The sequence below is a fragment of the Streptomyces sp. NPDC030245 genome (assembly GCF_055572995.1).
The window spans coordinates 321,045-434,387 of record NZ_JBVICF010000001.1; the positions used below are offsets into that span (position 1 = coordinate 321,045).

At 72.1% G+C, this 113,343-nt stretch carries 99 protein-coding genes, 3 tRNA genes and 2 pseudogenes (2 of these 104 running past the window's edge); 55 read left to right on the forward strand and 49 right to left on the reverse strand.

The features are described from left to right. Window positions 1–432 carry the 3' portion of a cysteine dioxygenase family protein gene (locus tag ACZ4Z4_RS01410; RefSeq protein ID WP_468320590.1) on the forward strand. The gene continues 138 nt to the left of window position 1, outside the view, so 432 of the gene's 570 nt are visible here — the last part of the coding sequence; its start codon lies off the left edge, out of view; its stop codon occupies window positions 430–432. Further along, a complete protein-coding gene (locus tag ACZ4Z4_RS01415) occupies window positions 432–1,502 on the forward strand; it encodes a YeiH family protein (protein WP_468320592.1) in 1,071 nt (356 codons plus the stop codon). The genes ACZ4Z4_RS01410 and ACZ4Z4_RS01415 overlap by 1 nt, the downstream gene beginning before the upstream one ends. Window positions 1,503–1,534: 32 nt before the next feature. Here ACZ4Z4_RS01415 and ACZ4Z4_RS01420 read toward each other — a convergent pair whose 3' ends face one another. Continuing rightward, entirely contained in the window at window positions 1,535–2,626 is a 1,092-nt protein-coding gene (locus ACZ4Z4_RS01420; RefSeq protein ID WP_468320595.1) for an esterase-like activity of phytase family protein, read from the reverse strand. Between the two features lie 155 nt (window positions 2,627–2,781). On the opposite strand from ACZ4Z4_RS01420, the gene ACZ4Z4_RS01425 reads away from it, so the two are divergent. Further along, a complete protein-coding gene (locus ACZ4Z4_RS01425; RefSeq protein ID WP_468320599.1) occupies window positions 2,782–4,251 on the forward strand; it encodes an acyl-CoA synthetase in 1,470 nt (489 codons plus the stop codon). 105 nt (window positions 4,252–4,356) lie between these two features. Here ACZ4Z4_RS01425 and ACZ4Z4_RS01430 read toward each other — a convergent pair whose 3' ends face one another. Both ACZ4Z4_RS01430 and ACZ4Z4_RS01435 read right to left on the reverse strand, forming a co-directional pair. Beyond that, window positions 4,357–4,809 carry a hypothetical protein gene (locus ACZ4Z4_RS01430; protein ID WP_468320602.1) on the reverse strand — a complete coding sequence of 151 codons (453 nt, stop codon included), beginning with the start codon at window positions 4,807–4,809 and terminating at the stop codon, window positions 4,357–4,359. A gap of 49 nt (window positions 4,810–4,858) precedes the next feature. Beyond that, entirely contained in the window at window positions 4,859–8,572 is a 3,714-nt protein-coding gene (locus ACZ4Z4_RS01435) for a S8 family serine peptidase (RefSeq protein ID WP_468320605.1), read from the reverse strand. Window positions 8,573–8,869: 297 nt separating this feature from the next. On the opposite strand from ACZ4Z4_RS01435, the gene mreB reads away from it, so the two are divergent. Both mreB and ACZ4Z4_RS01445 read left to right on the forward strand, forming a co-directional pair. Next, window positions 8,870–9,907 (forward strand): rod shape-determining protein MreB, encoded by a 1,038-nt coding sequence (mreB, locus tag ACZ4Z4_RS01440; protein ID WP_468320608.1) that lies wholly within the window; start codon window positions 8,870–8,872, stop codon window positions 9,905–9,907. A 54-nt stretch (window positions 9,908–9,961) separates the two neighbouring features. Next, window positions 9,962–11,824 (forward strand): GAF domain-containing protein, encoded by a 1,863-nt coding sequence (locus ACZ4Z4_RS01445; protein ID WP_468320610.1) that lies wholly within the window; start codon window positions 9,962–9,964, stop codon window positions 11,822–11,824. A gap of 48 nt (window positions 11,825–11,872) precedes the next feature. Here the strand turns inward: ACZ4Z4_RS01445 and ACZ4Z4_RS01450 are convergent, their stop codons facing one another. The 3 genes from ACZ4Z4_RS01450 to ACZ4Z4_RS01460 are packed head-to-tail and all read right to left on the reverse strand — an operon-like array spanning window position 11,873 to window position 15,115. Then, entirely contained in the window at window positions 11,873–13,831 is a 1,959-nt protein-coding gene (locus ACZ4Z4_RS01450) for an ABC transporter permease (RefSeq protein ID WP_468320613.1), read from the reverse strand. A 17-nt stretch (window positions 13,832–13,848) separates the two neighbouring features. Further along, window positions 13,849–14,646, reverse strand: a complete 798-nt coding sequence (gene modA, locus ACZ4Z4_RS01455; protein ID WP_468320616.1) for a molybdate ABC transporter substrate-binding protein — start codon at window positions 14,644–14,646, stop codon at window positions 13,849–13,851. Between the two features lie 58 nt (window positions 14,647–14,704). Then, on the reverse strand, window positions 14,705–15,115 hold the full coding sequence (locus ACZ4Z4_RS01460; protein ID WP_468320619.1) for a TOBE domain-containing protein: 411 nt from the start codon (window positions 15,113–15,115) through the stop codon (window positions 14,705–14,707). A gap of 171 nt (window positions 15,116–15,286) precedes the next feature. On the opposite strand from ACZ4Z4_RS01460, the gene ACZ4Z4_RS01465 reads away from it, so the two are divergent. Continuing rightward, window positions 15,287–16,330 (forward strand): YihY/virulence factor BrkB family protein, encoded by a 1,044-nt coding sequence (locus tag ACZ4Z4_RS01465; protein ID WP_468320622.1) that lies wholly within the window; start codon window positions 15,287–15,289, stop codon window positions 16,328–16,330. A gap of 83 nt (window positions 16,331–16,413) precedes the next feature. On the opposite strand, the gene ACZ4Z4_RS01470 is transcribed toward ACZ4Z4_RS01465, so the two are convergent. The 3 genes from ACZ4Z4_RS01470 to ACZ4Z4_RS01480 all read right to left on the reverse strand — a co-directional run bounded on the left by ACZ4Z4_RS01470 (window position 16,414) and on the right by ACZ4Z4_RS01480 (window position 16,825). Beyond that, window positions 16,414–16,487 (reverse strand) — tRNA-Ile (locus tag ACZ4Z4_RS01470). 187 nt (window positions 16,488–16,674) lie between these two features. Next, window positions 16,675–16,747, reverse strand: a tRNA-Asn gene (locus tag ACZ4Z4_RS01475). A 5-nt stretch (window positions 16,748–16,752) separates the two neighbouring features. Beyond that, window positions 16,753–16,825: transfer RNA gene (locus ACZ4Z4_RS01480), tRNA-Asn, on the reverse strand. A 182-nt stretch (window positions 16,826–17,007) separates the two neighbouring features. Between ACZ4Z4_RS01480 and ACZ4Z4_RS01485 the strand changes: the two genes are divergently transcribed. The 4 genes from ACZ4Z4_RS01485 (at window position 17,008) to ACZ4Z4_RS01500 (ending at window position 22,615) form a co-directional block, all read left to right on the forward strand. Next, on the forward strand, window positions 17,008–17,313 hold the full coding sequence (locus tag ACZ4Z4_RS01485) for a YtxH domain-containing protein (RefSeq protein ID WP_468320625.1): 306 nt from the start codon (window positions 17,008–17,010) through the stop codon (window positions 17,311–17,313). A 78-nt stretch (window positions 17,314–17,391) separates the two neighbouring features. Then, window positions 17,392–18,819, forward strand: coding sequence for a xylulokinase (locus tag ACZ4Z4_RS01490; protein WP_468320628.1), 1,428 nt, complete (start codon window positions 17,392–17,394; stop codon window positions 18,817–18,819). Window positions 18,820–18,959: 140 nt separating this feature from the next. After that, a complete protein-coding gene (locus tag ACZ4Z4_RS01495; RefSeq protein WP_468320631.1) occupies window positions 18,960–20,693 on the forward strand; it encodes an ABC transporter ATP-binding protein in 1,734 nt (577 codons plus the stop codon). A 23-nt stretch (window positions 20,694–20,716) separates the two neighbouring features. Further along, window positions 20,717–22,615: an ABC transporter ATP-binding protein gene (locus tag ACZ4Z4_RS01500; protein ID WP_468320634.1), complete on the forward strand. Its 1,899-nt coding sequence runs from the start codon at window positions 20,717–20,719 to the stop codon at window positions 22,613–22,615. Between the two features lie 12 nt (window positions 22,616–22,627). Here ACZ4Z4_RS01500 and ACZ4Z4_RS01505 read toward each other — a convergent pair whose 3' ends face one another. The 5 genes from ACZ4Z4_RS01505 to ACZ4Z4_RS01525 all read right to left on the reverse strand — a co-directional run bounded on the left by ACZ4Z4_RS01505 (window position 22,628) and on the right by ACZ4Z4_RS01525 (window position 29,802). Next, complete coding sequence (locus ACZ4Z4_RS01505) at window positions 22,628–23,920, reverse strand: RNA polymerase sigma factor (protein ID WP_468320637.1); 1,293 nt, start codon at window positions 23,918–23,920, stop codon at window positions 22,628–22,630. 140 nt (window positions 23,921–24,060) lie between these two features. Next, window positions 24,061–25,959, reverse strand: a complete 1,899-nt coding sequence (gene dnaG / locus ACZ4Z4_RS01510) for a DNA primase (RefSeq protein ID WP_468320640.1) — start codon at window positions 25,957–25,959, stop codon at window positions 24,061–24,063. Between the two features lie 43 nt (window positions 25,960–26,002). Next, a complete protein-coding gene (locus tag ACZ4Z4_RS01515) occupies window positions 26,003–27,265 on the reverse strand; it encodes an NAD(P)/FAD-dependent oxidoreductase (RefSeq protein WP_468320642.1) in 1,263 nt (420 codons plus the stop codon). A gap of 177 nt (window positions 27,266–27,442) precedes the next feature. Next, window positions 27,443–28,801 carry a deoxyguanosinetriphosphate triphosphohydrolase gene (locus ACZ4Z4_RS01520; RefSeq protein WP_468320644.1) on the reverse strand — a complete coding sequence of 453 codons (1,359 nt, stop codon included), beginning with the start codon at window positions 28,799–28,801 and terminating at the stop codon, window positions 27,443–27,445. A gap of 86 nt (window positions 28,802–28,887) precedes the next feature. Continuing rightward, window positions 28,888–29,802, reverse strand: a complete 915-nt coding sequence (locus ACZ4Z4_RS01525) for a sirohydrochlorin chelatase (RefSeq protein ID WP_468320647.1) — start codon at window positions 29,800–29,802, stop codon at window positions 28,888–28,890. Between the two features lie 232 nt (window positions 29,803–30,034). Here ACZ4Z4_RS01525 and ACZ4Z4_RS01530 point away from each other — a divergent pair, with 232 nt between their 5' ends. Further along, window positions 30,035–30,808 (forward strand): SanA/YdcF family protein, encoded by a 774-nt coding sequence (locus tag ACZ4Z4_RS01530; protein ID WP_468320650.1) that lies wholly within the window; start codon window positions 30,035–30,037, stop codon window positions 30,806–30,808. A 225-nt stretch (window positions 30,809–31,033) separates the two neighbouring features. Further along, window positions 31,034–33,181 (forward strand): molybdopterin oxidoreductase family protein, encoded by a 2,148-nt coding sequence (locus ACZ4Z4_RS01535; RefSeq protein WP_468320651.1) that lies wholly within the window; start codon window positions 31,034–31,036, stop codon window positions 33,179–33,181. A 58-nt stretch (window positions 33,182–33,239) separates the two neighbouring features. Here the strand turns inward: ACZ4Z4_RS01535 and ACZ4Z4_RS01540 are convergent, their stop codons facing one another. The 3 genes from ACZ4Z4_RS01540 to cutA all read right to left on the reverse strand — a co-directional run bounded on the left by ACZ4Z4_RS01540 (window position 33,240) and on the right by cutA (window position 34,502). Next, complete coding sequence (locus ACZ4Z4_RS01540) at window positions 33,240–33,530, reverse strand: DUF6355 family natural product biosynthesis protein (protein ID WP_468320653.1); 291 nt, start codon at window positions 33,528–33,530, stop codon at window positions 33,240–33,242. Between the two features lie 199 nt (window positions 33,531–33,729). Further along, a complete protein-coding gene (locus ACZ4Z4_RS01545) occupies window positions 33,730–34,170 on the reverse strand; it encodes a gamma-glutamylcyclotransferase family protein (RefSeq protein ID WP_468320655.1) in 441 nt (146 codons plus the stop codon). Beyond that, entirely contained in the window at window positions 34,167–34,502 is a 336-nt protein-coding gene (cutA, locus tag ACZ4Z4_RS01550; protein ID WP_468320657.1) for a divalent-cation tolerance protein CutA, read from the reverse strand. Before cutA ends, ACZ4Z4_RS01545 begins: the two co-directional genes overlap by 4 nt. Window positions 34,503–34,805: 303 nt before the next feature. Here cutA and ACZ4Z4_RS01555 point away from each other — a divergent pair, with 303 nt between their 5' ends. The 5 genes from ACZ4Z4_RS01555 (at window position 34,806) to ACZ4Z4_RS01575 (ending at window position 39,180) form a co-directional block, all read left to right on the forward strand. After that, the gene (locus ACZ4Z4_RS01555) at window positions 34,806–35,495 is read left to right on the forward strand and encodes a hypothetical protein (RefSeq protein WP_468320660.1); all 690 of its coding nucleotides are present in this window, start codon (window positions 34,806–34,808) and stop codon (window positions 35,493–35,495) included. Between the two features lie 162 nt (window positions 35,496–35,657). Then, complete coding sequence (locus tag ACZ4Z4_RS01560) at window positions 35,658–36,779, forward strand: sensor histidine kinase (RefSeq protein ID WP_468320663.1); 1,122 nt, start codon at window positions 35,658–35,660, stop codon at window positions 36,777–36,779. A gap of 115 nt (window positions 36,780–36,894) precedes the next feature. Further along, window positions 36,895–37,416, forward strand: a complete 522-nt coding sequence (gene soxR / locus ACZ4Z4_RS01565) for a redox-sensitive transcriptional activator SoxR (protein WP_468320666.1) — start codon at window positions 36,895–36,897, stop codon at window positions 37,414–37,416. A gap of 300 nt (window positions 37,417–37,716) precedes the next feature. After that, window positions 37,717–38,292, forward strand: a complete 576-nt coding sequence (locus tag ACZ4Z4_RS01570) for a hypothetical protein (protein WP_468320669.1) — start codon at window positions 37,717–37,719, stop codon at window positions 38,290–38,292. Window positions 38,293–38,550: 258 nt separating this feature from the next. Then, a complete protein-coding gene (locus ACZ4Z4_RS01575) occupies window positions 38,551–39,180 on the forward strand; it encodes a class F sortase (RefSeq protein ID WP_468320672.1) in 630 nt (209 codons plus the stop codon). A gap of 3 nt (window positions 39,181–39,183) precedes the next feature. Here ACZ4Z4_RS01575 and ACZ4Z4_RS01580 read toward each other — a convergent pair whose 3' ends face one another. Further along, entirely contained in the window at window positions 39,184–39,966 is a 783-nt protein-coding gene (locus ACZ4Z4_RS01580; protein ID WP_468320675.1) for a sulfite exporter TauE/SafE family protein, read from the reverse strand. 314 nt (window positions 39,967–40,280) lie between these two features. On the opposite strand from ACZ4Z4_RS01580, the gene ACZ4Z4_RS01585 reads away from it, so the two are divergent. The 6 genes from ACZ4Z4_RS01585 (at window position 40,281) to ACZ4Z4_RS01610 (ending at window position 46,997) form a co-directional block, all read left to right on the forward strand. After that, window positions 40,281–41,564, forward strand: a complete 1,284-nt coding sequence (locus ACZ4Z4_RS01585; RefSeq protein ID WP_468320678.1) for an NAD(P)/FAD-dependent oxidoreductase — start codon at window positions 40,281–40,283, stop codon at window positions 41,562–41,564. A gap of 1 nt (window position 41,565) precedes the next feature. Continuing rightward, window positions 41,566–44,127, forward strand: coding sequence for a nitrite reductase large subunit NirB (gene nirB, locus ACZ4Z4_RS01590; protein WP_468320680.1), 2,562 nt, complete (start codon window positions 41,566–41,568; stop codon window positions 44,125–44,127). Further along, on the forward strand, window positions 44,124–44,465 hold the full coding sequence (gene nirD, locus ACZ4Z4_RS01595; RefSeq protein ID WP_468320683.1) for a nitrite reductase small subunit NirD: 342 nt from the start codon (window positions 44,124–44,126) through the stop codon (window positions 44,463–44,465). The genes nirB and nirD overlap by 4 nt, the downstream gene beginning before the upstream one ends. 33 nt (window positions 44,466–44,498) lie before the next feature. Beyond that, complete coding sequence (locus ACZ4Z4_RS01600; protein ID WP_468320686.1) at window positions 44,499–45,083, forward strand: TetR/AcrR family transcriptional regulator; 585 nt, start codon at window positions 44,499–44,501, stop codon at window positions 45,081–45,083. Between the two features lie 94 nt (window positions 45,084–45,177). Further along, complete coding sequence (locus tag ACZ4Z4_RS01605) at window positions 45,178–45,957, forward strand: SDR family NAD(P)-dependent oxidoreductase (RefSeq protein ID WP_468320689.1); 780 nt, start codon at window positions 45,178–45,180, stop codon at window positions 45,955–45,957. 113 nt (window positions 45,958–46,070) lie between these two features. Continuing rightward, on the forward strand, window positions 46,071–46,997 hold the full coding sequence (locus ACZ4Z4_RS01610) for an oxidoreductase (RefSeq protein ID WP_468320692.1): 927 nt from the start codon (window positions 46,071–46,073) through the stop codon (window positions 46,995–46,997). 32 nt (window positions 46,998–47,029) lie between these two features. On the opposite strand, the gene ACZ4Z4_RS01615 is transcribed toward ACZ4Z4_RS01610, so the two are convergent. Both ACZ4Z4_RS01615 and ACZ4Z4_RS01620 read right to left on the reverse strand, forming a co-directional pair. Further along, window positions 47,030–47,467 (reverse strand): group III truncated hemoglobin, encoded by a 438-nt coding sequence (locus tag ACZ4Z4_RS01615; protein ID WP_468320695.1) that lies wholly within the window; start codon window positions 47,465–47,467, stop codon window positions 47,030–47,032. Between the two features lie 98 nt (window positions 47,468–47,565). Then, a complete protein-coding gene (locus ACZ4Z4_RS01620) occupies window positions 47,566–48,207 on the reverse strand; it encodes a hypothetical protein (protein ID WP_468320697.1) in 642 nt (213 codons plus the stop codon). Window positions 48,208–48,432: 225 nt separating this feature from the next. On the opposite strand from ACZ4Z4_RS01620, the gene ACZ4Z4_RS01625 reads away from it, so the two are divergent. From ACZ4Z4_RS01625 to ACZ4Z4_RS01635, 3 genes are read left to right on the forward strand one after another with little or no spacing between them, the layout of a single operon-like run. Further along, window positions 48,433–49,698: an ABC transporter substrate-binding protein gene (locus ACZ4Z4_RS01625; RefSeq protein WP_468320700.1), complete on the forward strand. Its 1,266-nt coding sequence runs from the start codon at window positions 48,433–48,435 to the stop codon at window positions 49,696–49,698. Next, complete coding sequence (locus tag ACZ4Z4_RS01630) at window positions 49,695–50,624, forward strand: carbohydrate ABC transporter permease (protein WP_468320702.1); 930 nt, start codon at window positions 49,695–49,697, stop codon at window positions 50,622–50,624. Before ACZ4Z4_RS01625 ends, ACZ4Z4_RS01630 begins: the two co-directional genes overlap by 4 nt. Before the next feature lie 5 nt (window positions 50,625–50,629). After that, the gene (locus ACZ4Z4_RS01635; RefSeq protein WP_468320704.1) at window positions 50,630–51,490 is read left to right on the forward strand and encodes a carbohydrate ABC transporter permease; all 861 of its coding nucleotides are present in this window, start codon (window positions 50,630–50,632) and stop codon (window positions 51,488–51,490) included. 13 nt (window positions 51,491–51,503) lie between these two features. Here the strand turns inward: ACZ4Z4_RS01635 and ACZ4Z4_RS01640 are convergent, their stop codons facing one another. The 4 genes from ACZ4Z4_RS01640 to ACZ4Z4_RS01655 form a co-directional block, all read right to left on the reverse strand. Beyond that, complete coding sequence (locus tag ACZ4Z4_RS01640) at window positions 51,504–53,645, reverse strand: hypothetical protein (protein ID WP_468320706.1); 2,142 nt, start codon at window positions 53,643–53,645, stop codon at window positions 51,504–51,506. A gap of 88 nt (window positions 53,646–53,733) precedes the next feature. After that, window positions 53,734–53,973, reverse strand: a complete 240-nt coding sequence (locus ACZ4Z4_RS01645; RefSeq protein WP_468320709.1) for a hypothetical protein — start codon at window positions 53,971–53,973, stop codon at window positions 53,734–53,736. Between the two features lie 240 nt (window positions 53,974–54,213). Beyond that, on the reverse strand, window positions 54,214–56,178 hold the full coding sequence (locus ACZ4Z4_RS01650) for an amylo-alpha-1,6-glucosidase (protein ID WP_468320712.1): 1,965 nt from the start codon (window positions 56,176–56,178) through the stop codon (window positions 54,214–54,216). Then, complete coding sequence (locus ACZ4Z4_RS01655; RefSeq protein WP_468320714.1) at window positions 56,175–57,656, reverse strand: MGH1-like glycoside hydrolase domain-containing protein; 1,482 nt, start codon at window positions 57,654–57,656, stop codon at window positions 56,175–56,177. Before ACZ4Z4_RS01655 ends, ACZ4Z4_RS01650 begins: the two co-directional genes overlap by 4 nt. A gap of 136 nt (window positions 57,657–57,792) precedes the next feature. Here ACZ4Z4_RS01655 and ACZ4Z4_RS01660 point away from each other — a divergent pair. The 4 genes and pseudogenes from ACZ4Z4_RS01660 to ACZ4Z4_RS01675 all read left to right on the forward strand — a co-directional run. Continuing rightward, a pseudogene (locus ACZ4Z4_RS01660) lies at window positions 57,793–58,383 on the forward strand (ROK family protein); the annotation flags it as partial. Between the two features lie 600 nt (window positions 58,384–58,983). Next, window positions 58,984–59,622: pseudogene (locus ACZ4Z4_RS01665) on the forward strand (ROK family protein); the annotation flags it as partial. Between the two features lie 439 nt (window positions 59,623–60,061). Beyond that, window positions 60,062–62,800, forward strand: coding sequence for a pyruvate, phosphate dikinase (ppdK, locus tag ACZ4Z4_RS01670; protein WP_468320716.1), 2,739 nt, complete (start codon window positions 60,062–60,064; stop codon window positions 62,798–62,800). A gap of 220 nt (window positions 62,801–63,020) precedes the next feature. After that, entirely contained in the window at window positions 63,021–63,593 is a 573-nt protein-coding gene (locus ACZ4Z4_RS01675; RefSeq protein ID WP_468320719.1) for a phosphatase PAP2 family protein, read from the forward strand. A gap of 37 nt (window positions 63,594–63,630) precedes the next feature. Here ACZ4Z4_RS01675 and ACZ4Z4_RS01680 read toward each other — a convergent pair whose 3' ends face one another. From ACZ4Z4_RS01680 to ACZ4Z4_RS01700, 5 genes are read right to left on the reverse strand one after another with little or no spacing between them, the layout of a single operon-like run. Further along, window positions 63,631–64,842, reverse strand: coding sequence for an NAD(P)/FAD-dependent oxidoreductase (locus ACZ4Z4_RS01680; RefSeq protein ID WP_468320722.1), 1,212 nt, complete (start codon window positions 64,840–64,842; stop codon window positions 63,631–63,633). Window positions 64,843–64,845: 3 nt separating this feature from the next. Continuing rightward, complete coding sequence (locus ACZ4Z4_RS01685; RefSeq protein WP_468320725.1) at window positions 64,846–65,043, reverse strand: ferredoxin; 198 nt, start codon at window positions 65,041–65,043, stop codon at window positions 64,846–64,848. Window positions 65,044–65,079: 36 nt separating this feature from the next. After that, a complete protein-coding gene (locus ACZ4Z4_RS01690; protein WP_468320728.1) occupies window positions 65,080–65,937 on the reverse strand; it encodes a fumarylacetoacetate hydrolase family protein in 858 nt (285 codons plus the stop codon). Continuing rightward, window positions 65,934–66,863 carry a 3,4-dihydroxyphenylacetate 2,3-dioxygenase gene (locus ACZ4Z4_RS01695; protein WP_468320730.1) on the reverse strand — a complete coding sequence of 310 codons (930 nt, stop codon included), beginning with the start codon at window positions 66,861–66,863 and terminating at the stop codon, window positions 65,934–65,936. The genes ACZ4Z4_RS01690 and ACZ4Z4_RS01695 overlap by 4 nt, the downstream gene beginning before the upstream one ends. Further along, on the reverse strand, window positions 66,856–68,358 hold the full coding sequence (locus tag ACZ4Z4_RS01700) for an aldehyde dehydrogenase (RefSeq protein WP_468320734.1): 1,503 nt from the start codon (window positions 68,356–68,358) through the stop codon (window positions 66,856–66,858). The genes ACZ4Z4_RS01695 and ACZ4Z4_RS01700 overlap by 8 nt, the downstream gene beginning before the upstream one ends. A 138-nt stretch (window positions 68,359–68,496) precedes the next feature. Between ACZ4Z4_RS01700 and ACZ4Z4_RS01705 the strand changes: the two genes are divergently transcribed. Continuing rightward, window positions 68,497–69,237 carry a gamma-glutamyl-gamma-aminobutyrate hydrolase family protein gene (locus ACZ4Z4_RS01705; RefSeq protein ID WP_468320737.1) on the forward strand — a complete coding sequence of 247 codons (741 nt, stop codon included), beginning with the start codon at window positions 68,497–68,499 and terminating at the stop codon, window positions 69,235–69,237. 188 nt (window positions 69,238–69,425) lie between these two features. Here the strand turns inward: ACZ4Z4_RS01705 and ACZ4Z4_RS01710 are convergent, their stop codons facing one another. Next, window positions 69,426–70,010 carry a MarR family winged helix-turn-helix transcriptional regulator gene (locus tag ACZ4Z4_RS01710; RefSeq protein WP_468320740.1) on the reverse strand — a complete coding sequence of 195 codons (585 nt, stop codon included), beginning with the start codon at window positions 70,008–70,010 and terminating at the stop codon, window positions 69,426–69,428. Between the two features lie 63 nt (window positions 70,011–70,073). Next, the gene (locus tag ACZ4Z4_RS01715; protein WP_468320742.1) at window positions 70,074–70,865 is read right to left on the reverse strand and encodes an acetoacetate decarboxylase family protein; all 792 of its coding nucleotides are present in this window, start codon (window positions 70,863–70,865) and stop codon (window positions 70,074–70,076) included. Window positions 70,866–71,171: 306 nt separating this feature from the next. On the opposite strand from ACZ4Z4_RS01715, the gene ACZ4Z4_RS01720 reads away from it, so the two are divergent. Further along, window positions 71,172–72,479 carry a glutamine synthetase family protein gene (locus tag ACZ4Z4_RS01720; protein WP_468322054.1) on the forward strand — a complete coding sequence of 436 codons (1,308 nt, stop codon included), beginning with the start codon at window positions 71,172–71,174 and terminating at the stop codon, window positions 72,477–72,479. Beyond that, window positions 72,463–73,812, forward strand: a complete 1,350-nt coding sequence (locus ACZ4Z4_RS01725; RefSeq protein WP_468320744.1) for a cytochrome P450 — start codon at window positions 72,463–72,465, stop codon at window positions 73,810–73,812. Before ACZ4Z4_RS01720 ends, ACZ4Z4_RS01725 begins: the two co-directional genes overlap by 17 nt. A gap of 18 nt (window positions 73,813–73,830) precedes the next feature. On the opposite strand, the gene dusB is transcribed toward ACZ4Z4_RS01725, so the two are convergent. Further along, window positions 73,831–74,970, reverse strand: coding sequence for a tRNA dihydrouridine synthase DusB (gene dusB / locus ACZ4Z4_RS01730; RefSeq protein WP_468320746.1), 1,140 nt, complete (start codon window positions 74,968–74,970; stop codon window positions 73,831–73,833). Between the two features lie 107 nt (window positions 74,971–75,077). Here dusB and ACZ4Z4_RS01735 point away from each other — a divergent pair, with 107 nt between their 5' ends. The 3 genes from ACZ4Z4_RS01735 to ACZ4Z4_RS01745 are packed head-to-tail and all read left to right on the forward strand — an operon-like array spanning window position 75,078 to window position 78,223. Then, entirely contained in the window at window positions 75,078–76,553 is a 1,476-nt protein-coding gene (locus ACZ4Z4_RS01735) for an MFS transporter (protein WP_468320749.1), read from the forward strand. 41 nt (window positions 76,554–76,594) lie between these two features. Continuing rightward, window positions 76,595–77,611, forward strand: a complete 1,017-nt coding sequence (locus ACZ4Z4_RS01740) for an aldo/keto reductase (RefSeq protein ID WP_468320752.1) — start codon at window positions 76,595–76,597, stop codon at window positions 77,609–77,611. 24 nt (window positions 77,612–77,635) lie between these two features. Beyond that, a complete protein-coding gene (locus ACZ4Z4_RS01745; protein ID WP_468320754.1) occupies window positions 77,636–78,223 on the forward strand; it encodes a TetR/AcrR family transcriptional regulator in 588 nt (195 codons plus the stop codon). 14 nt (window positions 78,224–78,237) lie between these two features. Here the strand turns inward: ACZ4Z4_RS01745 and ACZ4Z4_RS01750 are convergent, their stop codons facing one another. Continuing rightward, window positions 78,238–78,570: a hypothetical protein gene (locus tag ACZ4Z4_RS01750; protein ID WP_468320757.1), complete on the reverse strand. Its 333-nt coding sequence runs from the start codon at window positions 78,568–78,570 to the stop codon at window positions 78,238–78,240. A gap of 131 nt (window positions 78,571–78,701) precedes the next feature. On the opposite strand from ACZ4Z4_RS01750, the gene ACZ4Z4_RS01755 reads away from it, so the two are divergent. From ACZ4Z4_RS01755 to ACZ4Z4_RS01770, 4 genes are all read left to right on the forward strand, one after another. After that, a complete protein-coding gene (locus tag ACZ4Z4_RS01755) occupies window positions 78,702–79,172 on the forward strand; it encodes a hypothetical protein (protein WP_468320760.1) in 471 nt (156 codons plus the stop codon). Between the two features lie 194 nt (window positions 79,173–79,366). After that, entirely contained in the window at window positions 79,367–79,681 is a 315-nt protein-coding gene (locus ACZ4Z4_RS01760) for a hypothetical protein (protein ID WP_468320763.1), read from the forward strand. A gap of 94 nt (window positions 79,682–79,775) precedes the next feature. Then, a complete protein-coding gene (locus ACZ4Z4_RS01765; RefSeq protein ID WP_468320766.1) occupies window positions 79,776–80,990 on the forward strand; it encodes a helix-turn-helix domain-containing protein in 1,215 nt (404 codons plus the stop codon). A 250-nt stretch (window positions 80,991–81,240) separates the two neighbouring features. Further along, window positions 81,241–81,870, forward strand: a complete 630-nt coding sequence (locus ACZ4Z4_RS01770; protein ID WP_468320769.1) for a hypothetical protein — start codon at window positions 81,241–81,243, stop codon at window positions 81,868–81,870. A gap of 79 nt (window positions 81,871–81,949) precedes the next feature. On the opposite strand, the gene ACZ4Z4_RS01775 is transcribed toward ACZ4Z4_RS01770, so the two are convergent. Together ACZ4Z4_RS01775 and ACZ4Z4_RS01780 are read right to left on the reverse strand one after the other, a co-directional pair. Further along, entirely contained in the window at window positions 81,950–82,588 is a 639-nt protein-coding gene (locus ACZ4Z4_RS01775) for a class I SAM-dependent DNA methyltransferase (RefSeq protein ID WP_468320771.1), read from the reverse strand. A 64-nt stretch (window positions 82,589–82,652) separates the two neighbouring features. Then, window positions 82,653–83,345 carry a nitroreductase gene (locus tag ACZ4Z4_RS01780; RefSeq protein WP_468320772.1) on the reverse strand — a complete coding sequence of 231 codons (693 nt, stop codon included), beginning with the start codon at window positions 83,343–83,345 and terminating at the stop codon, window positions 82,653–82,655. Between the two features lie 135 nt (window positions 83,346–83,480). Here ACZ4Z4_RS01780 and ACZ4Z4_RS01785 point away from each other — a divergent pair, with 135 nt between their 5' ends. Then, window positions 83,481–84,086: a TetR/AcrR family transcriptional regulator gene (locus ACZ4Z4_RS01785; RefSeq protein ID WP_468320775.1), complete on the forward strand. Its 606-nt coding sequence runs from the start codon at window positions 83,481–83,483 to the stop codon at window positions 84,084–84,086. Between the two features lie 45 nt (window positions 84,087–84,131). On the opposite strand, the gene ACZ4Z4_RS01790 is transcribed toward ACZ4Z4_RS01785, so the two are convergent. Then, window positions 84,132–84,557 (reverse strand): VOC family protein, encoded by a 426-nt coding sequence (locus ACZ4Z4_RS01790; RefSeq protein WP_468320778.1) that lies wholly within the window; start codon window positions 84,555–84,557, stop codon window positions 84,132–84,134. A gap of 78 nt (window positions 84,558–84,635) precedes the next feature. On the opposite strand from ACZ4Z4_RS01790, the gene ACZ4Z4_RS01795 reads away from it, so the two are divergent. Further along, window positions 84,636–85,448, forward strand: coding sequence for a helix-turn-helix domain-containing protein (locus tag ACZ4Z4_RS01795; RefSeq protein WP_468320781.1), 813 nt, complete (start codon window positions 84,636–84,638; stop codon window positions 85,446–85,448). Between the two features lie 42 nt (window positions 85,449–85,490). Here the strand turns inward: ACZ4Z4_RS01795 and ACZ4Z4_RS01800 are convergent, their stop codons facing one another. Then, entirely contained in the window at window positions 85,491–86,873 is a 1,383-nt protein-coding gene (locus ACZ4Z4_RS01800) for a glycine--tRNA ligase (protein WP_468320784.1), read from the reverse strand. 197 nt (window positions 86,874–87,070) lie between these two features. On the opposite strand from ACZ4Z4_RS01800, the gene ACZ4Z4_RS01805 reads away from it, so the two are divergent. The 4 genes from ACZ4Z4_RS01805 (at window position 87,071) to ACZ4Z4_RS01820 (ending at window position 90,244) form a co-directional block, all read left to right on the forward strand. Continuing rightward, window positions 87,071–88,042 (forward strand): metal ABC transporter substrate-binding protein, encoded by a 972-nt coding sequence (locus ACZ4Z4_RS01805; RefSeq protein WP_468320787.1) that lies wholly within the window; start codon window positions 87,071–87,073, stop codon window positions 88,040–88,042. Between the two features lie 29 nt (window positions 88,043–88,071). Then, entirely contained in the window at window positions 88,072–88,863 is a 792-nt protein-coding gene (locus tag ACZ4Z4_RS01810; RefSeq protein WP_468320790.1) for a metal ABC transporter ATP-binding protein, read from the forward strand. Window positions 88,864–88,880: 17 nt separating this feature from the next. Continuing rightward, on the forward strand, window positions 88,881–89,771 hold the full coding sequence (locus tag ACZ4Z4_RS01815; protein WP_468320793.1) for a metal ABC transporter permease: 891 nt from the start codon (window positions 88,881–88,883) through the stop codon (window positions 89,769–89,771). A gap of 71 nt (window positions 89,772–89,842) precedes the next feature. Then, window positions 89,843–90,244: a Fur family transcriptional regulator gene (locus ACZ4Z4_RS01820; protein WP_362999757.1), complete on the forward strand. Its 402-nt coding sequence runs from the start codon at window positions 89,843–89,845 to the stop codon at window positions 90,242–90,244. Between the two features lie 62 nt (window positions 90,245–90,306). Here ACZ4Z4_RS01820 and ACZ4Z4_RS01825 read toward each other — a convergent pair whose 3' ends face one another. The 6 genes from ACZ4Z4_RS01825 to ACZ4Z4_RS01850 form a co-directional block, all read right to left on the reverse strand. Beyond that, window positions 90,307–91,134 carry an isoprenyl transferase gene (locus ACZ4Z4_RS01825; protein ID WP_468320797.1) on the reverse strand — a complete coding sequence of 276 codons (828 nt, stop codon included), beginning with the start codon at window positions 91,132–91,134 and terminating at the stop codon, window positions 90,307–90,309. A 51-nt stretch (window positions 91,135–91,185) separates the two neighbouring features. Further along, on the reverse strand, window positions 91,186–91,938 hold the full coding sequence (recO, locus tag ACZ4Z4_RS01830) for a DNA repair protein RecO (RefSeq protein ID WP_468320800.1): 753 nt from the start codon (window positions 91,936–91,938) through the stop codon (window positions 91,186–91,188). A gap of 87 nt (window positions 91,939–92,025) precedes the next feature. Next, entirely contained in the window at window positions 92,026–92,478 is a 453-nt protein-coding gene (locus ACZ4Z4_RS01835) for a PIN domain-containing protein (protein ID WP_468320803.1), read from the reverse strand. Next, on the reverse strand, window positions 92,471–92,764 hold the full coding sequence (locus ACZ4Z4_RS01840) for a type II toxin-antitoxin system Phd/YefM family antitoxin (RefSeq protein WP_468320806.1): 294 nt from the start codon (window positions 92,762–92,764) through the stop codon (window positions 92,471–92,473). Before ACZ4Z4_RS01840 ends, ACZ4Z4_RS01835 begins: the two co-directional genes overlap by 8 nt. 58 nt (window positions 92,765–92,822) lie before the next feature. Further along, window positions 92,823–93,050 carry a hypothetical protein gene (locus ACZ4Z4_RS01845; protein WP_468320808.1) on the reverse strand — a complete coding sequence of 76 codons (228 nt, stop codon included), beginning with the start codon at window positions 93,048–93,050 and terminating at the stop codon, window positions 92,823–92,825. A gap of 210 nt (window positions 93,051–93,260) precedes the next feature. Next, window positions 93,261–94,094 carry an isocitrate lyase/PEP mutase family protein gene (locus tag ACZ4Z4_RS01850; protein WP_468320811.1) on the reverse strand — a complete coding sequence of 278 codons (834 nt, stop codon included), beginning with the start codon at window positions 94,092–94,094 and terminating at the stop codon, window positions 93,261–93,263. A 124-nt stretch (window positions 94,095–94,218) separates the two neighbouring features. Between ACZ4Z4_RS01850 and ACZ4Z4_RS01855 the strand changes: the two genes are divergently transcribed. The 3 genes from ACZ4Z4_RS01855 to ACZ4Z4_RS01865 all read left to right on the forward strand — a co-directional run bounded on the left by ACZ4Z4_RS01855 (window position 94,219) and on the right by ACZ4Z4_RS01865 (window position 97,113). Next, window positions 94,219–94,896, forward strand: a complete 678-nt coding sequence (locus ACZ4Z4_RS01855; RefSeq protein WP_468320813.1) for an AIM24 family protein — start codon at window positions 94,219–94,221, stop codon at window positions 94,894–94,896. 103 nt (window positions 94,897–94,999) lie between these two features. Continuing rightward, on the forward strand, window positions 95,000–95,527 hold the full coding sequence (locus ACZ4Z4_RS01860; RefSeq protein ID WP_468320816.1) for a PH domain-containing protein: 528 nt from the start codon (window positions 95,000–95,002) through the stop codon (window positions 95,525–95,527). Further along, window positions 95,524–97,113, forward strand: a complete 1,590-nt coding sequence (locus ACZ4Z4_RS01865) for a PH domain-containing protein (RefSeq protein WP_468320819.1) — start codon at window positions 95,524–95,526, stop codon at window positions 97,111–97,113. The genes ACZ4Z4_RS01860 and ACZ4Z4_RS01865 overlap by 4 nt, the downstream gene beginning before the upstream one ends. Here the strand turns inward: ACZ4Z4_RS01865 and ACZ4Z4_RS01870 are convergent. Continuing rightward, on the reverse strand, window positions 97,058–98,356 hold the full coding sequence (locus ACZ4Z4_RS01870) for an aspartate aminotransferase type Ic (RefSeq protein WP_468320822.1): 1,299 nt from the start codon (window positions 98,354–98,356) through the stop codon (window positions 97,058–97,060). The two genes, ACZ4Z4_RS01865 and ACZ4Z4_RS01870, sit on opposite strands and share 56 nt — an antisense overlap. 306 nt (window positions 98,357–98,662) lie before the next feature. On the opposite strand from ACZ4Z4_RS01870, the gene ACZ4Z4_RS01875 reads away from it, so the two are divergent. Genes ACZ4Z4_RS01875 through ACZ4Z4_RS01895 form a run of 5 tightly spaced genes read left to right on the forward strand, consistent with a single transcriptional unit; the run spans window position 98,663 to window position 105,323 of the window. After that, complete coding sequence (locus ACZ4Z4_RS01875; RefSeq protein WP_468320826.1) at window positions 98,663–100,306, forward strand: ABC transporter substrate-binding protein; 1,644 nt, start codon at window positions 98,663–98,665, stop codon at window positions 100,304–100,306. A 28-nt stretch (window positions 100,307–100,334) separates the two neighbouring features. Then, window positions 100,335–101,294, forward strand: coding sequence for an ABC transporter permease (locus ACZ4Z4_RS01880; protein WP_468320829.1), 960 nt, complete (start codon window positions 100,335–100,337; stop codon window positions 101,292–101,294). Then, window positions 101,294–103,303: a dipeptide/oligopeptide/nickel ABC transporter permease/ATP-binding protein gene (locus tag ACZ4Z4_RS01885; RefSeq protein ID WP_468320832.1), complete on the forward strand. Its 2,010-nt coding sequence runs from the start codon at window positions 101,294–101,296 to the stop codon at window positions 103,301–103,303. The genes ACZ4Z4_RS01880 and ACZ4Z4_RS01885 overlap by 1 nt, the downstream gene beginning before the upstream one ends. After that, window positions 103,300–104,391, forward strand: coding sequence for an oligopeptide/dipeptide ABC transporter ATP-binding protein (locus ACZ4Z4_RS01890; protein ID WP_468320835.1), 1,092 nt, complete (start codon window positions 103,300–103,302; stop codon window positions 104,389–104,391). Before ACZ4Z4_RS01885 ends, ACZ4Z4_RS01890 begins: the two co-directional genes overlap by 4 nt. After that, a complete protein-coding gene (locus tag ACZ4Z4_RS01895; protein WP_468320837.1) occupies window positions 104,388–105,323 on the forward strand; it encodes a dihydrodipicolinate synthase family protein in 936 nt (311 codons plus the stop codon). Before ACZ4Z4_RS01890 ends, ACZ4Z4_RS01895 begins: the two co-directional genes overlap by 4 nt. A 33-nt stretch (window positions 105,324–105,356) precedes the next feature. Here ACZ4Z4_RS01895 and ACZ4Z4_RS01900 read toward each other — a convergent pair whose 3' ends face one another. The 5 genes from ACZ4Z4_RS01900 to leuA form a co-directional block, all read right to left on the reverse strand. After that, window positions 105,357–106,040, reverse strand: coding sequence for a response regulator (locus ACZ4Z4_RS01900; protein ID WP_468320840.1), 684 nt, complete (start codon window positions 106,038–106,040; stop codon window positions 105,357–105,359). Then, a complete protein-coding gene (locus ACZ4Z4_RS01905) occupies window positions 106,037–107,290 on the reverse strand; it encodes a sensor histidine kinase (protein ID WP_468320843.1) in 1,254 nt (417 codons plus the stop codon). The genes ACZ4Z4_RS01900 and ACZ4Z4_RS01905 overlap by 4 nt, the downstream gene beginning before the upstream one ends. A 62-nt stretch (window positions 107,291–107,352) precedes the next feature. Next, window positions 107,353–109,452: an MMPL family transporter gene (locus tag ACZ4Z4_RS01910; protein ID WP_468320846.1), complete on the reverse strand. Its 2,100-nt coding sequence runs from the start codon at window positions 109,450–109,452 to the stop codon at window positions 107,353–107,355. A 160-nt stretch (window positions 109,453–109,612) separates the two neighbouring features. Further along, window positions 109,613–110,353, reverse strand: coding sequence for a TerB family tellurite resistance protein (locus ACZ4Z4_RS01915; protein WP_468320849.1), 741 nt, complete (start codon window positions 110,351–110,353; stop codon window positions 109,613–109,615). A 170-nt stretch (window positions 110,354–110,523) separates the two neighbouring features. After that, window positions 110,524–112,245, reverse strand: coding sequence for a 2-isopropylmalate synthase (gene leuA, locus ACZ4Z4_RS01920; protein WP_468320851.1), 1,722 nt, complete (start codon window positions 112,243–112,245; stop codon window positions 110,524–110,526). Between the two features lie 291 nt (window positions 112,246–112,536). Between leuA and ACZ4Z4_RS01925 the strand changes: the two genes are divergently transcribed. After that, window positions 112,537–113,343 carry the 5' portion of a M4 family metallopeptidase gene (locus ACZ4Z4_RS01925; RefSeq protein WP_468320853.1) on the forward strand. The gene runs 270 nt beyond the window's last position, so the window shows 807 of its 1,077 coding nt (coding positions 1–807); its start codon is at window positions 112,537–112,539; the stop codon falls past the right edge of the window.

Here is a 113,343-nt window from a genome sequence, read left to right on the forward strand (position 1 = left end):
CACCTCGGCACCGCCGATCTGCTCACCGACGAGCAGTGCGAGGGCGACCCCGACCACTATCGCCAGCACGTCCTGCACGCCGAGCACGACGGCAGCTTCTCGATCGTGGCGCTCGTCTGGCTGCCGGGGCAGCGGACCTCGGTCCACGACCACGTGTCGTGGTGCGTCACGGGCGTCCACGAGGGCGAGGAGCGGGAGCGCCGCTACCGCCTGGTGCCCGCCGCCGAGGACGGCGGCGCCGCCCGGCTCGTCGCCACGGAGGACGTCGTCAACCCGCAGGGCTCGGTCTGCGGCTTCGCGCCGCCCGGTGACATCCACCGGGTGTGGAACGCCTGCGGCAGCCGCGCGATATCGATCCACATATACGGCGCGGACATCGCCCGCCTGGGCAGCAGCGTCCGCCGGGTGTACGAGCTCCCGGCCGACCGGTAATGGCACTCCTCGGCGAACGCCCGAAGTCCCGTACGCCGCGCGCCCCCACCACCCTCGCCCGCCCGCCCCGCAAACTGCCGGGCCTGACGCTCGCCGTGCTGGGCGTCGCCGCGGCCTGGGGCGTGCACCGGCTGGTGCCCGGCGTGCCGATGCTCACCGCCGCGGTGGTCCTGGGCATCGTCGCCGCCCACCTGCCGGGCGCGGCGCACGCGTACGTACGCGGTCCCGGCAAGGCCGGGCTGACGTTCGCGGCGAAGCGGCTGATGCGCGTCGGCATCGTGCTGCTCGGCCTGAAGCTGAGCCTGGACGACGTGCTCGGGCTCGGCTGGGCCTCGGTCGCGATGGTGCTCTGCGTCGTCGCGGTCACCTTCCTCGGCACCTGGTGGCTGGGGCGCCGCATGGGGCTGCGCGGCGACCAGCCCCTGCTGATCGCCACCGGCTACTCGATCTGCGGCGCGTCCGCGATCGGCGCGGTCAGCGAGGTGTCCGAGAGCGACGAACGGGACACGGCCACCTCGGTGGCGCTGGTCACCCTGTGCGGCACGCTGGCGATCGCCGTGCTCCCCCTCCTCCAGCATCCGCTGGGGCTCGGCGACGCGGAGTTCGGGCGCTGGGTCGGGGCGAGCGTGCACGACGTGGGGCAGGTCGTGGCGACCGCGCAGACCGCGGGCGCCGGGGCGCTCGGCGACGCGGTCCTGGTCAAGCTGATGCGGGTCGCGCTGCTCGCGCCGCTCGTCGCGGCGGTGGCCCTCTCCGTACGGGCGCGCCGCCGGGTCCCGGCCACCGCCGCCGGGACCACGGGTGCCAAGCGCCCGCCGCTCGTGCCGCTCTTCGTCGCCGGCTTCCTCGCCATGGTGGCGCTGCGCACCACCGGATGGCTGCCCGGCACGGCCCTCGACCTGGCCCACACGGCCCAGGAACTCCTGCTGGCGGCCGCCCTGTTCGGACTGGGCAGCGCGGTCGACCTGCCGTCCCTGACCCGCACGGGCGGCCGCGTCGCGGCTCTCGGGCTCGTCTCGTGGGTCGTGATCGCGGGGGTGTCGTACGCGGGTGTGGTGCTGACGTACTGAAGGCGGGGCAGCCGGGACTTCCGACACCTGCCCTAGCGGCGGGGCAGCGTGACCCGGACGTCGTACAGGCGCGTGATTTGCTGCGGCAGTTCGTTGTCGTCGCTGACGAGCAGCAGGCGCAGGCGGTCGCGCCCCGGGCCGTGCGGGTGGTGGCCCGTCACCGTCATCCCCTCGATGTTGTCGATCAGGGGGTTGTTGCCGGGCGGCAGGTTCGAGGGCGCGCCCAGCGAGGGGCAGTCGGAGAGGTCGGCGAGGAGGGTCTTGCGCAGCGCGCGGGTACCGGTGCCTAGGGTCTCGACGCCGGTCACGTCCTCGGCGCCGCGCGGGTCCGCGACGTACAGCCGTACGTCGATGAGGAAGTCCGGGGTGAAGCCCCGCTCCAGGACGAGGAGCCTGCCGTCTCCCGTCGGCGCGAGCTCGACGAGCCCGAAGCCGGGGTCGACGGGGTACGCGAGCTGCCGGCCGAGCGTGAACCCGGCGCCGGGGGCCGGACGTTGCCACGTCTGTACGCGGTTCAGGGTCCGGCCCGCCGAGTCCGTCCCGTCTCCCGTCAGCGGGCCCTCCATCCCGGCGACCAGGGTGCGCCCGCCGGGCAGCAGGGCGAGGCTCTCGAAGGTCTGGTTCGGCCGGGCGCGGCCCGCGGGGGCGACCCGCAGGGGTTGCGGCACGTCCAACCGGGCGAGCAGGGCACCGTCCCTGCCGTGGCGGCGGACGGCGGGGCCCCGCTCGTCCGACACCAGGCGGCTGCCGTCGCGCTCGACGACCAGGCCCTCCGAGTCGAGCGCGGCCCCCGACTCGTCGGCGAGCGGCACCCGGGCCGTGGCCTGCGGCTGCTTCCCGCGCACGTCGATCCTGTAGAGGGCCGAGCGGTCGGAGACGGCGCTCACCGAGCCGTCGCGCTCGACGGCGAGTGCGGAGAGGCCGCCGACGAGCCGGCCGTCGACCTCGGCCTTGTTCAGCGCGTCGGAGTACCGGGCGACGGAGACCCGGGGCGAGCAGGCACCGCCCGCGTGTGCCGGGGCGGTGTCCGCCGAGGTCACCGCGGTTGCCGCGGTCGCCGCGGTCGTGCCCGAGGCCAGCAGCGCGGCGCTCGCCGCGAGGCTCACTGTCGTACGCCATCTCATGGGGTGCCCCCTGTCCGACGATGCTTGACCGTGCTCGACTCCAGTGGTCACTGTGACACCGCGCCTGCGGGGAGCAACACTCCCATGACGCCCCGGTGCGGAGACCGCACACGCTCCGCACGGACCACCCCGACGGACTTCGAGGAGTACGACACGTGGACCCCCTCTTCCCGGCCCTCAACGCCGCACGCGGCGAGGCCCTCCGGTTCGGCGACCGCTCACTGACCTACCCCGAACTGGCTGCGGTCGCCGACTCGTTGGCGCTGCGGCTGCGCGACGAGAGCCGGGTCGCCGTCTGGGCGACCCCGTCCCTGGAAACGGCCGTCGGCGTGGTCGCCGCGCTGCTCGCCGGGGTGCCTGCCGTGCCGCTCAACCCGAAGTCGGGCGACTCCGAGCTCACGCACATCCTCGGCGACAGCGCGCCTTCCCTGGTGCTGGCCGAGCCCGGCGTCCCCCTGCCGCCCCCTCTGGCCGACGTGCACCGGCACGACGTCGACGTACGGCAGGACGACGCGGCCCACCCGGCAGGCGCCACACCCGCCGAACAGACCCCCGCCGAACCGGCCCCCGACTCCCCCGCCCTGATCGTCTACACCTCCGGCACCACGGGCCCGCCCAAGGGCGCCGTCCTGCCGCGCCGCGCGATCGCCGCCACGCTGGACGCCCTGGCGGACGCCTGGCAGTGGACCGGCGACGACGTCCTGGTGCACGGCCTGCCGCTGTTCCACGTGCACGGCCTGATCCTCGGCACGCTCGGCCCGTTGCGGCGCGGCGGCTCCGTGCGGCACCTCGGCCGGTTCGGCACCGAGGGCGTGACGCGCGAGCTCGGCTCCGGGGCGACCATGCTGTTCGGGGTGCCGACGATGTACCACCGGATCGCCGAGGCCCTGCCGGACGACCCGGAGCTGGTGAAGGCGCTGGCGGGGGCGCGGCTTCTGGTGTCCGGCTCGGCGGCGCTCCCGGTCCACGACCACGAGCGCATCGCGGCCGCCACGGGGCGGCGCGTCATCGAGCGGTACGGCATGACGGAGACCCTCATGAACACGAGCGTGCGGGCCGACGGCGAGCCCCGCGCGGGCGCGGTCGGCGTACCGCTGCCCGGAGTCGAACTGCGCCTGGTCGACGAGTCGGGCGAGGAGCTCCCGGCGGACGACCCCGAGGCGGTCGGCGAGATCCAGGTGCGCGGCCCCAACCTGTTCACGGAGTACCTGAACCGCCCGGACGCGACCGCGGCGGCCTTCGCGCCCGGCGGCTGGTTCCGCACCGGCGACATGGCGGTGCGGGACCCCGACGGCTATGTGCGCATCGTCGGCCGCAAGGCCACCGACCTCATCAAGAGCGGCGGCTACAAGATCGGCGCGGGCGAGATCGAGAACGCGCTCCTGGCCCACACCGGAGTACGGGAGGCCGCCGTCACCGGCGAGCCCGACCCCGACCTGGGCGAACGCATCGTGGCCTGGGTGGTCCCCACCGACCTCCAGTCCCCGCCCACTACGCAGGAGTTGTCCGACCACGTGGCATCGACCCTGGCTCCGCACAAGCGGCCGCGGGTGGTGCGGTATCTGGAGACGCTGCCACGAAACGACATGGGCAAGATCATGAAGCGCTCCTTGACCACGCAGTGAGCACCACCGGGACCACTCAATGAGCACCGCCGGCCGGGTTGGAGTCCAGCCCGGCCGACGCCGGCCCGTCCTGGCGCGGAAGACGTGCGGGGTGCGCTCCGGCACTTACTCGATCTTCAGCTCGGACTTCACAAGGACCCGGAACCTGTCAGCGAGGTCATTCATTTTGACCAAGTCCTCGCCGTCAACGGCTTCTCGCCACTCGTAGATGAACTCTCGTGCCTCGTCGCTGCCAAAGGTAAAGAGGCCAATCAGCGCGTCGGCGCTCATCTCGATACGCCTCTCTGTGGTCCAGTACTGCTCCAGCTCGTGGAGCTTTGAGGTCTGAGTCGTCCGCTCGTACTCCAAGCGTTGCAGTTCTAAATGCGCTGCTCGCATGACTGCAAAGTAGGCGTCTCTCCGTTCCTTGAGGAGGTGCGCACGCTGTTCCGCCTGCTGCGATTGCGCGACCATGCGCTCCGTATGCGATCTGCCTTGCGCACCAGTCAGCCATGTGAAGAACACCCCTGTGACGCCCGATACGCCGGTAATCAGGGGTGCTATCCATTCCCACCTCATGCACCCATGGTGCCGACTTCCCGCCCGATCAGATGCCGGGGGAAATCCCCTACTTCACCCCCACCGCCCGGATGATCTCCTGAGAGACGATCCCGCCCCGGTCGTCGGAGGCGGACGCCCGCAGGGAGACGGACCCGGCGGCAGGCGGCATCCTCAACTCACCTGCCCAGACCGCCTTCTTGCCGTCCCGCTTCAGGGTGACGTTCTCCCACGTCGTCCCCTCGTCGTACGAGACGGACAGCTTGCCGCTCCCGATGGTGCCCGTGTCCGGGGCCCCCTTCACGTACTCCGCGAAGATCCCGACCGGCACGGTGCGCCCGCCCCGTACGTCGCCCGACAGGGACGTGTCGACGTCGAATCCGAGGTTGAGGAGCGGCAGGACCGTCTTCTTGTCCGCCGGGGTCTCCTTGGACCGGAACGTCCACTCCGCGTGGCCCTTCGTCGCGAGGTGCCACCGCTCGGGGGCGAGGGTCGTGTCGGTCACGACCTTGTACGTGTGCTCGGCGGGGTCCGCGCCCCACACGTACACGCCCGAGCTCTTGCGCCGGTCGACGCTCACCCCGTCCACGAAGACCTCGCTGACCTGCGTCATCGACTCCTCGCTCCAGACGTCGCCGAAGCCGGTGTGGTCGGGGCCCGAATCGCCCCAGCCGGGCACGTTGAACGCCAGGTCGTTCCCGCTGCGCGTCTGGCCCCAGCCGAGTCCGGTGCCGAGCCAGGGGTGCAGCACCGGCTTGAACCAGTTCAACTCCGTGTGCCCGCCACCCCGGTAGGCGACGAGGCCGCTGCGCTCCTCCAGCGCGCCGGGCCCGGTGGACACGGACTCGTGCCACAACTGGCCCTTGCCCGTGGAGACGTACTCCGTCCGCTCGGCCGGGTAGTCGATCTTCTCCTGGAAGCCGAGCCCGACGGGGAAGGCGTCGGTGATGGAGTAGCGGTATTCACCGCCCGCCGCGGGCTTCACCGCGTGGTACCGCGTGGCGAGGACTGCCATTTCAGCCCTCCCTGGTTCGTACGTGAGGTCCTTGGGGACGGCCCCCTCGTGCCCCTCGGAGAGGTCGTACACATAGGGGGTGTTGAGGGTGCCGGTGCTCTCGGCCTTACCTCCCGCCTTCGCCGCCGCGATCAGCCTGGCCCCGTCGGCGGCGTCGACCGTGGCGATCTGCAAAGGCCGGTCGCCGTTGTCCGCGGTGCCGAACCAGGCGTTCAGGCGCCCGGCCCGGCCGTCCGTCACGAACAGCGCGGCGGCGCCCGCGTCCTGCGCGGCCTGCCCGAGCCGCTCCGGCGTGACCGCGTCCGTCCGGCGCACGACGACGGCCCTGCCCCGGACGTCCTTGCCCTCGTACGCGGCCGGGGTGCCGTCGCCCGCGTCCACCAGCGTCCACTTCCGCCGCCCCTCGGCGATCGTCCCACCGGGCTGGGCGACGGCCTCGCGCAGGCCCTTCACCGCCACCATGGGCTTACCGAGCCGCCACACGGTGCGGTACTCGAAGCTTCCCTCGGTGACCTTCCGGGTCGGCGCGGCGAAGACGCTGTCGTACTTCACGGGCACCTGGACGGCGCCCATCAGGTCGGCGCCGCCGGCTTTCCTGTCGTACTCCATCAGCAGCTGCCTGGTCTCGGTGCGCCGGCCCACGTCGGCCTCGATCTCGCGCAGCTTCCGCCCGTCCAGGGTGACGGTGCGGTCCCGGTCGAGGCGGATCTCCGGGTCGGTGAGGAACCCGAGGCCGAGGGAGTCCTCGCCCTTGCTGCCCCGCACGTCGAGGAAGGTCGAGAGGGCGTACGTGCCCGGTTGCAGCCGGAGCTTCAGCGTGCCGGAGCCGCCCACGGCGGCCGGGAACGGCTCGGTGTCCCGGGTGAGCCGCCGCACCACGAGATCGGCGGGGGCGGGCGCGCCGTCACGGTCCTTGACGTGGACGGTGAGCGTGTACCGCTCCTCCTCCTTGACCAGCCCGAACGCGGTGTGCGCGACCTTCTTCCCGCCGGCGCTCGCGACGACGGCGCCGCTGGTGTTCCCGACGGGTGCCTTCGCGCCGTCGCCGGTGACGGTGGTCGACGCGGTGCCGTGCGCGGGGACGGTGAGGGTGGAGTCGGCGAGCGTGACGACGCCGTCGGCGGCGCCCCGCACGGCGAGGCTCAACTCCACTGCCTCGTCGGTGGAGTTCCTGTAGGCGAGGGTTCTGTCGACCGGCTTGTTGGCGTCGTACGGCCAGCGGTAGTAGCCGAGGTCGGCGCTGCCGGTCGCGGTGACGGACGCGTCGACGGCGTCGGGCACACTGACTCGGCCCGCCCCCAACTCGTAAGCCGACGCGTCGAGTTGTGCCGCGGTGGACATCAGGGCGTCCTTGAGCCGCGCACCCGTCCAGTCGGGGTGCCGCTCGGCGAGCAGCGCGGCGACGCCCGCGATGTGCGGCGTCGCCATCGACGTACCGCTCATCTCCGTGTAGAAGCCCTCGCCTTCGGCCAGTCCGGAGCGGGCGGCGAGGACGTCGACGCCGGGTGCCGACAGGTCGGGCTTGAGCGCGTGGTCACCGGCGCGCGGGCCCCGGCTCGTGAAGTACGCGGCCTCGTCGGCGGAGTCGACGGCGCCGACGGTCAGCGCCGAGTCGGCGGCGCCGGGCGAGCCGATGGAGGAGGGCGCACCGGTGTTCCCGGCCGCGACGACGAAGAGGGCGCCGGTCTCCTCGGAGAGGGAGTTCACGGCGGCGGCCATCGGGTCGGTGCCGTCACTGGCCTCCTGCGAACCGAGGCTCATGGACACGATCCTGGCGCCGACGTCCTTCGCCGCCCACTCCATGCCCGCGATGATCTCGGACTCGCTGCCGAACCCCTCGTCGCTGAGGACTTTGCCGACGGCGAGCGAGGCGCCGGGCGCGACCCCCTTCTCCTTGCCGTCGGAGGCGGCGCCGCTCCCGCCGACGGTGGAGGCGACATGGGTCCCGTGCCCGTTGCGGTCGGCGACCTCCTCGCCGGGTATGAAGCTCCTGGACTCCGCGACGCGCTCCGCGAGGTCCGGGTGTCCGGTGTCGAAGCCGGTGTCCAGGACGGCGACCTTGACGCCCTTGCCCGTGAGCCCGGCCTCCCAGGCCTTCGGGGTGCCGATCTGCTCGTTGCTCCGCGCCAGGTCCGCCTCGACGCGCCCGTCGAGCCATATCTTGCCGATGCCGGGGGCCTTGCCGGGGCTGGATGCCTTGCCGGCGCCGGAGGCCTCCGCACGCAGGTAACGCCACAGCGCGTCCGGCCGCTCCACCGTGACGGCGACGCCCCCGACGCTCTCCAGGGAGCGCACCTTCTCGACCCCGCGCGGCAGCTCGCGCGCACCGCGGGCCTTCTCGTCGTACGTGACGATGAGGGGCAGCCCGGCACCCGCCTTCCCCGGCCGGGTGGACGCGCGCCCCTGCCGGATCAGCTCGGTCACGTCGAACAGCCGCTCGTCGAGGACACCGGAGCGCAGATACGGCCGCGCCTCGTCCGGTACGACGGTGAGGTGCCCGTCCGACACCTGGCTGCGCACCGCCCCGCTCGCCCCCGCGGGCCGGTCCACGGTGACGGCCTGCCGGCCACCGGGGAGCCGGGCGACGGTGACCCTGTCACCCGTGATGAGGGTGACGGTGTGGCCGGGGGTGGGGACGGGGGCGGGGGCGGCTGCCGCCCCGGGGGCGCCGGCGGCCGCGGCGCCGCCCTGCCCGGCGGGGAGCAGGGCGAACGCGAGACCGGCGGCGGCCACGAGCGCGGCTCTTCGCCGCACGGAGGCTCTGGTCATGGAGGCTGCCTCTCTTCGTCGGACCCGGGCAGGGGTGGTACCCGAGTGCTGCGAAAAGTGTCGACTGCCGTGTGTTGCAGGGGAGTTGACGGGACGTGGCGGGAAACCGCCAGGGCACGTATCCGCCACCGGGACAGGTGGGACAACCGCACGGCCCGCGACGCCCCGAACACCACCCGTGCGGCCGCACCCCGCCCGGCTCAACCCAGCGCGCGAGCCGCGCGGGTGCGCCGCACGATGCGAGACAGGACCGCCGTCCGACGGTCCGTACGGTCTGCGCTCTCGGGAGGACCTGCCATGACCGTCAGTCTGGAGCAGTTGCGCCGCTGTCACATCGCCGTCGACATGGGTGCCGCGAGGACCCGCGTGTTCGTGAAGGGCGCGGGGCTCGTCGTCGACGAGCCGAGCGCCGCCGCCGTGAACACCCGGACGGGCGCGCTCATCGCGGTCGGCCAGTTCGCCGAGCAGATGACGGGGCGTACGCCCGGCTACATCCGCGTGGTCCGCCCCGTCTCCGGCGGCACCGTCGTCGACATCGAGATGGCCCAGCGCATGCTGCGGCACCTGCTCGGCGAGAAGCTCCGCCGCACCCTGCGCCGCAAACCCCGGCTGCGCGCCGCCGCGTGCACCCCGCACGACGCGGACCCGCTGGCGCAGCGCGCCGCCGTCGAGACGATGGTCGGGCTCGGTGCCCGCCGCGTGGAGCTGGTGGACACCCTGATCGCGGCGGCCGTCGGCTGCGGCCTGCCCGTGGAGCGCCCCGAGGCGACGATGATCCTCGTCTGCGGCGCCGCCACCACCCAGGTCGCGGTCCTCTCGCTCGGCTCGATCGTGACCGCGGAACGCGTTCCCGTGGGCGGTGAGGCCATCGACAACGCGATCGTGCAGCACCTGCGCCACCAGCACGAACTGATGCTGCCCTCCCAGTCCGTACGCCCCCTCCAGCTCGCCCTGCGCGGCAACGGGCTCACCACGCAGGGGCCCGAGTCCACGGAGATCCACGGCAGGGACGTCGCGACGGGCGTGGCCCGCTCGGTCCAGGTGGACACGGCCGCGGTCCGCGAGGCGATCCACACCCCGCTCACCGCCGTCCTCGACGGCATCGGCAAGGTGCTGCGCGACTGCCCGCCGGACCTGGTGGCCGACCTCGCGGACCGCGGCATCATGCTGGTCGGCGGCAGCGCGCTCCTCCCCGGCCTCGACCAGATGCTGGGGGACGCGACCGGAATGCCCGTACATATCGCGGAACGGCCGGACGTGTGCGCCGTGCTGGGGCTCGGTGCGATGCTGGAGGGCAAGATCCAGCCGCTGGTCCTGGACCCGCTGTCGGGCTGACAGGCACCGTTCCCCACTATTGCCCTCAAGCACGGAGTACGGAGTACGTCGTACGTGACGGAGACGCCCGAAGGAGCGGACGCGCCGCAATCCTCGCTGCAACCGCTCCTGGAGGCGGTCCTCGGCGTCGGCACGGAGCTCGAACTCCGCGCGACGCTCCAGCACGTCGTGGACAGCGCGGCGCGGCTGACCGGGGCGGGCGTCGGCACGCTCGCCGTCGACGCCGCCGCCGGTCACGAGGGGCCGGCGGAACGGTTCGTGGCGGGCGGACCCGGCCGCTTCCCGGACGGCGTCCCGACGGTAGGTCCGGAGGCGGACGGAGACGAGGAGGCGGACGGAGACGAGGAGGCGGACGGCACGGTCCTCCGCGTGCCGATCCACGTTCACGACGAGCCCTTCGGCGCGCTCCTGCTGGCCCGCAAGGCGGGCGGCGGCCCCTTCACCGACGAGGACCGCCAGCTCCTGCGGGTCCTGGCGAGCCAGGCGGGCATCTCCATCGGCAACGCCCGCCTGTTCGAGGCGGCCCGCCGGCGGGAGCGCTGGATCGAGGGCGCCGCGGCCGTCACCACGGCCCTCCTCACCGGCGAGGCCTCGCCGGACGCGCTGATGACGGTCGCGGACCGGGCACGGAAACTCGCGGGCGCGGCGGCGGGGGTGATCCTCCAGCCCACGGAGGCGGGCGGCATGCGCATCGTCGCAGCCGCCACAGACGGCGAACCCCACGGCTGGGGCGCCTCAGCCTCCACACTGGCCTCGACCTCGCCCCCAACTTCGGCCCCGGACCCGGGCTCGGACCCAGCCCCGGCTCCAGCCTCGGCGTCGGACCCGGCCCCGGGATCGGCCCCGGACCCTGACCCAGCTCCGGCTCCGGCTCCGGCTCCAGCCCCGGCGTCGAACCCGGACTCAGCCCCAGCCCCGGGCTCGGACTCGGGCCCAGCCTCGGACTCGGGCCCGGACCCAGCCTCGGCTTCGGCGCCGGACCCGGACTCAGACCCGGCCCCGGACTCGGGCCCAACCCCGGGCTCGGCCCCGGACCCTGCTGCACCCCCGGTACAGGTCCCTCACTCCCACCCCAACGACCTCATCGGCACCACCATCGAGCCCGGCAGCGCCGTGCTCACGCAGTTGCTCGGGGGTGAGCCGGTGTTCATCGAGGACTCCGCGACCGACCCGCGCATGACGACGCACGTGCGGGCCCGGTTCGGGCCCAGCATGATGCTGCCGCTACAGGCCGGGGGCCGGCTCATCGGCACGCTCGCGCTGCCCCGCCGCCGCGGCGCGCCCGCCTACACCCCCGCCGAGCGGCTCCTCGCCACGCAGTTCGCCTCGCAGGCCGCCGTCGCCCTCGTCCTGGCCGACGCCCAGCAGAGCCGGGAGCGCCTCGCGGTCTTCGAGGACCGCGACCGCATCGCCCGCGACCTGCACGACCTCGTCGTCCAGCGCCTCTTCGCCACCGGCATGATGCTGGAGTCGACCCGCCGCAGGGCCCGCTCGACCACGGTCGAGTCCACCCTCGACCGCGCCGTCGACGAACTGGAATCCACCATCCAGGAGGTCCGTACGGCGATCTTCGCGCTCCAGCAGCCGCCCGCCGACGCACCGGCCACGTTCCGCGGCAAGGTCCTGCGCGAGACGGCGGGCGCCGCCGCGATCCTCGGCGTCCAGCCGTCGGTACACTTCGCCGGCGCCGTCGACACTCGCGTCACCGACCCGGCCGCCGGCCACCTCCTCGCCGCCCTGCGCCGCTCCCTCGCCGCCACCTCCCGCCGCACCGGCGTCACCCGCGTCGACGTGACGGTCGACGCGCGGGCGACGCTTCCCGACGGCCGCGAGGGCGTGCGCCTGACGGTGTACGACGACGGGGACACGGACGGCGTCGAGGCGGGGACGACGGTGACGTGGCAGGCACCGCTGTAACCCGACGTCCTCTCAGCAGGCCGCCCTTCACACACCCGTGACAAGCCCTCAGAGCTCCACCACGGACACCTCCGTCGCCTTCACGCTCGTCCACACCTCCACCCCGTCCGCGAGCCCCAGCTCCACGGCCGCCTGCGGAGTGATCTCGGCGACCAGGTCGGGCGCCTCGCGCGAGGTGATCAGGACGCGCAGCCGGCTCCCTGCGGTGGTGATCTCCCGTACCGTCCCGGGCCATACGTTGCGGGGGCTGCCCGTCGGCTTCTCGCGGTGCACGGACACCGCCTCCGGCGCGATGACCGCGAGCGCCCGTGCACCGGCCTGCGGCGGGTCGGCGACGACGAGCCGCCCCTCCCCCGCCAGCACGAGCGTGCCGTCGGCGGCCGCCGTGCCGGACCAGGCGTTGCGGCCGAGCATGCGGGCCACCCAGGGCGAGCGCGGATGCCGGGTGACCTCGGCGGGCGGCGCGTCCTGCAACGTACGCCCCTCGTCGAGCACGAGCACCCGGTCGGCGAGCGAGACCGCCTCGACGGGGTCGTGCGTGACGATGAGGCAGACCCCGCCGAACCCGTCGAGGTGGCGGCGCAGCGTGTGGCGGACGTGGGCGCGGGTGGTCTGGTCGAGCGCGGCGAGCGGTTCGTCGAGGAGCAGCAGCCGGGGCCTGGCCGCCAGCGCCCGCGCCAGCGCGACCCGCTGCGCCTGCCCGCCGGAGAGCTGGGCGGGTCTGCGGTGGGCGAGGTGCCCGACGCCGAGCCGGTCGAGCCAGGCCTGTGCCTCGCGGCGGGCCCCGGCGCGCCGGACGCCCTGCGCGCGCAGCCCGTACGCGGTGTTGCCGAGGGCGTTCAGGTGCGGGAAGAGCGCGCCTTCCTGGGGCACCCAGGCGACCCCGCGCCGGTGCGGCGGCAGCGCGGTGACGTCGCGCTCGCCGAGCCGCAGCCGTGCGTGGGCGCGCGGGGTGAGGCCGAGGAGGGCACGCAGGAGCGTGGTCTTGCCCGCGCCGTTGGGCCCGACGACGGCGATGGTGGTGCCGGGGCCGGCGTCGAGGGTGAGCTGATTGTGCCCGGTGACGTCGGCATGCAGCCCCCACTTCTCCCCGACCTCTGCCACCCCGCCTGTGTCCGCCGCCCCTCGCTCCTCCCCCGCCTCCGTGTCCGAATCGAGGCGCGCCCCCTCACGTACGTCCCGTACGTCCCGCACACGCCCCGAGGCCCCCGCTGTCCACCGCCCCCGCAGCCCGACCAGTACGGCCATCGCGATGGCGAGCAGCAGCAGCGACAGCGAGGTCGCGGCCTCCGGGGAGTCCTGGAGCAGCAGGTACACCTGGAGCGGCAGGGTCTGCGTCGTGCCCGGCAGGTTGCCCGCGAAGGTGATCGTCGCGCCGAACTCGCCGAGCGCCCGCGCCCACGTCAGCGCGGCCCCCGCGGCGAGCCCGGGCGCGACCATCGGCAGGGTGACGGTGAGGAACACCCGTACGGGAGACGCACCCAGTGAGGCCGCCGTCTCCTCGTAGCCGGGCCGCAGCCCGCCCAGCGCGCCCTCCAGGCTGATGACGAGGAACGGCATCGCCACGAACGTCGCCGCCACCACGGCACCGGAGGTGTGGAAGGGCAGCACGATGCCGAAGGTGTCCTCCAGCCACGGCCCGAGCAGTCCGCGCCGCCCGAACCCGAGCAGGAGCGCGACGCCGCCGACGGTGGGCGGCAGCACCATCGGCAGCAGCACGAGGGAGCGTACGAGCGCCTTGCCCGGGAACTCCACGCGCGCCAGCAGCCAGGCCAGCGGCACTCCGAGCAGCAGCGAGAGACCGAGCGCCCAGAACGACACGGACAGCGAGAGCTTCAGGGCCTGCGTGACCCCCGGAGTGGTCAGGTGGCTCCCGAGGTCGCGCCACTCGGTCCTGGCCAGGACGCCGACGAGCGGCAGCAGCAGGAAGGCGACGGCGAGCAGGGCGGGGAGGACCAAGGTGAGCGGCGGGCGGGGGCGCGTGCGCCGCTCTCGGGTGCGGGTCACGGCGGCCGGAGTACGGGTCACGGCTTCTGGAAGCCGGCGTCCCGCAGGATCTTCTGCGCTTCGGGCGTGCTGAGCCACTTCACGAAGGCGGCCGCCGCCTCGCCGTTCTCGGAGCTCTTGAGGGTCGCGGCCGGGTAGGCGGCGACGGCGTTCTGGCCGTCGGGGATCTCGACGGCGTCGACCTTGCCGGGCGCGGTCGCGGCGTCCGTGCGGTAGACGATGCCCGCGTCGGCCTCGCCGAGCTCGACCTTGCTCAGGACGGAGCGGACGTTGGCCTCCTTGGAGACCGGCCGCACGTCGACGCCCTGCTTGTCCAGGACCTGCTTGCTGTAACGCCCGACCGGCACGGTGTCGTCGGCGAGGACCACCTTCAGCTTGCTGTCGCCGAGGTCCTTGAGCCCCTTGACCTTGTCGGGGTTGCCCTCGCGGGTGGCGATGACGAGCCGGTTTTTCGCGATGACGGTGGGCTCGCCGGTCTCGCCCTTCAGGCCGTCCATGGTCTTGGTGTCGGCGGTGACGAGCACGTCGGCGGGAGCGCCCTGCTTCACCTGCGCGGCGAGCTCCTGGGACCCGGCCGCGGAGATCGTCAGCTCCGTGCCGGGGTGCTCCTTCTCGTACGCCTTCTCGGCGGTGGCGAAGACGTCGGTGAGGGAGGAGGCAGCGAGGACGGTGAGGCTCACGTCCTTGCCGCCCCCGTCCTTCTTGCTCTCGCTGTCGTCACCGTTGCCGCAGGCGGCGAGCGGCAGGAGCAGCGCGGCGGTCACGGCCGCGGCGGCGGTACGGCGGGCGGTGCGGGCGGGGCGTGTGGCGGACACGGGGCTCCTTGAGAAGGCGGAGGGAGAGGGAGAGGGGGGCGGACCGGTCGGCCGGGCGTCAGGTCCGGTCGATGTGGACGCTGGTGGACTTCACCCGGGCGGTGGCCTCCACGCCGACCTCCAGGCCGAGCTCCTCCACCGCCTCCCTGGTGAGCAGGGACACCAGGCGGTGCGGTCCCGCCTGTATCTCCACCTGGGCGGCCACGTCGCCGAGCTTCACGGCGGTGACGATGCCCGGAAAGGCGTTGCGCGCGGTGGTGTACGGGACGCCTTCCTCACCGTTCGCGGCCCCGGCGGCACCGCTCTGCGCGACCTCGACGGAGAACGCGGCGAGGTCGCGGCCGTCGATGAGCCGTCGCCCGCCCTCGTCGCGGTGCGTGGCGACCCGTCCGGCGTCCGCCCAGCGGCGGGCGGTGTCGGGGCTGACTCCGAGCAGACGCGCGGCCTGCCCGATCGTGTAGGACTGCATGTGCGACAAGATAGGCGCGATCGGCTGGCATTTGTAAAAGTTGATACGGAAATACATGGCAGATGCACCTTCACGCTCCGCGCTCTGGAGGAACCTCCAAGCTCTCCTTCCGCCCGATACCGGCGGATCCGAGCAGGCATACGCCGCCCGAACCGGTCAACTCGCCTCCGCATGGCACTCTTCGGCAGGGACAAACATGTGCATGGCGAGAACGAGCCGGCCATCGACACCGGCCCGGGTCCGGAGGTCGAGCGGGCCGCCCCGGACGAGCCCACCGAACTGCCCGCGCGCTCCTGGTGGTCGGTCCTGCGGCGGACCGGCAAGGAGTTCATGGACGACGATCTGCCCGACCGGGCCGCCGCCCTGACGTACTACGGCGTCCTCTCCCTCTTCCCGGCGCTCCTGGTCCTCGTCTCGCTCCTGGGCGTGATCGGCGAGTCGGCGACCCATACGGTCCTCGACAACCTTCAGCAGCTGGCCCCCGGCCCGGTGCGCGACCTGCTCGGCGACGCGGTGCGGCAGCTCGGGGACAGCGGCGGCACCAGCGGCGTGATGGCGATCGTGGGCCTGGTCCTCGCGGTCTGGTCGGCCTCCGGCTACGTGGCGGCGTTCATCCGCACCTCCAACGCCGTCTACGACCTTCCCGAGGGCCGCCCGGTGTGGAAGCTGACCCCGCTGCGCATCGCCCTGACCGTGGTCCTCATGCTCCTGCTCGCGGTCAGCGCGGTGATCGTGGTCTTCACGGGGCCGCTGGCCGAGCGGGCCGGTGACGCGATCGGCGTGGGCGACGCGGCGCTGACCGCCTGGTCCATCGCCAAGTGGCCGGTCCTGCTGGTCCTCGTGATCGTGATGATCGGCCTGCTCTTCTGGCGCGCCCCGAACGTCCGGGGCCCCGGCTTCCGCTGGCTGAGTCCGGGCAGCGCCCTCGCGGTCCTGCTCTGGCTGCTCGCCTCCGGCGGCTTCGCGCTGTACGTCGCCAATTTCGCGTCGTACAACAAGACGTACGGCACCCTCGCCGGTGTCGTCGTCTTCCTGATCTGGCTCTGGCTCTCGAACCTGGCCATCCTGCTCGGCCTCGAATTCGACGCGGAGCTGGCCCGCCAGCGAGCGATCTCCGGCGGCATGCCCCCGGAGGAGGAGCCGTACGTGGAGCCCCGCGACACCCGCAAGTGGCCGCGCCGCCGCAAGGGCCGCCCGGTCCTGCCGAGTGAGTGAAACGAGGGCCGCCACGGTTTACGTGACGGCCCTCGCTGTTACGTTCTGGCTGGTCAGATCGTTTCTTCACTGACGAGCCCGGGTGGGGCGGGTGGGACTCGAACCCACGGCCGACGGATTATGAGTCCGCTGCTCTAACCGGCTGAGCTACCGCCCCTAACGGCGCGTCGCGCACATTTGTGCGCGCCGTCTGCCGCAGCATAGCCGCTCATACGATCTCCTGCTTCGGATGGTCGGCATCGCACGACCATGAGGACCCCAGCGCTGCCCGCGCGGTTCCACCGGGCACGGAACCAGTACGAAGAAGGACCCCCGAGAGGCGTCTCGGGGGTCCTTCCTCACAGCTCTCCCGACTGGACTCGAACCAGTAACCTGCCGGTTAACAGCCGGCTGCTCTGCCAATTGAGCTACAGGAGACCGAGCTCCCCCGACTGGACTCGAACCAGTAACCTGCCGGTTAACAGCCGGCTGCTCTGCCAATTGAGCTACAGGGGATCGTCTCGTTGCATCGAACGCGCCTAGCTGGGAACTCTCCGGGCGGCGCGCGCTCGCTGCGACACATACATTAGCGCAAGCAGGGGGGTGCTCCGCCAATCGGTATCCCCTCGGGCGATCAGCAGGCGAGCGACAGACGAGTGACAGACGTGCGAAGCCGACGCAAGGAAAGGGTGGCAGCCATGCGGTACCGGCTCACATTCGTGGTGGGACTGGCCCTCGGGTACGTGCTCGGGACCCGGGCCGGACGCGAGCGTTATGAGCAGTTGCGGAAGTCCGCCCGCGAGATCTCGCAGAACCCGGCGGTGCGCAACACCGTGGAATCCGCGACCCAGCAGGGGCGCGAGGTGGCGGGCAAGGCCTTCCATACGGTCTCCGAGAAGGTCGGGGACAAGATGCCCGACTCGGTCGCCGAGCGGGTGCGGTCCCTGCGCGAGCGCGGACCGGGCGGCGGCACCGAGGACGACTGGGGCACCAGCAACACCTAGCCCCGCCGATCCGGTCATGGATCACGGAGAGCGAACAGAGGTACGGGACACGTCCCGCGGTGCGGCAGAATTCCAGGCATGGGGATAGTCGCAGGGTTGGACAGTTCGCCCGATTTCACGCGCATCGTGGTCTGTGACACGGACACGGGCGCCGTGCTCAAGCAGGGGTACGCCCCTCATCCGCTGGAGAGCGCCGAGAGCGGCAGGCCCTCCGACGTCGATCCACAGGCCTGGCTGCTCTCCCTCGGCGAAGCCGCGGGCGGCGGGCTCCTCGAAGGCGTGCAGGCCATCGGTGTCTCCGCGCAGCAGAACGCGCTCGTACCGCTCGACCAGCACGGCAACACCGTGCGGCCCGCGCTCGTCGGCAACGACCGGCGGGCGCAGGTGGCCGCCGTCGACCTCGTCGACCGGCTCGGCAGCCGCGAGGCGTGGGCGCAGGCCGTGGGGTGCGTGCCGCAGGCCGCGCACCCCGTGACGAAGCTGCGCTGGCTGGCGAAGAACGAGCCGGAGGCGGCGCGGCACGTGGCGGGGCTGTTGCAGGCACCCGACTGGCTGGTGTGGCAGCTCCTCGGCCGGCCCGCCCGGCGCACGACCGACCGGGGCGGCGCCTCGGGCACCGGCTACTGGTCGGCTGCGACCGGCTCCTACCGCCCGGACCTCGTCGAACTCGCCCTGGGGCACCAGGCGATGCTGCCCGAGGTGATCGGGCCCGCCGAAGCCGCGGGGACGACACCCGAGGGGCTGCTGATCTCCGCGGGGACCGGCGAGACGATGGCGGCGGCCTTCGGGCTCGGGGTGGGGCAGGGTGACGCCGTGGTGTCGCTCGGCGCCTCCGGGTCGGTGATGGCCGTGCACCACGAGGCCCTGACGGACGGGCGCGGCATCATCACCTCGCTCGCGGACGCCACCGGGATGCATCTGCCGGTCGTCCACACGTCGAACGCCGTGCGCGTACTGCGGGGCACCGCCGAGATGCTCGGCCTCACCGACCTGGAAGAGCTCTCCGCGCTCGCCATGAAGTCGACGCCGGGCGCGCACGGCCTGGTGCTCCTGCCGTATCTGGAGGGCGAGAAGACGCCGAACCTGCCGCACGCGGCGGGCACGCTGACCGGGCTGCGGCGCGAGTCGATGAAGCCGGAGCACCTGGCGCGGGCGGCCTTCGAGGGCATGCTGTGCGGGCTCGGCGACGCGCTCGACGTGTTGCGGGCGCGGGGGGTCGAGGTCCGGCGGGTGTTCCTGCTGGGCGCCGCCGCCGAGCTGCCCGCCGTGCAGGCCGCGGCGCCGATGCTGTTCGGTACGCAGGTCGTGGTGCCGCAGCCCGCGGACTACGCCGCGATCGGCGCGGCACGCCAGGCCGCGTGGGCGCTGACCGGTCAACTGCCGTACTGGCAGGGGGCGGCGGCGCAGATCTTCGAGCCCGGGGAGGAGCTCGCGGTGGGGCAGGCGGTGCGGCAGCAGCACGCCACGGTCCGGGAGCAGACGCACCCCGGTGCCTTCACCTACTGAGTGAGCGAGCACATTTCTTGACCGGGACTGAAATTTGACCCGGTCATGGGTTAATCGGTTGCACGCCCCTGGGTCGGGTGCCGGAGTATGGGAGCCACGTCGCCCAACTTGCCGTCACCCGACTCCTCGAGAGACCGAGCGTGCTCATACGACTCCTCCGGACTCACCTGCGTCCGTACCGCAAACCCATCGCCCTGCTGGTGCTGCTCCAGTTCTTGCAGACCTGCGCCGCTCTCTACCTGCCCAGCCTGAACGCCGACATCATCGACAACGGCGTCGTCGAGGGAGACACGGGCTACATCCTCGCCTTCGGCGGGATCATGCTCGGCGTCACCGTCGTGCAGATGGTCTGCAACGTCGGCGCCGTCTTCTACGGCGCGCGGACCGCCGCCGCCCTCGGCCGTGACGTGCGGGCCGCCGTCTTCGACCGGGTGCAGTCCTTCTCCGCGCGCGAGATGGGCCGGTTCGGCGCTCCGACGCTGATCACGCGGACCACGAACGACGTCCAGCAGGTGCAGATGCTGGTCCTGATGTCGTTCACGCTGATGGTGTCGGCGCCCATCATGTGCGTCGGCGGCATCGTGATGGCGCTCGGCCAGGACGTGCCGCTCTCCGCGGTCCTGGTCGCCGTCGTGCCCGTCCTCGGCATCAGCGTCAGCCTGATCGTGCGGCGGCTGCGGCCCCTGTTCCGCACCATGCAGGAGCGGCTCGACACCGTGAACCGGGTGCTGCGCGAGCAGATCACCGGCAACCGCGTCATCCGCGCCTTCGTCAGGGACACGTACGAGAAGGAGCGCTTCCGTAAGGCCAACGCCGAGCTGACCGACGTGTCGCTCGGCAGCGGCAGGCTGCTCGCGCTGATGTTCCCGATCGTCATGACCGTCGTGAACATCTCCTCGATCGCGGTGGTGTGGTTCGGCGCGCACCGCATCGACAGCGGCGGCATGCGGATCGGCGCGCTCACCGCGTTCCTCACCTATCTGATGCAGATCGTGATGTCCGTGATGATGGCCACCTTCATGTTCATGATGGTGCCGCGCGCGGAGGTCTGCGCCGAGCGCATCGAGGAGGTCCTGGACACCGACAGCAGCGTGGTGCCCCCGGCCGACCCGGTGCACCAGCTGCGCAGCCACGGCCACCTGGAGATCCGGGACGCCGGCTTCCGCTACCCCGGCGCGGAGGAGCCTGTCCTCAAGTCGATCCACCTGGTCGCCCGCCCCGGCGAGACCACCGCCGTCATCGGGTCGACCGGCAGCGGCAAGTCGACGCTGCTCGGCCTCGTGCCGCGGCTCATCGACGCGACCGAGGGCGAGGTCCTGGTCGGCGGCGTGAACGTCAGCACCATCGATCCCGTACTGCTCGCGAAGACCGTGAGTCTCGTCCCGCAGAAGCCGTACCTCTTCGCGGGCACGGTCGCGAGCAATCTGCGGTACGGCAATCCGGACGCCACCGACGAGGAGCTCTGGCACGCCCTGGAGGTCGCTCAGGCCAAGGAGTTCGTCGAGGGCCTGGAGGAAGGGCTCGACGCGCCGATCGCCCAGGGCGGCACCAACGTCTCCGGTGGCCAGCGCCAGCGCCTGGCCATCGCGCGGACCCTCGTGCAGCGCCCGGAGATCTACCTCTTCGACGACTCGTTCTCCGCGCTCGACTACGCCACCGACGCCGCGCTGCGCTCCGCGCTCGGCCGGGAGACCGCGGAGGCGACCGTCGTCATCGTCGCCCAGCGCGTGTCGACCATCCGGGACGCCGACCGCATCGTGGTCCTCGACGAGGGCCGTGTCGTCGGCACGGGCCGCCATCACGAGCTGATGGAGACCAATGAGACCTATCGGGAGATCGTGCTCTCCCAGCTGACGGAAGCGGAGGCCGCGTAATGCCCCCTGGCATCAGTGGACCGATGATGGGTCCCGACTCCCGGTCCATGGACTTCAAGGGCTCGGGCAGGCGGCTGCTTGCGCAGTTCAGGCCCGAGCGCGCCACGATGTACGGGATGCTCGTGGCCGGCGTCCTGAGCGTCGCGCTCACCGTGCTCGGCCCGAAGATCCTCGGCCGCGCGACCGACCTGCTCTTCGCGGGCATCGTCGGCCGTGACATGCCGGACGGGGTGACGAAGGAGCAGGCCCTCGACCGGCTGCGCGACAACGGCGACGGCGGCATGGCCGACATGCTCTCCGGCGTCGACTTCACCCCCGGCAAGGGCATCGACTTCGGCGCGGTGGGTGAGGTCCTGCTGCTCGCCCTCGGCACGTTCCTGGTGGCGGGCCTGCTGATGGCCGTGGCGACGCGGCTGTCGAACCGCGCCATCAACCGGACCGTCTTCCGGCTGCGCGGCGACGTACAGGCGAAGCTGTCGCGGCTCCCCCTGTCGTACTTCGACAAGCGGCAGCGCGGCGAGGTGCTGAGCCGCGCCACGAACGACCTCGACAACATCAACCAGACGCTTCAGCAGACGATGGGCCAGCTCATCAACTCGCTGCTGACCATCGTCGGTGTCCTGGTGATGATGTTCTGGGTGTCGCCGCTGCTCGCGCTGGTGGCGCTGGTCACGGTGCCGCTGTCGTTCTACGTGGCGACCAAGGTCGGCAAGCGGTCGCAGCCGCAGTTCGTGCAGCAGTGGAAGACCACCGGCGCGCTCAACGCCCACGTCGAGGAGATGTACACCGGGCATGCCCTGGTGAAGGTCTTCGGGCGGCAGGAGGAGTCGGCGAAGGCGTTCGCCGAGCAGAACGAGCAGCTGTACGAGGCCGGGTTCAAGGCGCAGTTCAACAGCGGTGTCATGCAGCCGCTGATGTACTTCGTCTCGAACCTGAACTACGTCCTTGTCGCCGTGGTGGGCGGTCTGCGGGTGGCCTCCGGGTCGCTGTCGATCGGTGACGTGCAGGCCTTCATCCAGTACTCGCGGCAGTTCTCGATGCCGCTCACGCAGGTCGCCTCGATGGCGAACCTGGTCCAGTCGGGCGTGGCCTCCGCCGAGCGGGTCTTCGACATCCTCGACGCGCCGGAGCAGGAGGCCGACCCGGTGCCCGGCGAGCGGCCCGCGAAGCTGCGCGGACGCGTCGAGATGGACCACGTCTCCTTCCGCTACGACGAGGACAAGCCGCTCATCGAGGACCTTTCCCTGGTCGTCGAGCCGGGCCACACGGTCGCCATCGTCGGACCGACCGGCGCGGGCAAGACGACGCTGGTCAACCTGCTGATGCGGTTCTACGAAGTGACGGGCGGCCGCATCTCGCTGGACGGGGTCGACATCGCCCGGATGTCGCGCGACGAGCTGCGCTCCGGGATCGGCATGGTGCTCCAGGACACCTGGCTGTTCGGCGGCACCATCGCGGAGAACATCGCGTACGGCGCGGCGAAGGACGTCACGCGGGAGGAGATCGAGGAGGCGGCGCGCGCCGCCCACGCGGACCGTTTCGTGCGGACGCTCCCCGACGGGTACGACACGGTCATCGACGACGACGGCACGGGCGTCAGCGCGGGCGAGAAGCAGCTCATCACCATCGCGCGGGCCTTCCTCTCCGACCCGGTGATCCTCGTCCTCGACGAGGCGACGAGCTCCGTCGACACGAGGACGGAGGTGCTCATCCAGAAGGCGATGGCACGCCTCGCGCACGGGCGCACGTCCTTCGTCATCGCGCACCGGCTCTCCACGATCCGGGACGCCGACACGATCCTGGTCATGGAGAACGGGGCGATCGTGGAGCAGGGCACGCATGATGCCCTGCTGGCGGCGGACGGGGCTTATGCGCGTCTGTACGCGGCTCAGTTCGCGCAAGCCGTGGCCGAGGTGGACTAGGCGCCTTCGGGGTCAGTCCAGGTAGCCCCTGAGCTGGTCCGCGAAGGCGTGGTCCCGCAGCTTGTTGAGGGTCTTGGACTCGATCTGGCGGATGCGCTCGCGTGTCACGCCGAAGATCCGGCCTATCTCCTCCAGGGTGCGGGGCCTGCCGTCCGCGAGGCCGTAGCGCAGCTGGACCACCTTGCGTTCCCGCTCGCCGAGCGTGGACAGGACCGCTTCCAGGTGCTCGCGCAGGAGCAGGAACGCGGCCGACTCCACGGGGCTCGTGGCGTCGCCGTCCTCGATGAGGTCGCCGAGCGCGACGTCGTCCTCCTCGCCGACGGGGGCGTGCAGCGACACGGGCTCCTGGGCGAGGCGCAGGACCTCGCTGACGCGCTCGTGCGGCAGGTCCAGGTGGGCGGCGACCTCTTCGGGCGTGGGCTCGTAGCCCCGCTCCTGGAGCATGCGGCGCTGGACGCGTACGACCCGGTTGATGAGCTCCACGACGTGCACCGGCACGCGGATCGTGCGGGCCTGGTCCGCGAGGGCGCGGGACATGGCCTGGCGGATCCACCAGGTCGCGTAGGTGGAGAACTTGTAGCCGCGGGCGTAGTCGAACTTCTCGACCGCCCTGATCAGGCCGAGGTTCCCCTCCTGGACGAGGTCGAGCATGGTGAGGCCGCGGCCCACGTACCGCTTGGCGACGGAGACGACGAGGCGGAGGTTGGCCTCGATGAGGCGGCGCTTCGCCATCCGGCCGACGACGACCAGCTTGTCGAGGTCCAGGGCGAGTTGGGAGTCGAGGTCGGGGGTGTTGCTCAGCTTCTCCTCGGCGAAGAGACCGGCCTCGACGGCGCGGGCGAGCTCCACCTCCTCCGCCGCGGTGAGCAGCGGTATCCGCCCGATCTCGCGCAGGTACTGGCGGAACAGGTCGGAGGAGGGGCCGCCGGTGTCGGCGCGGCTGCGGGGTGTGGGCGGTTCGAGGATCTCGGGCTCCAGGGCCTCGGGGACCTCCGGGGCTTCCTGTACCGCCTGGGGCTCCGCCGCCTCGGGGTCGCCCTGCACTTCCGGGTGCCGGGTGGCTCGGCTCTGCGGCGGGACCGACTCCAGGACGTTCGTCTCCGCATCCGCGCGCGCGGCGGTGTCGGTCTGGGTGAGGGTCTGGGTCTGCACGGGGGCGACCTCCAGGGTGATCGCTGCTGAGGCGTGCGGCAACGGGAGAGGGACGACGGCCTCGCCGCTGTCCGTCCCGGACACGATGTGTGGAACCGCGGGGGTGTCGGACCCGCTGTCTGCGGGTCGGCCGCGCTCCGAGGACTCAGGCACCGGAACCCAGTGTGGGGCACGACACACGGCCGCCACGAGGGGCGTGCGGTGACTTTTTGAGTCCGGTCCGTGACCGCGTGGTTACTGGCCGGGTAACCCTCAGCCGCGGAGGCGAACCCCGGCGGGCCGCCGCAGTCGCCTCAGAGCGCGTCCGCGCCGCGCTCGCGCAGCGCCTGGCCGTACTGCTGGAGGACCCACAACTCGTTCTGCACGGCCGCCAGATGCTGCGGGTCGCCGCCCGCGCCGAGCCGGGCGAGGCTGCCCTGGACGTCCCGGATGCGGCGGTCGACGGCGCGCAGCCTGACCTGGACCAGCTGCATGCCCGCGTACATCTCGTCGACGGTCTTGCGCAGGATCGCCTCGACGGCGAGCTCGGTGACCATGGAGCGGACCGCGTCGTCGGGTGCGGCGTCGCGGACACGGACGAGGTACTCCTGCGGGTCCTGCGCGCCCTGCTCGGCGCCGCCCGCCTCCTCGATGGCGCGGCGCACCGCGGCATAGGGCGGGGCGGTGAACTCGTCCAGGCCGTACGCGTCGAAGGCCGGGGAGACCAACTGCGGGTACTGCAAGGCCAGTTTGAGCAGCTCGCGCTCGGTGCGGTGGGCGGGGCTGCGCAGGTTGAGCGCGGGGCCGCTGAAGCCCTGGGGCGCGGCCTCGTACGCCGGGGAGGGGCGCTGCGGGGCCGGGGCCGGTCCCCTGCCGCCGCGGTCGCGGGCCCAGCGGGCCAGCTGTGCGACGCGCTTGACGACGAACTGGGTGTCGAGGATGCCGAGCATGCCGGCGAGCTGCACGGCGACCTCGTGCTGCGCGCCGCTGTTCTTGATGCGGGCCACGACGGGGGCGGCCTCGTCCAGGGCGGCGGCGCGGCCCGCGGGGGTCTCCAGGTCGTAGCGCGAGACGATCTGGCGGAGGGCGAACTCGAAGAGCGGCGTGCGCGGTTCGACGAGGTCGGCCACTGCTCCGTCGCCCTTGGCGAGGCGCAGGTCGCAGGGGTCCATGCCCTCGGGGGCGATCGCGATGTACGTCTCGGCGGCGAACTTCTGGTCGTCCTCGAAGGCGCGCAGGGCCGCCTTCTGGCCGGCCGCGTCGCCGTCGAAGGTGAAGATCACCCGGGCCGAGCCGTTGTCCATCAGGAGGCGGCGGAGGATCTTGATGTGGTCGCCGCCGAAGGCCGTGCCGCAGGTCGCGATGGCGGTGGTGATGCCCGCGAGGTGGCAGGCCATCACGTCTGTGTAGCCCTCGACGACGACGGCGCGGCTGGACTTGGCGATCTCCTTTTTGGCGAGATCGATTCCGTACAGGACCTGGGACTTCTTGTAGATCGGGGTCTCTGGCGTGTTCAGGTACTTCGGGCCGTTGTCGTCGTCGCGGAGCTTGCGGGCGCCGAAGCCGACCACTTCGCCGCCGATGTCGCGGATCGGCCACATGAGGCGGCCGCGGAAGCGGTCGATGGGGCCGCGGCGGCCCTCCTGGGAGAGGCCGGAGAGGGTCAGCTCCTTGTCGGTGAAGCCCTTGCCGCGCAGATAGCGGGTGAGGTGGTCCCAGCCCGCGGGGCTGTAGCCGACGCCGAAGTGCGCGGCCGCGGCCTGGTCGAAGCCGCGCTCGGCGAGGAACTTGCGGCCGATCTCGGCCTCGGCGCTCTCCAGCTGCTCCACGTAGAACTGGGCGGCGATCTTGTGGGCCTCGACGAGGCGGATGCGCTCGCCGCGCTGGTGCGAGGGGTTGTACCCGCCCTCTTCGTAGCGGAGCGTGATGCCTGCCTGGGCGGCGAGGCGCTCGACCGTCTCGGAGAACGTGAGGTGGTCGATCTTCATCACGAAGGCGATCGTGTCGCCGCCTTCCTGGCAGCCGAAGCAGTGGAAGAGACCCTTGCTCGGGCTGACCTGGAAGGACGGTGACTTCTCGTCGTGGAAGGGGCACAGGCCCTTGAGGTTTCCACCCCCCGCGTTGCGCAGCTGGAGGTAGTCGGAGACCACGGCGTCGATCGGGACCGCGTCCCGAACCGCCTTCACGTCCTCGTCATTGATCCTGCCTGCCACGTACGAATACTACGGCGCGCCTGTGACACTCCCGCCCGGCCGGTCACGTCAGGAGCGACGCCAGGGGGGTCGACGGGTCCGCGAGGGCGTCGGGGTCCGGGCGGGCGCCCCGCCGGATGAGCTCCTGCACGGTCTCCGTGACGTCCCACACATTCACGTTCATCCCCGCGAGGACCTGCCCGTCGCGCAGCCAGAAGGCGACGAACTCGCGCTTGCCGGTGTCGCCGCGGACCACCACTTGGTCGTACGTCCCCGGGGGCGCCCAGCCCGAGTACTCCAGGCCCACGTCGTACTGGTCGGAGAAGAAGTAGGGCACGCGGTCGTAGGTAACGTCCTGGCCGAGCATGGCGCGGGCCGCGGCGGGGCCGCCGTTGAGCGCGTTGGCCCAGTGCTCCACGCGCAGGCTCGCGCCGAAGAGGGCGTGGCGGACGGCGGCCACGTCGCCCGCGGCGTGGATGTCGGGGTCGGAGGTGCGCAGCGACGCGTCCACGGCGATGCCGCCGCCGGCCGCGCGGTCGACCAGCTCCAGGCCCGCGGCCTCGGCGAGGGCCGTGCGCGGGGCCGCGCCGATCGCGGCGAGCACGTCGTGCGCCGGGTGCTCCTCGCCGTCGTCGGTGCGGGCGGCGAGGACCATGCCGTCCTGGCCGACGATCTCGGTGAGGCGGGCCCCGAAGTGGAAGCGGACGCCGTGCTCGGCGTGCAGGTCGGCGAACATCTGGCCGACCTCGGGGCCGAGGACGGCGTGCAGCGGCGTCGGCTCGGGCTCGACGACGGTGACCTCCGCGCCGTACTCCCGGGCGGCCGCCGCGATCTCCAGGCCGATCCAGCCGGCGCCCGCGATCACCAGGTGGCCGTTGTCCCTGCCCAGGGCGGCGAGGACGTGCCGCAGCCGGTCGGCGTGCGCGAGGCGGCGCAGGTGGTGGACGCCCGCCAGGTCGGTGCCGGGGACGTCGAGGCGGCGCGGCTCGGCGCCGGTGACCAGGAGCAGCTTGTCGTAGCGGATGACGGTGCCGTCGCCGAGGCGCACGGCCTTCGCCTCGCGGTCGACGGCGACGACGGTCTGGCCCAGGTGCAGTTCGACGTCCGCCTGCGCGTACCACCCCGGTTCGTGCACGAAGACGCTGTCGCGCTCCTCCTTGCCGAGGAGGTACCCCTTGGACAGGGGCGGGCGCTCGTAGGGGTGGTCCCGCTCGTCACCGATGAGGATCACCCGGCCGGTGAACCCTTCGGAGCGGAGCGTCTCGGCCGCCTTGGCGCCGGCCAGACCTCCTCCGACAATGACGAACGTCTGATCCGCGTCGACCACTTGATGCCTCCTTGCCCGGGGTACCGGGGGTGTCCCCCGGAAGAACACAGCGTTGCCCTTCGGCCTTGCTGCACCAGGGAGCGTCCCGCACAGAGCGTGATGGGGGAAGGGGGCGTGGCCTCGACTGGCCACAATTCGTCACGCCCTGTGGTCACTCCATGGTCACTTACCGTTGTCTCACCGCGGTCCTGCCGTCAGTCGGGTGTGCAGGGCGCGGGCCGCCGCGTCGGTGAGGGACGCGATCTGGTCGACGACGACACGCTGGGCGGCGCGGTCGTCGGGCGCCGCGTCGTACAGCGCGCGGAACTGCGGGTCGAGGCCGTCGGGCGCGCGCGTGGTGAGCGCGTCGGCGAGCTCGGCGACGACGACGCGCTGGTCCGCGCGGAGCCGCTCCTGGGCGGGCCGCTGCATCACATAACGGTCGGCGACAGCTTTCAGTACGGCGCATTCGTGCCGTGCCTCGCGGGGGACGACGAGCTCCGCGGAGTACCGCGCGAGGGGTCCCGTGCCGTACCGCCCGCGGGTGGCGGACTCCGCGGCCAGACAGAAGCGGCCGATGAGCTGGCTGGTGGCGTCCTTCAACCGGGCCTGCGCGACGGCCGATCCGTCGTACCCGTGCGGCCACCACTCCTGGTCGAGGAGGCGGTCGAGGGCCTGGGCGAGCTCTTCGGGGTCGGTGTCCGCGGGGACATAGCGTCCGAGGGCGACGGCGTAGATGTCCTGGCGCTCGGGCTCGGCGTGCAGCGCGTTCGGATCGATGTGTCCCGCGTGCAGGCCGTCTTCGAAGTCGTGCACCGAGTACGCGACGTCGTCGGACCAGTCCATGATCTGCGCCTCGAAACAGATGCGCTGTCCCGGGGCCTCCTTGCGGATCCAGTCGAAGACGGGCCGGTCGTCTTCGTAGACACCGAATTTGGGGGACGCCGGGTCGGAGGGGTGGGCGCCGCGCGGCCAGGGGTACTTGGTGGCGGCGTCGAGGGCGGCCCGGGTGAGGTTGAGGCCCACGCTGACGAGTTCGCCGGTGGAGCCGGAGCGGATGAAGCGCTTCGGCTCGATGCGGGTGAGGAGCCTGAGCGACTGGGCGTTGCCCTCGAAGCCGCCGCAGTCCGCCGCGACTTCGTTCAGCGCCTGTTCGCCGTTGTGCCCGAACGGGGGGTGGCCGAGGTCGTGGGAGAGGCAGGCCGTCTCGACCAGGTCGGGGTCGCAGCCCAGGGCGGCGCCCAGCTCACGGCCCACCTGGGCGCACTCCAGGGAGTGCGTCAGCCGGGTGCGGGCGCTGGCGTCCCAGGCCTGGCTTCTGGTGCCGGGCGTGACGACCTGGGTCTTGCCTGCGAGGCGGCGCAGCGCCGCGGAGTGCAGGACGCGCGCGCGGTCGCGCTGGAAGGCCGTGCGCCCCGGCCTCTTGTCGGGCTCGGCGGCCCACCGCTCGACGGCCGCTTCGTCATAGGCGCTGTAGGCGCTGTACGCGCTGGGGACGCTGTGGGCGCCCTGGGCGGTGCGGGCCTCGGGACGCGCCTTCGGTGCTGTGCCTTCCATGCACCGACAGTAGACGCAAGCAGTGACAAACAGGGATCTGGCCCCTTGGATTCGGCCTCCCGGGTCAGCGCTCCGTCAGATGCTGGTCACACGCTGGTCAGACGCCGCCGGGCCGGTGCCGGGGCGGTGCGCGCCTGGTCGTAGCGGTGCAGGACGAGGCGGGCGAGTGCCGGGTGGGGGCCGAGGGGGGCCGCGGCGATCCAGGGTGCGGCGGCCGCGCTCTGGGTGGCGAAGCGGCCCGGCGCGGTGAAGTAGGCGGCGACGGCGGTGCGCGTCCGCCCGGCCGCGGCCAGGGCTTCGAGCGCCTGCGGCACGGTGCGGGCGCAGGCCGCGGTGGGCGCGGCGTAGGCGGGCACGACGGGGACGCCGAGGCGTTCGGCGAGCAGCCCGGCGGCGGTCTCCGTGTCGGCGGCCGACTCCGGGTCGCGGGAGCCCGCGGCGGCGAGGACCACCGCGTGCCTGCGCCGCGCGCCCGCGCCCCGGGGGCGCTCGGGCCAGCCGGCCTGGACGAGCCGGGCGTGCAGCGCCTCGGCGAGCAGCGGGTGGGGGCCGAGCGGGGCGGCGACGCGCGTGTCGAGGTGGGGCGCGCCCGCGGCGGCCGCCGGCACGTCGCGCTTGACGTGCTGGCCACGGCCGAGGAGCAGCGGCACGAGCACGGCGGAGCCGGACCGCTGCGCCGCGAGGGTCTCGGTGAGCAGCGGTTCGTTCAGCTCGATGTGGCCGAGCCGGACGGCGAGGCCCGGGCGTTGCTCGCGGACGCGCTCGGCGAGTGCCGTGACGGTGGTGAGGGCGCGCGGGTCGCGGCTGCCGTGCGCGACGAGGACGAGGGTGGGGCGGGGGTCGGGACGCGGGGCGGGGCGCGGGGCGGGGCGGCGGCTGCCGTCGGGTGAGACGAGGCTGAGCTGGGTGCCGAGCTGGCTGGTGATGCGGTCCATGATCTGCGCCGTACTGTCGAGGTGAGTGCTGCCGGACTCGTCGTGAAGAGCGGTCGACGGCGTCATGAACCGAGAATGGCGGGGACATATTGCGGGCGCGTTGCGCGGCCGTGACGACTGTTTGCGGCGGGCTCACGGTGGGCGACGGGGCGCTGTCAGGGGTGGGTCGGGGTGTTTCTCGGGGTGTTCTCGGGGGTGTTTCGGGGGCACGGGTCACTGACGTCGCCGGTGGGGCGGTCTACGGTTGTGGCATTGATCGGATCGGGGGAGATCCGGCGGGCACGGGGGCGGATCACCGATGGAAAGACACACGGGCAGGGACAGGCGGGACAGGCCCAGGGACGGGGGCGGGGCCGACGCCGGGGCGGCGCGACGGAGAGACCGACTGCGACTGCGACTGCGGCTTCGGCTGCCCCGCTCGCGGCAGGCACAGCGGCGTGCCGTGCAGGCGGTGATGGCGCTCTGCGTGCTCGCGCTGCTGCCGGCGACCTGGCTGTTCGTGTCGACGGACGGCAAGGTGGGCTCGGTCGCGGACGCGCCGCGCACCCGGGTCGCGGTGGTCTTCGGCGCCGGCCTGTGGAAGGGCGATCCGTCGCCGTATCTGGCGCACCGGCTCGACGCGGCGGCGGAGTTGTACCGCGCGGGACGCATAGAGGTCGTGCTCGTCACGGGCGACAACAGCCGCGAGGAGTACGACGAGCCGGACGCCATGCGCGCCTATCTCAAGAAGCACGGTGTGCCGGACCGCCGCATAGTGAGTGACTATGCCGGATTCGACACCTGGGACTCCTGCGTCCGCGCCAAGAAGATCTTCGGCGTGAATCGTGCGGTGCTGATCAGCCAGGGCTTCCACATACGCAGAGCGGTCGCGCTGTGCGACGCGGCGGGCGTCTCGTCGTACGGGGTGGCGGTGGACGCCAAACACGACGCCACCTGGTACTACGGCGGTGCCCGGGAGATCTTCGCGGCAGGCAAGGCCGCCCTGGACGCGACGTTCCACCCGGACCCCCACTTCCTGGGCCCGCACGAATCAGGCATAGCCCAAGCCCTGACGACACCCCGCGCGCCGTAAAGGGCGCAAGGAACGGAGCGCCCCGTCAGGGGCGCGGGGAACTGCGCGACCAGCCGAAACCAACCCGCACCCGGCAACGATCAAATCCAGGCAGACGAGAAGCCGAGACGCAACGGCACAGGGAGGGAGGCCTCACCACAGGGTGCGGGGACGACTGAGACGGGGTTACCGCACGTGTAACACACGGGCGCAGGACACGTAACAAGCCCGGCGCACGCTGACCCCATGCACTCCACGGCGACTTCGACCCACTGTCCGTACTGCGCGCTGCAATGCGGGATGGGCCTGATCAAGGGCCCCCAAGGTGTGGAGGTCGTCGAGCGGCCGGGGTTCCCCGTCAACAAGGGCGCCCTGTGCGGCAAGGGACGCACGGCTCCCGCCGTGCTCTCCTCCCGGGTGCGTCTCACCGAGCCCCTCGTCCGGTCCCACGCCACGGGCAGGCTCACGCCGGCCACCTGGGAGGAGGCCCTCGACCGGATCGCCGGTGAGCTCACGCGCACGCGTGCGGAACACGGTGCGGACGCGTGCGGGGTGTTCGGCGGGGGCGGCCTGACCAACGAGAAGGCGTACGCGCTGGGCAAGTTCGCGAGGGTGGCGCTCGGCACGTCGCAGATCGACTACAACGGACGGTTCTGCATGTCGTCGGCCGCGGCCGCCGGGCAGCGGGCGTTCGGTCTCGACCGGGGGCTGCCGTTCCCGCTGGCGGACATCCCGCGCACCGGTTGCGTGATCCTCGTCGGGTCGAACCTCGCCGAGACGATGCCGCCCGCCCTGCGGTACCTGACGGAGCTCAGGGCGAACGGCGGCACGCTGATCGTCGTGGACCCCCGGCGGACCCGGACGGCCGAGCAGGCCGACCTGCACCTGGCGCCGCGGCCCGGCACGGACCTCGCCCTGGCGCTCGGGCTGCTGCACCTGGTGGTGGCCGAGGGCCGTACGGACGAGGCGTACATCGAGGAGCGGACGAGCGGATGGGAGGAGGCACGGGCGGCGGCGATGGCGCACTGGCCGGAACACGTCGAGCGGATCACCGGTGTCGCGGTGCCCGAACTGCGCGAAGCCGTACGTCTCTTCTGCGACGCGGACAACGCGATGGTGCTCACCGCGCGCGGGCCGGAGCAGCAGTCCAAAGGCACGGACACGGTGGGGGCGTGGATCAATCTGTGCCTCGCCACGGGGCGCGCGGGGCGGCCGCTGTCCGGGTACGGCTGCCTGACGGGCCAGGGCAACGGCCAGGGCGGGCGCGAACACGGGCAGAAGGCGGACCAGTTGCCCGGTTACCGCAAGCTGACCGATCCGGCGGCGCGGGCCCATGTGGCGGGGGTGTGGGGTGTGGATCCGGACTCCCTACCGGGTCCCGGCAGGTCGGCGTACGAGTTGTTGGAGGCGTTGGGCGGGGAGATCAAGGCGTTGCTGCTGATGGGCTCCAACCCGGTGGTCTCGGCGCCGCGGGCCGCGCATGTGGAGGAGCGGCTGCGGTCGCTCGACTTCCTCGCGGTGGCGGACGTGGTGCTGTCCGAGACGGCTCGGCTCGCGGACGTGGTGCTGCCGGTGACGCAGTGGGCGGAGGAGACCGGGACGGTGACGAACCTGGAGGGGAGGGTGCTGCTGCGGCGGCGGGCCGTCTCCGCGCCGGCCGGGGTGCGCAGCGACCTGGACGTGCTGCACGGGCTCGCGGAGCGCCTCGGCCACGGGAAGGGCTTTCCCACCGAACCGGAGGAGGTCTTCGAGGAGTTGCGCCGGGCGAGCGCGGGCGGGGCCGCGGACTACTCGGGGATCAGCTACGAGCGGTTGCGGGAGGACGACGGGGCGGGAGTGTTCTGGCCGTGTCCGGAGGAGGAGACGGAGCCGGAGGAGGAGACGGAGCGGGGGCGCGGCAGCGAGCGGGGGCGCGGGACGCCGAGGTTGTTCCTCGACCGGTTCGCGACCGAGGACGGGCGGGCGCGTTTCGTGCCGGTGGCGCACCGGGATGCCGGGGAGGAGCCGGACGCGGAGTATCCGGTGCTGCTCACCACGGGGCGGGTGCTCGCGCAGTACCAGTCCGGGGCCCAGACGCGGCGCGTCGACGAGCTCAACTCCGCCGCTCCGGGGCCCTTCGTGGAGCTGCATCCGAGGCTCGCCGCGCGTCTGGGGGTCGGGGAGGACGATCCGGTCGCCGTCGTCTCCCGGCGGGGCCGCGCGGTGGCTCCGGCGCGGGTCACGACGGCGATCCGCGCCGACACGGTCTTCATGCCGTTCCACTGGCCGGGCGAGGGGCGGGCCAACACCCTGACGAATCCGGCGCTGGATCCCGTGTCACGGATGCCGGAGTTCAAGGTGTGCGCGGTGCGGGTGGAGCGGGCGGCGGAGGGGGAGCGTGGGGAGCGGTCGTAGTGCGGTGGGGCGGGCCCGGGTCGAGGTCCGGGCCCGCGGTCGTACGGGGAGGCGGAGGTCAGCAGGTGCGGCCGATGTACCAGGCGCCGTCCACGTCACCGGCCTTGCCGATCCAGGTGACGCCCGGGCCCACGCACCTGGTCGTGTTGGGGCCCCAGTCGTCGATCTCGATCAGGATCTTCGAGCCGTCGCTCGTGCAGTGGTTGTAGTAGGCGTCGGTGTGGGTCTTGTAGAACCCGCAGGGGTTCTTGACGGCCGCAGGCTCGGCGGAGGCCGAGGACGCCAGGGTCATGCCGAGGCCGAGGGCCATGGCACCGATGAGGGCCGGCAGGGAACGGCGTACGCGCATAGGGCGATTCCTTCTCTGACAGGGTGCTCACGCACCGCCTCGCGCACCAGCAGGTGCACACGGAGAGCTTGGCGGTGCTCACGGAGCGTAGTCGCGCGAACTCGCTCGCACGAGTGGTTCGGATCACCGGATCGGGTGGATACGCGTTTGAGTCGCGCATGAGCGCTGGTGGGGTGAACGCCACCCCGAGAGCCGGGAGTTACCTCCCGAGGCGGTGCGCGGCCCAGTCACCGCCGCCTATCACCGTCCCGGACGCGCGCAGCCCGGTCGCGACGCGCGGGGCCGCGATGTAGACCCAGGCGGGCACCGCCGACCCGTCAGGACGGAGTGCGTCGCGGGCGACTCGTTCGTAGAGGTTGCGGGGGTCGCCGGGGCGGTACTCCTCCAAGGCGTCGAGGGCGGCGAGGAGTTGGTCGTAGGCGGTGGGCAGCGCGGTCACCAACTCGCCGTGGACGGGGCCGCCGCCGGGCTGCTCGACGAGGTAGGGGTAGCCGGGCCCCTCATAGAGGACGGCGTCCGGCAGCCGGGCCGGGCCCCGCGCGGCGATGCGGCCGCCGAGGTGGGCGGCGTGGTTCCGCTCCCCCGGGCGCAGCGTCCCGTACACGAAGAACGGCAGCCGGGCCCCGGCGCGCGAGGTCACTCGGCGGTCTCCCGCTCCACCCACTCCAGGTAGGCCGCGCTGCCCCGCACCACCGGGGTCGCGATGATCTCCGGGGTGTCGTAGTCGTGGGCGTCGTGGAGCCACGCCTCCAGGGCGGCGTAGCGGCCGGGCGTCGTCTTGAACAGCACCTGCCACTCGTGGGCGGTCTCCAGCGCGCCGTCCCACCGGTACACGGACGTGACGGGTCCGGCGATCTGCGCGCACGCCGCGACGCGCGCCCGCACCGCGCCGCCCGCGAGCTCCCGCGCCTTGCCCTCGGCGTCGGTCGTGGTCAGTACGGTCAGGACCCGCACGTTCGGTTCGTCGTCCATACGCCCGATTGTGCACAGCGGTGCCCGAGGGCGGCGCCCAAGGGTGTGTCCAGGGACGGTCTCCAGGGGCGAGCGCCCAGGCCGAAGGTCCTGAACATGGCGTTCCGGGTGGGCATGGGGCAGTTGTTACACAATCTCCCGTCATCCGTGATGGACGGTTCCTACCTTCGGGAGCGGTGGCCGGTCCGGTCCCTCTGCCGAATCCCCTTCGCAGTCCCCGGACCGGCCCCCACCAGCACCACCCCGCTCCTCTCACCCCACGCGCCCCTCCCCCGCCCCCCACGCGACGACGGTCAGCCACCCATGAATCCGATCCTCCGCCGCCCGCTCCTCCTGAGCGGCGCCCTCTTCGCCGTGCCGGCGGCCCTCGCGCTCTCCGGATGCGGCAGTACGGACGGTCTCGCGCACGGTGCCGCCGCGCCGTCCGTCTCCGTCCAGCCGCACCCCGAGGCGGTCTGGCCCGCCTGGGCGGGCAGATCGGCGCGGGCCCCGGGCGCCGAGGCCGCCACGCACCAGCCGCCCCCTCGGGCGCTGCCGGGCCTGCCGAGGGTCGGTTCCGGAGGGCTCGCCGCGATGGACGTGCACGCGATCCTGCGGGCCGACCCCCGTATGAAGCCGCTGGTCGGCCGCGGGACGATCGACCGGCCGGGGCGGGCGGGACTGCGGCCGCCGATGTTCCCGGATCTGACCGGCGACAAGAAGCCCGAGATGCTGGTGGCCGCCGACACGGAGAGCGGACGGTCGCTCCTGGCCGTCTACGCGGCACACGACGGCAAGGTCTTCCCCGTCCTGTTCACCGCCGGCCGGAACCTGGACGTGGCGACGATCGGCCCCGACCTGCTGGTGCGCACCTCGTGCTCCGAGGGCGGCGAGCAGGCCGTGCGCTTCCACTGGGACGGCGCCCGGATGTCCACGGTCAGCGACATCAAGAGCTACCAGAAGCCGCCCCGGACCGCGGACACGAACGAGCCGGCTCCCTCGGGAGGGCCGTGATGCCGCGCGCCGTGCTCAGCGGGCTCGGGCTGCGCTGGAAGATCACGGCGCTGCTCGCGGCGGGGTGCGCCGTGGTCGCCGTCGCCATCGGGTCTGCTCGTCCACCACGCCCGGCTCGACCAGGTCTCGTCGGGCGCGCGGTCCGGGGCGATCGCGCAGCTCGTGCGCGTACGCCAGCTGTACGAGTTGACGGGACAGGTCGACCGGAGCGAAACGGACTCCGCCCTCGACGACCCGGGACTGCCCGCGCAGCTGCGGCGGGCGGCGCTGGCCGGGCAGCGCACCACCTACCTCGACATGGCGTCGGAGGACAACCCGTGCGTCTGGGCGGCGCGGCCGGTCGGCGACCACCCCCGGCACGTCCTGTCCGTCCGTGAGCCGCTGGACGAACAGGCCGCCGAGATGGCTAACTTCGACCGGCGGCTGCTGATCTCGGGAGCCGTCGTCGTCGGCCTCGCCGCGCTCGGCGGCGCGGGCCTGTCCAGCAGGCTCAGCCGTCAGCTGCGCACGGCGGCGGCCATCGCGCGGCGCATCAGCCGGGGCGACCTCGACGCCCGCATCGACCACCCGCGCCCGCCCGGCGCGCGGCACGGCAAGGACGAGGTGGCCGAACTGGCCACCGCCGTCGACACGATGGCCGCGACGCTGCAACAGCGGCTGGAGGCCGAGCGGCGCTTCACCGCCGACGTCGCCCACGAGCTGCGCACCCCGCTGACCGGTCTGCACACGGCGGCCGAGCTGCTGCCCGCGAGCCGTCCGACCGAGCTCGTCCGCGACCGGGTCCGCGCGCTGCACACCCTCACGGAGGACCTTCTCGAAGTGGCGCGCCTCGACGCGGAGGTGGAGGAACCGGAGCTGGAGACGCATCCGCTGGGGCGGCTCGTCGAGACCGTCGCGGAGCGTGCGGGCGGCGGTTCCGGGGCCGGTTTCGCCGTGCGGGGCGCGGAGACGGCGTACGACACGTTCGTCCGCACGGACGCGCGCCGCCTGGAGCGGATCCTGACGAACCTCGTCAACAACGCCCGCAAGCACGGTGGCGATCCCGTCGAGGTGCGGGTCGAGGGCGTCGAGGTCACGGTCCGCGATCACGGGCCCGGTTTCCCCGAACACCTGCTCAAGGACGGCCCGCGGCGCTTCCGGACCGGTGCGTGCGAACGCGGTCGGGGCACCGGGCTCGGCCTGACCATCGCGTTCGGCCAGGCCCAGGTGATCGGCGCCCGCGTGATCCTGGCCAACGCGGCGGACGGGGGCGCGCTGGCGGTGGTACGCCTGCCGGGTGCCTGACGGAGGCGGCGGCGAAGGCAGAGGCGACGGTCGGGACCGCGGGCCTGGTCGGGGTCGGGGTTGGGGAGCTGAACATTGGTTCAGGTCCGGGGCGTTGGATGACTACGCTGACCGCATGACCCAGCGCCTCACGCCGAAAGCCAAGGAAGCCACCATCGGCGAGCTCGCCGAGCGCAGTGGCGTCGCCCCCTCCGCCCTGCGGTTCTACGAGAGCGAAGGCCTCATCACGTCCCGCCGCACCACGGGCAACCAGCGCCGTTACAGCCGCGACACCCTGCGCCGGGTCGCCTTCATCCGTACGTCGCAGCAGCTCGGCATGCCGCTCGCCACGATCCGCGAGGTGCTCGCCCTGCTCCCCGAGGACCGCACTCCGACCCGTGCGGACTGGGCCAGGATCTCCCAGTGCTGGCGCGAGGACCTCGACACCCGGATACGGACCCTCCAGCGGCTGCGCGACAACCTCACCGACTGCATCGGCTGCGGCTGCCTCTCGCTCTCCCGGTGCGCGCTGTCGAACACCTGGGACGCGCTCGGCTCGCGCGGGCCCGGCCCGCGCCGCCTGGTGGAGAAGAAGATCCCGTGCGCCGCGGGGTCCTGCGAAACCGCCGACGAGAACCAGGAGAACGCGTCCGTGTGAGAGGCGCGTGTGGAAGGCGCGTGTGAGAGCTGCATGTGAGAGCCGCGGGCGGGCCGGGTCACCCATTCACAGGCGCGGCCCCCGCTCTTCGCATACTTTCCGCCGACAAGCCGGTGACCTGCTGAAACGCATCCTTCACCGCGTCAGGAAGCGCCGCCTGGCCCCCTTTCCGCTGCTTCATCAGGAGGCGTGCGTCGCCGAGTGCCACTTACCTCGGTAGGGCGGGGTTCGACCGACGCAGCGGCACTTGGGGGTGCCGCGGGCCGTGCTCGCGCGTAGGCCCCTCGGAGGAACGAGCACATGCGCAACGCCCGCCACGCCCGCCTGCTGACCGTCACCGCTCTCGTCGTGGCCTCCGGCGCCCTGGCCGCCCCCGTCTCCGCCGCACCCGGCCCGCCCGCCGACGGCCTGGAGATCCGGCCCGCCACCGTCACCCCCGGCTCCACCGTCACCGTGCACACGAGCGCCTGTGGCTCGGGCGGGACCGCGGCGGGGGACGCGAGCGCGGTGGGGGCGGGCACGTTCGCGCTGGCGCCCGGCACGCGCCGGGAGGGCGGCGAGACCGCCGCCGGACGGTTCGAGGTGCCGCCGTCCGCCCAGCCCGGCACGTACGAGATCGTCGCGACCTGCTCCGGGTCCGGCGGCTCCGGTACGAAGGACAAGCGGGTCGCGGGTGATCTCGTCGTCACGATCACCTCCACCGCGGCCGCCGGCGAGCGGCCCCAGCAGCTTCCGAAGGGACACGTGAAGACGGGGGTCGGCGGCGCGCTCGGTCCCGACCCCGTGCAGACCGCGGCGGGAGTGGCGGCCCTGGCCGTCGCCGCCGCGGGCGGTACCTGGCTCCTGCACCGCCGCGCGAGAGGCGACAGGATCTGACGGACACCCTCCGCTGTCCACCGGTACCGCCTCCCCCCGCCCCCTCCCGGCCCGTATCCCCCGCGGGCGGGGAGGGGGACGAGGGCCAGGACCGCCCGACCCCGAGGGGGCCGCCGTATGCGCATCGGTACACGACTTCGTGCACGACCTCGCACGCGTCTTCGTACACGTCCTCGTACGCCTCTTCGTACGCGGCGTGCTGCCGACACAGAGGCCGGCAGGAAGACCGGCAACGCCGTCATAGCGACCGTCACCGCCGTGGCGCTCTGCTCCGGGGCGTGGCTGCTGAGCGGCGGTGCCGGGCCACAGCCGCCGCCGCAGCCCTCCGCCGCGCAGGCCGCGTCGACCGCGTCAACCGGCCCCGGCACTCGCCACCACCAGAACCACCACCAGCAGCCCGCCGCCTCCCACACCCCCGGCACCGCACCGCTCCCGCCGTCCCCGCCCGACCGCGTGCGCATCCCCTCCATCGGCGTCGACACCCCTTTGATGGGGCTCGGCCTGACCCGGCAGGGCAGCCTCGACGTGCCCCCGCCGGAGCGCAAGAACCTCGCGGGCTGGTACGAGGCGGGCACCACTCCCGGCGAGCGCGGCACCGCCATCGTCGCCGGGCACGTCGACAACCAGGAGGGCCCCGCCGTCTTCTACGAGCTGGGCGCGCTGCGCAAGGGCCGCACGATCGAGGTGGAGCGCAGGGACGGCAGCGTGGCCGTCTTCACGGTCGACGCGAACGAGGTGTACGACGCCAAGGACTTCCCGGACCGGAAGGTGTACGGCGCCGCGGCGCGGCCGGAGCTGCGGGTCATCACCTGCGGCGGCAAGTACTCGAAACAGACCGGCTACCAGGGCAATGTGGTGGTCTTCGCCCACCTGACGGCCGTGCGCTGAGCGCTACGCCACCCACTGCTCGTACGCCATCTTCACGACGAGCCCGAAGACGGTGGTCAGGAGCACGACCCGGACGAAGCCGCTGCCCTTCTTGAGGGCCGTGTGCGCGCCGAACATGCCGCCCGCGAGGTTGAAGACGGCCATGAGACCGGCCAGCTGCCACAGGACCGCGCCCTGCCAGGCGAACATCGCGAGGGCACCCGCGTTGGTGCAGCAGTTCACGATCTTCGCGGTGGCGGAGGCCGAGACGAGGTCGAGGTGGAGCACGGCGGTCAGGGCGAGGACGAGGAACGTGCCGGTGCCGGGGCCGATGAGACCGTCGTAGAAGCCGATGCCGAGGCCCGCGAGGCCGATCGCGGCGAGGATCCGCTTCGGGGACGCGGGTCCGGTGGCGGGCGCGGTGCCGAAGGCGGGCCTGAGGATCACGAAGGCGGCGACGGCGAGCAGCACCACCATGATCACGGGCTTAAGCACCTCGGTGCTCATCCCCGCCGCGAAGAAGGCGCCGCCCATCGACCCGGCGAGCGCGGCGAGACCGATCCGCACGGCGGTCGGCACGTCGACGGGTGTCTTCCTGACGTACGTGACGGCGGCACCGGTCGTCCCGACGATGGCGACGGCCTTGTTCGTGCCGAGGGCGTGCGCGGCGGGCGTGCCGCCGGGCAGTCCGAGCAGCATGGCGGGGAGCAGCAGCAGTCCCCCGCCCCCGACCACGGCGTCGATCCAGCCGGCCGCGAGAGCGGCGAGACAGAGGACGACGACCGTGGTCAGCGATATGTCAGGCATGATCGCGACCCTATGGACGCGGTCGTCGCGCCGTCCACGGTTTTCGGCGGGGACCGGCGAGACTTGAGCGACTTCTGAGGTCAGGCGGCCCTCTTGCGGCGCGATTACATCCCTGGGGAGGGTCAGGGCCCCTACGGCAAGGATGCGGCGCGGGGCAAACGGGTGGGTGGGAGGGAGGAATCCGCCGCGAAGCGGCGGGACAGGGCGGCCACCCACCCCCTCACACCGCCGAAGGACCCCCGCTGAGCACACCGTTCCCCCGGAGAAACAACCCGGCCCCGGCCGGGTAACACCCGCCCCGCACGCTGCGGGACATGACCTCCTCAGCGCAGCCGACGCCTCCCGGCCCCGGGGCCGGCACCGGCCCCGGCCCCGCACCGGGCACCGGCGTCGTGGTGCTCGGCGCGGGCCTGGCCGGCACCCGCGTGGCGCAGCGCCTCGGCGCCGGCACGGTACTGATCGGCGAGGAGGACCACGCCCCGTACAACCGTGTGCTGCTCGCCGAGGTCCTGGCGGGCCGGTACGGGCCGGACGTGATCACTCTGCCGAGCCCGCCGGGGCCGGTGCTCCGCACCCGCGTGGTGCGCGTCGACCGCGCCGAGCGGCGGGTGCACTGCGCGGACGGCAGCGTCGTCCCGTACGGCACGCTCGTTCTCGCGACGGGCTCGAACCCGGTCCTGCCGCCGCTGCGCGGTCTGTTCGCGCCCGGTGCGCGCGAACTGCCCGGCGGCGTGCACGCGTTCCGGACCATGGACGACTGTCTCGCCCTGTCCGCGGCCGTGGCGCCGGGCGTCCGCGCCGTCGTCATCGGCGGCGGCCTGCTCGGGGTGTCGGCGGCCCGCGCCCTCGCCCGGCGCGGCGCCCAGGTCGTGCTGACACAGCAGGCCGAGCGGCTCATGGAGCGGCACCTCGACCCGACCTCGTCGGAGCTGGTGCGCCGGCACCTCACCGACCTCGGGGTGGAGGTGCACACCGAGTGCCGGGTGCGCGGGGTCGGCGTCACCGACGGTGCCGTACGCCGCGTCGAGCTCGCCGACGGCTTTCTGCTGGACACCGATCTGACCGTGCTTGCCTGCGGGGTGCGCCCCCGCACGGGTCTGGCGCGGGCCGCCGGTCTCGACGTGCGCCGCGGCGTCGTCGTGGACGACCTGCTGCGGACGTCCGACCCGCACATCCGGGCGGTCGGCGACTGCGCGGAGCACGCGGGCCGCGTCTACGGTCTGGCGACGCCCGCCGTGGAGCAGGCCGACGTGCTCGCCGCTGCCCTCGCCCCCGACCGCACCGGGCCGGGTGGACCCCGCCCGTACACCGGCACCCGGACCCTCACCCGCCTCACCCTGGCGGGTCCTGGCCCGCTTGACCTCGCCGCCTTCGGCGACCCCGAGCCGCGCCCCGACGACGACGTCATCCAGCTCGCCGACGCCACCCGCGGCACGTACCGCAAGGTCGTCGTCCGCGGCGGCCGGCTCGTCGGCGGTGTGCTGCTCGGCGAGCTCGCGGCGGTCGGCGCGCTGGCCCGCGCGTGGGAGTCCGACGACCCGCTGCCCGACGACGACAGCCCCCTGCTCCACCTGCTCACTTCCGACGGAGGCCGCTGAGATGCCCACGCCCGCACAGACCCCGCACCCCCGCCCCACTCTCGTACTCGTCGGGCACGGCATGGTCGGCCAGCGGTTCCTGGAGGCCGCCGCCGAGCAGGGCCTCACGGCGAGCCACCGGATCGTGGTGCTGTGCGAGGAGCCGCGCCCCGCCTACGACCGGGTACAGCTCACCTCGTACTTCTCGGGCCGCACGCCCGACGAACTCTCCATGACCGACCGGGCGTTCCTCGACGAGCACGGCATCGAGCTGTACGTGGGCGACGCGGCGGAGAGCTTCGACCGCGAGGCGAGGACGGTGACCGCGCGCTCCGGCGCCGTCTTCGCGTACGACACGCTCGTGCTCGCGACCGGCTCCTACCCCTTCGTGCCGCCGGTGCCCGGCAAGGACGCGACGGGCTGTTTCGTCTACCGCACGATCGAGGACCTGCTCGCCATCGAGGAGTACGCGAAGCGGCGCGCCACCACCGGCGCGGTCGTCGGCGGCGGGCTGCTCGGCCTGGAGGCGGCGGGCGCCCTGAAGGGGCTCGGACTCGCCACGCACGTCGTGGAGTTCGCGCCGCGGCTGATGCCGGTGCAGGTCGACGAGGGCGGCGGCGCCGCGCTGCTGCGGACCATCACCGGCATGGGTCTGACCGTGCACACCGGCACCGGCACGCAGGAGATCGTGACGGGCGAGGACGGCGCCGTGACCGGCATGAAGCTGTCCGACGGCAGCGAGGTCGCCACGGATCTGGTGGTGTTCTCGGCGGGCGTGCGGCCGCGCGACCAGCTCGCCCGCGAGCACGGTCTGACGGTCGGTGAGCGCGGCGGCATCACGGTCGACGAGCAGTGCCGCACCAGCGACCCGCACGTGTACGCGATCGGCGAGTGCGCCCTCGCGGCGGACGGCCGGGTCTACGGCCTGGTCGCGCCCGGCTACGAGATGGCGCAGACGGCCGCCGCCGCCATCGCCTCCCGGGAGGCGGCGTTCACCGGCGCCGACCTGTCGACCAAGCTGAAGCTCCTCGGTGTCGACGTGGCGTCGTTCGGTGACGCGCACGGCACAGCGGAGGGCTGCCTGGACGTCGTCTACACCGACTCGCGCTCGGGGACGTACAAGAAGCTGGTGATGGCGCCCGGCGGTGAACTGCTCGGCGGCATCCTGGTCGGTGACGCGGAGGCGTACGGGCTGCTGCGTCCGCTCACCGGTTCCGTACCGCCGGTGCCCGCCGAGCAGTTGGTGCTGCCCGCGGGCGCGGGCGCCCCGGTGGCGCTCGGCCCGGAGGCGCTGCCCGGCTCCGCGGTGATCTGCAACTGCCACAACGTCACCAAGGACCAGATCTGCGCCTGCTCCTCGCTGCCCGAGGTGAAGAAGTGCACCAAGGCCGGTACGGGCTGCGGGAGTTGCCTGAAGGTGATCGGGCAGCTCCTGCCGAAGAGCGGTGACGGCGGGCTGTGCGGCTGCTTCGCGCAGACCCGCCAGGAGCTGTACGAGATCGTCCACGCCCTGCGCATCACCTCCTTCCGCGAACTCCTCGACGCGCACGGCCGCGAGGAGGCGCGCGGCGGCGAGGGGTGCGACGAGTGCAAGCCCGCGGTCGGCTCGATCATCGCGTCGCTCGCCCCGACGATCGGCGCGGGCGGCTACGTCCTCGACGGCGAGCAGGCCGCGCTCCAGGACACCAACGACCACTTCCTCGCCAACCTCCAGAAGAACGGCTCCTATTCGGTGGTGCCCCGCATCCCCGGCGGCGAGATCACCCCGGAGAAGCTGATCGTCATCGGTGAGGTGGCGCGGGACTTCGGCCTCTACACGAAGATCACCGGCGGGCAGCGCATCGATTTGTTCGGCGCGCGCGTCGAGCAACTGCCGGTGATCTGGGCGCGGTTGGTGGACGCGGGGTTCGAGTCCGGGCACGCCTACGGCAAGGCGCTGCGCACCGTGAAGTCGTGCGTGGGGCAGACCTGGTGCCGGTACGGCGTGCAGGACTCCGTCCGTATGGCCATCGACCTCGAACTGCGCTACCGCGGCCTGCGCGCCCCGCACAAGCTGAAGTCGGCGGTCTCCGGCTGCGCCCGCGAGTGCGCCGAGGCCCAGTCCAAGGACTTCGGCGTGATCGCCACGGCGAGCGGCTGGAATTTGTACGTCGGCGGCAACGGCGGCGCCACCCCGCGCCACGCGGACCTGCTCGCGCAGGATCTGAGCGACGCCGAACTGGTGCGCCTCATCGACCGGTTCCTGATGTTCTACATCCGCACCGCCGACCGCCTGGAGCGCACCGCCGCCTGGCTGGACCGGATCGACGGCGGCCTCGACCACGTGCGCGACGTCGTCGTCCACGACTCGCTCGGCATCTGCGACGAGCTGGAGTCGCTGATGGCCGCCCACGTCACGCACTACCGCGACGAGTGGGCCGAGACCCTGGACGACCCGGAGCGCCTCGCGCGCTTCGTCTCCTTCGTGAACGCGCCGGGCGTGCCCGACCCCACGGTCGGCTTCGTCCCCGAGCGCGACCAGATCAAGCCGGACCTGCCCCTGCTGTCCATCAGCCCCCGCCCCCTGGAAGGAGCCGCACGATGAGCGAATCGACGTCCGCCAGCGTCCAACTGCGCCTGGACGACGACTGGTTGGAGATCTGCGACCGTACGCAGCTGATGCCGGGTCGGGGCCTCGCCGCCCTGCTGCCCGACGGCCGGCAGGCCGCGCTCTTCCTCGACCGCGAGGGCCGCACGTACGCGATCGACAACCGCGACCCGTTCACGGGCGCCGCGGTCCTCTCCCGGGGGCTGCTCGGGACGGAGCGCGGGCGGCCGTTCGTCGCCTCGCCGCTCCTGAAGCAGCGGTTCGACCTGGAGACGGGGCGGTGCCTGGACGACGAGGAGGTGTCGGTCGCGGTGCACCCTGTACGAGTTGCTTGACCGGGCGTTCCAAAAAGACGTAGCGTTCCCCTCGTGGCCAGGACCAAGGAATTCGATCCGGACGCCGCGCTGCACTCGGCCCTGGAGCTGTTCTGGCGGCGCGGCTACGAGGCGACGTCGATGGCGGACCTCGTCGAGGCGCTCGGCATCGGGCGCGCCAGCATCTACGCGACCTTCGGGAACAAGCACGAGCTGTACCTGAAGGCACTGGAGAGGTACGGCGAGCTCCAGCGCCCGCTGCTGCTCGCCGAGCTGGCCCAGCCCGGCCCCGCACTGCCCGCCGTGCGCGCGGTGGTGCGCCGCTTCGGCGCGGAGTCCACCTCCGAGGAGGGCCGCCTGGCCGGGTGTTTCGTCACCAACACCGCGGCCGAGCTGGGCCCGCACGACGAGGCGGCCGCCCGCGGCGTCGAGCGCAGCTGGGACCATGTCGAGACCCTGCTGCACTCCGCGCTCGTCCGCGCGCAGGCGCAGGGCGAGCTGCCCGAGGACCGCGACCCGCTCACGCTCGCCCGCATGCTGCTCGTCGTGATGCAGGGCGTGCGGGTGGTCGGCAAGGCCTCCGCGGATCCGGCACGGGTGCGGGACGCGGTGGAGCAGGCGCTGGCCCTGCTGGACTGAGGGCCGGCCGTCCACGCGGCCTTACAGCGCCCCCCTGCACCCCTTTTTATTTGCCCTTATATTGAACCGATCGGTCAAGAAAAGAGACGTTGCCATGTCTGCTTCCGTCACCCGCTCCCGCTTCGCAGGACGCACCGCCCTCGTCACCGGCGGCGGCTCCGGCCTCGGCCGGGCCATGGCTCTGGCCTTCGCCGCCGAGGGCGCGAACGTCGTCGTCGCCGGGCGCACCGAGGGCCCCTTGAAGGAGACCGTGGAGCTCATCGAGGGCGCCGGGGGCAAGGCCCTCGCCGTCACCGCCGACGTCTCCCGCTCCGCCGACCTCACCGCGCTCGTCGCCGCCACCGTCGACCGCTTCGGCTCCCTGGACGTGGCCGTGAACAACGCGGGCGTCCTGCGCGCCGGACAGCCCGTCGCCGAGCTGCCCGAGGAGGACTGGCGCACGATGCTCGACATCAACGTCACCGGCGTCCTGCTCGCCCTCCAGGCCGAGGTCAAGCAGATGCGCACGCAGCCCACGGGCGGCGCCATCGTGAACATCGCCTCGAACCTCGGCGCGCACACCAGCGTGCCGGGCACGGCCGCCTACGGGGCGACCAAGGCGGCCGTCTCCGCGCTGAGCCGCGCGGCCGCCGCCGAGCACATCAGGGACGGCGTCCGCATCAACACCGTCAGCCCGGGCGCCTCCGCCACCTCCATGTCGCTCCAGCCGGGCGAGACCGAGGCCGGCCGGGCCTCGCGCATGAAGGAGTCGACGCCGCTCGGCCGCGTGTCGACGACCGCGGAGGTCGCCGCGGCGGTCCTGTACCTGGCCTCCGACGAATCCGGCTCGGTGGTCGGCGCCGATCTGGTGATCGACGGCGGCGCGGCGGCCTGACGGCGAGCCCCCGCCGCGAACCGCCCGCCCCTGCCGCAGGCTCCCTCGCCCGTCCTACCCTGGGGTAACCCGACTTACCCCTGAGTAAGAAGTCGATGCGAGGGAGCCCGGCCATGGCGGCGTGGACCGCGAACGACATCCCCGACCAGAGCGGCCGCACGGCCGTGGTCACCGGTGCGAACAGCGGCATCGGCCACGTCACCGCACGCGAACTGGCCCGCCGCGGCGCCCGGGTGCTGCTCGCCTGCCGCAGCGAGGAACGCGGGCGCGCCGCGGTCGACCGGCTGCTCGGCGAAGTTCCGGGCGCCCGCGCCGAGTTCGCGCCGCTCGACCTGGCGGACCTGGCGTCCGTACGGCGGTTCGCGGACTCGTACGACAGCGCGCGCCTTGATCTCCTGATCAACAACGCGGGCGTGATGGCGCTCCCCTACCGCCGCACCGCGGACGGCTTCGAGACGCAGTTCGGCGTCAACCACCTCGGGCACTTCGCGCTCACGGGCCTGCTCCTGCCCCGCCTTCTGGAGACCCCCGGCGCGCGCGTCATCACCGTCTCCTCCGGTCTGCACGCGCTCGCCAACCTCGACATCGGAGACCTCAACAGCGAGCGGAACTACCGCCGTTGGCTCGCCTACGGCCGCTCCAAGACGGCCAATCTCCTCTTCGTCCACGAGCTGGCGCGCCGCCTGGCCGCCACCGGCTGCGACACCGTCGCGGCCGCCGCCCACCCCGGCTACGCCTCGACCAATTTGCAGAGCGCGGGTCCCAGGATGACGGGCCGCAGGGGCACCGAGCGGGTCATGGCGCTCGGCAACCGGTTCGTCGCGCAGTCCGCCGCGGCCGGGGCGCTGCCCACGCTCTACGCGGCGACGGCGCCCGGCGTACGGCCCGACTCGTTCACCGGGCCGGGACCCCTCGGGTTCCGCGGGGCGCCCACCCGGTCGTGGCGGGCGCCGTGGACACGGAACGACGTGGCGGGCGAACGGCTCTGGGCGGCCTCCGAGGGCCTCACGCGCGTGCGGTACGACGGGCTCAAGGGCTGAGCGACGACCTCAAGGGCTGAGCGGCGTACGCGTCACGCCGCCCTGCGGAGCTCCAGCGCCGCCAGCGGGACGAAGCCGGGGCCGTCCCCGGCGGTCGGCGCGTCCCCGCCGCCGAGACGCCGGAGCAGGGCGAGCGCGATCCGCTCACCCTGCGCCTTGGCGCGGTCCGCGACCGGGCCCCGGTGCAGTCCGTCGACACAGGCGTGCCACAGCTGTACCCAGCGGCCGAAGTGCGCGGCGGTGAGCGGGCGCGCCGTGTGCAGCGCGGCGTGCGGGGCGAACGCGTCGCGCCGGTACTCGGCGGTGCGCAAGAGCGCCCGCTCCCAGAAGTCGGCGATGTGCGGCAGGTGCGCGTCGAGGTCGGTGCCGGCGATCTCCGTGAAGAAGGGGCCGATCAAGGGGTCGGCGAAGGCGGCCGTGTAGAAGCGGCGGAGGAGCACGTCGAGGTCGGCGCGGGATGCGATGTCCACCCTTCAAACTGTGCCACGGGTGGGGTGCCCGGCGCCGAAGTCCCTCGGAGTCTGTCCTTCGGCGGAGATCGCCTGTCCTCAGCGGAGGTCGCCTGTCTTCAGCGCAGGTCGGACGCCTCGAAGACGGCCTTCGCCGCCGCCCCGTCCGCGCGCTCGGTGAGCCGCCGCAGCTCGGTGCAGCCCGTCCTGAGCAGCCCGGCCTCCCGCGCGGCGCGGGCGCCGGTGTCGAGGCGGTGCAGGAGGAGCGGGTTGTCGACGAGGACCCGCGGGTCCAGCTCGACGCGGTTGCCGAGCGAGTCGCACAGGACGAGCCGGGCGGCGACGCCCTCGCGGTGCCGCACGGCGGTCAGCAGATTGGTGCAGACGTGCTTGCGGCGCCCGAGGCCCCGTACCGCGAGCCAGCCGGGCCCCGCGGTCACCCGTACGGGGTGCAGGACCAGGTAGAGCAGCGCGGAGAGCGGGACCCACAGGCAGAGGCGGACGGGGGCGAGGGTGCCGCCGGCCCAGTCGATGAAGAGGACGAGCCCGAGGAGCCCGAGCGAGCAGTAGACGGCGGTCCGCACGTCGGCCGCCCAGCCGCGGTCCGCCACGGTCGCGTAGGGACTCCCCGGCCCGTAAGGCGCATCCGTCCCGCAGGGCGCACCCGTCCCCCGGCGCGCGCCCGTCCCCCAGCGCGCGCCCGCCTCACCGCGCGCCCCCGTGGCCCGCGCGGCGCCCCGTCTCGTCCTGTTGTGTCCCATGTGCGGCACAGTACGACGGTACGCCGAACCGCGTCGTCGCCCTTGACGCGCCGCATACACACCAAGGGCCCACCTTGACGGCGCACTGACGCGGCACGCCCGCCCGCGCCCTGCCGCAGCGTGTCCGACAGGTGACACTCGGCTGCAACACCCCTGTCGTAATCCCGCCGCATGGTTGATCGTTGGGCCCGGCACACACCTACGTCACGCAGGGGGACGACCAGCATGGCCATCAGCCGCAGGACACTTCTCGGGACGGGTGCGACGGGCGCCGCCCTCGGGCTGCTCACCGCGTGCGGGTCCAACACAGGGCGCGACGGCGGCGGCTCGGGCGGCAAGGGCCCGCGGCTCGCGCAGTGGTACCACCAGTACGGCGAGGCGGGCACCGAGCAGGCCGTGAAGCGGTACGCCGCCGCGTACGAGAAGGCGGACGTCAGCGTCCAGTGGCGTCCCGGCAACTACGACGAGCAGACCGCGGCGGCGCTGCTCACGGACTCCGGCCCCGACGTCTTCGAGGTCAACGGCCCCTCCTTGGATCAGATCCGGGGCGGTCAGGTCGTCGACCTCACCGACCTGTTCGACGGTGTGCGCGACGACTTCAATCCGGTCGTGCTCGCCCCCAAGACGTACGACGGGAAGATCTGGGCGATCCCGCAGGTCGTCGACATGCACCTGCTCTACTACCGCAAGAGCCTGCTCGACGACGCCGGGGTGCGGCCGCCGGAGAGCATGGACGAGCTGGTCGACGCGGCGAAGGCGCTCACCACGAAGGACGTGAAGGGCCTCTTCCTCGGCAACGACGGCGGCGCGGGCGCCCTCGGCGTCACGCCCCTGTACGCGGCGGGCCTCTCCTCCGTCACCGAGGACGGGAAGGTCGGCTTCGACGACCCGGCGGCCGCCCGCGCCCTCGGCAGGCTGCGCCAGCTGTACGCCGACAAGTCGCTGCTGCTCGGCGCGCCCGCCGACTGGTCGGACCCGTCGGCGTTCGTGCAGGAGCTGACCGCCATGCAGTGGTGCGGGCTGTGGGCGCTGCCCGCCGTGCGGAAGGAGCTGGGCGACGACTTCGGTGTCCTCGCGCTGCCCGCCGACGGCCCCGACGGCAGGGCGGCGCTGCCCGTCGGGGCGTACGGCGCGGCGGTGAGCGCCCGCAGCGGCCACAAGAAGGAGGCGAAGGACTTCCTGAAGTGGCTGTGGATCGACAGGACGGAGTACCAGGAGGACTTCGCGCTGTCCTACGGCTTCCACATCCCGGCCAGGCTCTCCCTCGCGAAGAAGGCCGACAAGCTGAAGGAGGGCCCGGCGGCGGACGCCGTGCGCTACTCCACCGAGTACGGCTACTCCGAGCCGCTGCTGTGGACCCCGGCGAGCCGCACCGCGTACCAGGACGCGCTGAGCCGGATCATCAAGTCCGGCGCGAATCCGGAGAGCGAGGTGAAATCCGTCGTACGCAAGGTGCGGGCGGAGCTCGACCGGGTCAAGAAGAAGTCGTGAGCCGCGCCCCCGCCGGGAGCCGGCTCCTCGGCACCCAGAACCGCACCCTCTGGTTCTGGATCTTCGTCGGCCCCTTCGCGCTCGGCCTGGCCCTCTTCACCTATGTGCCGCTCGCCTGGAGCGTGTACCTGAGCTTCTTCGACGCCCACAACACCGTCTCGCCCGACGACTTCGTCGGCCTCGACAACTACACGTCGATGCTGCGGAACGATGCGTTCACCGACAGTCTCGTCACCTTCGCGGTCTTCTCTGCGTTCATCGTCCCGACGACCTTCGTCCTCTCCCTCGCGCTCGCCCTGATGGTGAACCGGATGCGGCGCGCCCAGGCGTTCTTCCGCTCGGTCTTCTTCCTGCCCGCGGCGTGCAGCTACGTCGTGGCGGCGCTGATCTGGAAGCTGTCGATCTTCAACGGGGTGCGGTTCGGGCTCGCCAACACCGTCCTCGACTGGTTCGGCGCCGACCAGGTCGCCTGGCTCTCGACCACGGAACCGCCCTGGTACTGGCTGGTCATCGTCACCGTGCGCCTCTGGCTCCAGGCAGGCTTCTACATGATCCTGTTCCTCGCGGGCCTGCAACGCATCTCCCCCACCGTCTACGAGGCGGCCGCCGTGGACGGCGCACGGCCCGGCTGGCAGGTCCTGCGCCACATCACGCTCCCGCAGCTGCGCGCGACCTCGGTCGCCGTCACGCTGCTCCTCGTCATCAACGCCTTCCAGGCCTTCGACGAGTTCTACAACCTGCTCTCGACCTCCAGCGGCTACCCGCCCCACGCGCGCCCGCCGCTCGTCTACCTCTACTACACGGCACTCGGCCGGGAGCAGAACCTCGGCCTGGGCAGCGCGGGCGCGGTGCTCCTGGCGCTGATCATCGCGGTGGTGACGGTCGGCCAGGCACGCTGGTTCGGCCTCGGCCGGAAGGAGGACTGAGGACCGTGACCACACCGGTGAAGAGGCCACTTGAGGACGGTCTGGTCCGGGTGGGCCGCGCGCTGCGGGTCGCCCTGCTCATCGCCCTCGCGCTGCTGTTCCTCATCCCCTTCTACCTCCTCGTCCGCAACGGCCTCGCGTCCGAGGACGACATCACCTCCCCCGACTGGACGTTCTTCCCCTCGACGCTGCACTGGTCGAACCTCTCCGAGCTCTTCGCCGACCCGGCCGTGCCGATGGCCCGCGCCCTGCTCAACTCCTCCCTGATCGCCGTCGCGACGACGCTCGGCACCCTCGTCCTCGCCTCGCTCGCCGGGTACGGCCTGGCCCGCATCCCCTACCGCCACGCCGACCGCGTCTTCTACGCGATCCTCGGCACGATGATGGTCCCGGCCGCCGTCACCTTCGTCCCGAGCTTCGTGCTGGTCTCGTCGCTCGGCTGGGTCTCCACCCTGCGCGGCCTGATCGTCCCGACCCTGTTCTCCGCCTTCGCCTGCTTCATCTTCCGCCAGTACTTCCTGGGCTTCCCCAGGGAGCTGGAGGACGCGGCGCGGGTGGACGGCCTCGGCTACTGGCGCACGTACTGGCGCGTGGTCGTCCCCAACTCCCGCCCGGTCTTCGCGGCCGTCGGCACGATCGTGTTCATCGGCGCGTGGAACTCCTTCCTCTGGCCCCTGGTCATCGGCCAGGACCGCGACGCGTGGACGGTCCAGGTGGCCCTCGCCACCTTCACGACGTCCCAGGTCATCCGCCTGCACGAACTGTTCGTCGCGGCAGCGGTGTCGATCGTGCCGCTCCTTGTGGTGTTCCTGTTCTTCCAGCGGTGGATCGTGGCGGGGGTGGAGCGCTCGGGCATCGACGACTAGGTCATAACAGGTGTCATTCGGGTTCGGTCAGATCCTCCACGCGCTCGGGCAGCTTGCGCAGCTTGGTCAGGGACTGGTTCACCAGGCGTACGAGGGCGTCGGCGCGGTCCCGGGCGATGGGGTGCTCCACGGATGCGGTGTCGCTCTCCACGGCGAGTTCCTCCAGAAGCACGGCGACCTCGGCGGCGACGGCGTGCAGGCCCTTGATCCGGTCTTCGACACGGGTCAGGAGGGAGGCGGGGGTGCCACCGGGGGCGGGCCGACTCACCGCGGGCCCCGCCGGCGGCGCGGAGAGCGGGGCGGCCGATGCCGTCGCGGCGGACGGGGGCGCGGCTGGCGCCGGGGACGCGGGCGTGGCTGCCGAGGCCCCGGGCGTGGCCGGGAACGGCAGAGTTCCGGCCGGCATCGGAACCCGTCCCCCCGGCTGCTTCGGCACTACGGGAGCCGCCGACTTGCGCGGCCGCGTCCCGGTCTCCTTCGGGAACTCCAGGTCGAACCAGAGCGAATCCATGGCCCGGCCGGGCAGCTCCTTGCCCTGGCCACTGACCCGCCAGGGCCTGCGGTCCCCGTCGTCCATGGCCGTCGCGAGCGCCTTCAGGACACCGACGGCCATCGGTCGACGCTTGTTGCGCAGCGCTTGGAGGCAGTTCATGACGGTCCTGCGCGAACGCCGGACCCGCTCGCCCGTGTCGCCGATCGCCTCCTGGCCGTCGAGTGAGCCCCGGTCGGGCTCGATGATCCCGAAGGACGCCAGCCAGTGCGCGGCCCGGTAGGACACCAGTTCCTCGAAGGCCGTGTCGTCGGTACCGGCCGCGGCGAGAAGCTCCGGCAGCCTGCGTCCGTCCAGATCGATGCCGCCACGGACCCTGGTGGAGAAGACCTCCCCCACACGCGGATTCCAGCTCCTCGGGAAGCTTTCGCTGGTCAGCGCGGACCAAGTGCGGGCCCTCTGGTTGATCTCCCCCGCCTGGAGCTGGGACGGCGGGTGCAGCTCGCTGAGCGCGCGCCGCAGCAAAAGCTGTCTGTGGGCGTCGCGGGGGAAGAATGCCTGGAGCAGCAGCATGGACCGCATGTCACGCAGCTCCGACACCGCCATGTCGGCGGTGGCTCCCGGGAGTTCACGGATGGGCGCGAGTCCCGCGAGGACCTCGGCCGTCTTCTCGTCCATGACCCGCTGGGCGACGTACATCCCCAGCACGCTCCGCCCCAGTGCCCGTGAGCGGTCGAGGGCCTCGAACTCCAGCGGCGGATGCACGTGGTCCCTGCGGTTGTTCATCTGCACGATGCGGTAGAGCCGTTGCGGGGTCGGCGTGCCGACCACCAGGTGCGCGTCGACCACCGCGACGGCGGCCGCCCGTCGCGCGCGCGGACTGTTGGTGGGGTCCAAGTCGTCGTCCTCCGTCTCCGCGTGCTCCTTGTTGAGGAGGGCGGAGAACTGCGGGAGCCAGACACGGGGATCGCAGACGACTCCGTCGCCTTCCCGCTCCAGTTTCTCCAGCGGTACACCGGAAAGAACCTCACCGGAAGTCAAACCGAAAATCGACTGCCTCTTCTGTGTTCGATTGTTTCCTCGAACTGCCATCCATCCCCAATAGGCGTCAGGGTAAAGTGGCTTGCCGTCCGACCCCTTCTCCGGATTGTTCTGGAGGCACACCTGTTGGGGAACATACATTCCAGGGTCCTGCTGTCCGTTCAGGACCAGGTCCGCCTCCAGGTCGTATGTGCGCCGATTCCCCTTCTTCTCCAACCCGTCCGCCGCGTCCTCGGCGTTCATCATCAGGGCCTGCCGGTCGGGCACGCTGCTTTCCAGCGCGGCGAAGAAGGTTTCGTTGCCGTCCTCGTCGACCTCCCGCCACGGCCGGAGCGAGGCCAGCGTCCCCTCGGTCTCCGGGCCCACGGTCGGGTCGGCGACGGACCGCCAGATGGAGCTGATCCGCTCGTTGTGCCCCCACTGCACACCGCCGACGCCGTGCATGCGGACGACGGCGACGACCATGTCACCGGCGTCGGTGCGAATGCGCCGGACGGCGCCGCCCTTGAGCGTGCGCACCCCCTGGGCGTCGGGCTCGCTTAGTGTCTCCTCGGGGTCGACGACGAAGGGGGAGATGTTCTCCAGCGCGCCACGGGGAAGGTTGACCCCCTCAGTGGCCAGCACGGCCTCAATCCAGACTTCTTGCCGCTCCCGCGACACCGGCATCGGAAACGGTCCGTCGGTCATGGCCTTGCTCATGCCTCGCCTCGCATCACTCGGAGTTCTGGAGTCGGTCGATGGCCCACTGGACGGCCATGCCCGCCGACCGGTAGGCCGGATTGCCCGTCACCGCCTCGGTCGCCGCGAGCGCGGCTCGCAGGAGCAGCAGCCGGTTCGCCATCCGCAGGCGCCGTGACGCCTTGGCCTCCGCTTCGGCCAGCTCCCGCTCCTTGCGCCGGAGCTCGTCGACGGGTTCATCGGAAGGACGGCCGGATTCCGGCAGTGAAGGCATGGCTGCGGCCCTTCGGAAAGGTGCGGCCGTACGTCGACCCGGTGGCCAACACCCGTTCCGCAGAGGCGTGTTAGGAATGCCAACGATGCTGGCATCGGCACGCGCGGAATAGCCATACTTATCCGATGGGCAGACCAGTTCGAAGTCGCCGTTAGGAAAAACAACCGGCCGACGACTTCACGTCACCGGTTTATCGAACTCCCGTGCCCGATTGACCATGCGGCACCCCACTGGTAAAAGTCACGCCCCGCCCACCGCCGTCAGCAGGGCCAGGGGGGCCGCCGCCGAGCGGGATTCCGGGAGGCAGGAGTGGGGGTACGGGACCGGGGTCGGGTGGGTGTGTTTGTCGTAGCCGGCGAGGACCTCGGGGAGGCGGCCGTCCGCCGTGGTGGCCGCGGAGACGAGGCCGTGGGCCACCGCGCGGGCCTCGTCGTGCAGGCCGTAGCGGGCGAGGCCGAGCGCGATCAGGGCGTTGTCGTGCGGCCACACCGAGCCGCGGTGGTAGGAGAGGGGGTGGAACGCGGGCTGCCCGGCGGCGAGCGTCCGGACGCCCCAGCCCGAGAAGAAGTCGGGCTCCAGGAGGCGGCGGCCCACCGTCTCGCCGTACTCCTTGTCGAGCAGCCCGGACCAGAGCAGATGGCCCGCGTCCGAGGCGAGCGCGTCGAGCCGGTGCCCCTCGCCGTCCAGGGCGAGCGCGGGGAAGCCGCGGTCCGGCATCCAGAAGTCCCGCTGGAAGCGGTCCCGCAGGTCGGCCGCCGCCTGGGCGAGCAGGTCCGCGTACACCGTGTCGCCCCAGACGGTCCGCGCGAGACGGGCGGTCCGCCGCAGGGCGTCGTACGCGTAACCCTGCGCGCCCGCCGCCATGACGGGGCCCGTCGCCCCGCTGCCGTCGGCGGAGCAGATCGCGCCGGGCGAGTCCTTCCAGTTCTGGTTGGCGAGGCCGCCCTCGTCCGCGCGGTAGACGAGGTAGCCGCGCGAGGTGAGTCCGCCGTGGTCGAGCAGCCAGCCGACGGCGGCGCGGGCGTGCGGCTCCAGGCGGCGGGCGAGCGTGCTGTCCCCGGTCTGTTCCGTGTAGGCGCCGAGGAGCACCAGGAAGAGGGGGGTCGCGTCGACGGAGCCGTAGTAGCGGCCGAACGGCACCTGCCCGAAGTGCGCGAGCTCGCCGTGCCGCACCTCGTGGACGATCTTGCCCGGCTGGGCGACCGCGCCGTCCACGGCCTCCGTGGCCTGCGCCGCGGCGAGCGCGGGCAGCGTCGCGGCGGCGAGGCGCGGCAGATAGGGCAGCGCGAAGAGGGAGGTCAGCAGGGCGTCGCGGCCCAGCAGCGTGAGGAACCAGGGCACTCCGGCGCCGGGCACGCGCAGCTCCTCGCCGTCGGGGCCCCGCGCCGGGACCTGGAGCGCCGCGAGGTCCGCGAGGCCGCGGGCGCAGGCCGCCGCGAGCTCCGGCCAGGCGGTGGGCAGCGCGACGCCCGACGCGTACTCCGCCTCGATCGCGGTGAGTTGGCGCCCGGCCTCCGCGGCGGACGCGGGCGCGCGCGGCGGGGGCTCTCCGTGCGGCTGCGCGGCGGCACTCAGTGCCACCTCCACCGAGGCGTGCGGGGCGAGCTCCAGCGTCCATACGAGGCGCCGCGCGCCGGTGCCGGTCTCCTCGATGCCGTCCGGCGCCGGGTCGGCCGTCACCGTCGTACGGGAACGCCACTCGCCCCGCCGGTAGGTGAACTCGACGCCCTCGCCCGCGTCGAGGGGCCGCCGTGACCTGACGGCGCCCGGCTTCGCGTACGTGCGGTGGTCGGCGCGCAGCTCGAACTGGTCGGTGAAGTCGGCGTCCACGGTCAGCGCGAGCCCGATCCGGGTCGGCACCGGGCGGTTGCTCAGGACCCGCAGGTTCTCGACGAACACGCCGCCCGCGACGGCCTGTTCGCGGAAGAGGGTGTACGCGGGAGGCTCCTGGCGGCCACCGCGCGGCACCAGGACGCAGCGCGCCGCGCCGCCTGCCGCGCCAGACGTGTCGACGGGTGTGAGGACCTCGGGGACGGCCCCGTCGACGGTCAGCTGCCAGCGGCTGAGATGCCGCGCGTCCCGTACGAACAGGCCGTCCGGGCCCGTGCCGCCACCGCGCGCGGCGCCGACGCCGCTGATGTCACCGCCCGCGCCGACGGCCGCGAACGTCCGCCCCCGCACCAGCAGCCGATGCCGATCACTCATGCCCACACCTCTTCTCCGGAGGGCCCGGCCCGCTCGCCACGGCCGTCGTCGAGCAGCAGATCCAGCGCGAGCGCCGCGGTCCAGGCGAAGCCGCGTGCGCCGCTCCCGCGGGCGGTGTACGGGTCGGCGTACTCGGCGAACCCGGAGGTGAGGGCCGCGTCGAGGAGCGCGTCGCGCAGCCCGTCGGCCCGTTGGTGGTCGCCGTGCAGCCGCAGCCCCTTCACGAGGAGCCAGTTGGTGTTGAACCAGGCGGGGCCGCGCCAGTACCGCCGCGGGTCGAAGGCGGGCCCCGTGAGGTCGTAGCTCGGCACGAGCCGCGCCGGGCCGCCAAGGCCGAAGTGCGGGCCGCACGCGGTGCGCACCAGGGCCGCGGCGATGCCGGGCGGCAGCGCGGGCAGGACGAGGGGGACGAGACCGGCGACGCCGCGCTCGGCGACGAGCTCGCCGGCCGGGCCGGGGGCGCGCAGGTCGCGGCAGAGGAAGAGCTCGCGGCACGGGTCCCAGAGGCGGTCCACCAGCGTCCCGGTCAGCGCCTCCGCACGCGCCCGTCGCTCGTCCGGGTCACGGGTCAACGTGACGCCTTCCGCGGCCAGTTCGTCCTCGATCCGGGCGAGCGCGTATTCGGACGCGATCAGCAGCGCGTTGAAGGCCGGGTCCTCGACCGAGAAGGCGCTCTCGACCGAGAAGGCGCTCTCGACCGGGAAGGTGCCTTCGACCGGGAAGGCGCCGGGGGCCGCGCCGTCCGCGTACCGCCGGTCCCGGTACGCGGCCGCCAGCCGCACGTACCGGCCGTAGTCCAGGTCCGTCGGCCGGTCCTCGGCTGCCCCGTGGGCCAGGTCCGCGCGGCGGTAGGTGCCGGGATCGGCGGGCTCGACGCGGCTCAACGGGCCGTCCCAGCAAGGGCTGTTGTCCATGCCCTGCTCCCAGGGGTGCAGCACGGCGGCGAGGCCCGCGCCGCCCGCGTCCCTGGCGGAGAGCAGGTAGTGGTGCCAGGCGGTCAGGTGCGGGTGGAGGCGGCCGAGGAAGGAACGGGCCCTGGACAGGCCGGGGTCGGCGCGGTGCACCAGCCAGGCGGCGAGCGCGTGCACCGGCGGCTGCACGAGGCCGGAGGTCTGCACGTCGCCGGGTGCGCCGGCCGGACGGCCCGCCGTCGTGGAGCGCCAGAAGTCGGGGCTCGGGAAGTACGCGTCGAGCGGGACGGCGTCGTCGAACACGATGTGCGGGACGCGGCCGTCGCCCCACTGGGCGGCGAGGAGCGTCTCCAGCTCCGTCTGGGCGCGCAGCGGCGAGAGGTGGCGCAGGCCGATCGCGATGAAGGCGGAGTCCCAGGACCACTGGTGGGGGTAGAGCGCGCGGGACGGGACGGTCGACGTGCCCGTCCAGTTGGCCCGCAGCACCTCCGCCGCCCGCTCCCGCAGCGTCCGCCGCCGGGCGGCGGCGCGGTGAGCGGCGGGCCAGGTGGTCGTGGTGCGGTCCACGCGGTCCTCCCCGAAAGACTCGCCGCCCTGTCACTTCGGCTGACGGAACCCTAGAGTTACGCCTACTCACTACGCAAAACCCACTATGTAGCGCAGAGTTGAGGCGCACAAGGAGCTGGCGAGCGCGGGAGGGCGCATGCGGACGGCGGGCCGGGGGCGTACGCGAACGGGGGTCACCGCGGGTGGCGCCGGAGACCTGCTGCACCTCGTGCGCAGCGGCCGCGCCACCACGCGGGGCGCCCTGCAACAGGCCACCGGACTCTCCCGGGCCACCGTCGGGCAGCGGCTCGACCGGCTGTTCCGCGCGGGGTGGCTGCGAGAGGGGGCCGGGGGGCCGGTGGACTCGCCGCTCGGGGGGCGGCCCGCGCTCAGGCTGGAGTTCGACGCCACGCACGCCGTCGTCCTCACCGCCGCCCTGGAGACCCGGCACGCCCGCACCGCCCTGCTGACCCTCACCGGCGAAATCCTCGCCGAGCGCACGGCCCCCCTGGCCGTCGAGGACGGCCCGGACACGGTACTCACCGAACTCGGCGCCCACTTCGCCGAACTACTGCGCACCACGGGCCACCCGCCCGGCTCGGTCTGCGGCATGGGCCTCGCGGTACCGGGCCCGGTCGACAGCGCAACGGGCCGCGTCATACAGCCCCCGATCATGCCGGGCTGGGACGGCTACGACATAAGGGCCCGCCTGCGCCGGGCATTCGCGGAGCACACGGGTGGTGCGCCCGCGGGGCGGGCGGGCGGCGGGCGGATGGGGGGTGCGTCCGCCGGGGGGATGGGCGGTGCGCCGGCGGGGCGCCCGGGCAGCAGGCCCCCCGAGCAGCCGCACGGCGCGGCCGCCGAGCGCCCGGACGGCGAGTCCACCGCGCAGCCGGACGATGTGCCCGCCGAGCGCTTGAGCGATGTGCCCGATGGACGCACGGGCCGCGAGCCCGTCGAACGGCCAGGCGGCAGGTCCGCCCAGCAGCCAAGCAGTACGTCCGCCCAGCAACCGGGCGACGAGCCCGCCGAGCGCCCGAGCGATGTCCCCGCGGGGCGCACGGGCGGCAGGCCCCCCGAGCAGCCGCACGGCGCGGCCGCCGAGCGCCCGAGCGATGCGCCCAATGGGCGTACAGGCCGCGAGCCCCTCGAACGGCCAGGCGGCAGGTGCGCCCAGCAGCCAAGCAGTACGCCCGCCCAGCAGCCGGGCGGTGGCCCCGGCAGCATGACCGGCGGGGCCACCGCCGAGCAGCCGCGCAGCAGACCCGCCGAGCGGACGGGCGGTACGCCCACCAAGCAGCCGAGCCCCGGCCCCCGCAACACGCCCGACAGGGCGTCGTCCCTCGACGTGCCCGTGTTCGTCGACAACGACGCCAACCTCATGGCGTACGGCGAGCAGCGCACCCACCACCCGGACTGTTCGGCCTTCGTGCTGGTCAAGGTGGGCACGGGGATCGGGGCCGGGGTCGTCGTCGGCGGTGATGTGTACCGGGGCATCGACGGGGGCGCCGGCGACATCGGGCACGTCCGCGTGTCCGAGGGTGCGGACGCACTCTGCAAGTGCGGCTCGTACGGCTGTCTGGCCGCCGTGGCCAGCGGCCGCGCCGTGGCCCGCCGGCTGGCGGAGGCGGGCGTACCCGCGGCGTCCGGCTCGGACGTGCGGCGCCTCCTGGAGGCGGGGCACCCGCTCGCCGTGGGGCTCGCGCGGGAGGCGGGGCGGCACGTCGGGGAGGTGCTCGCGACGGTCGTGACGCTGCTCAACCCGGGCGTTTTGATGATCGCCGGAGATCTGGCCGGAACCCCTTTCCTCACGGGCGTCCGCGAACTGCTCTACCGGCGCGCGCTGCCGCGCTCCACGGCCCACCTGGAGGTGGTCACCTCGCGCCTGGGCGAACACGCGGCGCTGATCGGCGCGGGAAAACTCGTGGTCGAGCACCTGTACGCCCCCGAGAGGGTGGAGGCGCGGCTCCTCGCGCTGGGTGTGTAGCACGGCGCGCGAACCGCTCGCGCGGGCGGTCCGGGGCGTCCGGCGGAGCTCCGGATGCCGACATCCGGCCCCTTCAAACGGCGTGATTCTCGCCACCCCTGATAGGGGTTGCGCTCAGATGAGCGCCCGCCGAGGCCTCCACGGCCGACTGCACTTCTCCAAGGGGTGGCACTCAGTGCCACTGCTCGATCATTCATGAGGTGAACTCACATCTGAGTTCACCCCGCTCATCTGAGCGTTTTATGGGTTCTACGCGAGTCGTGAGTTCAAGTCTTGAAACCACGCCGGACACCTCCGCTACTGCCGAGTCACTTTCGATCTAGCGGCGGACGGGTGGTTACGGCCGCATGACGCGCAAGTGGACGTACCCAGGTGCCTTCGATCTGGGTATGTTCCTCGCCGTCAGGGCAGCCACCGAGTCCTCGAGGAGCCGAGACCCGTGTCGGAAAACAAAGATCCCCACGTAGCTCACACGAGTGAGGGCGTTAAGTTCGTTTACGACTTCACCGAAGGCAACAAGGACCTCAAGGACCTGCTCGGCGGGAAGGGTGCGAACCTCGCCGAGATGACCAACCTCGGGCTGCCCGTCCCGCCGGGCTTCACCATCACCACCGAGGCGTGCAAGACGTACCTCGACAGCGGCGAGGAGCCGGCCGAGCTGCGCGACGAGGTGAGTGCGCACCTCGACGCCCTCGAGAAGAAGATGGGCAAGAAGCTCGGCCAGGCCGACGACCCGCTGCTCGTCTCGGTGCGCTCGGGCGCCAAGTTCTCGATGCCCGGCATGATGGACACCGTCCTGAACATCGGGCTCTCCGACAAGTCCGTGACGGGCCTCGCCAAGCAGTCCGGCGACGACCGCTTCGCGTGGGACTCGTACCGCCGGCTCATCCAGATGTTCGGCAAGACCGTCCTCGGCGTCGACGGCGACCTCTTCGAGGACGCGCTGGAGGCCGCCAAGAAGGCGAAGAAGGTCGCGGTCGACACGGACCTCGAAGCGGCCGACCTGAAGAAGCTGGTCACCAAGTTCAAGAAGATCGTCAAGACGGAGGCCGGGCGGGAGTTCCCGCAGGACCCGCGCGAGCAGATGGACCTCGCGATCCGTTCGGTCTTCGAGTCGTGGAACACCGACCGCGCCAAGCTCTACCGCCGCCAGGAGCGCATCCCCGGCGACCTCGGCACGGCCGTCAACGTCTGCTCGATGGTCTTCGGCAACCTCGGCCCCGACTCCGGCACGGGCGTCGCGTTCACCCGCGACCCGGCCAGCGGCCACCAGGGCGTGTACGGCGACTACCTCCAGAACGCGCAGGGCGAGGACGTCGTGGCGGGCATCCGCAACACCGTGCCGCTCGCCGATCTGGAGCAGATCGACAAGAAGTCGTACGACCAGCTCATGCAGATCATGGAGACCCTGGAGACGCACTACAAGGATCTCTGCGACATCGAGTTCACCATCGAGCGCGGGCAGCTGTGGATGCTCCAGACCCGCGTCGGCAAGCGCACCGCCGGTGCCGCCTTCCGCATCGCGACGCAGCTGGTGGACCAGGGGCTCATCGACGAGGCCGAGGCGCTCCAGCGCGTCAACGGCGCGCAGCTCGCGCAGCTGATGTTCCCGCGCTTCGACGAGAGCGCCAAGGTCGAGCAGTTGGGTCGCGGCATCGCCGCGTCACCGGGTGCCGCCGTCGGCAAGGCCGTCTTCGACTCGTACACCGCGATCAAGTGGTCGCGCTCCGGCGAGAAGGTCATCCTGATCCGCCGCGAGACCAACCCCGACGACCTCGACGGCATGATCGCCGCCGAGGGCATCCTGACCTCGCGCGGCGGCAAGACCTCGCACGCGGCGGTCGTGGCGCGCGGCATGGGCAAGACCTGTGTCTGCGGCGCCGAGGAGCTGGAGGTCGACACCAAGCGGCGCTGCCTCACCGCGCCGGGCGGCGTGGTCGTCGAGGAGGGCGACACCGTCTCCATCGACGGCTCGACCGGCAAGGTGTACCTCGGTGAGGTGCCCGTCGTGCCCTCGCCCGTCGTGGAGTACTTCGAGGGCCGCATGCACGCGGGCGCCGACGACGCCGACGAGCTGGTCGCCGCCGTGCACCGGATCATGGCGTACGCGGACCGGGTGCGCCGCCTGCGGGTCCGCGCCAACGCGGACAACGCCGAGGACGCGCTGCGGGCCCGCCGCTTCGGCGCGCAGGGCATCGGCCTGTGCCGCACCGAGCACATGTTCCTCGGTGAACGCCGCGAGATGGTCGAGCGGCTGATCCTCGCCGACGCCGACGAGGAGCGCGAGGACGCCCTGAAGGAGCTCCTGCCGCTCCAGAAGCAGGACTTCGTGGAGCTCTTCGAGGCGATGGACGGCCTGCCGGTCACGGTCCGCCTCCTGGACCCGCCGCTGCACGAGTTCCTGCCCGACATCACCGAGCTCTCCGTCCGTGTCGCCCTCGCCGAGTCCCGCAAGGACGCCAACGAGAACGACCTGCGCCTCCTCCAGGCCGTGCACCGCCTGCACGAGCAGAACCCGATGCTGGGCCTGCGCGGTGTGCGCCTCGGTCTGGTCATCCCCGGTCTGTTCACCATGCAGGTGCGGGCCATCGCGGAGGCGGCGGCCGAGCGGAAGACCGCCAAGGGCGACCCGCGTGCGGAGATCATGATTCCGCTCGTCGGCACCGTCCAGGAGCTGGAGATCGTCCGCGAGGAGGCCGAGCAGGTCATCGCGGAGGTCCAGGAGACCACCGGCGTCGACCTGAAGCTGGCGCTCGGCACGATGATCGAGCTGCCGCGCGCCGCGCTCACCGCGGACCAGATCGCGGAGGCCGCCGAGTTCTTCTCCTTCGGCACGAACGACCTCACGCAGACCGTCTGGGGCTTCTCGCGGGACGACGTGGAGGCGAGCTTCTTCACGGCGTACCTGGAGAAGGGCATCTTCGGGGTCTCGCCCTTCGAGACCATCGACAAGGACGGCGTCGGCAAGCTGGTGAAGGACGCGGTCAAGGCCGGCCGCGCCACGCGCCCCGACCTCAAGCTCGGCGTCTGCGGCGAGCACGGCGGCGACCCGGAGTCCGTGCACTTCTTCCACGAGGTGGGCCTGGACTACGTCTCCTGCTCGCCGTTCCGCATCCCGGTGGCCCGTCTGGAGGCCGGTCGCGCGGCCTCCCACTCGGCGGGCAGCGACCACCGGTAGCCCGCGCTCCCCGGTGCCCCACGGCACCGGACAGACTCCGGGACCGTCGCCGCGTCCCCGACCCTCAGTACCGATGCGGCGGCGGTTCCGGTTCGCGATGGAGGGGCGGCACCCTGTGCGGGGGTGCCGCCCCTTTCCCGTTCCGTTTCTCCCCGGGCGCGACGCCGACGCGCGGCGGAATCCCGGGCATGAGTGATGATCGACGGGATACTCCCTGGTCATGGGGTTGCTTGCGAAGACACATCAGGCAGACCGTCAGCTGACCAAGCGGATCGCCGCCGGTGCCCCGCCCGGCCTCCACCGGGCGCTGTCGGCGGTGGAGGAGGTGGCGGAGAGCACCAAGCTGTGGTGGGGCGCGGCCGTGGTGATGGCGTGCGCGGGCGGCCGGCGGGGCCGTACGGCCGCCGTGGCGGGCCTCGCCTCCATGGCGGTGGGACAGCTCCTCTCCAACGGCGTCTGCAAGCAGTTCGTCGACAGACCCAGGCCGCCCAAGGAGTGGATCCCCCACGACGATGTCGAGGACCGCCCCGAGTCCTCGTCCTTCCCCTCCGGTCACACCGCCGCCGCCGTGGCTTTCACCGCGGCCTGCACCCCGAGCTGGCCGCTGGCCGGCGGGCTGTGCGCAGTGCCGGCCGCCATGGTCGCCGTCGAGCGCGTGCAGTCCGGCGCCCACTATCCGAGCGACGTCGCCGCGGGCGCCGCCATCGGCCTGACCGCCGCCTGGCTCACCCGCGGCGTCCCCCGCCTGCTCCTGCGCCACTGGTTGGGGTGGCTGCCGCCGGGGTTGCGCTGAGGAGCGGAGCCGCACCGCCTGCGGGCGCGGCGTCGGGTCAGAGCGCCGGTTCGGGGAGTGTGAGCAGCTGGGGCCGGTGGCGGGAGGCCGCGGCGGCGGCCGCGGGGCCGCCGAGTGCGGCTACGCCGATCAGGCGCTCGCCCTGGTAGTAGCCGTAGAGCAGGTCGCCCCCGGGTGCGGTCGGGTCGCCTTCCAGGAGGCGGCAGGCGTCGGCGAGGGAGGGCTGGCCGAAGGACTGGAGGCGCAGCGTGAACTGGTCGCTCCAGAAGGACGGCAGCGGGGCGAAGGGGCCGGGGTCGGGCCTGTCGGTGCCGGTCAGGCCCGCGACCAGGGTGCGGGCCGCGTGGCGGGCGGTGTCGCCGGGGACCGACCAGTGTTCGACGCGGCGCGGCACGGGGCCGTAGCGGGGGTTCGGGAAGCGGGCGACGTCGCCGACGGCCACCGCGTGCGGGAGTCCCGCGATGCGCAGGTGGGCGTCGCAGAGGACGCCGTCGGTGAGGTCGAGTCCGGCGGCCGCGGTCAGCCATTCGGTGTTGGGCAGGGAGCCGACCGCCTCGACGACGAGGTCGGCGGGGACCTCGGTGCCGTCGTCAAGGACGGCGGACCCGGGCGTGAGTTCCGTGGCCAGGCGGCCGGTGAGGAAGCGGACGCCGCGCGCCTCGTGGCGGCGGCGCAGCGCCCGGCCCAGCTCCTCGCCGACCGCGAGGAGCATCGGCTCGGCCTCCGGTGCGACGACCGTCACGTCGCAGCCCGCCGTACGCGCCGTCGCCGCGACCTCGCAGCCGATGAAACCGGAGCCGATCACCAGCACCCGGACGCCCCGGCCCAGCCGGGCGCGGAGCGCCGCCGAGTCCTCCAGGGTGCGCAGGACGTGCCGGGGCGGGCCCCCGGTGAGCGGGAGTCGTCGTGGCCGCACCCCCGTCGCGGCCACGAGACCCTCGTACGCGTACGCCGAACCGTCGGCCAGCGTGAGTGTGCGCGCGGCCGGATCGGCGGACGCGACCGCCACGCCCAGACGCCATGCGACGTCCTCGACGCTGGGGCGGCGGCGCAATCGGGTGGTACCGGCGGGCACCTCGCCCGCGAGGACCGCCTTGGACAACGGCGTCCTGTTGTACGGGGGATGGGGTTCGTCGCCGAACACCGTGATCGCTCCACGCCAGCCCGCGGCCCGCAGCTGCTCCGCCGCGCGCAGCCCGCCCAGCGAGGCGCCCACGACGGCGATGCCCACCGCTGCCGCTGCCGCCACGGGTCAGCCCTCGACCCGGATGGCCTGGAGCGGGCAGACGTCGGCGGCGTCCTCGGCGTCGGCGCGCAGCGAGTCGTCGGGCGCGTCGACGTACGCGAGGTGACCTTCGCCGTCGAGCCGGAAGATGTCCGGCGCGGCGAACACGCACTGCCCGTGGTCCTGGCAGACGTCCAGGTCGACGGTGACGATGACTCGGCCCATCCCAACTCCCTTGCTGCAAAGGTCTTTCACTTGTCTTCAGCGGCGCGGCGGGCGGATGCCGCGGAACTCCCAGTCGCCGCCGAGCGCCGTGGAGAGGACCTCCTCGGACGCGGTGGGCTGGGCGCCGACGTCGGTGCGGACCGCGGTCGGCCCGGTGACGATGTGGTTGGTGAGCCGGCCGAGGCCCTCGGCCTCGACCTCGACGACGTCCCCGGGGCGGACGGGGCGGGAGCCCGCGGGCGTTCCGGAGAGCAGTACGTCGCCCGGCTCCAGGGTGATCGTGCGGGCGATGTCGGCGACGAGGTAGTGCATGTCCCACGCCATCTCGTCCGTCGAACCGTCCTGCGCGAGCACGCCGTTGACGTACGTCCGCAGGTACTTGCCGCGGAAGTCCCAGCCGGTGACCAGGCCGGGCCCGAGCGGGCAGAGCGTGTCGGAGCCCTTGACGCGGAGCATCGACCCGGCGTCGGTGTCGCGGAAGTCGTGCAGGCCGAAGTCGTCGGCGACGGTGTAGCCCGCGATGTACGAACCGGCTTCTCCGGGAGCGATGTTGCGGCAGGTGCGGCCGATGACGATGCCGATCTCGCCCTCGTAGTTCAGGTACTGGCAGCCGTCGGGGCGCACGACCGCGCCGCCGTGGGCGTTGAGGGCGGAGACGGGCTTGTGGAAATAGGTCGGCGCGGGCGGCAGCACGGCCCCGAACTCCGCGACGCGGCTTCGGTGGTTGAGGTGCACGGCGATCACTTTGGAGGGCCGCACGGGAGGGAGGTGGTGCGCCTCGGCGGCCTTGACGCGGCGGCCGTCCGGGGCCACGAGCTCGTCGCCGTCGCGCATGGCCTGGACGGCGGCTCCGTCGAGGAGGACGCGGCGGTACTCGGTGGTGCTCGCGCTCATGCGACGCCCTCCCTCGCATCGGTACCTGCACCGGTCCAGCCGTCGGCCGGGCGGTCGAACCAGAGGTGGATCTGCCCGGTCCCGACGGAGTTCTCGTACGCGCTGTAGGGGCGCCCGGGGGCGGTGCAGCGCTCCTCGCCGAGGGCGCCGATCATCATGAGGTAGTGCCCGAACCGTGCTTCGGGCCGGTGGGTCAGGAACTCCGGCATCGTGCGCAGGACTTGCGCGTGGTCGCCGCGCTCGAACCATTCGATGCGCTGCCGGTCGGCGGCGCGCGCCTCGGGCGTACGGATGTGGGAGGGGTCGCTCGCCTCGTGGGCGCGCAGTTCGCGCAGCGGCCAGAACGTGTGCGAGAGGGCGCCGGATGCGATGAGCAGGACCTTGCGTCCCGGCAGCGCGCCGATGCCGTCGGCGAGCGCGCGGCCGAGCCGCAGGTGGTCCTCGGCGTCACCGGTCTGGCAGACCCCGATCGAGACCCACTTCTTCTCGGGGAGGCCGTGGCCCAGGTACGTCCACAGGTTGATCGTGGCGTAGTACACGGGCAGGAAGGGGTCGTCGATCGGGGTGATCCAGGTGCCGTGCCTGTCCGCGAACCGTGCGACGGAGTGGGCGAGTTCGGGGTCGCCCGGGTAGTCGTACGGCATGCGGCACATGCCGCGCGGCAGCTCTTCGGAGGTGAAGAGACCGGCGCGGCGGGGATGCGCGGAGACCACGAACTCGACGGTGGTCGCCCAGTGCGAGTCGAGGACGACGACGGTGTCGTAGTCGAGCGTCTCGAAGACGTCGGTGCGCAGGGCGCGCAGGCCGGGGACGAGGCTGATCTCCCGGCCCTCGTTGAGCTCCTTGCGGGTCTGTTCGGGCAGCACGATGGTCGGTACGTGGGCGAGGAGCCCCGCCCCGACGATCTCGCCCCTCGCCTCACCCATGGCGCGCCCATCCCGTCGGCGCGGTCACGGTGTTCTTCAGGTCGCAGTAGAAGTCGAAGGACCAGTCGCCGCCCTCACGCCCGATGCCGGAGTCGCGCGAACCGCCGAAGGGCGCGGAGAGGTCGCGTACGAAGAAGCAGTTGACCCAGACCGTGCCCGCCACGAGCCGCGCGCTGATGCGTGCCGCGCGGTCGCGGTCGCCGGCGGCGAGGGTGGCGGCGAGGCCGAAGCGGGTGCCGTTGGCGAGGCGCACGGCCTCGTCGTCGTCGCCTTCGGGAAACGTCTGGAGGGTGAGGACCGGCCCGAAGACCTCCTCCTGGACAATCTCGGAGTCCTGGGCGACGTCGGTGAGGAGGGTGGGGAGGTAATAATTCCCGCCGAGCGCGGTGTTGCGGCCGCCGCCGGTGACGGCCTTCGCGCCCGCTGCGACGGCACGGCGGACGAACCCGTCGACGCGCTCCACGTGCCGGGGGTGGATGTTGGGCCCGACGTCGGTGGCTTCGTCGCGCGGGTCCCCCTGGGTCAGCTTCGCCACCCGGTCGAGGAAGTGCCCGAGGAAGGCGTCGCGCACGGGCTCCTCGACGAGGATGCGGGTGGCGGCGAGACAGACCTGCCCGGCGTTGTCGTACTGCTCCACGGCGAGGTCGGCGGCCAGCTCCAGGTCGGCGTCGGCGAGGACGAGCAGCGGCGACTTGCCGCCCAGCTCGAAGCTGCACGGCACGAGGTGCGCGGCGGCGGCCCCGGCGACGCGGCGGGCGGTCGGCACGGAGCCGGTGAAACTGACGCGGCGCACGTCGGGGTCGGCGGTGAGGGGCGCCCCGGCCTCGTCGCCGTACCCCTGCACGAGGTTGAAGACGCCCGGCGGCAGCCCCGCCTCGTGCGTGATGTCGGCGAGGAGGGAGGCGGTGAGGGGGGTCCACTCGGCGGGTTTGAGCACGACGGTGGAGCCCGCCGCGAGCGCCGGGGCCACCTTCCAACTGGCCAGCAGCAGCGGGGCGTTCCACGGCGTGATGAGCACGGCGGGTCCTGCCGGGTCCCAGCTGACGTGGTTCGTGTGGCCCCTGGTCTCGAAGTCCTCGTGACCGAGGGCGAGGAGCCGGTCGGCGAAGTAGCGGAAGTTGTGCGCGACGCGCGGCATGACGCCGTGGCGGTGCGAGCGCAGCAGCGCGCCGTTGTCGGCGGTCTCGACCGCCGCGAGCTCCTCGGCGCGCGCTTCGACGCCGTCGGCGACGGCGTGCAGCAGCCGGGCCCGCTCGGCGGGCGGCGTCGCCGCCCACCCGGGGAACGCGGTACGGGCGGCGACCACGGCGGCACGCGCCTCGCCGGGGCCGCCACGTGCGATGTGGGCGAGCGGGGTGCCGTCCAGGGGCGAGTGGTCGGTGAAGGTGGGGGTGGCTGCGGTGGGCGCGGCGGCGGCCACGCGGGTGCCGTCGATCCAGTGGCGGGTGTCGACGGGGACGCCCTCGACCGTCGCGGCGGGAGGAGCCTGAGCCATCACTGCCTCCAGTTCGTTTGAACCCAAACAACGTACGATCGGGTGCGGACACCGGTCAACCCCTCGCCGCCGAACGGCCGTTGACTTACCGTTTGGAGCCAAACAAAGACTTGCCCGGACCGACCCCCGGAGGCCTCGATGCCGTCCCGTCGGCCCCTGATCGCCCTCCCCCAGCGGTACGCCGCGACGACCTCCGCCCTCCGCTACGCCGCCGTCGTCACCGCCCGCGCCCTCGCCGAGGCCGTGTTCCGCGCGGGCGGCGAGCCGTTCATGCTCCTCCCCGGCCCACCGGACGAGACCGCCGAACGCCTGTCGCGCTGCGCGGGACTGCTGCTGCCGGGCGGCGGGGACATCGCGCCCCGGCGGTACGGGGTGGGGCCGGGGGCGGACGTGCACAGTGCCGTGTACGACGTCGACGACGCGCAGGACGACTTCGACCTCGCCCTGGCCGCCCGCGCGCTGGCCGCAGGCCTGCCCACGCTGGCGGTGTGCCGCGGGATGCAGGCGGTGAACGTCGCCCTAGGCGGCACGTTGCACCAGGACATGGGCGGCCCGGCCACCGACCACCGCCATGTGGTGCACCCGGTGCGGGTGGCGTCCGGTTCCACGGTGGCGCGGGCGATGGGAGCGGGCGGAGAGGGCCCCGGCGAGGTGGTGGTCTCCTGTTACCACCACCAGTGCGTGGCCCGCCTCGGCCGGGGCTTGACCCCCACGGCATGGGCGACCGACGGCACGATCGAGGCACTGGACCTCGCGGGCGCGCGCGGCTGGTTCACGGCGGTGCAGTGGCACCCGGAAGACACGGCAGAGTCGGACGCAACCCAACAGGCCCTGTTCGACACCTTGATCCACAAGGCCGCGACACCCCACCCCGGGTAACTCAGCACCCCGACAGGGGCGCGGGGAACTACGCGACAAGCCCCCACAACCCCGCACCAAACACACAAGGAGCGGACCCCCAGCCCCCAGGGGCGCGGGGAACTGCGCGAGAAACCCCCACCCACCCGCAGCGAACACACACCAAGCGGCCCGCAGGGCACAGGCTCCGGGCGCGAGCGGCGCGGGGGCTACTCGGGCCGTCGGGGCCTGCGGCCACTACGGCGAGGCACCGGCGCCGCCCCACCCAAGAGCCGCTGCCGCCGCTCGTCCCCCTCCTCCTCCGTCCGTACGACAATCCTCCGCAACAGATCCGCCAACATCTCGCACTCCCCGTCCGACAGCCCCTCCGTCACGAAGGCCTCCTCCGCGTTGAAGGCGGGAAAGACCTCCCCCATCAGGCGCTCACCCTCATCCGTGAGGCGGAGCAGGACGAGCCGCCCGTCGTCGGGGTGCCCGCGGCGCTCGACGAGGCCCCGCCCCATGAGCGTGCGGGCCACCCCCGTGAGCGTGCCCTTGGAGATGCCGGCCTCCTCGGCGACGTACCGCGTCTCCGTCTCGCCCCAGATCCAGACGACGTAGAGGACCACGAAGGAGGTCCACGTCAGTTCGGCGCCGCGGAGCACGGAGTTCTCGAAGTGCTGCCGTACGGCCGCCGCCGCACGGTAGATGTTCGAGACGGCGCCCATCTGGGCGTACTGGACGGGGGTGCCCGTGTCGCCGAGCTTGGCCCGGACCGCCTTCTCGGTCTCACGGATGGTGCGGTGGCCCGTCACTCGGTGTCTCCTCGCGTGGTTCGTGTACTCGCGTGCTCACGTGCTGGTCGGCCGAGCCGACGTCTAGAGCTCTCGCTCCAGCAGCGTCCCCCCGTTCCAAGTGACGCCCACCTGACGGTAGTACGCGCCGATCGGCTCCTCGACGGTGAGCGCCGCCAGCTCCTCCGTGGGCGCCTCGAAGAGGTCGAGCTCGGCCTCGCCCGCCCAGGCCTGGCCGCCCTCGAACGCCGCGGCGCCCGACTCGATCAGCTCGTCCAGGGCGAGGCCCTTGCCGTCGATGGAGGGGAGTTGGCGGTGGTGGGCCATGGGGTGGGCGTTGACGAAGCCGTTGGTGGGCGAGGGGGCGCGCAGGGTGACCACCGCCTGGGCGAGGCGGTGGTCGGCGGCGGCGAGAGTGGCGCCGAAGACCGCGCCGGGTTCGATGCGGGGGGCGGGACCGTAGGGGTGGGGGCGGGTGAGGTGGATGGATCCGAGCTTCTTCGGGTAGCCCTGGTGGTTGCCGCGGGCGATGGCGAAGTCCTTGTCGACCCAGATGTAGACACAGCGGGAGTACGTACGGCCGCGGTAGGCGCAGCGGACGACCGCGAAGCACTCCTTGTACTGGGCGCGGACGGGGTCGAGGAGTTCGGCCCCGCCGGCACCACAGGACTGCCAGTCGGCCCAGATGACGGCGACCGCGCCGGGGTCGTCCGGGGCGGGGTCGAGGGGGGCGGGGAGGAGTTCGCGGACGCGGGCCGGGTCGGTGCGGTACTCGACCGTGAGGAGGTCGCCGGAGTAGTGCCAGGGGGGTGGGGGCACGACGGCGGCCCTGCCGGTGGCGCTCTTGGGCGGCAGGAATCCCCTGAGTCCGGCCATGGCCAGCCCCTTCCGCGACTCGTTTGGTCCCGTACGGTACGCCTGGATGTGGCGCCCTGTCACCGGGGCGTGGAGCGGGCGGCCGACCGGCACCCGCCCTCTTGCGGCGACGCCCCATCCCTTTCTATCGTTTGAGGTCAAACAACCCTCCGCGCATCGCACCCCAGAAAGGCTGGGCCACGGGTGAGTGAAGCGAGCGCACCATTCCAGGGCGGGGCCACCCGGGAAACCCAGGACACCGCCACCCACGTCCAGGACACCGGCACCCACGTCACCGAAACCGTCGAGGCCCTCCGCGCCGCCGGCATCGACATCGTCCGCGTCGTCTACCCCGACCTCCTCGGGGCGGACCGCGGTCGCGACGTCCTCGTCGGACAGCTGCCGGGCGCCTGCGAGCACGGGCTCACCTTCTGCCGCGCCGTCTACCACACCAGCCCCAGGGGCGACGTCGTCCCCGTCGCGGGGGGACTCGACGCGGGGCTCCCCGACATCTGCGTACAACCGGATCTGCGCACGCTCAAGCCGCTGCCGTGGGAGCCCGGGGTCGCCTGGTGCCTGGGCGACAGTCTCGATCCGCTCACGGGAGCACCCGCCGCCGAGTCGCCCCGCGCCCTGCTGCGCCGGGTCCTCGACCGGGCGGGGCAGTACGTGGGGGACGACGGCGTATCGGTCGTCGTAGGACCCGAGTTGGAGTACTTCCTGTGCGACGCCTCCCCCGCCGCCGCGTCGGGCTGGGTGCCCTACGGCGGCGCCACGGGCAACGTGTACAGCGCCGGGCGGCGCGGCGACCCCGACGGACATCTGCTGCGCACACTCCGGCTGTTGCGCGAGCTCGGCATCGGCGTCATCGCGGGGAACCACGAGTTCGACGGCGGGCAGTTCGAGATCAACCTCGACCACTCGGGGGCCTTGGACGCCGCCGACCGCGCCTTCTTCTTCAAGGCCGCCGTCAAGGAGGCCGCCCGCCACGAGGGGCGGCTCGCGACCTTCATGGCCAAGCCCTTCAACGGGCTCGGCGGGTCCGGGTTCCACGCGCATCTGTCCCTGGTCGACGCCGACGGGCGGAACGTCTTCGACGATCCGCGGGACGGTCGCGGCCTCTCCGCCACCGCCCGGCACGCCGTCGGCGGCGTCCTGCGGCACGCGCCCGCACTCACCGCCCTGCTGAATCCGACCGTCAACTCCTACAAGCGCTTCGGGCCCGACACCCTCGCGCCCTGGCTGATCGACTGGGGTCTCGACAACCGCAGCGCCATGGTCCGCATACCGCCCGAGCGCGGCGCCGGGACCAGGCTGGAGCTGCGCCTCGGCGACGCGTCCGCCAACCCGTACCTCCTGGTCGCGGGCACCGTCGCCGCCGTCCTGCTCGGGCTGCGCGACAAGCCCGAACCGCCCGCGCCGCTGGAGGGTTACGGATACGACGAGTCCTCGGCGGCCCGGCTGCCCGCGACCCTCCCCGCCGCCCTCGACGCCCTGGAAGCGGATGAGGCGCTCACCGGGCTGCTGGGCGAAGGGTTCGTGCGGGCCTTCCTGACGTACAAGCGCAATGAGGTGGAGCGCTATCAACTGGCGGTCACGGACTGGGAGTTCGGCGAGTATGCGTTTCTCATCTGAGCGGGCCGAGCAGACTGAGCGGGTCGAACAGGCGAAGCAGGCCGAGCGGGTTGAGCGGAGCGAGCGGGCTCGGGGCGGCGAGCCCCTGACCCTCGCCGACGTCGACCTCTCCGACAACGACCGGTTCACCGACCGGGAGCTGCCCTGGCGGATGTTCGACGTGCTGCGCCGCGAGGACCCCGTCCACTGGCAGCCCGAACCCCCGCCCAACTCCGGTTTCTGGGCGGTCACCCGGCACGCCGACATCGTGCGGGTCGACCGTGACCCCGAGACCTTCACCTCCGAGCGGTTCACCAACCTGGAGGAGGTGGACGAGGACTACATCGCCCTGCGCCGTTCCCTCCTGGAGACCGACGGGCTGCGGCACCGGGCCATGCGACTCATTTTGCAGAAACGGTTCACGCCGCGGGCCGTCGCGACGTACGAGACGTTCCTGCGCGGGCTCACGGCGCGCACGCTCGACGCCGCCCTGCCCAAGGGGACGTTCGACTTCGTGCGGGAGGTGTCCGCCGACTTCCCCATCAACGTGCTCGCGCGCATGCTCGACGTCCCCGCGGAGGACACGCAGCGGCTCATCGACTGGGGCAACCGCATCATCGGCAACACCGACCCCGACTACGCGGACGTGCTGCTGGAGAGCGAGGAGAGCGAGCGGTACCGCAACCTGCCGTTCCGGTCGCCCGCGGCTCTCGAAGTCTTCGCGTACGGAAGGGAGTTGGCCACCCGGCGACGGGGCGGGAGCGGGGACGACCTCGTGAGCGCCCTGGTGAACAGCTCGCCCCGGGACGGCGTGCCGCTCTCCTCCACCGACTTCGACAACTACTTCCTGCTGCTCGTCGTCGCCGGCAACGAGACCACCCGGCACGCCATCTCGCACTCCATGCTCGCCCTCATCGAGCACCCGGCGGAGCGGGACCGGCTCGTCCGCGATCCCTCGCTCATACCGAACGCCGTCGAGGAGTGCCTGCGCTGGGCCTCGCCCGTCTACCACTTCCGGCGGACGGCGACCCGCGACGTCGAGCTCGGCGGCAAGCGGATCAGGGCGGGCGACAAGGTCGTGCTGTGGTTCGCCTCCGGCAACCGGGACGAGGACGTCTTCCCCGATCCGTACCGCTTCGACGTCACCCGCGAGAACAACGACCACGTCACCTTCGGCAAGGGCAGCCCGCACTTCTGCCTCGGCAACTCCCTAGCCCGCCTGGAGATGCGGGTCATGTTCGAGGAGCTGCTGCCGCGGCTGGCGGACATCCGGGTCGCCGGGGAGGTGCGGCGCGTGCGGTCCAACTTCGTCAACGGGATCAAGGAGCTGCCCGTGACGGTGACGCTCACGTAGTGGGCGTACGGGGGCGGTTCAGCCGCCCGACGTGTCCAGCTCCGCGTCCTCGCTGATGCCCGCGCAGTCGTACGGGTCCTTCAGCCAGCCGTCGGGCAGCACCACGCGGTTGTTTCCGGAGGTACGCCCACGGGGCCCGTCGGCGCCGACGGGCCAGGGCTGGTCCAGGTCCAACTCGCCGAGCCCGTCCTCCAGTTCGGCGAGCGACGACGTGATGGCGAGCCGCTTGCGCATCTCCGACCCGACGGCGAAGCCCTTCAGATACCAGGCCACGTGCTTGCGGAAGTCGATGACGCCGCGCGCCTCGTCCCCGATCCACTCACCGAGCAGCGTCGCGTGCCGCAGCATGACCTTCGAGACCTCGCGCAGGTCGGGGGCCTTGGGCGCGCCGGTGCCCTCGAAGGCGGCGACCAGGTCGCCGAAGAGCCAGGGGCGGCCCAGGCAGCCGCGGCCGACGACGACGCCGTCGCAGCCGGTCTCGTCCATCATGCGGACCGCGTCCGCCGCGGACCAGATGTCGCCGTTGCCCAGCACCGGGATCTCCGGCACGTGCTCCTTCAGGCGGGCGATGGCGTCCCAGTCGGCGGTCCCGCCGTAGTGCTGGGCGGCGGTGCGGCCGTGCAGGGCGATCGCCGTGACGCCCTCCTCGACCGCGATGCGGCCCGCGTCCAGGAAGGTGATGTGGTCGTCGTCGATGCCCTTGCGCATCTTCATGGTGACGGGCAGGTCACCGGCGCCGCTGACGGCCTCGCGGAGGATGGCGCGGAGCAGCGGGCGCTTGTACGGGAGCGCGGAGCCGCCGCCCTTGCGGGTGACCTTGGGGACGGGACAGCCGAAGTTCAGGTCGATGTGGTCGGCGAGGTCCTCCTCCGCGATCATGCGGACGGCCTTGCCGACGGTCGCGGGGTCGACGCCGTACAGCTGGATCGAGCGCGGCTTCTCCGTCGCGTCGAAGTGGATCAGCTGCATGGTCTTCTCGTTGCGCTCGACCAGGGCGCGCGTGGTGATCATCTCGCTGACGAAGAGACCCTTGCCGCCGCTGAACTCCCGGCACAGCGTCCGGAACGGCGCGTTCGTGATGCCCGCCATGGGGGCGAGCACGACGGGCGGCTGCACGGTGTGCGGGCCGATCGACAGGGGCTGCGGCTGGGACGGCATCGATGATCTCCGGGACGGACGACGGGACCCTCTATTGTCCCTCACTCTTCGGGCGGCCTTGCCGGGGTCTCCGGAGAGCCAGCGCCATCCCGTCGTACCGTCGAAAGATGCCCGATGAACTTACCCGCGGTCACCGCGAGGAGCTCCCCCACCGCCGGCGCATGCTCGTGCTCGCGATCTGCTGCACCAGTCTGCTCATCGTCACCCTCGACAACACGGTCCTGAACGTCGCGCTGCCGACCCTCCAGAAGGAGTTCGACGCGAGCGTCTCGGGCATGCAGTGGACGGTCGACGCGTACACGCTCGTCCTCGCCTCCCTCCTCATGCTGGCGGGCTCGACCGCCGACCGGATCGGCCGCCGCAAGGTCTTCGTGACGGGCCTGGTCGTCTTCACCCTCGGCTCGGCGCTCTGCTCACTCGCCCCCAGCCTCGAACTCCTCGTGATCTTCCGCATGATGCAGGCGGTCGGCGGCTCGATGCTCAACCCGGTCGCGATGTCGATCATCACCAACACGTTCACCGACCCGCGCGAGCGGGCCCGCGCCATCGGCGTCTGGGGCGGCGTGGCGGGCATCTCCATGGCGGCGGGCCCGCTGGTCGGCGGGGTGCTCGTGGACACGGTCGGCTGGCGCTCGATCTTCCTGGTCAACCTGCCGGTGGGCCTCGCCGCCCTCCTCCTCACCCTCCGGTACGTCCCCGAGTCCCGCGCCCCGAAGCCGCGCCGCCCGGACCCGGTCGGGCAGCTCCTCGTGATCACGCTGCTCGGCGCGCTGACGTTCGCGATCATCGAGGCGCCGCGCGCAGGCTGGACGTCACCGCTGATCCTCGGCTCCGCGGGCGTCGCGGCGGCCGGCCTCGCCGGACTGCTCCGGTACGAGCCGCGCCGCGCCGAGCCCCTCATCGACCTGCGGTTCTTCCGGTCGGCGCCGTTCAGCGGCGCGACGGTGATCGCGGTCTGCGCGTTCGCCTCCCTCAGCGGCTTCCTCTTCCTCTCGACGCTCTACCTCCAGGACGTACGCGGTCTCGACGCGCTGCACGCCGGGCTGTGGATGCTGCCGATCGCGGCCATGGCCCTGGTCTGCGGTCCGCTCTCGGGCCGCCTGGTGGGCAGCCGCGGCCCGCGGGTCCCGCTGCTGATCGCGGGGGTGACGATGACGGCCTCGGGGATCCTCTTCGCCGCGTTCGAGGCGGAGTCCTCCGGCGGGCCCCGCCTGGCCGGCTACATCCTCTTCGGCCTCGGCTTCGGCTTCGTGAACGCGCCGATCACCAACACGGCCGTCTCCGGGATGCCGCGCGCCCAGGCGGGCGTCGCCGCGGCGGTGGCCTCCACGAGCCGCCAGATCGGCACGACCCTCGGCGTCGCGGTGATCGGCGCGGTCCTGGCATCGGGCATCGCGTCTTCTTCGTACGCGGAGGACTTCACGGAGGCGAGCCGCCCGGCCTGGTGGGTCCTCGCGGGCTGCGGTCTCGCGGTGCTGGGCGTCGGGGCGGTGACGAGCGGCAGGTGGGCGCGGGAGTCGGCGGGGAGGGCGGCGGAGCGGCTGGAGGTGGGCGCCAGATGCAAGACACCCGGTGACAAGTGACAGATATTGAAATCTGTCACTTGTCATGCGAGGGTGGAGGCATGCGTACTCTCACTCTCGGCACGACCGGCCCCCGCACCTCCGCCCTCGGCCTCGGCTGCATGGGCATGTCCGCGCTCTACGGAGAGGCGGACCGCTCGGAGTCCATCGCGACCATCCACGCGGCGCTCGAAGCGGGTGTGACCCTCCTCGACACCGGCGACTTCTACGCCATGGGGCACAACGAACTCCTGATCGGCGAGGCCCTGCGCACGGCCCCCGCCGCCCACCGCGAGCAGGCACTCACCAGCGTCAAGTTCGGCGCCCTGCGGGACCCGGACGGCGGCTGGTCGGGCTACGACGGCCGCCCGGCCGCGGTCAAGAACTTCGCCGCCTACTCCCTCCAGCGCCTCGGCGTCGACCACATCGACGTCTACCGCATCGCCCGCATCGATCCGGACGTCCCGGTCGAGGAGACGGTGGGCGCCATCGCGGAGCTGGTCGAGAAGGGTTACGTGCGGCACATCGGCCTCTCCGAGGTCGGCGCCGCGACGATCCGCCGGGCGGCCGCCACGGCTCCCGTCTCGGACCTCCAGATCGAGTACTCCCTGATCTCGCGCGGCATCGAGTCCGAGATCCTGCCGACGGCCGCGGAACTGGGCATCGGCGTGACGGCGTACGGGGTGCTCTCGCGCGGCCTGATCTCCGGCCACTTCACCCGCGACCGCAAGCTGGCGGCGAACGACTTCCGGTCGATGAGCCCCCGCTTCCAGGGCAAGAACCTCGACCGCAACCTCGACCTGGTCGAGGCGCTGCGGAAGATCGCCGACCAGAAGGGTGTCAGCGTCGCGCAGACCGCGATCGCCTGGGTCCTGGCGCAGGGCCCGCGACACGGGGCGTCGATCGTGCCGCTGGTGGGCGCCCGTACGCGCGCTCGCCTGGACGAGGCGCTCGCCGCGCTGGACGTGACGCTCGACGCAGCGGACCTGGCGGCGATCGAAGCGGCCGTCCCGGCGGACGCGGCGGCGGGCGCCCGCTACCCGGACTCGCAGATGGCACACCTCGACAGCGAGCACTGATCCATCCCCGGGTACGGTCTAGCCATGGCAGCGACCACGGCTCCCCTGACCCCCGAGCGCATCCTCGAAGCGACCGAGGAGGTGCTGCGCAGGCACGGCGCGGCCAAGGCGACGGTGGTCGACGTGGCCCGCGCCCTCGGGGTGAGCCACGGCACGGTGTACCGCCACTTCCGTACGAAGACGGAGCTGCGCGGCGCGGTGACGCGGCGCTGGCTGGACCGTACGTCGGAGAAGCTCTCCGGCATCGTCACCGGCACGGAGGCCCCCGAGGCGAAGCTCCGCCACTGGCTGGCGGCCCTCTTCGACGCGAAGCAGCACAAGGCCGGCGACGACCCGGAACTCTTCGCCACGTACTCGGTGTTGGTCGACGAGAACAGCGACGTGGTGGACGACCACATCGCGGACCTCACGTCCCAACTCACCACGATCATCCAAGAGGGCGTGGAGGCGGGGGACTTCACGTCCCCCGCCCCCGAGGTCTCGGCCCGCGCGATCTTCGACGCGACAAGCCGCTTCCACGACCCCGCCTACGCAGCCCACTGGTCCCGCCCGGGCATCGAGGACGACTTCACAGCGGTCCTCGACCTCACCCTGCGCGGCCTGCGCGCCTGACGCCGGCTACCGGGCTACCGGCGCCCCAGCAGCCGAGGATCCACCTCACCCTGCCGCACGATGATCTCCACGACACCGTTGTCCGGCCCTCCTCCAGCACTCCGGAGAGCACGACGCACAGCGGCGACAGCGATATCGGCCGCTTCACCGGGCATCACGGCCTTGACCTGCAACGTGGCCCCGACCGAAAAGAAGTCACCGGCATATCCGTGGGAGGTGGCGGTAGGCACGAACTCATACTCCGGCTCACTCGCCATCACACCGAGCATGCCCTCCTGAAGAACAGCCCACTCGCCGTCGGTGACATCTAGCAACAGCTGAACATCAACTTCCCAGTCCTTGCTCACGACGGGGACACACTCCTTCACATCCGCCTACTCGGGGACCGTAACATCGCAGGGCTCACGCACGACCTGAGCACAGCCAACCACGATCACACCCACCAGCACCCGGCTCAGGAACGCTCTACGGTGCATCCATGTGGACGACACTTGCGGCGACCCTCTTAGGAGCGTGCATAGCCACCGGATCATCTCTACTGATCGAGTCGCGCCGGGACAAGCGCGCCGCAGTCGCCGAGTGGCGCCAGGCGCGCCGCGAACTGTACGGATCATTCCTCACCGAACTCACCAAGGCCCGGAGCGAGTTGTGGACGCTCAGCCGAAATGACCACATGGCGAACCAGGAGCGGGCAGTGGCGGCGCGATCGCTCTTCGCCGGCTGCTACGAGCAGCGCTATCAGCTGGAGGTCTTCGCACCACGGAGCGTCGTGGAGCCGGCCTTGGCCTACTTCCGCAGCATGCGCAGACTTCGCGACGCTGTAGGACGCGGACTTCGCTGGGAAGACCCCGAACGCCCGACGCACAACGACGCCGTGATCCAGGCCCTGCACGCGACCCGAGACGCGATGCGCCTGGACATGAGGACTGACGCGATGCGTACCGATTGACGCTCCCGCAGGCCACCCAGACGCGCTTTTCGAACGCGCGCTTGCAATAGGAACATAAGCGCTTGAACGACGCAGAGTGCAATACCTATGGAGGAGCGCGAACCAATGAAATTTTCTCCCTGGCTTCTCCGTATCGCTTCCCACCCAGGCGCGCTTTCGGTCACACTTGAAGCCTGGTCAAGCAAGGGGGGACCATGAGCGGTTCACATCTCAATGCTCCGATTCAAGCCCGCATGTACGCGAAGACGCTGCACAAGGTGATTTGGGTCGTCGCGATCGTGGTGTCAGCAGGCCTTCTGGCGCCGCCGCTGTTTTTCATCGCGGCCAAGAAGCGAGTTGTCAGCACGGCAGTCCCGGTGATCTACGCAGTAATCATCTACGGCGCGGTCATCGTGGCGACGATCCTCGGAAACTCGAGGAACTGGGAAGGACTCGTTCTCACCATCACAATGATTTTCGCTGCCGTACACGCCGCCATCCTCGATACCGACTGGAAGCCGGGAAGGTGACCTTCTAGGCGCCGAGTCCAGCGAAGAACTCCTGCGGTATGGCGTAGCTGTACTTGGACGCCAGCCCAGTTGGGGAGCCACGTACCGTGGCTGCGTGGGAAACGATGACTTGGGGCGGAATCTGCGGCGGCTTCGGCGGCTGGCGTCGTTGACGCAGGAGGAGTTGGCCGAGCGGTCCGGCGTGTGTGTGGATGTGATTCGGCAGCTTGAGCAGCGGCGGAAGCATTCGGCTCGGTTGCCCACGCTGCACGCGCTGGCGAATGGGCTCGGTGTGGAGCTGACGACGCTCCTCGGTGATCCTCCTGCCGTCTCCTCGACGGGGGAGAACGACGGGCCCCGCTTCGTGGCGGTGCGGCGCGCCATCATGCCGGCGCTCGGAGGGCCGGAACCGGAGCCGCCCGGGCCCGGCTTCTCGCTCGATGTCCTGCGCGAGCAGATCGCGGAGGGGTGGACGCAGTACCACGCTGCCGAGTTCGACACCGTGATGAAGGCGCTGCCCGAGATGATCGCGGATGCGCGCGCAGCCACCGCCTCGGGAGACCAGGACGACCGGGACATTGGATTTGCCGCGTTGGGGAAGGCTCTTCAGCTCGCCGGGCACGTGGCCGTACGGATGGGGAAGACCGACCTCGCGCTCATCAGCCTGGAGCGGGCCATCGACGCGGCGGACCGCTCCGCCGATCCGCTGCTGCGGCCCATAATCGTCAACTCCGTCGCGTGGACGTATCAGCGGCAAGGCCGACTCGGTGACGCCCTGAGCGTTGCCCTGCGCGCTGCGGACGCCGTCGTCCTCGGCGGTTACACGGAGAGCGCCGACGGGCTGAAGGTCTGGGGTGCGCTGACCATGTCCGCGGCCACGTCCGCCGCGCGCAGCAATGACTACGAGCGTGCGGCGGAGCTGATGGAGCACGCCGAGAAGGAAGCCCAGCGGGTGTCCAAGTTGCCGCCGGGCAGCGACAGCCGCATGGTCAGCGTGTTCAGCCCGTCATCGGTACGGATCGAGCGCGTGCGTCTGGCCGTTCAGTACGGTCGCCCGCAGGAGGCCCTGACGCTGGCCAAGGGCATGCGTCTGGGCAAGGACGTGCCCGCGTCCTGGCGGACCTGGCTGCTGTTGGATGTGGCCCGGGCCCACACCGACCTCGGTGACGCGGCCGGCGCGGTGAAGGCATTGGAGTCGCTTCACCGCGTGGCGCCCTCGTGGATGCAGCACCACACTCTGGCCGTGGCCATCGTGCGCGATCTGTGGGCGCTCCCCCATCACCCGCCGGGCCTGCGGCAGTTGGCGGAGCTCTTGGGCGTAGCCGAATAGCGTCGGCGAGCAGCGCCGTCGAATAGCGTCGCGAAAGTAGGACGCCACATCCCTGTCACGCTCTGTGGCGGGCCGATTCCATGGGTGGGTCAGCGCTCGGGCGGTCGCGTGAACGGCCCCCGGGCACGGCCGACCAGCAAGAGCAAGGAGTCGACGTGGCCGACAAGACCAGCCGACCGCCGATCACGGAAGCCCCAGCCCCGGTTCCGGCTCCGGCTCCGGCTCCGGCTCCGGCCGCGATCCTGAGCGCATGGTTCGCGCACAGCCAGCTCGCCCCGGGCAGGCCTGCCGGGAGTGGGCGGAAACCGGTGTGGCGCTGTTGCCGCTCGGCGGCCGGTTCGATGCCGTCCGCCTTCCCGAGGCGTTGGTGCACGCGGCCGTCGGTGTCACCGCTCGGCAGGCGGTCAGCGCCCGCCTCGCCTGGCTCATCGCAGGGCCTGCCCTCTACGACGGCCGCACAGTGGGAGGCAGCTACTACGCGTTGATGGAGCCATGGCGCGACCGTATGTGGAAGCACCAGAACTGCGCGCCGCGGCTGGGCCGCGGGACCTACCTCGGCGTGCCGAGGCTCGACCGCACGGGGCCTCCCGGCCCGTACTGGATCGTGCGGCCGCGCTTCGAGGGCGACCTGTGCGAGCCCGCCACCGTGGCTGCCGTCATCCGCCTCGGGCAGAGCGCGGACGTCGAAGACCCGGTGGCGAGTGCGCCGACACCGGTTGCGACAGTTCGCCGTGTGGAGCTCGTCTACCAGAGCTATCTCGCACATCTGGACCACTGCCTTCCATGCCAGACAGAGACAGACCCATGCGCCGACGGAGAACGGATGCGACGCGCACTTCGGGCCGTACGACGGGCCGGCTCGCGAGCGGATACGCCCTGAACCGGTCGCCCGTTGAGTCAGCACTCCGAGCCCGACCCAGGCGTCCCCGCGCCCAGGCCAGGGCTGGCTGGCACCCGATCTACCCCTTGCGCATCAACAAGCACCCCCGCCGAAACCGCTCCCCCTCCCCCGGCTCCCGCAGCAAGCGGCCCAGTTCGGTGAAGCCGGCCTCGCGGGCGAGGCCCGCCAGTGCGTCGATCGGCCAGCGGTACGCCGTCGTCACCTTGTGGTCGAAGGGGGTGAGCGGGGCGCCCTCCGACTCGAAGAAGGCGAGCAGGAGGTGGCCGCCCGGGGCGAGGACGCGGTGGAACTCCGCCAGGTACGCGGCCACGTCCCGCTCCGGGGCGTGGATCAGCGAGTACCAGGACACCGCGCCGCGCAGTGCGCCGTCCGGCAGGTCGAGCGCATCCATGGAGCCGACCTCGAACCGGATGTCCGGGTGGGTCTCGCGGGCCAGGTCGATCATCGTCGGGGAGAGGTCGATGCCGAAGACGTCCAGGCCCAGGTCGCGGAGGAGGGCGGTCACCGGGCCGGGGCCGCAGCCCAACTCCGCTACCGGGCCCGCGCCTGCGGCCCGCACATGGCCGGTGAACGCCGTGAGCATCGCGTGGTCCAGGGAGGGGCTGCGGAGGTCGTCTCGGGGCATTCCCGCGTACACGGTGGCGATGGCGTCGTAGGCGTCCGCCGTCGTACTGAGGTGCGTGGAGGATACAGTCACGAGAGAGGACCCTAGGGCCTCCCTCTGACATTCCGGCATTCGGCACGGACACCGTAGGCGGGCGCTACGCGTGGAAGGCTGTCGTCGACTCCAGGGCCGCCCGCCCCGTCGTGACCCTGTTCACCGGCGCGCCCTCTTCGGCATAGCCGAAGGAGACTCCCACCAGCAATCGGCCCTCCGTGACGCCGAGTTCGGCCCGGACCGTCTCGGCGTAGAAGCTGAGCAGTCCCTGCGGGCAGCTGTCCACGCCGTATGCGGCCATGGCCAGGAGGAGCGTCTGTAGGTATGCGCCTACGTCGGCGGCCAGTCGCGCCCCGCCGTCCCCCGTGACGAAGAGGAACGCGGCATGGGGCGCACCGTAGAAGCGCAGGCTCTCCGCGTCGTAGGCCGCGCGTGCCGCGTGGTCGTCGGGGCCGATGCCCAGGGCTCCGTACAGTTCCGCGCCGAACGCCGCCCGCCGCTCCTGGTGGACGGGGGCGTACATGCCCTCCGAGTACGGGAAGTCGGTCGAGGTGCGCTGTTCGGCGTGGGCCGCCCGCAAGGCGTCCGCCAGGCGTTCGCGCCTCGCGCCGCTGACCACCTCGACCCGCCACGGCTGCGCGTTGGAGTTGGAGGGCGCGGTGCCGGCGAGAGCGAAGATCGCACGCATGGTGTCGTCGGGCACGGCCTCGGGGCGGAACGCGCGCGTCGCGTGGCGTCCGCGTATCAGCTTCTCCGCGTAGTCGCTCAACTCGGTGGGAACCACCAGCCCGTTCATAGAACTCAACTCTCCTCACGGCTCAAGGGCGCCAGTTACGTAGACAGATCGAGTTAAGTAAACGTTTGCGTTTACTTGGGGTGTCACTGTAGCCGGTCCCCCTCTCCTAAGTAAACGGGCGCGTATACTTTCCTCATGAGTACGGTGACGACGGCCGCCCGGCGGCAGGGGCGCGGAGGGCGCGAGCGCATCCTGGCCGCCGCCGCCCAACTGTTCGCGACGCAGGGGATCAACGCGACCGGCATGGAACAGGTCGCCGAGCAGGCACCGGTGTCCAAGCGCACCCTCTACGCGCACTTCCGGACCAAGAGCGACCTGGTCGTCGCCCACCTTCAGGACCTCGCCTCGTCCGGCGGGACCCTGGAGAGCGCGCTGACGCGCGAGGACATCCCGGCGAGGGAGCGGATCCTCGCGCTGTTCGTCCTGCCCGCGGCGGACGCGGCGCCAGTACGCGGATGCCCGTTCATCGACGCCGCGGCCGAGTTCCCCGACCCGCGGAGCGCCGTCCACTCCTACGCCCGCGAACAGAAGTTGCTGATGGTGCGGCTGGTGACCGCGCTGGTGACGGAGCTGGGCTGCCGCGAGCCCGCCGCGCTCGCCGAACAACTCGTCACCCTCGCGGACGGGGCCGCCAGCCGCGCCATGGTGCTGGGCGACGCGGACTACGGACGACACGCGCGGGCAGCGGCCGAGGTGCTCCTGGACAACGCCCTGTCGGGCAGCACGGCCAGCACGGGCTGACGCGGACGACCTCCGTCCGGGCCGGCCCCTCGCCGCCGACTCCCCCTACAGCCCCTCCTCCGTCGGCCTGTGCTCCACGTACTCGATCACCGTGCCGTCGCGGTGGCGCGCCGTGAAGCCCGAGCCCGTGGGGACCTTGATCAGGGGCTCCGTGATCTCCGCGCCCTCCGCCGCCAGGCGGGTCAGGTACGCCTGGGCCGAGTCCACGAGCAGCGTGCCGTCGATGGCGCGGAAGGGCGCCAGGGTCTCCTCCGCGCCCTCGATCAGGAGGAACGCTCCGACCACGGCCAGGTTCAGCCCCTTCTCCGGGTACGCGAACCACATGTCCCGTTCCGTGCCGAGCAGGCGCTCGTAGGACGCCGCCAGCGCGTCGAGTGTGCCGGGGGCCGTGTAGACGCGGATGAAGGGGCGGGGTGCGGTCAGGTCGGAGGAGTCGTTGCGGTGGCGCCACATGGTGGGGGTCTTCGTCATGGGCTCAGCCTCGGACCCGGCGGGCGCCGCAACCAGGCAGGCGTTCAGGGGGGTGACTTCAGGTCATACGCTGGGCATATGGCGACCACCACGGCAACCACCCCTCTGAGCACCGGACTTGGCGGGTTTCTGCGCGCCCACCGCGAGCGGCTCTCCCCCGGTGACGTCGGGCTGCCCGCCACCGCCCGGCGCCGCACCCCGGGGCTGCGCCGTGAGGAGGTCGCCGCGCTCTCCGGTGTCTCCGTCGCCTGGTACACCTGGCTGGAGCAGGGGCGCGTGGACGCCTCCCGGCAGGTGCTCGACGCCGTCGCCCGCGCCCTGCGCCTCGACGACGCCTCCCACCGGCACGCCCTCGCCCTCGCCGGGTTCGCCCCCGGTGCGACGGCCCCCCACACCCCGTACGACCCGAACCTCCGCGCCCTGATCGACAGTTGGCCCCACAGCCCGGCGCTGCTCCTCGGGCCCGCCCTCGACATCCTCGCCTGGAACAGCGCCTACGCCGACGTATGGCCCGATCCCTCGGGGCTCCCCGAGGAGCGGCGCAATCTGCTGCTCCTGCTCGTCGGGGACGAACGGCACCAGCAGGCGCTGCCCGGCTGGGAGTCCGTCGCCATGGACCTCTACCGGCACCTGCGCACCCGCGCGGACCGCCACCCCGGCGACGGGGCCTTCCAGCGGCTCACCGACCGGCTCGCGGCCGCGCGGCCGGACCTGGACGACTGGTGGGCCTGCCGGTCGGTCGGGGACTTCGCCTCACGCACCGTCGAGATCACGCCACGAGACGACGGCACACCGCAGCCGTACGCCATGAACCTCCTGCTCGCCCCGCACCCGCAGGACACCACGGTCCTCGTACTGACCCCCGCACCACGGAAGCCCCCAGTTCCATGATCCGGAACCGGGGGCTTCGCGCACTGTCACTCAGTCGACGTGTCAGCAGCCCACGAGACGCGTCGCGAGGTAGCCCTCGATCTGGTCGAGGGAGACGCGCTCCTGCTTCATGGTGTCGCGCTCGCGCACCGTCACCGCGTTGTCGTCGAGGGTGTCGAAGTCGACCGTCACGCAGTACGGCGTGCCGATCTCGTCCTGGCGGCGGTAGCGGCGGCCGATGGCGCCCGCGTCGTCGAACTCGATGTTCCAGTTCTGGCGGAGGGCGGTGGCGAGGCCCTTGGCCTTCGGGGAGAGCTCCGGGTTGCGCGAGAGCGGCAGGACCGCGACCTTGACCGGCGCGATGCGGTGGTCGAAGCGCATGACCGTGCGCTTCTCCAGCTTGCCCTTGGCGTTCGGGGCCTCGTCCTCGATGTAGGAGTCGAGGAGGAAGGCGAGCATCGTGCGGCCGACGCCGGCCGCGGGCTCGATGACGTACGGAGTCCAGCGCTCGCCGGCCTCCTGGTCGAAGTAGGACAGGTCCTGGCCCGACGCCTTGGAGTGTGCGGTCAGGTCGTAGTCCGTGCGGTTGGCGACGCCTTCCAGCTCGCCCCACTCGCTGCCGCCGAACTGGAAGCGGTACTCGATGTCAGCGGTGCGCTTGGAGTAGTGGGAGAGCTTCTCCTTCGGGTGCTCGTACCACCGCATGTTCTCCTCGCGCAGGCCCAGGCCGGTGTACCAGTTCCAGCGCTGCTCCATCCAGTACTCCTGCCACTTCTCGTCCTCGCCCGGCTTGACGAAGAACTCCATCTCCATCTGCTCGAACTCGCGGGTGCGGAAGATGAAGTTGCCGGGCGTGATCTCGTTGCGGAAGGACTTGCCCATCTGCGCGATGCCGAACGGCGGCTTGCGGCGCGAGGTCTGCTGGACCTGGGCGAAGTTGGTGAAGATGCCCTGCGCGGTCTCGGGGCGCAGGTAGGCGACGGAGCCGCTGTCCTGCGTGGGGCCGAGGTGCGTGGCGAGCATGCCGGAGAACTGCTTGGGCTCGGTGAACTGGCCCTTGGTGCCGCAGTTGGGGCAGTTGATGTCCGCGAGGCCGTTGGCCGGCGGGCGGTTGTGCTTGGCCTCGTAGGCCTCTTCCAGGTGGTCGGCGCGGTGGCGCTTGTGACAGGAGAGGCACTCGGTGAGCGGGTCGGAGAAGGTCTTGACGTGGCCGGAGGCCTCCCAGACCTCGCTCGCCAGGATCACCGACGAGTCGATACCGACGACGTCCTCGCGCGAGGTGACCATGTAGCGCCACCACTGGCGCTTGAGGTTCTCCTTCAGCTCGACGCCCAGCGGTCCGTAGTCCCAGGCGGCGCGCTGACCGCCGTAGATCTCACTACAGGGAAAAACGAAGCCACGGCGCTTGCTGAGGCTGACGATGGTGTCGATCTTGTCGGCGGCCACGGTGCTCTCTTCATTACGACGGCGGACGAAGCGATGACTGCCGGAGCAGCGGCTTCGGGAGCGAATGCTTCAGGTTACCGGCGGCCTTACCCCCCTAATCAAATCGGTTCCCCGTACCCGTCCCCGCGCACTCCTCGCGAGGGCCCGCGCGGAGGCCTTGTTGACAATCGTTTCCACATTTGTTGAAAATGAGTGTCATGAACGTACGACGCCTGATACCCACCGCCGCCCTTGCCTCCGCCACGGTCCTCGGCCTCACGGCGCTGACCGCCTGCTCCACCTCCGCCGCGGACGACAAGGACGGCAAGCTGGACGTCGTGGCGTCGTTCTACCCCATGCAGTACCTCGCGGAGCAGATAGGCGGCGACCACGTCTCCGTCACCACACTCACCGAGCCCGGCCAGGAGCCGCACGACCTCGACGTCTCCGCCAAGCAGCGCGGCGAGCTGGAGGAGTCCGACGTCGCCCTCTACCTCAAGGGCCTTCAGCCCGCCGTCGACGACGCGATCGACCAGTCCGGCATCAGGACCAAGGTCGACGCCGCCTCGCTGACCAGCACGGAGAAGCACGGCAACGAGGTCGGCGGGCACGCCGACGAGCACGAGGAGGAGGGGCACGAGGGCCACGGCCACGGCCACTCCCACGAAGGCGCCGACCCCCACATCTGGCTCGACCCGGTGAAGTACGCCGAGGTCGCCGAGGGCGTCGGCAAGGCCCTGGAGAAGGCCGACCCGGACAACGCGGCGACGTACAAGAAGAACACCGCGAAGCTCGTGAAGAAGCTGAACGGCCTGGACAAGTCCTTCGAGAACGGCCTGAAGACCACCAAGAACAAGGTCTTCATCACCACCCACGCCGCCTTCGGCTACCTCGCCGAGCGGTACGGCCTCACCGAGGAGGCCATCAGCGGCCTCGACCCCGAGGGCGAGCCCAGCGCCAAGCGCGTCAAGGACCTCCAGAAGATGGCGAAGGCCGACGGCGTCACCACCGTCTTCTACGAGACCCTCGTCAGCGACGAGACGGCGAAGACCCTCGCCAAGGACACCGGCCTGAAGACCGATGTGCTCGACCCCATCGAGGGCATCACCGGCAAGTCCAGGGGCGACGACTACATCCAGGTCATGGAGTCCAACCTCAAGGCCCTCCAGAAGGCCCTGGGCGCCAAGTGACACCCCCTGTGGTTACGGAGGCACGAGCCATGAGCAAGAACGCCGGCACCGGTGAAGGCAGCGGCGAAGCCGTCATATCCCTGCACAAGGTGACGGCCGAGCTCGGCTCCCGCCCCGTGCTGCGCGGCATCGACCTCACCGTGCGCCGCGGTGAGGTCGTCGCCCTGCTCGGCGCCAACGGCTCGGGCAAGTCCACCGCCGTCCGCACGGTCATCGGGCAGGTCCCCGTCACCGGCGGCGACGTCGAGATCTTCGGCACCCCGCGCCGCCGCTTCCGCGACTGGGCCCGCGTCGGGTACGTCCCGCAGCGCACCACCGCCGCGGGCGGCGTGCCCGCCACCATCACCGAGGTCGTCACCTCCGGGCGGCTCTCCCGCGCCCGCCTCGGCATCCTGCGTAAAGCCGACCGCGAGGCCGTCGCCCGCGCCATCGACCTGGTGGGCCTCACCGACCGCGCCAAGGACTCCGTCAACGCGCTCTCCGGCGGCCAGCACCAGCGGGTCCTGATCGCCCGCGCGCTGGCCTCCGAGCCCGAGCTGCTGATCATGGACGAGCCGATGGCGGGCGTCGACCTCGCCAGCCAGGAGGTCCTCGCGGCCACCCTGCGCCAGCAGGTCGCCCAGGGCACCTCCGTCCTCCTCGTCCTGCACGAGCTCGGCCCCCTGGAGCCGCTGATCGACCGTGCCGTGGTGCTGCGCGACGGCTGCGTCCTGCACGACGGACCGCCCCCACGCGCCGTCGGCCAGCACGCCCTGCCCGGCCACGACCACGTCCACCCGCACACCGACGCGGAGCCGGTCCGTACCGGCCTGCTCACCTGAGGACGCGAGAGTCAGCCATGGAACTCCTCAACTACGCCTTCATGCAGCGGGCCCTGCTCGCCGCCGTCCTCGTCGGCATCACCGCGCCCGCCGTCGGCATCTACCTCGTCCAGCGCCGCCAGGCCCTGATGGGCGACGGCATCGGCCACGTGGCGATGACCGGCGTCGGCCTCGGCTTCCTGCTCTCCACCTCCCCGGTGTGGATGGCGACGGCGGTCGCAATCGTCGGCGCCGTCGTCATGGAGCTGATCCGCTGGTACGGCAAGACGCGCGGCGACATCGCCCTGGCCATGCTGTTCTACGGCGGTATGGCGGGCGGCGTCATGTTCATCAACCTCGCCCCCGGCGGGTCGAACGCGAACCTCCAGTCGTACCTCTTCGGCTCGCTCTCGACGGTCTCCGAGGAGGACGTCTCGGCGATCTGCCTGCTCGCCGCGTTCGTGGTCCTCGTCACGGTCGGGCTGCGCCGCCAGCTCTTCGCGGTCAGCCAGGACGAGGAGTTCGCCCGCGTCACCGGCCTGCCGGTCCGCGCCCTCAACCTGCTCACCGCCGTCACCGCCGCCGTCACGGTCACCGTCGCCATGCGCGTCGTGGGCCTGCTCCTGGTCTCCGCGCTGATGGTGGTGCCGGTGGCGGCCGCGCAGCAGCTCACCAAGAGTTTCGCGGTGACCTTCGTGGTCGCGGTGGCGATCGGCGTCGCGGTGACGCTCGGCGGCACCGTCACCTCGTACTACCAGGACGTGCCGCCCGGCGCGACGATCGTGCTCCTGACCATCGGGGTCTTCATCGTCCTGACGGTCCTCGCGACGCCGCTGGCCAGGCGCAGAGCGCGGGCCGCGGCCGCCGCGGAGGCGGCCGGCGACCCCGCGGAGTGCTCGGTACCGGCCCAGCCGGTGGTCAAGGCCTGACCCGGGTCCGGGCCGACCTGGCACAATGGCCCGGCAAGGCCCAGACCAGAGCGTGACGCGAGGAGGCAACCGTGGGAGCCCCGGTTCGAGGCAGGTCGACCCGCCAGCGTGCGGCGGTGGCCGCGGCACTCGACGACGTGGACGAGTTCCGCAGCGCCCAGGAGCTGCACGACATGCTCAAGCACAAGGGCGACTCGGTCGGTCTGACCACGGTCTACCGCACCCTCCAGTCCCTCGCCGACGCCGGTGAGGTCGACGCCCTGCGCACCAACGACGGCGAGACGGTCTACCGCCGCTGCTCCACCGGCGACCACCACCATCACCTGGTCTGCCGCGTCTGCGGCAAGGCCGTCGAGGTCGAGGGCCCCGCAGTCGAGAAGTGGGCCGAGGCGATCGCCGCGGAGCACGGCTTCGTGAACGTGGCGCACACGGTGGAGATCTTCGGCACGTGCCAGGAGTGCGCGAGCAAGTAGGCGTACGTACGGGGAGGGGCCCGCACCGTCGGCGCGACGGTGCGGGCCCCCCACTTTCTCTGTCATGCCTTGCTGTTGGCGATCTGCTCCTCGTTCGGGATCGCGCCGCCGAAGCGGCGGTCCCGCGAGGCGTATTCGAGGCAGGCGCGCCACAGGTCGCGGCGGTCGAAGTCCGGCCACAGGACGTCCTGGAAGACCATCTCGGCGTAGGCGCTCTGCCACAGCAGGTAGTTGGAGGTGCGCTGTTCGCCGGAGGGGCGCAGGAAGAGGTCGACGTCCGGCATGTCCGGGTAGTACAGGTACTTCGCGAACGTCTTCTCGTTGATCTTGGACGGGTTGAGCCGGCCCGCCTTCACGTCCTCGGCGATGGCCTGGGCCGCGTCGGCGATCTCGGCGCGGCCGCCGTAGTTCATGCAGAAGTACAGGGTCAGCTTGTCGTTGTCCTTGGTCTGCTCCTGGGAGATCTCCAGCTCCCTGGCGACCGACTTCCACAGCTTGGGCATCCGGCCCACCCAGCGCACCCGCACGCCGAGGTCGTCGAGCTGGTCGCGGGTCTTGCGGATGAAGTCGCGGTTGAAGTTCATCAGGAACTTCACCTCGTCCGGGGAGCGCTTCCAGTTCTCCGTGGAGAAGGCGTAGAGCGAGATCGCGCCGACACCCATCTCGATGCTGCCCTGAAGCACGTCGAGGACGCGCTCGGCGCCGACCTTGTGCCCCTCGGTGCGCGGCAGGCCGCGGTCCTTCGCCCACCGGCCGTTCCCGTCCATGACGATCGCCACGTGCTGCGGGACCAGCTCACCGGGGATCTTCGGCGGCCGCGCGCCCGAGGGGTGGGGCTCGGGCAGCTGATACTCACGGCGGGACCGTCCGAGGATTCCGCGTCGTGCCATGGGGGGCTCTCTCTCCTACCTAGCTGTTCGCGCACGCGACGTACTCACCGCTCACGTGCCTTTCTCTACGTACCGCAAAGAACGCAGTCCGCGCTCCAAGTGCCAGTGCAGATAGGCGGAAACAAGCCCGCTGCCCTCCCTGGCGTGCCGCGCCTCGCACGCGTCCGCCGTCTCCCAGTCGCCGGTGAGCAGCGCGCCGAGCAGCGTCAGCGTCTCCGTCGACGGTACGACGCTGCCGGGCACCCGGCAGTCGACGCAAATCGAGCCGCCCGCCGCGACGGAGAAGAAACGGTTCGGTCCCGGCATGCCGCACTTGGCGCAGTCGGTGAAGCTGGGCGCGTAGCCGTTCACGGCGAGGGAGCGGAGCAGGAAGGCGTCGAGGACGAGGTGCGGGGCGTGTTCGCCGCGCGAGAGGACGCGCAGCGCGCCGACGAGCAGCAGATACTGCTGCACCGCGGGCTCCCCCTCGTGATCGGTGAACCGCTCGGCGGTCTCCAGCATGGCCGTCCCGGCGGTGTAGCGCGCGTAGTCGGTGACGATCCCGCCACCGTACGGAGCGATGGTCTCGCTCTGCGTGCACAGGGGCAGCCCGCGCCCGACGAGCTCGCTTCCGCGCGCGAAGAACTGCACGTCGACGTGGGAGAACGGCTCCAGCCGGGCCCCGAACTTGGACTTGGTCCGCCGCACCCCGCGCGCGACGGCGCGGACGCGCCCGTGACCGCGGGTGAGCAGCGTGATGATGCGGTCGGCCTCACCGAGCTTCTGCGTCCGCAGGACGATCCCGTCGTCCCTGAAGAGACTCATCGCCCGCCACCCGGCTTCCGGGTGCGCAGCACGATGCCGACTTCGCGGAACAGACTCATGGGGTCCATTCTCGCGTACGGATCGACCTCACAGGTCGTCGGGGAGCAACCGGAACGCGCGGTGCGCGGTCAGGGGACGCATCATCCGGAAGTGCGCGTCGGTGGTCAGCATGTCGGCGGTCTGGAAGGCCGCCGCGAGGGTCACGTTCATGGCGTCCGCCAGGCCGACGCCCTTGCCGCCCGCCGCGTCGCCGTACCCGCGCATCACTGCCATGGCCCCACGCAGGTGCGGAGCCGTCTCCGGGATCTCGAAGCGTCGCGCTTCCGCCTGGCGCGCGATGAAGTCGAGAGCCGTCATGGAGGCCTGGGCCCCCACCCGCTCGGTCAACAGGTAGTCGAGTTCGGTGAGGACCATGGGCGAGACGACCAAGTGCCCGACACGGGCGAGCGCCTCCTTGTGCGCCGCATGACGCGGATCCTTCGGCGTGAACAGGCGGTACAGGGCGTTCGTGTCCGCGATCGCCACGGGGATCTCAGACACCCGCCGCCCCCATGCCGCCCATGCCGCGCAGAACATCGTCGATCTCGTCGTCCGTGAGCGCCGGCCCGTCGAGGTCCGGGAGGTCGAGCGGACCCATCGGATCGGTGCGGAACGGGTAGGAAGGCTGCCCCAGACGTCCGCCCCTCGGCACGATGTCCCCTATCGGCACGCCGTCCTTGGTGATCGTCACCGTCTCACCCGCTTCGACGCGGGCCATCACTCGCGACGTCTGCTGGTTGAGCTCACGCAAAGGGACATCGTTGCCGCCGCCAGTGTTTCCTGCCATGAATGCAGCGTACTACGCGTTCTACGCCCCCGCCCCGGCCACTTCTGGCAAGGCTCCGTCAAGGCGTCTCCCCCCGGCTCCGGGGGTTCGCGTACGCCGTCGCCGCGCGGAGCCGTTCCGCGTCCGTCGCCGTGCGGATCGCCTCCGGGGCGCAGTCCCACTCGCGTCCGCCTCCGTAGGGGCGCAGCTGGACGTACGGGCCCTCGTGGCCCATCACCCGGCCCACGCGGCCACTGCGCGTGTCGACGACGTACGCGCCCACCGGGAGGTGCGTCGGGAAGTTCATGGCGCGCTCCTTCGCGCGGCCGACGTCGGATCGGCTCCCGATGACGGCACCACAGTTCCCGCTCGCGTCAGCGCGGCGCGCAATGTCTTCACGGTTTCCTCCGCCTGTCCGACCCGTGCCCCTGCGTGGTGGCTCCCCTCTGCCTTCGGATTTCACTCTTCTCGTCCCTGCGGGGGTGCACGCCGCCTACACTCGGGAGGCGTCTGCCCGCTACAACTGCGGGCTCGCGGGCGGCTGTTGGTGGCTGTGCTCGGGCAGCCCGAAGGCGTCCGACAGTGCCTGTGTCGCGGTGTACGAGGGGACTTCGCCGCTCACCGTCAGGTCCCGTGCCGTCGCCACCGCCGCCCCCAGCGCCGCGCGGAACAGCAGTGAGCCGAGGCTGACGCGGCGTACGCCCGCCTCGGCCAGCTCCGGCAGGGCGGGGCCTTGGGGGGTGTGGAGGGTGTTGAGCGGGGTGTCTTCGAGGGTCCGGGTCAGTTCGGAGAGGGTGTCCAGGTCGCGCAGGCCGGGCACGAAGACTCCGTCCGCGCCCGCCCGGCGGTAGGCGGCCAGGCGCTCCCCGGTCTCCGGGGACTTTCCCGCGGCCGGCAACCAGTACGTGTCCGTGCGGGCGTTGACGAAGAGGCGGCCGCCCACCGACTCCCGTACCGCGTGCAGGATCTCGCACTGGTGGGAGAGGTCCCGCAGCGTGCCGTCCGGGCGGCCGTCCTCGATGTTGACGCCGGCGATCCCCATGCCCGCCAGCTCGGCCGCCAGCGAGGCGACGTCCTCCGGGCGGTCGCTGAAGCCGCCCTCGATGTCCACGCTGATCAGCGCGTCGAGGCGGGACAGACCGCGGGCCAGCCGGACGGTCTCCGCCCGGGTGGCGCCCGCCCCGTCGGGCAGGCCCGCCGCGGCCGCGACGCCCAGGCTGGTCGTGCCGACCGCACGGAAGCCGGCGGCGGCGAGCGCGGCGGCCGACGCGTGGTCCCAGGCGTTGGGCAGCAGCAGGGGCGCACCGGCGCGGTGCAGGTCGCGGAACTCCTCGTACCGAAGCGTCGTCATGCCACGACGGTAAGCGCGTGACGGTTCGGCGCGGGCCGAAGTGTGCCGTACGTCGGTCACGGCTGCGTCCGTGCGGTGGGGTGCCGCGCTTCCGCACGCACGAGGCGTACCTCAAGATGTGGCCATGAAGAGTGACTTGTTCTCCAGTGACCACATGGCCCAGCCGGCCCACGCCCCCGGCATGACGCTCCAGAACGCCAAATCCATCAAGTACGCCGTGAACGGTGAGATGTTCGCCCGGCAGGGCGCCATGATCGCCTACCGGGGCGAGTTGCAGTTCGAACGCAAGGGGCAGGGCGTGGGCGGCATGCTCAAGCGTGCCGTGACCGGTGAGGGGCTGCCGCTGATGGCCGTCCGCGGCAGCGGCGAGGCGTGGTTCGCGCACGAGGCGCAGAACTGCTTCATCGTCGACATCGAGCCCGGCGACGTCCTCACGGTCAACGGCCGCAACGTCCTCTGCTTCGACGCGACCCTCTCGTACGAGATCAAGACCGTGAAGGGCTCGGGCATCGCCGGGGGCGGGCTCTTCAACACCGTCTTCACCGGCGGCGGGCGGCTCGGCCTGGTCTGCGACGGGAATCCGCTGGTGATCCCCGTGTCGCCGCAGCAGCCCGTGTACGTCGACACGGACGCCGTGGTCGGCTGGACCGCCAACTTGAGCACGTCCCTGCACCGTTCGCAGTCCATCGGGTCGATGATCCGCGGCGGCTCGGGCGAGGCCGTGCAGCTGAAGCTGGAGGGTGAGGGGCACGTCATCGTGCGGCCGAGCGAGGGGACGCCGCAGAAGGCGCAGCAGCACTGAGGCCCCCGGACGCGGTGCGCGCGAGGGCCGGTGGTCGATTACCGGCCGAGCGGCGCTACAGCCGGTGAGCAGGCATCTTGTCTGAGCAAGTACCTTTCGTCTCATGCTTGTCGACCAAGGAGACGCCCAGGGGGACGACAGAGCGGTCGTGCGGCTGCGGCCGCCGCGCCACCCCCTGGACCGCCGCGCCGTCGCCTGGTGGCGTACGCAACTGCTGCTGACGACGGCCGTCCCGGTGGGCGTCCTGGTCCTGCTCGCCGCGCTCATCGCGCCGGCCCGCCTCTGGCTGCTGCTGCCCGCCGCGGTCATCGCGGTGCCGGGGCTGCTCGCCGGGGCGCTGCTGCCGCTGTGGTGGTACAAGGTGCACCGCTGGGAGGTCACCGACGACGCGGTGTACGTGCGGACCGGCTTCTTCTGGATGGAGGGCCGGATCGCGCCGATGTCGCGGCTCCAGACCGTCGACACGATGCGCGGGCCCGTCCAGCGGGTCTTCGGGCTGACGACCGTCACGGTCACCACGGCGTCCGCCAAGGGGGCGTTGAAGGTCAAGGGGCTCGACCACGCGACCGCCGCCGCACTGGCCGAGCGGCTCGCCCTCGTCACCCAGGCGACGCCGGGGGACGCGACGTGAGCGGACTCGACCTGGGCGGACTCGCCGACTCCCCCGACGAGCCCGGCTGGCGGCGGCTCGACCGGCGTTCGCTGCTCGTCACCGTGCAGATGACCGGCGGCGTGGTGACCGCCGTCGGCCTGCCGATCACCCTCAGCTTCCAGGGCTGGGTGGCCATGGGGCCGGTGATCGCCTGGGCGGTGGGGCTGGGTCTGCTGGTGATCGCGTGCGGCGTCGGCCTCGACGCGCTGCGGCTGCGCCACAGCCGCTACCGCGTCGGGCCCGAACGGGCCGAGCTGCGCAGCGGCATCCTCTTCGCCAAGCACCGCTCCCTGAGCCGCGAGCGGATACGCTCCGTCGATCTCGTCGCCCACCCGCTGCTGCGCCTCCTCGGCCTGGTGGAGGTCCGGATCGGCACCGGCGAGCAGAGCTCCGCCCAGGAGGCCACCCTCGAACTCCGCCCGGTCCGCAGGGCCGAGGGCGAGCGGCTGCGGCGCGAACTGCTCAGCCGGGCGGCCCCCGACGCCGCGTCGGACGCGGAGGGCACGATCGCCGCACTCGACCCCCGCTGGATCAAGTACGCCCCGCTGTCCTTCGTCACCTCCGCGCTCGCCGCCGCGGCGGGTGGCGCGGTGATGCAGGTCAGCGAGTGGTTCGGGGTGCAGGAGGAGGTCATCGAGTGGGTGGGTGACCTGTTCCGCGGGATGTCGGTGGCGGGCATCGTGCTCGCCCTGGTCGCGGGGGCGCTGGCCGCCGGGTCGGTGGGGGCGCTCGGGCTGTGGGTCGGGATGTGGTGGAACTACCGGCTCGAACGGGAGCCCGGCGGGACGCTGCGGGTGCGGCGCGGGCTGCTCACGACGCGCTCGGTCTCCCTGGAGGAGGCCCGGCTGCGCGGCGTCGACGTGGTGGAGCCGCTGGGCCTGCGGCTGTCGGGCGCGGCCCGTGTCGACGCGGTCGCCACGGGTCTGTCCCGCCGTGACGAGGAGGACCAGGCGGGCCCCAGCACCCTGCTGCCCGCCGCGCCGCGCCGGCTCGCCGACGAGGTGGCGGCGCGTGTCCTGCGGGAGCCGGTGACGCCCACCGCCGCGCGGCTCACGGCGCACCCGCGGGCGGCGCGGGCCCGCCGCATCCGCTGGGCGGTGTCGGCGGCGCTGGCGCCCGCGCTGGTCCTGCTGCTGCTCGGGGCGATCGTCGGCCTGCCCGCCCTGACGTATCTGGGGGTGGGCACCGCGGTGGTCCTCGTCCCGGCCGCGGTGGCGCTCGCCTGCGACGCGTACCGCAGCCTCGGGCACGCGCTCGACGCCGACTACCTCGTCGTACGCTCCGGCACGCTGCGCCGCTCCACGGTGGCGCTGCGCCGCGGCGGCGTCATCGGCTGGACGGTCAAGCAGTCCGTGCTCCAGCGCCGGGCGGGCCTGGTCACCCTCAGCGCGACGACGGCCGCGGGCGCGCAGGCGTACGCGGCGTACGACGTGGACGAGGCGGAGGGGCTGGCGTTCGCCGAGCGGGCGGTGCCCGGACTGCTGGGACCGTTCCTGTGTACGGCCGAGGTCAGCCGGCCGTGCGGGCCCGCTGCTCGTAGCCCACGAGCCGCACACACACGGTGAGGCCCTTGATGGCCTGCTCCAGCTCCGCGAGGCCGGGGTAGCTGGGCGCGATGCGAATGGTCGCGTCGCGCGGGTCGTCCCCGTACGGATGCGTCGCACCGGCCGGGGTGAGGACGATGCCCGCCTCGGCGGCGCGGCGCACGACCTCCTTGGCGCAGCCGTCCGGGACTTCGAGGGTCACGAAGTAGCCGCCCTTGGGGGACGTCCACGTCGCGAGGCCGGTGCCGGCGAGCTCCGCGTCCAGGATGCGGGCGACCGTCTCGAACTTGGGCTGGAGCAGGGCGCGCTGACGCTCCATGTGGGCGCGTACGCCGTCCGCGTCCTTCAGGAACATCACGTGCCGCAGCTGGTTGACCTTGTCCGGGCCGATGGACCGCTTCTGGTTGTTGGCGAGGAGCCACTTCACGTTGGCGGGCGAGGAGCCGAAGAAGGCGACGCCGGCGCCGGCCGCGGTGATCTTGGAGGTGGAGCCGAAGACGAAGGCGCGGTCCTCGTGCCCGGCCGCGGCGCAGGCGGCGAGCAGGTCGGCGATCTCGGCGGGCTCGTCGGTGAGGTGGTGGGCGGCGTAGGCGTTGTCCCAGAAGATGCGGAAGTCCGGGGCGGCGGTGGGCATGGCGGCGAGGCGGGCCACGGTCTCGTCGCTGTAGACGACGCCGTCGGGGTTGCTGTACTTGGGCACGCACCAGATGCCCTTGATGGCCGGGTCGCCCGCGGCGAGGCGCTCGACCTCGTCCATGTCGGGGCCTTCGGCGGTCATCGGCACGGGGATCATGTCGATGCCGAACCGCTCGCAGAGCGCGAAGTGCCGGTCGTAGCCGGGCACCGGGCAGAGGAACGCGACGCGCTCCTGGTCGACCCAGCGCGACGCAGCGCCCGGCAGCACGCCGAGGAGGGCGTGCACGAGGCAGTCGTGCATCAGCTCAAGGCTGGAGTTGCCGAGCGCGAGCAGCTGCCCGGCGGGCACCTGGAGCAGCTCGGCGAAGATCTCCCGGAGCTCGGGCAGGCCCTGGAGCCCGCCGTAGTTGCGGACGTCGGTGCCGTCGGCGGAGGTGTGCCGGCCACCGGGCAGGCTCAGCAGCTCCTCGGCGAGGTCGAGCTGCTCCGGCGCCGGCTTGCCCCGCGTCAGGTCGAGGGAGAGCCCGCGCCCGGCGAGCTCGGCGTAGTCCTGCCGCGCCCGTTCGAGCAGCCCGGTGAGGGCCTGGGCGTCGGGGGCCGTGGCGTCGGGGCTCAGCTCGGTGGTCATGGTGTTGCCTCTCGCAGGTACCGCTTCGACGGTGCGGTGGGTGGTCGGGTCGATGGATCAGTGGATCGACGGATCCATCGGTGGGGCGTGCCGAGGATACAAACCGGCGCGCGGTGATCACCCGAACGCCCGCACCGCGAGACCGGGAGGCCGGTCGGGGTCCCGCCGTCGCCCGTCCGGACCCAGGGCTCCCACCCGTGCGGGTCCCCCGTCCGGAGTCTTGACCAGCCCTCCGGCCGCTCCTATCGTCACCACGCCACCCATGACGTAGGACGTGGGACCTCTTAGGTAGGCAAGGGAGACACAGTGACCGATCTGCCCTCTCCGACCGCACGCCGCGCCGTCCTGCCGGACCGCCGGGCCTTCCTCAAGTACTCGGGTGCGCTGAGCGCGGCCGCCGCCGTCACGACCACGCTCTCCGCCTGTTCCGCGGGGCCCGAGTCGACGAACGAGACCGGGGGCGGCGGCCAGGGCGGCGAGTCGACGCTCACGGCCGTCATCGGGTACGGCAACGACGGCAGCTGGGACCCCACCCAGACCGCGTCCGCCTTCGCGATGGCCGGCAACGAGCACATCTACGAGGGGCTGCTCGGGACCGATCCGATCACCCGTGAGCCGTACGCCGCGCTCGCCACGGAGATCCCGAACGACCTCAAGGCGACGACGTGGAAGTTCACCCTGCGCCCGGGGGCCAAGTGGCACGACGGGAAGCCCGTCACCGCCGACGACGTCGTGTTCGTCTTCGACCGGATCCTCGACCCGAAGACGCAGACGCTCGCCAAGGGCTTCTTCGCGAGCTGGCTGAAGGAGGTCAGGAAGGTCGACGCGACCTCCGTCGAGCTGCTTCTCAAGTTCCCCTTCCCCGACGGCGCCGCCCGGCTCTCCCTCGCCAAGATCATGCCGAAGCACGTGTTCGGCGAACCGGGCGCCTGGGACGACGCGACCAAGGGGAAGGCGGTGGGGTCGGGACCGTACAAACAGGCCTCGCACCATCCCAAGTCGAACACGACCTTCGAGGCCTTCGACGACTACAACGGCCCGCGCAAGGCCGCCTTCAAGAAGATGAACTGGCTGACCATCGTGGACGCCGCGCCGCGCGTCGCGAAGATCTCCGGCGCCGGCGCCGACGCGGAGATCGCCGACAACATCCCGTACGCCAACATCGAGCAGTTGAAGAAGGGCGGGATGACCGTCGAGGGCGGGGCCGGGATGAACAACCTCTTCCTGCTCTTCAACACGGCCCACAAGCCGTTCGACGACGTCCGCGTGCGGCAGGCCCTGCACTACGCCATCGACCGCGACAAGATGATCGAGGCCGCCCTCAAGGGCCACGGCAAGGCGTCGACCTCCTTCCTCAACGAGGCCAACCCCTCCTACCGGCCCGCCAGGACGGTCTACGGCTACGACCTGGCCAAGGCGAAGAAGCTGCTGAAGGAGGCGGGCGTCGGCTCGCTGAGGATCAACCTCATGGCCGTCAACGTGAGCTGGATCGTGGACTGCCTGCCCACCATCCAGGACGGCTGGGAGAAGCTCGGCGTCGAGGTCACCCTCGACCCGCAGGAGACCACCGCGGTCTTCACCAAGCTGGACCAGAAGAAGGACTTCCAGGTCGTCGCGGCCGCCTCGAACCCCAACCAGTTCGGGCTCGACGCCGACCTGATCATGCACTACAACTACGGCCCCGAGAACCTGTGGATGGGGTACGCGCGCTGGGCCGACGACGCCGTCGCCCGCAAGCTCTTCAAGGACATGGACGCCGCCACCCGCGAGCCGGAGGCCGGGCGGAAGAAGGCCATGGTCCAGGCGTACATCGACACCGTGGCCGAACAGGCCGTCCTCTACCCCGTCGTCCACAACGAACTCATGACCGCCTGGGACCCCAAGAAGATCACCGGAGTCCAGGCCCAGCCCTATCCAGGGATCAACCTCCTCCAGGCCAAGTGGGTGTGAGGGAAGCACAGTTCAGGAGTCGTACGCCGTGACCGCAGTCCTCAGAATCCTGGCCCGCCGCGTCGCCCTGCTCGTCCCGCTGCTGCTCGGCATCGTGCTCTTCGTCTTCCTCGTGATGCGCTTCTCGGACGTCGACCCGGCGTCCGCGTTCTTCCAGGGCGCCAACCCGACACCCGAGCAACTGCACGAGTTCCGCGAGGAGAACGGCCTCCTCGACCCGCTCCCCGTCCGCTACGTCGCCTTCGTCGGCGACCTCCTCCAGGGCGACATGGGCATCAGCGTCCTCAACCGCTCCCCCGTCGTCGACCAGGTCACCACCGCCCTGCCGCTCACCGTGCAGCTCACCTTCCTCGGGCTCGGCATCGCGGTCGTCCTCTCCCTCACCCTCGGCGTCACCGCGGCGATCTACCGCGACCGCCTCCCCGACCAGCTGATCCGCGTGATCTCCCTGACCGGTGTCGCGGCGCCCGGCTTCTGGCTGGCGCTGCTGATGATCCAGTACCTGGCCGTGGACCTCGGCTGGTTCCCGACCGGCGGCTACATCAACCCCGCCGACTCCCTCACCGGCTGGCTCAGAACCATGACGCTGCCCGCCCTCGCGCTCTCCCTGCCGGTCGCCGCGGGCCTCACCCGCATCATCCGCACCGCCGTGGTCGAGGAGCTCGACAAGGACTACGTCCGCACGGCCGTCGGCAACGGCCTCCCCCCGGTGGTCGTCGTCGGCCGCAACGTCCTGCGCAACGCCCTCATCAACCCGCTCACCGTCCTCGGCCTGCGCGTCGGCTATCTCCTCGGCGGCGCCGTCGTCATCGAGACGATCTTCTCGCTGCCCGGCATGGGCAAGCTGATGATCGACGCCGTGAAGAACGGCGACCCGGCCGTCGTCCAGGGCGTCGTCATCACCACCGCCGTCGGCTTCGTCGTCGTGAACCTCGTCATCGACGTCCTCCACCTGCTGGTCAACCCGCGTCTGAGAGGGTCGAGCTGATGTTCACCTCGCGCAAGGCGCTGACCGAGCGCCTCGCCGTACCCGGTCTACGGATCCGCTCCTTCCGCAAACTTCCCGTGCTGTCCAGGGTCGCGGTCTGCGTCATCGGGCTCGTCGTCCTGGTGGCGCTCCTCGCCCCGCTGATCGCCCCGCACGACCCGCTCGACCAGCAGCCCCAGACGGACGGCACGGGACACCCCTCCGCCGACCACTGGATGGGCCAGGACAGCCTGGGCCGCGACATCCTCAGCCGGCTCATGTACGGGGCGCGCTGGTCGCTGGCCATCGGCCTCGGCGCCACCCTGCTCGCCCTCGTCGCGGGCGCCCTCATCGGCGCGGTCGCGGCGACCTCCCGCAAGGCCGTCGACGAGACGCTGATGCGCTGCCTGGACGTCGTCATGGCGTTCCCCGGGATCGCGCTAGCCGCCGTCCTCGTCGCGGTCTTCGGCGGCGGCATCCTCGTCCTGATCTGCGCCATCGCCTTCCTGTTCACCCCGCCCATCGCCCGCGTCGTCCGGGCCAACGTCCTCGACCAGTACGGCGAGGACTACGTCGTCGCCGAACGCGTGCTGGGTGCCCGCACCCCGCACATCCTGATCCGCCACGTCGCCGTGAACTGCGCGGCGCCCGTCCTGGTCTTCTGCACCGTGCAGGTCGCCGAGGCCATCGTCTTCGAGGCGTCGCTCTCCTTCATCGGCGCCGGTGTGCGGCCGCCCGACCCGTCCTGGGGCAGCGTCATCGCCGACGGCAAGAACATGGTCCTGATCGGCGGCTGGTGGGCGACGGTCTTCCCCGGGCTCCTGATGCTGCTCACCGTCCTCGCCCTGAACATCCTCTCCGAGGGCGTGTCGGACGCCTGGGCGGCCCCCTCCGGCCGCGACGTCGCGGGGCCCGCCCGCGCCCAGGACCGCCTGGAGACCCCCGAGCCCGGCAGCGGCCGGGTCCTCGACCTCCCCGGCCTCACGGAGGCGGCCCACCGCCTCCGCTCCCGCGCCCGCCCCCTCCCCACGGGCGAGCCGGTCCTCGCCGTGACCGGCCTGACCATCTCCTTCCCGCAGCGCCACGAGGGCGTGGACATCGTCGACGGCATCAGCTTCGACGTACGCCCCGGTGAAGTGCTCGGCCTCGTCGGCGAGTCGGGCTGCGGCAAGTCACTGACCGCGCTGACGGTGATGGGCCTGGAGCCGAAGGGCGCCCGCGTCGGCGGCCGCGTCACCTTCGACGGACAGGAGCTGACCGGCCTGCCGATGCGCGCCCGGCGCCGCCTGCTCGGCCACGACATGGCGATGATCTACCAGGACGCCCTGTCGTCCCTGAACCCGGCGATGACGGTCCGCTCCCAGCTCAAACAGGTCGTACGAAGGGGTGGCCGCCGGACGGCCGTCGAACTCCTCGAACTCGTCGGCCTCGACCCCGAACGCACCCTGCGCAGCTATCCGCACGAGCTGTCCGGCGGGCAGCGCCAGCGCGTCCTGATCGCCATGGCCCTCTCCCGCGACCCGAAGCTGATCGTCGCCGACGAGCCGACGACCGCGCTGGACGTCACCGTGCAGGCGCAGATCATCCAGCTGCTGCTGCGGCTCCGCGAGGAGCTGGGCTTCGCGCTGATCCTCGTCTCCCACGACCTGGCGCTCGTCGCGGACGTCACGGACCGGGTCGTGGTGATGTACGGCGGCCAGATCGTCGAGACGGGCGTGACGGCGGACCTCGTGGAGTCCCCCGCACACCACTACACGCGCGGCCTGCTCGGCTCGGTCCTCTCCCTGGAGTCGGCGGCCCGACGCCTCACCCAGATCAAGGGCGTGGTGCCGTCTCCGGCGGAGTTCCCGCGGGGGTGCAGGTTCGCGGACAGGTGCCCGCTGGCGAGCGAGGTGTGCCGTACGACGACACCGGAGCTGGCGGGTACGGCAGCACACTCCACGGCCTGCCACCATCCGGCATCAGCCACGACGATGTCAGGGGCGCGGGGAACTGCGCGACCAGCCACGACGGAGCGTGACCCGAAATGACGACCACCCCCATCGTCGAGCTGGACGACGTCCACGTAGTACACAAGGCCAGGTCGGGCGGCCTGTTCTCCCGGGACAGGGTGTACGCCCTGACCGGAGCCGCCCTCACCGTCGCCCCCGGCGAGACAGTGGGCGTCGTAGGAGAGTCCGGCTGCGGCAAATCAACCCTCGCCAAGGTCCTCGTGGGCGCCCAGCGCCCCACCACAGGAACCGTCTCCTTCCGCGCCCACGACCTGTGGAGGATGACACCCGCCGAGCGGCGGAGTTCCATCGGCTCCCACACGGGCATGATCTTCCAGGACCCGTCGACCGCCCTGAACCGCAGGCTGCCGGTCGGGCGGATACTGCGTGACCCGCTCGACGTGCACAAGCGGGGCACGCCGAGGGAACGGGACGAGCGCGTGCGGGAGTTGATGGCCCTGGTCGGTCTGCCGAAGGCCCTCGCCGACGGGCTGCCCGGCCAGCTCTCCGGCGGCCAGCGGCAGCGCGTGGCGATCGCCCGCGCCCTCGCGCTCGAACCCGACCTGCTGGTCGCCGACGAGCCGACGAGCGCCCTCGACGTGTCCGTCCGCGCCCAGATCCTCAACCTGCTCCTCGACCTGAAGGAGCGCCTGGGCCTCGCCCTCGTGTTCGTCTCCCACGACATCCAGACGGTACGCAGGATGAGCGACCGGGTCGTCACGATGTACCTCGGCCGGATCGTCGAGGAGGCCCCGGCCGCGGAGATCCTGGACCGCGCCCGGCACCCGTACACCCGTGCCCTGTTCTCCGCGACGCCCGGACTGCTCGACCCCATCGACCCGATCCCGCTGGCCGGGCCCGTGCCGTCGGCGACCCGGCCGCCGAGCGGCTGCCCGTTCCGCACCCGCTGCTGGAAGGCGGACGCGGAGTGCGCCACCGCCATGCCGGAGGCCCGGCCGGCGGGCCCGGAGCACCGGTTCCGCTGTTTCCACCCCGTCGACGAGGGAGAGTCGACCCACGAACTCGTCACCCAGGCCGCCGCCACAGCCACCACCGCAGCCGCCGCCACGGCTTCCGGCACGGCTTCCGGCACGGCCTCCGTCACCGCACCGAGGGAGCATCCATGACCCTTCCCACCCCGCTGACCGGTGTCGTCCCGCCCGTCTGCACCCCCCTGACACCGGACCGCGAGGTGGACACCTCCTCCCTCACCAGACTCGTCGACCACCTGGTCGCGGGTGGCGTCGACGGTCTGTTCGTGCTCGGTTCGACCTCCGAGGTCGCGTATCTGACGGACCGGCAGCGGGCGCTCGTCGTCGACACGGTCGTCCGGCACGTGGCCGGCCGGCTGCCCGTCCTCGCCGGCGCGATCGACATGACCACGCCCCGCGTCCTTGACCACGCGCGGGCCGCCGTCCGGGCGGGCGCGGACGCGGTCGTGGTCACCGCGCCCTTCTACACACGGACCCATCCGGCCGAGATCGCCCGCCACTTCCGGCTGGTCGCGGAGGGCTGCGGGGCGCCGGTCCTCGCGTACGACCTGCCGATGGCGGTCCACACCAAGCTGGGCGCGGGGCTCATGCTCGAACTGGCCGGGGACGGCGTCCTCGCGGGCCTGAAGGACTCCAGCGGCGATGAGGGTTCCTTCCGCGGCGTCGTCCTCGGCAAGCGGTCGGAGCCGGGGCTCGCCGGGTTCAGCGTCCTCACCGGGTCGGAGGTGACGGCCGACTCGGCGCTCGCGATGGGCGCGGACGGCGTCGTGCCCGGCCTCGGGAACGTGGACCCCGGTGGGTACGTGCGCCTTTATCGGGCGTGCCGGGAGGGCGACTGGGCGCGGGCGCGGGCCGAACAGGAGCGGCTGTGCGGCCTGTTCGGGATGGTGACGGCCGGGGATCCGGCGCGGATGGGCGGGAGTTCGTCGGCGCTCGGCGCGTTCAAGGCGGCGCTGCGGCTGCGCGGGGTGATCGACTGCGCGGCCACGGCGGAGCCGCAGATCCCGCTGTCCGCGGCGGAGACGGAACGGGTCGGCAAGCATCTGGCGACGGCCGGGCTGCTGTGACTCGCTCCCTGGAGGTGGAGCAGCCGCCCGCCGTCAGGGTGAGCCGACCGAGCCCGGCGCGACAAGGCCGGACTCGTAGGCGACGATGACCAGTTGGGCCCGGTCGCGGGCCCTCAGCTTGCCCATGATGCGGCTGACGTGGGTCTTCGCGGTCAGCGGGCTCAGGCCCAGGGTGTCGGCGATCTCCTGGTTGTTGAGGCCGCGCGCGACGAGCCGCAGCACCTGCCGCTCCCGCTCGGAGAGGTTCTCGGGCCCGCCGGTGAGGGGCGTCTGCGCGTCCGGTGACCGCAGCACGCGGGCGATGAGGCGGGCCGTGGGGCCGGGCGAGAGGAGGGAGTCGCCGGCCGCCACCGTGCGTATCGCGTCGAGGAGTTCGGCGGGCTTGGTGTCCTTGACCAGGAAGCCGGACGCGCCCGCGCGGAGCGCGTCGACGACGTGCTCGTCCGTGTCGTACGTCGTCAGCATCAGGACCTTCACGCCCGCCAGGTCCTCGTCGGCGGCGAGCAGCCGCGTCGCCTCGATGCCGTCGAGGTCGGGCATGCGGATGTCCATGACGATGAGGTCGGCGCGCTCGGCGCGGGCCAGGTCGACCGCCGAGCGGCCCGTGCCCGCCTGCCCCACCACCTCCATGTCGGGCGCCGAGTCGACGAGCATCGCGAACGCGGCGCGCACCAGCGTCTGGTCGTCGGCGAGCAGCACACGGATGGGCACCGTCATGACAGACCTCCCAGGGACACGGGTGCGAGCGGCAGTGTCGCGGACACCATGAAACCGCCCTCCGGGCGCGGGCCGGCGTCCAGGGTGCCGCCGACCGTGCGGGCCCGCTCCCGCATCCCGACGAGCCCGTACCCCGGCGCGTGCCCGGCCTCCTGTGCGGTGCCGGTGCCGTCGTCCGTGACGCGCACGCACAGCGCCGCGTCCTCGGTGCGCACCGACACCCGGACGGTGCTGCCGGCGCCCGCGTGCCGTACGACGTTGGTGAGCGCCTCCTGCACGATGCGGTAGGCGGCGGCGCCCACGGCGGCCGGTGCCCGGCACTCGGCCACCGTCAGCTCGACGCGGGCGCCCGCGGTGCGGGCCGCGTCGGCGAGGTCGGGCAGTCCGTCGAGGCCGGGCAACGGTCCTCTGGCCTCGCCCGCCTCGTCCTCGGTGCCCGATCTCAGGACCTGGAGGGTGGCGCGGAGTTCGCCGCGGGCGGCGCGGCAGGTCTCGGCGACGTCGTCGAGCGCCTTGGCGACGGCCTCGCGGTCGAGGCGGTCCGGGTCGGCGGCCAGGACGTGCGCGGCGACGGACGTCTGGACGCCGACGAGGGTGATGCTGTGGGCGAGCAGGTCGTGCAGGTCGCGGGCGACCCGCAGCCGCTCCTCGGCGACGCGGCGGCGCGCCTCCTCCTCGCGGGTGCGCTCCGCCCGTTCGGCCCGCTCCAGTACGGAGGCGACGTACTGGCGGTGGATGCGGACGTAGACGCCGAGCAGCAGGAAGGCGACGATCCAGCCGGAGATGCGCAGCGACTCCGCGCCCTCGGCCATGCCTTCGTGGAACTTCACGCTCAGCATGCCGCCCATGACACCGGCGCCGATGAGGATCGTGTTGCGGGGTCGGGTGCGGGAGGCCACGGTGAACAGGGCGACCATCGACACGGCCATGGGCGCGGTGTGGTTGTTGTCCAGGGAGTGGTAGGTCAGCAGGATCGCCATCAGGACGATCAGGACGCGCACCGGGGCGCGGCGCCGCCACACGACGACGACGTGGGCGACGAGCAGCAGCGCCCAGCCGGCCAGGTCCGGCACGTGCCCGTTGTCCCGCACGACCCGCACGATCACGACGGCGCTGACGGCCATGGCGAGGGCGAACAGGGCGTCGGTGCGCAGGCGTTCGCCGGGCGCGGCCGGTCCGAGGACGCGCTCGACGAGGTTGCGGCGGACGGAGCCGCGCCCCGGGCCCCGGCCCCTCTCGGAAGTCTCCACGGCCTCATCCTCCGGCACACGGGCGCCCCTCCGGGAGAGGAGGGGCGCCCCGGAGTTCCGGCTCAAGGCGACGCGACCCGGACGGGCTCGGCCTCGCGGGGCGGCGGGGCGGGCGCGGCGGGCGCCTTGGAGAGCGGCCCCGGCCACCACACCTTCCTGCCCAGTGCCACGCTCGCGCTCGTCACCAGGTAGGTGCGGACGAGGAAGGTGTCGAGGAGCACGCCGACGGCGATGACGAAGCCCAGTTCGACGAGTTGGACCAGCGGCATGTTGGTCAGCACGGCGAACGTCGCGGCGAGGACGAGCCCCGCGGAGGCGACGACGCCGCCGGTGGTGCGCAGGGAGGTGAGCGCGGCCGTCCCCGGTTCGGCCCCGTTCAGGCACTCCTCCCGCATGCGGTGCATCAGGAAGATGCCGTAGTCCACGCCGAGTGCGACGAGGAAGACGAAGGAGAGCAGCCCGAGTCCCGGGTCGGTGCCCTCGAACCCGAAGAGCGGTTCGAAGACGAGGCCCGCGATGCCGAGCGAGGCGCCCCACACCGCGACGACCGCGGCGAGCAGCAGCAGCGGCGCGACGAGGCTGCGCAGCAGGGCGACGAGGACCAGCAGGACGGCGCCGAGTACGAGCGGGACGACGATGTTCCGGTCGCGGGCGTTGGTGTCCTTCAGGTCGAGCTGCTGCGCGCTGGGGCCGCCCACATAGCTGGCGTCGAGGCCGTCGCGGAGCGCCTCGATGGTCGCGGTCTCCCCGGCCGACTCGGGTGCGGAGGCCGCGGTGACGGTGATCTCGGTCCAGCCTTCTGCGGTACGGCCCCGTGCCGCGCTGTCGACGCCCTTCGTGTCGCGGATCTCGGCGAGGGAGGCGTCGGCCCGGCCGGCGGGGGTCATGACGGTGATGGGCTGGGTGCCGCGCTCGGGGTAGGCGGTGGCGAGGGTCTCCATGGCGGACACGGATTCGGGGGTCTTGGTGAAGGAGTCCTCCTGTTTGAGCGCGCCCGGCAGGTTGAGCGCGCCCAGGGCGAGCGCGCCGAGCAGCACGGCTCCTGCGGCGAGCACGGTGAGGGGCCTGCGCCCGGCCGAGCCGCCCATCGCGGCGAAGAGGCTGCGCCGCTGTTTGGGAGCGCTGCCGAACGCGGGGACGAGCGGCCAGAACACGCGCCGTCCGAGCAGGACGAGCACGGCGGGCAGCAGCGTCAGCATCGTCACGAGGGCGCAGAGCACGCCGACCGTGCCGAGGGGGCCCATGCCGCGGCTGCTGTTGAGGTCGGCGGCGAGCAGGCAGAGCAGTCCGGCGGCGACGGTTCCGGAGGAGGCGAGGACGGCGGGCCCGCAGCCGCGCAGGGCGGCGACCATGGCGTCGTAGGGCTGCTCGATGCGCCTGAGCTCCTCCCGGTACCGGGAGACGAGCAGCAGCGCGTAGTCCGTCCCCGCGCCGAAGACGAGGATGGTCATGATGCCCGAGCTCTGTCCGCTGACGGAGGTCCCGAAGCCCTGGTTGAGTCCGTACGCGACGCCCATCGCGAGGTAGTCGGCGACGCCGGCGACGGCGAGCGGCACGAGCCACAGGAAGGGGCTGCGGTAGATGAGGACGAGCAGCAGCGCGACGACGCCCGCTGTGGTGTAGAGCAGGGGTCCGCCGAGCGAGTTGTAGACCTCGCTCGCGTCGGTGTCGAGCGCCCCCGCCCCGCCCACGTCGACGCTCAGCCCGTCCCCGCCGCGGGCGGTCTCCCTGACGTCCCCGACGAGGGCGTCCCGCTTCTCCTCGTCCTGTCCGGGCTCGGTGCTGGCGATCGGGTACATGAGGGTGGTGCCGTCCGCGGAGGGCACGGCTTCGGGCTTCGCGACGAGCCGGTGGGCCCGCGCTATCTCGCCGACCTGCTCCCCGGCGGCCGCCCGGTCGGCGGCGGTGAGCCCGCCGTCCCGGTGGTAGACGAGCACCAGCTCGGTGGCCTCACCGCCCGGCAGCCGCTCCTGGATCTTCGCGACCTCGGTGGAGTCGGCGCTCGCCGGGAGGTAGTCGACGGCCCGGTCCTTCTGCACGTCGGCGAGTTTCGCCGCGAACGGCGAGGCCAGCGCGAGCACGACGATCCACAGCCCCAGGAACACCCAGGGCACGGCGCGCCGTCGCCGTCGCGGCGCGGCAGTGGTCTGTGCGGCCCCCATGACGGGCCTCCTTCGGCAGGGTGACGTTTCCGGGGTCAACCCTGCCGCTCCCGGCCCCGCGATCCGTCGGGCCAAGGGGCGAGTTGGGCGGTACGGCTCGGGGAGGCTGCCGGCCGGGATTACTCCCGGCGGAGTATCCGGAGGAAGGCGGCGCCCTTGCTCAGGAAGGCGTCCGCGCCGTCACCAGAAGGCGTGCCACGTCCTCCGAGCAGATCGTGAGCGCGCAGCCCGCCGTGGTGAGTACGTCCCGTTCCGCGGGGGTGTAGGGGCCGTCGGCGAGGGCGATGCGGGCGCCCTGGAGGAGCAGGGCCTCGCGGCCGGCGGGGGCGAGGTGCGGGGCCAGGGGGCCCAGTGCCTCGTGGAGTTCGATGGCGAGTCCGGGGAGGCCGGGGCCGCAGTCGGAGTCGGTGGCGTGCCCCGCTTCGGTGGCGAGCGTGTCGACGAGGGCGACGAGCCGGTCCTCGGAGCAGTCCTCGTGACCTGCGCCGTTCAGCGCGCAGACGGCCGTCTCGACGACCGCGCGGGAGCCGGTGCCGCCGGTGGACAGGACCGCGACGACGATCGCGTGGACGGCGTCGCGGAGCATCGCGGAGAGCCGGGTGGTGGTGGGGTGGTCCAGGACGTCCGGGTCGAACAGGTCCTGGCAGGCGGCGCACTGGATGACGGGTCCGCGGGTGCCGCGCGGCACGACGGGCAGGCCGAGCAGGACGAAGCGGCGCCGTCCGGTGAGCCGCTGGTAGTTGCGGTCGCCGCCGCAGGCAGGGCAGAAGAACTCGCCGTCGCCGACGGTGTCCCAGGCGGTGTGCATGCCGACCACGCGCCGGCACAGCGCCCGCCCGCGGGAGACCGGCTTGGCGGGGATGCGGGAATTCCGGCCGTTTCGTCCATGATCTGGCAGCACCACGCACCTCCGTAACTCCCCGGCTGCATTGCCGCGTTGGCGTGATGTTAGCCACATCGATGATGCGGCGTCAGCATCTCGTACAGGAGATCGAGCCGGACATGGCCGGGAGACGACGCGGCCCCGCCCGCCGGATCGGCGGACGGGGCCGGGCGGAACCGGTCGGGGGGCTAGCGCGCCGCGCGGTTGACGGCGGAGACGACGGCCTTCAGGGAGGCGCGCGTCGTGTTGGCGTCGATGCCGATGCCCCACAGCACCTTGTCGCCGATCGCGCACTCGATGTACGAGGCGGCCTGCGCGGACGCGCCCTCGCTCATGGTGTGCTCCTGGTAGTCCAGGAGGCGTACGTCGATGCCGATGCCCTGGAGCGCGTCGAAGAACGCGGAGATCGGACCGTTGCCGGAGCCGGTCAGGACGGTGTCCGCGCCGTCCAGGGTGGCCTCGACGGTGAGGGTGTCGACGCCGTCGGTGTCGGTCGTCGTCTGGCCGTTCTTGACCTGAATCCGCCCCCAGGGGTTCTCGGGGTTCGGCAGGTACTCGTCCTGGAAGACGCTCCAGATCGCGCCGGGCGTGACCTCGCCGCCCTCGGCGTCCGTCTTCGCCTGGATGATCTTCGAGAACTCGATCTGCATGCGGCGCGGCAGGTCCAGCTTGTGGTCGTTCTTGAGGACGTACGCGATGCCGCCCTTGCCGGACTGCGAGTTGACGCGGATGACGGCCTCGTAGGAGCGGCCGACGTCCTTGGGGTCGATGGGCAGGTACGGCACGGCCCACTCGATGTCGTCGACCGTCTTGCCCGCGGCCGCCGCGCGGGTCTCCATCGCGTCGAAGCCCTTCTTGATGGCGTCCTGGTGGGAGCCGGAGAAGGCGGTGTAGACCAGGTCGCCCGCGTAGGGGTGGCGGGGGTGGACCTCCATCTGCGTGCAGTACTCGTACACGCGGCGCACTTCGTCGATGTCCGAGAAGTCGATCTGCGGGTCGACGCCCTGGCTGAAGAGGTTCATGCCCAGGGTGACCAGGTCGACGTTGCCGGTGCGCTCGCCCTGGCCGAAGAGGCAGCCCTCGACGCGGTCACCGCCGGCCATGACGGCCAGCTCGGCGGCGGCGACGGCGGTGCCGCGGTCGTTGTGCGGGTGGATGGAGAGGCAGACGAACTCGCGCCGGGACAGGTTGCGCGACATCCACTCGAAGCGGTCCGCGTGGGTCGAGGGCGTCGAACGCTCCACCGTGGCAGGCAGGTTGAGGATGATCTCGCGGTCGGCGTCGGGCTGCCAGACGTCCATGACGCCCTCGCAGACCTCCAGGGCGAAGTCCAGCTCGGTGTCGGTGAAGATCTCGGGGCTGTACTGGTAGCCGAAGGTCGTGCGGTCGTCGAGCAGCTTGTCGGCGTACTCCATGACCAGGCGCGTGCCGTCGACGGCGATCTGCTTCACGGCGTCGCGCGAGCCGCGGAAGACCACATCGCGCCAGACGGGAGCAGTCGCGTTGTACAGGTGGACGGTCGCGCGCCGGGCGCCCTTCAGGGACTCGACCGTGCGCTCGATGAGCTCCTCGCGCGCCTGCGTCAGGACGGAGATGGTCACGTCCTCGGGGATCGCGTCCTCGTCCTCGATGATCGACCGTACGAACTCGAAGTCGGTCTGGCCCGAGGAGGGGAAGCCGACCTCGATCTCCTTGTAGCCCATGCGCACCAGCAGGTCGAACATGGCGCGCTTGCGGGCCGGGGACATCGGGTCGATCAGCGCCTGGTTGCCGTCGCGCAGGTCCGTGGAGAGCCAGCGGGGAGCGACCGTGATCCGCTTGTCCGGCCAGGTGCGGTCGGGGATGTCGACCTGCTCGTACTGCCCGTACTTGTGGACCGGCATGGACGTGGCGCGCTGGAAGTTCGGCATGTGCGGGGCTCCTCGGAAGTGTCCTGAAGGACGGCCGACGGTCTTAGCGCAACGCCGAACTCCGCGGGGAGGGGGTCGGCCTCGACTACAGGCCCTCGCCGCGGCAGCTAAGGAGAAGCAGCCCGAATCGCATGATGTGCCGCAGCCTAGCCGAGCCGCGCTCTGTGCGCGGGCCCGTATCAGTATGCGGGACCGTGGCCGGATAAACCCCCAGTGGTGATCTATCCCTCTATTTCAGCAATCATGGTTGCAGGTAGTGACAGCGGCATGACCCAGTGCCACATTGCCGCCATGACCGCCAACCCCACGGGCTTCGAGCCCGTCTTCTGCACCATCGTGCCGCCCCATGTCCTGGACACCCTCGCCCAGAGCCAGGACCCCGCGCTCGCCGCACCCGCCCGCCGCACCCTGGAGCGGGACGCCATCGAGCGCACCCACCGCCGCCTGACGACCGTCATCGGCGCGCCCTCCGTCGCCCCTCCCAAGGAGGCCGCGGCCGGCAAGCCGCACCGCACCATCCACGACGCCAAGCACCGCACCGAGCTGCCGGGCCGCAAGGTGCGCGGCGAGGGCGACAAGCCGGGCAAGGACGCGACCGTCAACCGCGCGTACGCGGGCCTCGGCGCCACCTTCGAGCTCTTCCAGAAGTCGTACGACCGCAACTCCATCGACGGCGACGGCCTGCCGCTGAACGCGACGGTCCACTACGGCGAGGACTACGGAAACGCCTTCTGGAACGGCGAACAGATGGTGTTCGGCGACGGTGACAACGAGATCTTCCTCGACTTCACCATCCCCGTGGACGTCATCGGCCACGAGCTCACCCACGGCGTCGTGCAGTACACGGCGAACCTGACGTACTTCGGCCAGCCCGGCGCCCTGAACGAGTCGATGGCGGACGTCTTCGGCTCGATGATCAAGCAGTACACGCTGGGCCAGACCGCGCAGGAGGCCGACTGGCTGATCGGCGCGGGCCTGCTCGCCCCGCGCGTCACCGGCAAGGCGCTGCGCTCCATGAAGGAGCCCGGCACGGCCTACGACGACGACGTGCTCGGCAAGGACCCGCAACCCGCCGACATGGACCACTACGTCCGCACG

Coding starts and splice junctions, on each gene's coding strand:
- ACZ4Z4_RS01415 (WP_468320592.1), top strand. CDS start 432: ATGGCACTCCTCGGCGAACGCCCGAAGTCCCGTACGCCGCGCGCCCCC.
- ACZ4Z4_RS01420 (WP_468320595.1), bottom strand. CDS start 2,626: ATGAGATGGCGTACGACAGTGAGCCTCGCGGCGAGCGCCGCGCTGCTG.
- ACZ4Z4_RS01430 (WP_468320602.1), bottom strand. CDS start 4,809: ATGAGGTGGGAATGGATAGCACCCCTGATTACCGGCGTATCGGGCGTC.
- ACZ4Z4_RS01435 (WP_468320605.1), bottom strand. CDS start 8,572: ATGACCAGAGCCTCCGTGCGGCGAAGAGCCGCGCTCGTGGCCGCCGCC.
- mreB (WP_468320608.1), top strand. CDS start 8,870: ATGACCGTCAGTCTGGAGCAGTTGCGCCGCTGTCACATCGCCGTCGAC.
- ACZ4Z4_RS01460 (WP_468320619.1), bottom strand. CDS start 15,115: ATGCAGTCCTACACGATCGGGCAGGCCGCGCGTCTGCTCGGAGTCAGC.
- ACZ4Z4_RS01465 (WP_468320622.1), top strand. CDS start 15,287: ATGGCACTCTTCGGCAGGGACAAACATGTGCATGGCGAGAACGAGCCG.
- ACZ4Z4_RS01485 (WP_468320625.1), top strand. CDS start 17,008: ATGCGGTACCGGCTCACATTCGTGGTGGGACTGGCCCTCGGGTACGTG.
- ACZ4Z4_RS01490 (WP_468320628.1), top strand. CDS start 17,392: ATGGGGATAGTCGCAGGGTTGGACAGTTCGCCCGATTTCACGCGCATC.
- ACZ4Z4_RS01500 (WP_468320634.1), top strand. CDS start 20,717: ATGATGGGTCCCGACTCCCGGTCCATGGACTTCAAGGGCTCGGGCAGG.
- ACZ4Z4_RS01520 (WP_468320644.1), bottom strand. CDS start 28,801: ATGGAAGGCACAGCACCGAAGGCGCGTCCCGAGGCCCGCACCGCCCAG.
- ACZ4Z4_RS01525 (WP_468320647.1), bottom strand. CDS start 29,802: ATGACGCCGTCGACCGCTCTTCACGACGAGTCCGGCAGCACTCACCTC.
- ACZ4Z4_RS01530 (WP_468320650.1), top strand. CDS start 30,035: ATGGAAAGACACACGGGCAGGGACAGGCGGGACAGGCCCAGGGACGGG.
- ACZ4Z4_RS01535 (WP_468320651.1), top strand. CDS start 31,034: ATGCACTCCACGGCGACTTCGACCCACTGTCCGTACTGCGCGCTGCAA.
- ACZ4Z4_RS01540 (WP_468320653.1), bottom strand. CDS start 33,530: ATGCGCGTACGCCGTTCCCTGCCGGCCCTCATCGGTGCCATGGCCCTC.
- cutA (WP_468320657.1), bottom strand. CDS start 34,502: ATGGACGACGAACCGAACGTGCGGGTCCTGACCGTACTGACCACGACC.
- ACZ4Z4_RS01555 (WP_468320660.1), top strand. CDS start 34,806: ATGAATCCGATCCTCCGCCGCCCGCTCCTCCTGAGCGGCGCCCTCTTC.
- soxR (WP_468320666.1), top strand. CDS start 36,895: ATGACCCAGCGCCTCACGCCGAAAGCCAAGGAAGCCACCATCGGCGAG.
- ACZ4Z4_RS01570 (WP_468320669.1), top strand. CDS start 37,717: ATGCGCAACGCCCGCCACGCCCGCCTGCTGACCGTCACCGCTCTCGTC.
- ACZ4Z4_RS01580 (WP_468320675.1), bottom strand. CDS start 39,966: ATGCCTGACATATCGCTGACCACGGTCGTCGTCCTCTGTCTCGCCGCT.
- ACZ4Z4_RS01585 (WP_468320678.1), top strand. CDS start 40,281: ATGACCTCCTCAGCGCAGCCGACGCCTCCCGGCCCCGGGGCCGGCACC.
- nirB (WP_468320680.1), top strand. CDS start 41,566: ATGCCCACGCCCGCACAGACCCCGCACCCCCGCCCCACTCTCGTACTC.
- nirD (WP_468320683.1), top strand. CDS start 44,124: ATGAGCGAATCGACGTCCGCCAGCGTCCAACTGCGCCTGGACGACGAC.
- ACZ4Z4_RS01605 (WP_468320689.1), top strand. CDS start 45,178: ATGTCTGCTTCCGTCACCCGCTCCCGCTTCGCAGGACGCACCGCCCTC.
- ACZ4Z4_RS01610 (WP_468320692.1), top strand. CDS start 46,071: ATGGCGGCGTGGACCGCGAACGACATCCCCGACCAGAGCGGCCGCACG.
- ACZ4Z4_RS01620 (WP_468320697.1), bottom strand. CDS start 48,207: ATGGGACACAACAGGACGAGACGGGGCGCCGCGCGGGCCACGGGGGCG.
- ACZ4Z4_RS01625 (WP_468320700.1), top strand. CDS start 48,433: ATGGCCATCAGCCGCAGGACACTTCTCGGGACGGGTGCGACGGGCGCC.
- ACZ4Z4_RS01645 (WP_468320709.1), bottom strand. CDS start 53,973: ATGCCTTCACTGCCGGAATCCGGCCGTCCTTCCGATGAACCCGTCGAC.
- ACZ4Z4_RS01650 (WP_468320712.1), bottom strand. CDS start 56,178: ATGAGTGATCGGCATCGGCTGCTGGTGCGGGGGCGGACGTTCGCGGCC.
- ACZ4Z4_RS01675 (WP_468320719.1), top strand. CDS start 63,021: ATGGGGTTGCTTGCGAAGACACATCAGGCAGACCGTCAGCTGACCAAG.
- ACZ4Z4_RS01685 (WP_468320725.1), bottom strand. CDS start 65,043: ATGGGCCGAGTCATCGTCACCGTCGACCTGGACGTCTGCCAGGACCAC.
- ACZ4Z4_RS01690 (WP_468320728.1), bottom strand. CDS start 65,937: ATGAGCGCGAGCACCACCGAGTACCGCCGCGTCCTCCTCGACGGAGCC.
- ACZ4Z4_RS01695 (WP_468320730.1), bottom strand. CDS start 66,863: ATGGGTGAGGCGAGGGGCGAGATCGTCGGGGCGGGGCTCCTCGCCCAC.
- ACZ4Z4_RS01700 (WP_468320734.1), bottom strand. CDS start 68,358: ATGGCTCAGGCTCCTCCCGCCGCGACGGTCGAGGGCGTCCCCGTCGAC.
- ACZ4Z4_RS01705 (WP_468320737.1), top strand. CDS start 68,497: ATGCCGTCCCGTCGGCCCCTGATCGCCCTCCCCCAGCGGTACGCCGCG.
- ACZ4Z4_RS01715 (WP_468320742.1), bottom strand. CDS start 70,865: ATGGCCGGACTCAGGGGATTCCTGCCGCCCAAGAGCGCCACCGGCAGG.
- ACZ4Z4_RS01725 (WP_468320744.1), top strand. CDS start 72,463: ATGCGTTTCTCATCTGAGCGGGCCGAGCAGACTGAGCGGGTCGAACAG.
- dusB (WP_468320746.1), bottom strand. CDS start 74,970: ATGCCGTCCCAGCCGCAGCCCCTGTCGATCGGCCCGCACACCGTGCAG.
- ACZ4Z4_RS01735 (WP_468320749.1), top strand. CDS start 75,078: ATGCCCGATGAACTTACCCGCGGTCACCGCGAGGAGCTCCCCCACCGC.
- ACZ4Z4_RS01740 (WP_468320752.1), top strand. CDS start 76,595: ATGCGTACTCTCACTCTCGGCACGACCGGCCCCCGCACCTCCGCCCTC.
- ACZ4Z4_RS01745 (WP_468320754.1), top strand. CDS start 77,636: ATGGCAGCGACCACGGCTCCCCTGACCCCCGAGCGCATCCTCGAAGCG.
- ACZ4Z4_RS01755 (WP_468320760.1), top strand. CDS start 78,702: ATGTGGACGACACTTGCGGCGACCCTCTTAGGAGCGTGCATAGCCACC.
- ACZ4Z4_RS01760 (WP_468320763.1), top strand. CDS start 79,367: ATGAGCGGTTCACATCTCAATGCTCCGATTCAAGCCCGCATGTACGCG.
- ACZ4Z4_RS01770 (WP_468320769.1), top strand. CDS start 81,241: ATGGTTCGCGCACAGCCAGCTCGCCCCGGGCAGGCCTGCCGGGAGTGG.
- ACZ4Z4_RS01780 (WP_468320772.1), bottom strand. CDS start 83,345: ATGAACGGGCTGGTGGTTCCCACCGAGTTGAGCGACTACGCGGAGAAG.
- ACZ4Z4_RS01785 (WP_468320775.1), top strand. CDS start 83,481: ATGAGTACGGTGACGACGGCCGCCCGGCGGCAGGGGCGCGGAGGGCGC.
- ACZ4Z4_RS01790 (WP_468320778.1), bottom strand. CDS start 84,557: ATGACGAAGACCCCCACCATGTGGCGCCACCGCAACGACTCCTCCGAC.
- ACZ4Z4_RS01795 (WP_468320781.1), top strand. CDS start 84,636: ATGGCGACCACCACGGCAACCACCCCTCTGAGCACCGGACTTGGCGGG.
- ACZ4Z4_RS01805 (WP_468320787.1), top strand. CDS start 87,071: ATGAACGTACGACGCCTGATACCCACCGCCGCCCTTGCCTCCGCCACG.
- ACZ4Z4_RS01810 (WP_468320790.1), top strand. CDS start 88,072: ATGAGCAAGAACGCCGGCACCGGTGAAGGCAGCGGCGAAGCCGTCATA.
- ACZ4Z4_RS01815 (WP_468320793.1), top strand. CDS start 88,881: ATGGAACTCCTCAACTACGCCTTCATGCAGCGGGCCCTGCTCGCCGCC.
- ACZ4Z4_RS01825 (WP_468320797.1), bottom strand. CDS start 91,134: ATGGCACGACGCGGAATCCTCGGACGGTCCCGCCGTGAGTATCAGCTG.
- recO (WP_468320800.1), bottom strand. CDS start 91,938: ATGAGTCTCTTCAGGGACGACGGGATCGTCCTGCGGACGCAGAAGCTC.
- ACZ4Z4_RS01840 (WP_468320806.1), bottom strand. CDS start 92,764: ATGGCAGGAAACACTGGCGGCGGCAACGATGTCCCTTTGCGTGAGCTC.
- ACZ4Z4_RS01845 (WP_468320808.1), bottom strand. CDS start 93,050: ATGAACTTCCCGACGCACCTCCCGGTGGGCGCGTACGTCGTCGACACG.
- ACZ4Z4_RS01850 (WP_468320811.1), bottom strand. CDS start 94,094: ATGACGACGCTTCGGTACGAGGAGTTCCGCGACCTGCACCGCGCCGGT.
- ACZ4Z4_RS01855 (WP_468320813.1), top strand. CDS start 94,219: ATGAAGAGTGACTTGTTCTCCAGTGACCACATGGCCCAGCCGGCCCAC.
- ACZ4Z4_RS01860 (WP_468320816.1), top strand. CDS start 95,000: ATGCTTGTCGACCAAGGAGACGCCCAGGGGGACGACAGAGCGGTCGTG.
- ACZ4Z4_RS01870 (WP_468320822.1), bottom strand. CDS start 98,356: ATGACCACCGAGCTGAGCCCCGACGCCACGGCCCCCGACGCCCAGGCC.
- ACZ4Z4_RS01885 (WP_468320832.1), top strand. CDS start 101,294: ATGTTCACCTCGCGCAAGGCGCTGACCGAGCGCCTCGCCGTACCCGGT.
- ACZ4Z4_RS01890 (WP_468320835.1), top strand. CDS start 103,300: ATGACGACCACCCCCATCGTCGAGCTGGACGACGTCCACGTAGTACAC.
- ACZ4Z4_RS01895 (WP_468320837.1), top strand. CDS start 104,388: ATGACCCTTCCCACCCCGCTGACCGGTGTCGTCCCGCCCGTCTGCACC.
- ACZ4Z4_RS01900 (WP_468320840.1), bottom strand. CDS start 106,040: ATGACGGTGCCCATCCGTGTGCTGCTCGCCGACGACCAGACGCTGGTG.
- ACZ4Z4_RS01910 (WP_468320846.1), bottom strand. CDS start 109,452: ATGGGGGCCGCACAGACCACTGCCGCGCCGCGACGGCGACGGCGCGCC.
- leuA (WP_468320851.1), bottom strand. CDS start 112,245: ATGCCGAACTTCCAGCGCGCCACGTCCATGCCGGTCCACAAGTACGGG.